This window comes from Allomuricauda sp. TY007 (assembly GCF_010468565.1).
Taxonomy (GTDB): domain Bacteria; phylum Bacteroidota; class Bacteroidia; order Flavobacteriales; family Flavobacteriaceae; genus Flagellimonas.
Window position 1 is genome coordinate 1 of the sequence record NZ_WUEG01000008.1, and the last position, 115,343, is coordinate 115,343.

Annotated in this window: 105 protein-coding genes (1 of these 105 running past the window's edge); 33 read left to right on the forward strand and 72 right to left on the reverse strand. The window is 42.2% G+C overall.

The window, feature by feature from the left end:
- The first annotated feature begins 91 nt into the window (after positions 1 to 91).
- The 8 genes from GO009_RS09925 (at position 92) to GO009_RS09965 (ending at position 11,853) form a co-directional block, all read left to right on the forward strand.
- Positions 92 to 1,057, forward strand: coding sequence for an FGGY-family carbohydrate kinase (locus tag GO009_RS09925; protein WP_203532430.1), 966 nt, complete (start codon positions 92 to 94; stop codon positions 1,055 to 1,057).
- Position 1,058: 1 nt separating this feature from the next.
- Positions 1,059 to 2,204, forward strand: coding sequence for an alpha-hydroxy acid oxidase (locus tag GO009_RS09930; protein ID WP_163626061.1), 1,146 nt, complete (start codon positions 1,059 to 1,061; stop codon positions 2,202 to 2,204).
- A 45-nt stretch (positions 2,205 to 2,249) separates the two neighbouring features.
- Positions 2,250 to 3,665, forward strand: a complete 1,416-nt coding sequence (locus GO009_RS17650) for a cytosine permease (RefSeq protein WP_239057440.1) — start codon at positions 2,250 to 2,252, stop codon at positions 3,663 to 3,665.
- Between the two features lie 4 nt (positions 3,666 to 3,669).
- Complete coding sequence (locus GO009_RS09945) at positions 3,670 to 4,500, forward strand: SGNH/GDSL hydrolase family protein (RefSeq protein WP_163626064.1); 831 nt, start codon at positions 3,670 to 3,672, stop codon at positions 4,498 to 4,500.
- 1,012 nt (positions 4,501 to 5,512) lie between these two features.
- The gene (locus tag GO009_RS09950) at positions 5,513 to 5,914 is read left to right on the forward strand and encodes a hypothetical protein (RefSeq protein WP_163626065.1); all 402 of its coding nucleotides are present in this window, start codon (positions 5,513 to 5,515) and stop codon (positions 5,912 to 5,914) included.
- A 146-nt stretch (positions 5,915 to 6,060) separates the two neighbouring features.
- Entirely contained in the window at positions 6,061 to 7,143 is a 1,083-nt protein-coding gene (locus tag GO009_RS09955) for an efflux RND transporter periplasmic adaptor subunit (RefSeq protein WP_163626066.1), read from the forward strand.
- Positions 7,144 to 7,166: 23 nt separating this feature from the next.
- Complete coding sequence (locus GO009_RS09960; protein ID WP_163626067.1) at positions 7,167 to 10,436, forward strand: efflux RND transporter permease subunit; 3,270 nt, start codon at positions 7,167 to 7,169, stop codon at positions 10,434 to 10,436.
- On the forward strand, positions 10,396 to 11,853 hold the full coding sequence (locus GO009_RS09965; RefSeq protein WP_163626068.1) for a TolC family protein: 1,458 nt from the start codon (positions 10,396 to 10,398) through the stop codon (positions 11,851 to 11,853). Before GO009_RS09960 ends, GO009_RS09965 begins: the two co-directional genes overlap by 41 nt.
- A gap of 1,230 nt (positions 11,854 to 13,083) precedes the next feature.
- Here GO009_RS09965 and GO009_RS09975 read toward each other — a convergent pair.
- Both GO009_RS09975 and GO009_RS09980 read right to left on the reverse strand, forming a co-directional pair.
- On the reverse strand, positions 13,084 to 13,602 hold the full coding sequence (locus tag GO009_RS09975; protein ID WP_163626070.1) for a DUF5004 domain-containing protein: 519 nt from the start codon (positions 13,600 to 13,602) through the stop codon (positions 13,084 to 13,086).
- 428 nt (positions 13,603 to 14,030) lie between these two features.
- Positions 14,031 to 14,798, reverse strand: a complete 768-nt coding sequence (locus GO009_RS09980) for a DUF1080 domain-containing protein (protein WP_163626071.1) — start codon at positions 14,796 to 14,798, stop codon at positions 14,031 to 14,033.
- Positions 14,799 to 14,961: 163 nt separating this feature from the next.
- Between GO009_RS09980 and trxA the strand changes: the two genes are divergently transcribed.
- Complete coding sequence (trxA, locus tag GO009_RS09985) at positions 14,962 to 15,261, forward strand: thioredoxin (protein WP_163626072.1); 300 nt, start codon at positions 14,962 to 14,964, stop codon at positions 15,259 to 15,261.
- A gap of 12 nt (positions 15,262 to 15,273) precedes the next feature.
- Here the strand turns inward: trxA and GO009_RS09990 are convergent, their stop codons facing one another.
- Complete coding sequence (locus GO009_RS09990; RefSeq protein ID WP_163626073.1) at positions 15,274 to 16,134, reverse strand: universal stress protein; 861 nt, start codon at positions 16,132 to 16,134, stop codon at positions 15,274 to 15,276.
- 4 nt (positions 16,135 to 16,138) lie between these two features.
- On the reverse strand, positions 16,139 to 16,984 hold the full coding sequence (locus GO009_RS09995) for a universal stress protein (RefSeq protein ID WP_163626074.1): 846 nt from the start codon (positions 16,982 to 16,984) through the stop codon (positions 16,139 to 16,141).
- A 262-nt stretch (positions 16,985 to 17,246) separates the two neighbouring features.
- Here GO009_RS09995 and GO009_RS10000 point away from each other — a divergent pair, with 262 nt between their 5' ends.
- The 3 genes from GO009_RS10000 to GO009_RS10010 are packed head-to-tail and all read left to right on the forward strand — an operon-like array spanning position 17,247 to position 22,718.
- Positions 17,247 to 18,323, forward strand: a complete 1,077-nt coding sequence (locus GO009_RS10000; RefSeq protein ID WP_163626075.1) for an efflux RND transporter periplasmic adaptor subunit — start codon at positions 17,247 to 17,249, stop codon at positions 18,321 to 18,323.
- Positions 18,320 to 21,418, forward strand: coding sequence for an efflux RND transporter permease subunit (locus GO009_RS10005; protein WP_163626076.1), 3,099 nt, complete (start codon positions 18,320 to 18,322; stop codon positions 21,416 to 21,418). The genes GO009_RS10000 and GO009_RS10005 overlap by 4 nt, the downstream gene beginning before the upstream one ends.
- Positions 21,408 to 22,718, forward strand: coding sequence for a TolC family protein (locus GO009_RS10010; RefSeq protein WP_163626077.1), 1,311 nt, complete (start codon positions 21,408 to 21,410; stop codon positions 22,716 to 22,718). The genes GO009_RS10005 and GO009_RS10010 overlap by 11 nt, the downstream gene beginning before the upstream one ends.
- 151 nt (positions 22,719 to 22,869) lie before the next feature.
- Here GO009_RS10010 and GO009_RS10015 read toward each other — a convergent pair whose 3' ends face one another.
- From GO009_RS10015 to GO009_RS10050, 8 genes are all read right to left on the reverse strand, one after another.
- Positions 22,870 to 24,489 carry a sodium:solute symporter gene (locus GO009_RS10015; RefSeq protein WP_163626078.1) on the reverse strand — a complete coding sequence of 540 codons (1,620 nt, stop codon included), beginning with the start codon at positions 24,487 to 24,489 and terminating at the stop codon, positions 22,870 to 22,872.
- Positions 24,490 to 24,499: 10 nt separating this feature from the next.
- Positions 24,500 to 25,687: an aldose epimerase family protein gene (locus GO009_RS10020; protein WP_163626079.1), complete on the reverse strand. Its 1,188-nt coding sequence runs from the start codon at positions 25,685 to 25,687 to the stop codon at positions 24,500 to 24,502.
- A 22-nt stretch (positions 25,688 to 25,709) separates the two neighbouring features.
- Positions 25,710 to 27,215, reverse strand: a complete 1,506-nt coding sequence (gene araA, locus GO009_RS10025) for an L-arabinose isomerase (RefSeq protein WP_163626080.1) — start codon at positions 27,213 to 27,215, stop codon at positions 25,710 to 25,712.
- Positions 27,216 to 27,229: 14 nt separating this feature from the next.
- A complete protein-coding gene (locus tag GO009_RS10030) occupies positions 27,230 to 27,931 on the reverse strand; it encodes an L-ribulose-5-phosphate 4-epimerase (protein WP_163626081.1) in 702 nt (233 codons plus the stop codon).
- A 3-nt stretch (positions 27,932 to 27,934) separates the two neighbouring features.
- Positions 27,935 to 29,611, reverse strand: a complete 1,677-nt coding sequence (locus GO009_RS10035) for a ribulokinase (RefSeq protein WP_163626082.1) — start codon at positions 29,609 to 29,611, stop codon at positions 27,935 to 27,937.
- Positions 29,612 to 29,668: 57 nt separating this feature from the next.
- A complete protein-coding gene (locus GO009_RS10040) occupies positions 29,669 to 31,558 on the reverse strand; it encodes an alpha-L-arabinofuranosidase C-terminal domain-containing protein (RefSeq protein WP_239057444.1) in 1,890 nt (629 codons plus the stop codon).
- Between the two features lie 150 nt (positions 31,559 to 31,708).
- A complete protein-coding gene (locus GO009_RS10045; protein WP_163626084.1) occupies positions 31,709 to 33,682 on the reverse strand; it encodes a glycoside hydrolase family 127 protein in 1,974 nt (657 codons plus the stop codon).
- Positions 33,683 to 33,688: 6 nt separating this feature from the next.
- The gene (locus tag GO009_RS10050) at positions 33,689 to 35,221 is read right to left on the reverse strand and encodes an alpha-N-arabinofuranosidase (protein ID WP_163626085.1); all 1,533 of its coding nucleotides are present in this window, start codon (positions 35,219 to 35,221) and stop codon (positions 33,689 to 33,691) included.
- 381 nt (positions 35,222 to 35,602) lie between these two features.
- On the opposite strand from GO009_RS10050, the gene GO009_RS10055 reads away from it, so the two are divergent.
- Positions 35,603 to 36,340: an NUDIX domain-containing protein gene (locus GO009_RS10055; protein ID WP_163626086.1), complete on the forward strand. Its 738-nt coding sequence runs from the start codon at positions 35,603 to 35,605 to the stop codon at positions 36,338 to 36,340.
- Between the two features lie 23 nt (positions 36,341 to 36,363).
- Here the strand turns inward: GO009_RS10055 and GO009_RS10060 are convergent, their stop codons facing one another.
- The 9 genes from GO009_RS10060 to GO009_RS10100 all read right to left on the reverse strand — a co-directional run bounded on the left by GO009_RS10060 (position 36,364) and on the right by GO009_RS10100 (position 53,368).
- On the reverse strand, positions 36,364 to 38,514 hold the full coding sequence (locus GO009_RS10060; protein WP_163626087.1) for a family 43 glycosylhydrolase: 2,151 nt from the start codon (positions 38,512 to 38,514) through the stop codon (positions 36,364 to 36,366).
- Positions 38,515 to 38,542: 28 nt separating this feature from the next.
- Complete coding sequence (locus GO009_RS10065; protein WP_203532431.1) at positions 38,543 to 41,245, reverse strand: DUF5695 domain-containing protein; 2,703 nt, start codon at positions 41,243 to 41,245, stop codon at positions 38,543 to 38,545.
- 70 nt (positions 41,246 to 41,315) lie between these two features.
- On the reverse strand, positions 41,316 to 43,022 hold the full coding sequence (locus GO009_RS10070) for a DUF885 family protein (protein WP_239057441.1): 1,707 nt from the start codon (positions 43,020 to 43,022) through the stop codon (positions 41,316 to 41,318).
- Between the two features lie 66 nt (positions 43,023 to 43,088).
- The gene (locus tag GO009_RS10075) at positions 43,089 to 46,136 is read right to left on the reverse strand and encodes a beta-L-arabinofuranosidase domain-containing protein (protein WP_203532432.1); all 3,048 of its coding nucleotides are present in this window, start codon (positions 46,134 to 46,136) and stop codon (positions 43,089 to 43,091) included.
- A 58-nt stretch (positions 46,137 to 46,194) separates the two neighbouring features.
- Positions 46,195 to 48,447 carry a S9 family peptidase gene (locus tag GO009_RS10080; RefSeq protein WP_163626089.1) on the reverse strand — a complete coding sequence of 751 codons (2,253 nt, stop codon included), beginning with the start codon at positions 48,445 to 48,447 and terminating at the stop codon, positions 46,195 to 46,197.
- Positions 48,448 to 48,606: 159 nt separating this feature from the next.
- Positions 48,607 to 49,848: an FAD-binding oxidoreductase gene (locus GO009_RS10085; RefSeq protein WP_163626090.1), complete on the reverse strand. Its 1,242-nt coding sequence runs from the start codon at positions 49,846 to 49,848 to the stop codon at positions 48,607 to 48,609.
- A gap of 14 nt (positions 49,849 to 49,862) precedes the next feature.
- Entirely contained in the window at positions 49,863 to 50,870 is a 1,008-nt protein-coding gene (locus GO009_RS10090; RefSeq protein ID WP_163626091.1) for a 4-hydroxyproline epimerase, read from the reverse strand.
- Positions 50,871 to 50,924: 54 nt separating this feature from the next.
- Positions 50,925 to 52,448 (reverse strand): aldehyde dehydrogenase (NADP(+)), encoded by a 1,524-nt coding sequence (locus tag GO009_RS10095; RefSeq protein WP_163626092.1) that lies wholly within the window; start codon positions 52,446 to 52,448, stop codon positions 50,925 to 50,927.
- Positions 52,445 to 53,368, reverse strand: coding sequence for a dihydrodipicolinate synthase family protein (locus tag GO009_RS10100; protein WP_163626093.1), 924 nt, complete (start codon positions 53,366 to 53,368; stop codon positions 52,445 to 52,447). The genes GO009_RS10095 and GO009_RS10100 overlap by 4 nt, the downstream gene beginning before the upstream one ends.
- A gap of 132 nt (positions 53,369 to 53,500) precedes the next feature.
- Between GO009_RS10100 and GO009_RS10105 the strand changes: the two genes are divergently transcribed.
- Entirely contained in the window at positions 53,501 to 54,343 is an 843-nt protein-coding gene (locus GO009_RS10105) for an AraC family transcriptional regulator (protein ID WP_163626094.1), read from the forward strand.
- A gap of 162 nt (positions 54,344 to 54,505) precedes the next feature.
- Here the strand turns inward: GO009_RS10105 and GO009_RS10110 are convergent, their stop codons facing one another.
- Together GO009_RS10110 and GO009_RS10115 are read right to left on the reverse strand one after the other, a co-directional pair.
- Complete coding sequence (locus tag GO009_RS10110; RefSeq protein ID WP_163626095.1) at positions 54,506 to 56,104, reverse strand: RagB/SusD family nutrient uptake outer membrane protein; 1,599 nt, start codon at positions 56,102 to 56,104, stop codon at positions 54,506 to 54,508.
- A 12-nt stretch (positions 56,105 to 56,116) separates the two neighbouring features.
- Positions 56,117 to 59,113, reverse strand: coding sequence for a TonB-dependent receptor (locus tag GO009_RS10115; protein WP_163626096.1), 2,997 nt, complete (start codon positions 59,111 to 59,113; stop codon positions 56,117 to 56,119).
- A 387-nt stretch (positions 59,114 to 59,500) separates the two neighbouring features.
- Between GO009_RS10115 and GO009_RS10120 the strand changes: the two genes are divergently transcribed.
- Positions 59,501 to 60,871, forward strand: coding sequence for an exonuclease domain-containing protein (locus tag GO009_RS10120; RefSeq protein ID WP_163626097.1), 1,371 nt, complete (start codon positions 59,501 to 59,503; stop codon positions 60,869 to 60,871).
- A 17-nt stretch (positions 60,872 to 60,888) separates the two neighbouring features.
- Here GO009_RS10120 and GO009_RS10125 read toward each other — a convergent pair whose 3' ends face one another.
- The 3 genes from GO009_RS10125 to GO009_RS10135 all read right to left on the reverse strand — a co-directional run bounded on the left by GO009_RS10125 (position 60,889) and on the right by GO009_RS10135 (position 64,269).
- Positions 60,889 to 61,665, reverse strand: coding sequence for an aldose 1-epimerase (locus GO009_RS10125; protein ID WP_163626098.1), 777 nt, complete (start codon positions 61,663 to 61,665; stop codon positions 60,889 to 60,891).
- A complete protein-coding gene (locus GO009_RS10130) occupies positions 61,665 to 62,963 on the reverse strand; it encodes a M20/M25/M40 family metallo-hydrolase (protein ID WP_163626099.1) in 1,299 nt (432 codons plus the stop codon). The genes GO009_RS10125 and GO009_RS10130 overlap by 1 nt, the downstream gene beginning before the upstream one ends.
- A 64-nt stretch (positions 62,964 to 63,027) precedes the next feature.
- A complete protein-coding gene (locus GO009_RS10135; RefSeq protein WP_163626100.1) occupies positions 63,028 to 64,269 on the reverse strand; it encodes an FtsX-like permease family protein in 1,242 nt (413 codons plus the stop codon).
- Positions 64,270 to 64,272: 3 nt separating this feature from the next.
- Here GO009_RS10135 and GO009_RS10140 point away from each other — a divergent pair, with 3 nt between their 5' ends.
- Positions 64,273 to 65,496 (forward strand): exo-beta-N-acetylmuramidase NamZ domain-containing protein, encoded by a 1,224-nt coding sequence (locus GO009_RS10140; protein ID WP_163626101.1) that lies wholly within the window; start codon positions 64,273 to 64,275, stop codon positions 65,494 to 65,496.
- Positions 65,497 to 66,067: 571 nt separating this feature from the next.
- Here GO009_RS10140 and GO009_RS10145 read toward each other — a convergent pair.
- Both GO009_RS10145 and GO009_RS10150 read right to left on the reverse strand, forming a co-directional pair.
- A complete protein-coding gene (locus tag GO009_RS10145; protein ID WP_163626102.1) occupies positions 66,068 to 66,916 on the reverse strand; it encodes a sterol desaturase family protein in 849 nt (282 codons plus the stop codon).
- A gap of 21 nt (positions 66,917 to 66,937) precedes the next feature.
- Complete coding sequence (locus GO009_RS10150) at positions 66,938 to 67,432, reverse strand: YkgJ family cysteine cluster protein (RefSeq protein ID WP_163626103.1); 495 nt, start codon at positions 67,430 to 67,432, stop codon at positions 66,938 to 66,940.
- Between the two features lie 231 nt (positions 67,433 to 67,663).
- On the opposite strand from GO009_RS10150, the gene GO009_RS10155 reads away from it, so the two are divergent.
- Both GO009_RS10155 and GO009_RS10160 read left to right on the forward strand, forming a co-directional pair.
- Positions 67,664 to 68,374 (forward strand): bifunctional 2-polyprenyl-6-hydroxyphenol methylase/3-demethylubiquinol 3-O-methyltransferase UbiG, encoded by a 711-nt coding sequence (locus GO009_RS10155; RefSeq protein WP_163626104.1) that lies wholly within the window; start codon positions 67,664 to 67,666, stop codon positions 68,372 to 68,374.
- Positions 68,375 to 68,415: 41 nt separating this feature from the next.
- Positions 68,416 to 69,216, forward strand: a complete 801-nt coding sequence (locus GO009_RS10160; RefSeq protein ID WP_163626105.1) for a hypothetical protein — start codon at positions 68,416 to 68,418, stop codon at positions 69,214 to 69,216.
- Positions 69,217 to 69,225: 9 nt separating this feature from the next.
- On the opposite strand, the gene GO009_RS10165 is transcribed toward GO009_RS10160, so the two are convergent.
- Positions 69,226 to 69,858 (reverse strand): 7-carboxy-7-deazaguanine synthase QueE, encoded by a 633-nt coding sequence (locus tag GO009_RS10165; RefSeq protein ID WP_163626225.1) that lies wholly within the window; start codon positions 69,856 to 69,858, stop codon positions 69,226 to 69,228.
- Positions 69,859 to 69,891: 33 nt separating this feature from the next.
- Positions 69,892 to 70,344 (reverse strand): RidA family protein, encoded by a 453-nt coding sequence (locus GO009_RS10170; protein WP_163626106.1) that lies wholly within the window; start codon positions 70,342 to 70,344, stop codon positions 69,892 to 69,894.
- A 56-nt stretch (positions 70,345 to 70,400) separates the two neighbouring features.
- Here GO009_RS10170 and GO009_RS10175 point away from each other — a divergent pair, with 56 nt between their 5' ends.
- Positions 70,401 to 71,903, forward strand: a complete 1,503-nt coding sequence (locus GO009_RS10175) for a helicase HerA-like domain-containing protein (protein WP_163626107.1) — start codon at positions 70,401 to 70,403, stop codon at positions 71,901 to 71,903.
- A 5-nt stretch (positions 71,904 to 71,908) separates the two neighbouring features.
- The gene (locus GO009_RS10180; protein WP_163626108.1) at positions 71,909 to 72,457 is read left to right on the forward strand and encodes a hypothetical protein; all 549 of its coding nucleotides are present in this window, start codon (positions 71,909 to 71,911) and stop codon (positions 72,455 to 72,457) included.
- Positions 72,458 to 72,467: 10 nt separating this feature from the next.
- On the opposite strand, the gene GO009_RS10185 is transcribed toward GO009_RS10180, so the two are convergent.
- Positions 72,468 to 72,836, reverse strand: a complete 369-nt coding sequence (locus tag GO009_RS10185) for a helix-turn-helix domain-containing protein (RefSeq protein WP_239057442.1) — start codon at positions 72,834 to 72,836, stop codon at positions 72,468 to 72,470.
- A 151-nt stretch (positions 72,837 to 72,987) separates the two neighbouring features.
- Here GO009_RS10185 and GO009_RS10190 point away from each other — a divergent pair, with 151 nt between their 5' ends.
- From GO009_RS10190 to GO009_RS10200, 3 genes are read left to right on the forward strand one after another with little or no spacing between them, the layout of a single operon-like run.
- Entirely contained in the window at positions 72,988 to 73,827 is an 840-nt protein-coding gene (locus GO009_RS10190; protein ID WP_163626110.1) for an alpha/beta fold hydrolase, read from the forward strand.
- Between the two features lie 33 nt (positions 73,828 to 73,860).
- Positions 73,861 to 74,283 carry a VOC family protein gene (locus GO009_RS10195; protein WP_163626111.1) on the forward strand — a complete coding sequence of 141 codons (423 nt, stop codon included), beginning with the start codon at positions 73,861 to 73,863 and terminating at the stop codon, positions 74,281 to 74,283.
- A 9-nt stretch (positions 74,284 to 74,292) separates the two neighbouring features.
- Positions 74,293 to 75,111, forward strand: coding sequence for a DUF1080 domain-containing protein (locus tag GO009_RS10200; RefSeq protein WP_163626112.1), 819 nt, complete (start codon positions 74,293 to 74,295; stop codon positions 75,109 to 75,111).
- A 4-nt stretch (positions 75,112 to 75,115) separates the two neighbouring features.
- Here GO009_RS10200 and GO009_RS10205 read toward each other — a convergent pair whose 3' ends face one another.
- Positions 75,116 to 75,742: a DUF2306 domain-containing protein gene (locus tag GO009_RS10205; RefSeq protein WP_163626113.1), complete on the reverse strand. Its 627-nt coding sequence runs from the start codon at positions 75,740 to 75,742 to the stop codon at positions 75,116 to 75,118.
- A gap of 120 nt (positions 75,743 to 75,862) precedes the next feature.
- On the opposite strand from GO009_RS10205, the gene GO009_RS10210 reads away from it, so the two are divergent.
- Complete coding sequence (locus GO009_RS10210; protein ID WP_163626114.1) at positions 75,863 to 76,021, forward strand: hypothetical protein; 159 nt, start codon at positions 75,863 to 75,865, stop codon at positions 76,019 to 76,021.
- A 4-nt stretch (positions 76,022 to 76,025) separates the two neighbouring features.
- Here GO009_RS10210 and folD read toward each other — a convergent pair whose 3' ends face one another.
- From folD to GO009_RS10225, 3 genes are all read right to left on the reverse strand, one after another.
- Entirely contained in the window at positions 76,026 to 76,904 is an 879-nt protein-coding gene (gene folD, locus GO009_RS10215; RefSeq protein ID WP_163626115.1) for a bifunctional methylenetetrahydrofolate dehydrogenase/methenyltetrahydrofolate cyclohydrolase FolD, read from the reverse strand.
- Between the two features lie 52 nt (positions 76,905 to 76,956).
- Positions 76,957 to 78,285, reverse strand: coding sequence for a signal recognition particle protein (ffh, locus tag GO009_RS10220; RefSeq protein ID WP_163626116.1), 1,329 nt, complete (start codon positions 78,283 to 78,285; stop codon positions 76,957 to 76,959).
- 106 nt (positions 78,286 to 78,391) lie between these two features.
- Positions 78,392 to 80,152 (reverse strand): hypothetical protein, encoded by a 1,761-nt coding sequence (locus GO009_RS10225; RefSeq protein ID WP_163626117.1) that lies wholly within the window; start codon positions 80,150 to 80,152, stop codon positions 78,392 to 78,394.
- A 113-nt stretch (positions 80,153 to 80,265) separates the two neighbouring features.
- Between GO009_RS10225 and GO009_RS10230 the strand changes: the two genes are divergently transcribed.
- The 4 genes from GO009_RS10230 to GO009_RS10245 all read left to right on the forward strand — a co-directional run bounded on the left by GO009_RS10230 (position 80,266) and on the right by GO009_RS10245 (position 84,881).
- Entirely contained in the window at positions 80,266 to 80,766 is a 501-nt protein-coding gene (locus GO009_RS10230; RefSeq protein ID WP_163626118.1) for an RNA polymerase sigma factor, read from the forward strand.
- Between the two features lie 204 nt (positions 80,767 to 80,970).
- Complete coding sequence (locus tag GO009_RS10235; RefSeq protein ID WP_163626119.1) at positions 80,971 to 81,885, forward strand: FecR family protein; 915 nt, start codon at positions 80,971 to 80,973, stop codon at positions 81,883 to 81,885.
- Positions 81,863 to 84,430: a carboxypeptidase-like regulatory domain-containing protein gene (locus GO009_RS10240; protein ID WP_163626120.1), complete on the forward strand. Its 2,568-nt coding sequence runs from the start codon at positions 81,863 to 81,865 to the stop codon at positions 84,428 to 84,430. Before GO009_RS10235 ends, GO009_RS10240 begins: the two co-directional genes overlap by 23 nt.
- A gap of 91 nt (positions 84,431 to 84,521) precedes the next feature.
- On the forward strand, positions 84,522 to 84,881 hold the full coding sequence (locus GO009_RS10245; RefSeq protein ID WP_163626121.1) for an endonuclease domain-containing protein: 360 nt from the start codon (positions 84,522 to 84,524) through the stop codon (positions 84,879 to 84,881).
- Between the two features lie 67 nt (positions 84,882 to 84,948).
- On the opposite strand, the gene argS is transcribed toward GO009_RS10245, so the two are convergent.
- The gene (gene argS, locus GO009_RS10250; RefSeq protein WP_163626122.1) at positions 84,949 to 86,727 is read right to left on the reverse strand and encodes an arginine--tRNA ligase; all 1,779 of its coding nucleotides are present in this window, start codon (positions 86,725 to 86,727) and stop codon (positions 84,949 to 84,951) included.
- A gap of 94 nt (positions 86,728 to 86,821) precedes the next feature.
- Here argS and GO009_RS10255 point away from each other — a divergent pair, with 94 nt between their 5' ends.
- The 4 genes from GO009_RS10255 (at position 86,822) to GO009_RS10270 (ending at position 90,826) form a co-directional block, all read left to right on the forward strand.
- Complete coding sequence (locus GO009_RS10255) at positions 86,822 to 87,247, forward strand: hypothetical protein (RefSeq protein WP_163626123.1); 426 nt, start codon at positions 86,822 to 86,824, stop codon at positions 87,245 to 87,247.
- The gene (locus GO009_RS10260) at positions 87,244 to 88,668 is read left to right on the forward strand and encodes an SDR family oxidoreductase (protein ID WP_163626124.1); all 1,425 of its coding nucleotides are present in this window, start codon (positions 87,244 to 87,246) and stop codon (positions 88,666 to 88,668) included. Before GO009_RS10255 ends, GO009_RS10260 begins: the two co-directional genes overlap by 4 nt.
- A gap of 331 nt (positions 88,669 to 88,999) precedes the next feature.
- Positions 89,000 to 90,514, forward strand: a complete 1,515-nt coding sequence (locus GO009_RS10265) for a carboxypeptidase-like regulatory domain-containing protein (RefSeq protein ID WP_163626125.1) — start codon at positions 89,000 to 89,002, stop codon at positions 90,512 to 90,514.
- A gap of 126 nt (positions 90,515 to 90,640) precedes the next feature.
- Positions 90,641 to 90,826 carry a hypothetical protein gene (locus tag GO009_RS10270; protein WP_163626060.1) on the forward strand — a complete coding sequence of 62 codons (186 nt, stop codon included), beginning with the start codon at positions 90,641 to 90,643 and terminating at the stop codon, positions 90,824 to 90,826.
- 573 nt (positions 90,827 to 91,399) lie between these two features.
- Here the strand turns inward: GO009_RS10270 and ctlX are convergent.
- Positions 91,400 to 92,305, reverse strand: coding sequence for a citrulline utilization hydrolase CtlX (ctlX, locus tag GO009_RS10275; RefSeq protein WP_163626226.1), 906 nt, complete (start codon positions 92,303 to 92,305; stop codon positions 91,400 to 91,402).
- An 81-nt stretch (positions 92,306 to 92,386) separates the two neighbouring features.
- The gene (locus tag GO009_RS10280; RefSeq protein WP_163626126.1) at positions 92,387 to 93,301 is read right to left on the reverse strand and encodes a dimethylarginine dimethylaminohydrolase family protein; all 915 of its coding nucleotides are present in this window, start codon (positions 93,299 to 93,301) and stop codon (positions 92,387 to 92,389) included.
- A gap of 283 nt (positions 93,302 to 93,584) precedes the next feature.
- On the opposite strand from GO009_RS10280, the gene GO009_RS10285 reads away from it, so the two are divergent.
- Positions 93,585 to 94,037, forward strand: coding sequence for a hypothetical protein (locus GO009_RS10285; protein WP_163626127.1), 453 nt, complete (start codon positions 93,585 to 93,587; stop codon positions 94,035 to 94,037).
- 57 nt (positions 94,038 to 94,094) lie between these two features.
- Here the strand turns inward: GO009_RS10285 and GO009_RS10290 are convergent, their stop codons facing one another.
- The 34 genes from GO009_RS10290 to fusA all read right to left on the reverse strand — a co-directional run.
- Entirely contained in the window at positions 94,095 to 95,378 is a 1,284-nt protein-coding gene (locus GO009_RS10290; RefSeq protein WP_163626128.1) for a citrate synthase, read from the reverse strand.
- A 119-nt stretch (positions 95,379 to 95,497) separates the two neighbouring features.
- Entirely contained in the window at positions 95,498 to 97,036 is a 1,539-nt protein-coding gene (locus GO009_RS10295; RefSeq protein WP_163626129.1) for a glycogen synthase, read from the reverse strand.
- 120 nt (positions 97,037 to 97,156) lie between these two features.
- Positions 97,157 to 98,449 (reverse strand): phosphopyruvate hydratase, encoded by a 1,293-nt coding sequence (gene eno / locus GO009_RS10300; RefSeq protein WP_163626130.1) that lies wholly within the window; start codon positions 98,447 to 98,449, stop codon positions 97,157 to 97,159.
- A 118-nt stretch (positions 98,450 to 98,567) separates the two neighbouring features.
- Entirely contained in the window at positions 98,568 to 99,680 is a 1,113-nt protein-coding gene (gene carA / locus GO009_RS10305; protein ID WP_163626131.1) for a glutamine-hydrolyzing carbamoyl-phosphate synthase small subunit, read from the reverse strand.
- 97 nt (positions 99,681 to 99,777) lie between these two features.
- Positions 99,778 to 100,284, reverse strand: a complete 507-nt coding sequence (rplQ, locus tag GO009_RS10310) for a 50S ribosomal protein L17 (protein ID WP_163626132.1) — start codon at positions 100,282 to 100,284, stop codon at positions 99,778 to 99,780.
- Between the two features lie 60 nt (positions 100,285 to 100,344).
- Positions 100,345 to 101,337 (reverse strand): DNA-directed RNA polymerase subunit alpha, encoded by a 993-nt coding sequence (locus GO009_RS10315; RefSeq protein WP_127023976.1) that lies wholly within the window; start codon positions 101,335 to 101,337, stop codon positions 100,345 to 100,347.
- A 21-nt stretch (positions 101,338 to 101,358) separates the two neighbouring features.
- Entirely contained in the window at positions 101,359 to 101,964 is a 606-nt protein-coding gene (gene rpsD, locus GO009_RS10320) for a 30S ribosomal protein S4 (protein WP_163626133.1), read from the reverse strand.
- Positions 101,965 to 102,076: 112 nt separating this feature from the next.
- Positions 102,077 to 102,469 (reverse strand): 30S ribosomal protein S11, encoded by a 393-nt coding sequence (gene rpsK, locus GO009_RS10325; RefSeq protein ID WP_127138702.1) that lies wholly within the window; start codon positions 102,467 to 102,469, stop codon positions 102,077 to 102,079.
- A gap of 12 nt (positions 102,470 to 102,481) precedes the next feature.
- Positions 102,482 to 102,856 carry a 30S ribosomal protein S13 gene (gene rpsM / locus GO009_RS10330; protein WP_014031990.1) on the reverse strand — a complete coding sequence of 125 codons (375 nt, stop codon included), beginning with the start codon at positions 102,854 to 102,856 and terminating at the stop codon, positions 102,482 to 102,484.
- A 2-nt stretch (positions 102,857 to 102,858) separates the two neighbouring features.
- Positions 102,859 to 102,975 carry a type B 50S ribosomal protein L36 gene (gene ykgO / locus GO009_RS10335; RefSeq protein ID WP_010519235.1) on the reverse strand — a complete coding sequence of 39 codons (117 nt, stop codon included), beginning with the start codon at positions 102,973 to 102,975 and terminating at the stop codon, positions 102,859 to 102,861.
- 4 nt (positions 102,976 to 102,979) lie between these two features.
- Positions 102,980 to 103,195, reverse strand: coding sequence for a translation initiation factor IF-1 (gene infA / locus GO009_RS10340; protein ID WP_014031991.1), 216 nt, complete (start codon positions 103,193 to 103,195; stop codon positions 102,980 to 102,982).
- A gap of 3 nt (positions 103,196 to 103,198) precedes the next feature.
- Positions 103,199 to 104,542: a preprotein translocase subunit SecY gene (gene secY, locus GO009_RS10345; RefSeq protein ID WP_163626134.1), complete on the reverse strand. Its 1,344-nt coding sequence runs from the start codon at positions 104,540 to 104,542 to the stop codon at positions 103,199 to 103,201.
- An 11-nt stretch (positions 104,543 to 104,553) separates the two neighbouring features.
- Complete coding sequence (rplO, locus tag GO009_RS10350) at positions 104,554 to 105,006, reverse strand: 50S ribosomal protein L15 (protein ID WP_163626135.1); 453 nt, start codon at positions 105,004 to 105,006, stop codon at positions 104,554 to 104,556.
- 13 nt (positions 105,007 to 105,019) lie between these two features.
- Positions 105,020 to 105,199 (reverse strand): 50S ribosomal protein L30, encoded by a 180-nt coding sequence (gene rpmD / locus GO009_RS10355; RefSeq protein ID WP_163626136.1) that lies wholly within the window; start codon positions 105,197 to 105,199, stop codon positions 105,020 to 105,022.
- A gap of 12 nt (positions 105,200 to 105,211) precedes the next feature.
- The gene (gene rpsE, locus GO009_RS10360; protein ID WP_163626137.1) at positions 105,212 to 105,736 is read right to left on the reverse strand and encodes a 30S ribosomal protein S5; all 525 of its coding nucleotides are present in this window, start codon (positions 105,734 to 105,736) and stop codon (positions 105,212 to 105,214) included.
- Positions 105,737 to 105,742: 6 nt separating this feature from the next.
- Positions 105,743 to 106,096 (reverse strand): 50S ribosomal protein L18, encoded by a 354-nt coding sequence (rplR, locus tag GO009_RS10365; protein ID WP_163626138.1) that lies wholly within the window; start codon positions 106,094 to 106,096, stop codon positions 105,743 to 105,745.
- Positions 106,097 to 106,107: 11 nt separating this feature from the next.
- The gene (gene rplF, locus GO009_RS10370) at positions 106,108 to 106,650 is read right to left on the reverse strand and encodes a 50S ribosomal protein L6 (protein WP_163626139.1); all 543 of its coding nucleotides are present in this window, start codon (positions 106,648 to 106,650) and stop codon (positions 106,108 to 106,110) included.
- Between the two features lie 19 nt (positions 106,651 to 106,669).
- Positions 106,670 to 107,068, reverse strand: a complete 399-nt coding sequence (gene rpsH / locus GO009_RS10375) for a 30S ribosomal protein S8 (protein ID WP_163626140.1) — start codon at positions 107,066 to 107,068, stop codon at positions 106,670 to 106,672.
- 18 nt (positions 107,069 to 107,086) lie between these two features.
- Positions 107,087 to 107,356: a 30S ribosomal protein S14 gene (gene rpsN, locus GO009_RS10380; protein WP_036379829.1), complete on the reverse strand. Its 270-nt coding sequence runs from the start codon at positions 107,354 to 107,356 to the stop codon at positions 107,087 to 107,089.
- Between the two features lies 1 nt (position 107,357).
- Entirely contained in the window at positions 107,358 to 107,909 is a 552-nt protein-coding gene (gene rplE, locus GO009_RS10385) for a 50S ribosomal protein L5 (RefSeq protein WP_108246819.1), read from the reverse strand.
- A 2-nt stretch (positions 107,910 to 107,911) separates the two neighbouring features.
- On the reverse strand, positions 107,912 to 108,223 hold the full coding sequence (gene rplX, locus GO009_RS10390) for a 50S ribosomal protein L24 (protein ID WP_127138693.1): 312 nt from the start codon (positions 108,221 to 108,223) through the stop codon (positions 107,912 to 107,914).
- A 16-nt stretch (positions 108,224 to 108,239) separates the two neighbouring features.
- On the reverse strand, positions 108,240 to 108,608 hold the full coding sequence (gene rplN / locus GO009_RS10395; protein ID WP_014032002.1) for a 50S ribosomal protein L14: 369 nt from the start codon (positions 108,606 to 108,608) through the stop codon (positions 108,240 to 108,242).
- A gap of 2 nt (positions 108,609 to 108,610) precedes the next feature.
- Positions 108,611 to 108,868, reverse strand: coding sequence for a 30S ribosomal protein S17 (gene rpsQ, locus GO009_RS10400; protein WP_100816200.1), 258 nt, complete (start codon positions 108,866 to 108,868; stop codon positions 108,611 to 108,613).
- 13 nt (positions 108,869 to 108,881) lie between these two features.
- Complete coding sequence (rpmC, locus tag GO009_RS10405) at positions 108,882 to 109,073, reverse strand: 50S ribosomal protein L29 (protein WP_163626141.1); 192 nt, start codon at positions 109,071 to 109,073, stop codon at positions 108,882 to 108,884.
- Between the two features lie 19 nt (positions 109,074 to 109,092).
- Entirely contained in the window at positions 109,093 to 109,512 is a 420-nt protein-coding gene (rplP, locus tag GO009_RS10410) for a 50S ribosomal protein L16 (protein WP_127138692.1), read from the reverse strand.
- Positions 109,513 to 109,531: 19 nt separating this feature from the next.
- Positions 109,532 to 110,242 (reverse strand): 30S ribosomal protein S3, encoded by a 711-nt coding sequence (gene rpsC, locus GO009_RS10415; RefSeq protein WP_100816202.1) that lies wholly within the window; start codon positions 110,240 to 110,242, stop codon positions 109,532 to 109,534.
- Positions 110,243 to 110,251: 9 nt separating this feature from the next.
- Positions 110,252 to 110,659, reverse strand: coding sequence for a 50S ribosomal protein L22 (gene rplV / locus GO009_RS10420; RefSeq protein WP_163626142.1), 408 nt, complete (start codon positions 110,657 to 110,659; stop codon positions 110,252 to 110,254).
- A gap of 7 nt (positions 110,660 to 110,666) precedes the next feature.
- On the reverse strand, positions 110,667 to 110,945 hold the full coding sequence (gene rpsS, locus GO009_RS10425; RefSeq protein WP_014032008.1) for a 30S ribosomal protein S19: 279 nt from the start codon (positions 110,943 to 110,945) through the stop codon (positions 110,667 to 110,669).
- Between the two features lie 11 nt (positions 110,946 to 110,956).
- Positions 110,957 to 111,781 carry a 50S ribosomal protein L2 gene (gene rplB, locus GO009_RS10430; protein ID WP_163626143.1) on the reverse strand — a complete coding sequence of 275 codons (825 nt, stop codon included), beginning with the start codon at positions 111,779 to 111,781 and terminating at the stop codon, positions 110,957 to 110,959.
- A 9-nt stretch (positions 111,782 to 111,790) separates the two neighbouring features.
- Positions 111,791 to 112,081, reverse strand: a complete 291-nt coding sequence (gene rplW, locus GO009_RS10435; RefSeq protein WP_163626144.1) for a 50S ribosomal protein L23 — start codon at positions 112,079 to 112,081, stop codon at positions 111,791 to 111,793.
- Between the two features lie 7 nt (positions 112,082 to 112,088).
- Positions 112,089 to 112,718: a 50S ribosomal protein L4 gene (gene rplD / locus GO009_RS10440; protein WP_163626145.1), complete on the reverse strand. Its 630-nt coding sequence runs from the start codon at positions 112,716 to 112,718 to the stop codon at positions 112,089 to 112,091.
- On the reverse strand, positions 112,718 to 113,335 hold the full coding sequence (rplC, locus tag GO009_RS10445; RefSeq protein ID WP_014032012.1) for a 50S ribosomal protein L3: 618 nt from the start codon (positions 113,333 to 113,335) through the stop codon (positions 112,718 to 112,720). The genes rplD and rplC overlap by 1 nt, the downstream gene beginning before the upstream one ends.
- Positions 113,336 to 113,573: 238 nt before the next feature.
- Entirely contained in the window at positions 113,574 to 113,879 is a 306-nt protein-coding gene (gene rpsJ, locus GO009_RS10450; RefSeq protein WP_014032013.1) for a 30S ribosomal protein S10, read from the reverse strand.
- A gap of 12 nt (positions 113,880 to 113,891) precedes the next feature.
- Positions 113,892 to 115,343, reverse strand: the 3' portion of a protein-coding gene (gene fusA, locus GO009_RS10455) for an elongation factor G (protein ID WP_163626146.1). It continues 675 nt past the right edge of the window; the window shows 1,452 of its 2,127 coding nt (coding positions 676–2,127); the start codon falls outside the window, past its right edge; its stop codon occupies positions 113,892 to 113,894.

Genomic DNA, 115,343 nt, shown 5'->3' on the forward strand with positions numbered 1-115,343 from the left:
AGAATAGATATAAAAGGAGAATCAATGAGAAGAAAATTGAAAAATAAAAACTAAGTTTAACCCAAGGATAGATCAAATCTGGGCAGTCCATTTGCCATGGTCAGTTTCATCCGGCGAAGGTGGGTCAGTTTACCCGGCTTATCCACATTCATTACATCTTCCACAATATCTGAGTTATCTGTTTACGGGCATTCCGGTAAGCGAATACACCAGTATAGGATGCCATACCGCTCTTTGGAATTTTGAAAAGCAGGATTACCACGATTGGGTGTACAAGGAAGAGATCCATAAAATGCTACCCTCCATTGTGGACACGGGAACTAGTATAAACACCGACCTTATGGGGCATCAAATCAAGGTAGGGGTTGGCATCCACGATAGTTCTTCAGCACTTTTGCCCTATATCCGAAGTATTGACAAAAAATTCATATTGCTCTCCACCGGAACATGGAGCATAGTCCTCAATCCGTTCACCAAAGGACTTTTAACTGATGAGGATTCGGTTTCCGATTGTATTTATTATATGCGGATCAATGGTGAGCCTGTGAAAGCAGCCCGCCTATTTTTGGGGAACGAATACAACGAAAAAATCAAGGAACTGTCCCAACATTTCAAGGTGCCCCAAAACCATCACGAATCGATAACTTTTAATGTTGGCCTGTATCAAAAATTAAATGACAATTTCTCTCACAAATTCAAATGGACCAGTCTTGCCGTTGCATCACCCAAAACTAGAGCTCCTATGAATTTCAAAACCTATGAAGAAGGCTATCACCAATTGATGATGGAATTGGCAGAGCTTCAGATCGAAAGCATAAAAAGAGCGATTGGAGCAAATGATATCGATCAATTGTACATTGATGGTGGGTTTGCCAACAATACAATATTTGTTGAATTACTAGCTCGGGGACTGAACGGTATGGACGTGAAGACAACCGACGCTTCTTTGGGTTCTGCATTGGGAGCCGCCATTGCCATTTCCAATATTGAACTGGACCAAAAATTCCTAAAGAAAAACTACGCCTTAAAAAAACACAGATCCCTAATTGCAAATTGACATGGCCCAAAGTTTTGATACCCGCTACCCTTCCGTTGATGATTTAAGGGAAAAAGCCAAAAAAAGGATTCCCCGTTTTGCATTTGAATATTTGGACGGGGGCTGTAACGAGGATGTAAACATTAAGCGGAACACTTCCGAAATAAGGGACATTACCTTAAAACCGACCTATATCAAGGACTTTAAGGGTTCATCCATAAAAACAAAACTCTTTGGTGAAGAATATGACGCGCCTTTTGGTGTTGCCCCTGTCGGGCTGCAAGGGCTCATGTGGCCCAATTCACCAGAAATTCTGGCAAAAGCAGCAAACAAACACAATGTGCCGTTTATTTTGAGTACGGTGACCACCATGGACATCGAGAGGGCCAGTGAGCTTACCGAGGGAAGGGCCTGGTTCCAATTGTACAACCCCGCAGAGGATGCGGTAAGAAATGATATTTTGGATAGAGCGGAGGCCGCTGGTTGCCCAGTATTGGTCCTACTGTGCGATGTTCCTACTTTTGGTTACAGGCCAAGGGATTTCAAAAATGGCCTGGCCCTACCGCCGAAAATGACTTTGGCCAATATCCTTCAGGTTTTGGGCAAGCCCTGTTGGGCCTTACAGACCTTAAAATATGGCATTCCCACTTTTGAAACCCTAAAACCATATACCCCGGAGGGGCTCAATCTGAAGCAATTGGGCAAGTTTATGGACAAAACCTTTTCTGGCCGATTGAATGAGGAGCGTATCAAACCTATCCGTGACAAATGGAAAGGTAAGTTGGTATTGAAAGGAGTGGCTTCAGAAGAGGATACCGAACAGGCAATCAGATTAGGGTTTGATGGTATAATAGTTTCCAATCACGGGGGAAGACAATTGGATGCAGGGGAGTCGACCATTGCCCCATTGACCCGAATTGCAGAAAAATACAAACATCAAATTACTATTATGATGGACAGTGGAATGCGCTCAGGCCCCGATATGGCTCGTTCCCTTGCTCGGGGAGCGGAGTTCACCTTTATGGGGCGCTCCTTTATGTATGGGGCAGCGGCCATGGGAAATAAAGGAGGAGACCATACCATGACCATCCTAAAAGTACAACTACAACAAATTATGGATCAATTGTGCTGCGAACGTATCGAAGACCTTTGCCAACACTTGATCTGATAAACTAAACTAGCACACAACAATTAACGAAACAAACTAAACTAAATGACCCAATATAATATTGAAGAGGATATTGAAGAAATAGAGGGCGGCGAATATGAAAGAGAACCAGTCCCAAAGTCAAAGTTAAAGAGCTGGAAAAGCTTTTTGGGCATGTATGCTGGTGAGCACGCAGCAGGCACGGAATTTGTTATAGGGCCTCTATTCTTGACCACGGGAGTAAGTGCTTTTGATTTGCTCATTGGCCTTTTATTAGGAAACCTTTTGGCAGTACTTAGCTGGAGATTCCTTACTGCAGAAATCGCGGTAAAATATCGACTTACCCTGTATTATCAATTGGAGAAAATCGTTGGCAAAAAATTGGTTATCGGCTATAATTTGGCCAATGGAATCCTATTTTGCTTCCTTGCAGGAGCTATGATTACTGTTTCGGCTACTGCCGTCGGTATTCCTTTTGATATGGAAATGCCGAAGCTAACGGATACCATGCCCAACGGTATTACATGGGTCGTTATCGTATTGGCTATCGGGGCTGTAATTTCGTTGATTGCGGCCAAAGGATACGAAACTGTTTCCAAAGCGGCCAACTATATGTCCCCGATTATTGTTTTGGCGTTCTTGGCAAGTGGTATTGTTGCCCTACGTGATCTTGACGTAAATAGTTTCTCAGATTTTTGGAATATTTGGGGAGAGGGAAGTGAGCCCTTCCCTGGTCAAATAAAATATACCTTCTGGCATGTGATGATTTGGTCTTGGTTTGCCAATGCGGCCATGCATGTGGGCATGTCCGATCTTTCCGTGTTCCGGTTTGCAAAAAAGGCAAACTCAGGTTGGACCACAGCTGCCGGAATGTATGTTGGTCATTATATGGCGTGGATAGCTGCTGCACTACTCTATGCGGTCTATCTTAAATCTCCTGAGGCCCAGACCGCTTTGACAGAAGGCACTGCTCCCAACGTAGCTCCCGGCCCCTTGGCTTACAATGCTCTGGGAATCTTTGGAGCCATTGCCGTTGTCTTGGCCGGTTGGACAACTGCAAATCCTACCATTTACCGTGCTGGTTTGGCTTTTCAGGCCATCATCCCTAAAACCTCAACATTTTGGGTCACTATTATTGCCGGCAGTGTAGCCACCTTAGCTGGACTGTTCCCTGCATTTGCCATGAAGTTGTTGGATTTTGTTGCACTGTATGGATTCATTTTGGCACCAGTAGGAGCCATTATCGTATTTGAGCACTTTTATGGAAAAAAGGCCAATATCATAATGGATTATGCAGAAAAAATGAATGTGAAATTCAATAGGGCCGTATTCTGGTCTTGGATCATCAGTTTTGGGTTATGTTATTTCATCTCGGTTAGGTTTGATGTGTTCTTATCATTCATGACGCTACCTGCTTGGTTGTTATGTGGAGTACTGTTCCTATTGATTTCCAAAAAAACAACCCCTAAAAAGACTAATTAAGAAAATGAAAACTGGAACAATCCTAGCTTCCCTGCTCATAAGCTTATCATTATTAAGTTGTGTTACCTCAACAAAAAGGGATGTTACAACAAGCAATGAAACAGCCGGCACATCAGAAAATGCCCTTGATCCAATGAACCATGTTTTCGTTCCTGATTTTATAGATACGTGTACCACCAATAAAAGGGAAAAAATTAAACTTTTGATCATTGGAAACAGCCTTTCCTTTCATGGAATTGCCCCTGACATTGGCTGGACTCATGAAAGTGGCATGGCCGCTTCAAAAAAAGAGATGGACTATGCCCATTTGTTGTTCCAAAAAATCAAAGATTCATTGCCACAGCATGATGTGTGCATGCGAATATCCAATTTTGCATCTTTTGAAAGAAACCCCATTACATTGAATGACAATTCAATAAATGCTCTTCATTCTTTTCAAGCCGATATCATCGTTTTTCAATTAGGGGAAAATGTTGATGGAGCGAACAAAGACACAATGGAACTATTCGAAAAAAAATATATTGAACTCATCCAATCATTTCGGGGGAATGGCAATCCAGTCATAATACTTACGACCCCATTCTTCCCTTCCCATGTTAAAAACAAAACCATTAAAAAAGTCGCTTTATCCACAAAAAGTTATCTAGTAGACTTATCTCACTTAACACTTATCAACCCTGAGAATTATGCCAAAAATGAAGTGGATTATAAAGGTGATAAATCTATATGGAAAGTTGAAGGTATTGGAATACACCCAGGAGATATTGGGATGGAAAATATTGCCAATCTTATATTTATAGCAATACAACCATCAATGTATTTTAAATCATTTTAATTCTCTTACTCAGGCTTGACCTATTCCTAAATTTTTCACTTTTTGTATTCATTTGGATAAAATTACTATTGAAGCGGACATCGAAATTTTAATGATTTCGTAGAGAAGAAAAAGCAGGAACGATAAACGCTTTTAAATACTCTTAAAGCTCACTTAAAGAATCAAAATGTCCATTTCGAAAAACAAAGCCAAAAAAATATACATTTTCAACAAAAGCCCACTCATTCATATATATTGAAACCTAAATTCCATTTCGCATTAAAATCCATCATTTTTAATGTTAAAATGGTTAAAGTTTGCTAAAAGGTGAGCAATTCGGTGCCTCTTGATTTTGACCCTCTCGGAGGTCCTGAAAAATGGTCATTTTCAATAAAAAGTTCGAGTCCCGTCCACGAGGTCACCTATTCGGTGAGCAAAAAATTTTGAAAAGCTTGAAAACCTTTATTTACAAGGGTTTCCAGAGATAGGTTCTAGTGCCTCCGGCTCCACTAAAACACCATCAAAACAAAACATTAAACCTGTAAATCACTGGTTTACAGGTTTTTTTATTTTATTTGGTTTCATTTATCTTCAATTGAAATCAATGTGAAAGGCATCAAATCGATACCGGCTTTAAAAATCTAAAAAAGTGTAAATCTTCAACTAAAAGTGGACTTACAACAAAAACGGACCATCAGTTAAGAGTCATGTTGCTGATTTTTGGTTATACATTTCGTTTTCAAATCCCCCTATTGTTTTATTGTCCAATGTCGAGAGTATCCCCTCTATTGTATCAGGTCTCTATCCACAGGAATATCGATAGTTCGTTCCGCTTCAATTTCTAACGTCTTAATTGCTTCTGAAACCATTAGGTTTATTATGGCCCGTCTGCTCCGTTTCCAAGAGCCCCTCCAAAACAACGCTAACACGGCCCATTCCCTGGAAAAAATCAAAAAATAAACTTTCAATAGGACTATTTTAGTCTTAAAAATATTTGTGTGTAATGATAAGGTAGTATAGTTTTGTTCCCCAAATGAAAAAGGCATTCGCAAAATATTTGTTCCCGCTCTTTCTCCTATTATTGGGTGGGTTCATTAATTTATATGCAGATTCGCAAGAGACTTCAATTGCGAATAATGCTTGCCATATTCAAAATCTAGAAAATCAACATTCCTCTGCTTATTTCAATGTATTGCAGCTTGGGTACGAAAAAAGGCATTGTACAGAAATTGACATTGAAGAAAAAGATGAGCGTGAGGAAGAAGCCACATCACATAGTTTTTCATTAGAGCATGGCAGTTTTTTAACTGCCATTTTTTTTGCCGCTTCTTGGGGGCAACTGTTTTTGGAATCTAACACAAACCGTGGGTTTTCTATACCCAAGTCCGCTTCATCCATAAGGAAGCATGTTAGGTTTCAGGTATTCCGAATTTAGAATTTTCCTTTTGCGTTTCAAGCAGCCGCTTGTTGCGCAAATCTCTACAACCCTATAGGCAATAATCAATAACCAAGGGCAGGTTCCTTCATGTGGATTCGGACTTCCCTTGACCATTTCTAAACATTTTTTAAACCAGTAAAACTATGAGGAGATTTTCCATCTTCATCGGCTTGCTTGTAGTAATGTGCTATGCAAGCTGCGAATCCAAAGAACACGAGAACAAGGAAGAAACCAAATATCTCGTGTCCAGCCCCATTCAAAAAGACACTTCAATAACCAAGGACTATGTCTGTCAAATCCATTCCATTAGGCATATTGAGCTAAGGGCCTTGGAAAAAGGATACTTACAGCACATTTATGTGGATGAAGGACAACATGTAAAAAAGGGGCAGCAAATGTTCCATATTATGCCAAATGTCTACCAAGCTGACCTGCAAAAGGCCAAAGCAGAGGCAGAAGTGGCCGAAATAGAGTATAAGAACACCAAATTATTGGCAGATGGCAACGTAGTTTCTGCAAACGAACTTGCCATGGCCAAAGCAGAGTTTGATAGAGCCAAAGCAGAAGTCACATTGGCCGAGACCCATTTGGGGTTTACCGATATCCGTGCCCCATTTGATGGGATAATGGACCATTTGGAGGCAAGAGAAGGTAGTTTGTTGGATGAAGGGGAACTATTGACAACCTTATCCGATAACTCCAAGATGTGGGTGTACTTTAATGTGCCAGAAGCTGAATACCTAGATTACATAACCAGTTCCAAAAAGAACGAAAAACAGGTAGTTGAACTGTTAATGGCCAACAACAAAAAGTTCAACCAGTCGGGTGTCGTGGAGACCATCGGAGGAGAATTCAACCACGAAACAGGAAACATTGCGTTCAGGGCTACTTTCCCTAATCCTGATGGCATTTTAAGACATGGCGAAACAGGAAGCATTTTAATGAGGGTTCCCTTGGACAACGCTATGCTTATCCCTCAAAAAGCAACTTTTGAGGTGTTGGACAAAAAATTTGTGTTTGTACTCGATGAGAATGATACCGTACAACAGCGGGAAATAGTTGTGGGTGCTGAATTACCACACCTATTTGTGGTGGAAAAAGGACTTTCGTTGAACGACAAAGTGCTCTTGGAAGGTATCCGAATGGTAAAAAGTGGGGAGAAAATCCATTACGATTTTGAAAAACCCGAATCCGTACTCTCCCACCTTGATTTATACACTGAGTAACAATCCCATAAGCCTTAGTTATTATGTTTAAAAAATTCATTCACAGACCTGTATTGGCCATAGTGATTTCGGTCATTATTGTTTTTACGGGACTGTTGGCCATAAAACAACTGCCCATTTCGCAGTTCCCGCAAATCGCACCTACCACGGTCAATATATTTATTGCTTACCCTGGTTCTAGTGCCGATGTATTGGTGAACTCGACCCTGATTCCTTTGGAAACCTCCATTAACGGGGTTCAGGGTATGCGGTACATCGCATCGGATGCCACAAGTGCTGGTGAAGGAACCTTACGTGTAATCTTTGAACCAGGAACCGACCCCAACCAAGCCGTGGTCCGGGTAAAGACACGGGTGGATCAGGTAATGCCCTTGTTGCCCGAGCTGGTGCAGCGGGAAGGAGTTGTGATTACCCCCGTGCAGCCTAGTATGTTGATGTATGTGAACCTGTACAGTGACGCCAAGAACAACGATGAAAAATTCCTGTACAACTACGCATACACCAAAATGATACCCGAAATCCAGCGTATCAACGGTATTGCAAGTGCCAAGATCCTGGGGAGCCGTAAGTTTGCCATGCGGGTTTGGCTCAAGCCAGACCGAATGCGCGCCTATAACGTTTCCGCAGAAGAGATTCTGGAGTCCATGGAAGAGCAAAGTATTCTTGCCAGACCTGGGCGTTTAGGACGAAGCTCGGGGAAGAAAGCACAATCGTTGGAATATGTACTGGTTTATCAGAACAGGTATAACGAACCCCAGCAATACAAGGATATCATTATCAAAGCCAATGATGATGGGGAAATCCTTACACTTGGCGATGTTGCCGAGGTTGAATTGGGTAGTGAGTTCTTCGATATTTATTCCAATCTAGATGGAGACCCATCGGCATCCATAGTATTAAAACAGACTTTTGGCAGTAACGGTAGCGATGTGATCAAATCCGTTAAAGAAAAACTGGATGAACTTGAGGCTGATATGCCTCCAGGAATCGATTATAAAATCAGCTACGACGTGTCCAACTTCTTGGATGCATCCATAGATCAAGTACTGCATACCCTTCGTGACGCCTTTATTCTGGTGGCTATTGTGGTATTCCTCTTTTTAGGGGACTGGCGTTCTACTTTGATTCCCATCATTGCGGTACCCGTATCGTTGATCGGGGCATTCTTCGTCATGCAGCTCTTTGGACTGTCCATCAACCTGATAACACTGTTTGCCCTTGTATTGGCCATTGGTATTGTGGTGGATAACGCCATTGTCGTAGTGGAGGCCGTCCACGTGAAGATGGAAGAGGAGAACCTTACGCCCTACAAAGCATCCTACGAAGTATTGGGAGAAATTGGTGGAGCCATTATCGCCATTACCTTGGTAATGACCTCAGTTTTCATCCCAATTTCATTCATGACAGGACCTGTGGGGGTATTCTATCGACAGTTCTCCATAACGATGGCAGGATCTATTGTGATATCGGCCATAGTGGCCCTTACATTGACACCAGTCCTCTGTGCCATGATGCTGAAAAATACCCATGGAAAACCAAGACGAAAATCCCCTGTAAACCGATTCATTGATTGGTTCAATGGAAGGTTTGAAAAACTTACGGGACGATATGTTGGGGTATTGAACAAGATCGTAAACCGTAGAGTGGTCACTTTTGGAGTGTTACTGGCTTTCTGCGCGGGTATTTTCTTTACAAACCAAGTATTGCCCGCCGGATTTATCCCCAATGAAGACCAAGGGATGATCTATGCCATCATTCAGACACCTCCAGGAGCCACTTTGGAACGGACCAACGAGGTGGCCAGAAAACTTCAGGCCATTTGCGAGGAGACCGAAGGAGTTGAATCTGTTTCCTCTTTGGCAGGTTATGAAATCATGACCGAAGGTCGTGGTTCCAATGCAGGTACCTGTCTCATCAACCTAAAACCATGGTCAGAACGGGAACATTCCGTGCACGACATTATGGAGGAACTGGAAGAAGAGACCAAGGATCTTGGTGCGGTCATCGAATATTTTGAGCCACCAGCGGTTCCAGGTTTCGGTTCATCAGGTGGTTTTGCGATGCGTTTGTTGGACAAGACCAATAGCACGGATTACCATGAGTTCGAAAGAATCAACAATGAGTTTATGGATGCCTTGCGTGAACGTAAGGAGTTGGCCGGTTTGTTTACATTCTATGCTGCCAATTATCCGCAGTATGAGTTGAAAATCAACAATAAGGCCGCCATGCAAAAAGGGGTTTCCATAGGAAAAGCCATGGAGAACCTGAACATTTTGATCGGTAGTACCTATGAGCAGGGCTTCATCCGGTTCGGACGATTCTTCAAGGTGTACACCCAGGCTGCTCCCGAGTATCGTGGTATGCCATCTGATTTGGAAAAGCTCTTTGTTAAGAATGAAGAGGGGGAAATGGTACCCTATTCCTCATTTATGACCATGGAAAAACGGTTGGGGCCAAACGAGGTAACGCGCTATAATCTGTATAATTCGGCAGCCATCCGTGGATTGCCCGCCAAAGGGTATACCAGTGGCGATGCCATTGATGCTATCCGTGAAGTTGCGGCACAAAATTTACCAAGAGGATACGATATAGCGTGGGAAGGTCTTTCCTACGATGAGGCCCAACGTGGAAATGAGTCCATTTATATATTCATTGTGGTGCTCATCTTCGTTTACTTGGTGTTGGCTGCCCAGTACGAGAGTTTCTTGCTCCCATTGGCGGTAATTTTATCGCTTCCAGTAGGGGTGTTTGGTTCATTCTTTCTGCTCAAGCTCATGGGATTGTCCAACGATGTGTATGCCCAGATAGGTATGATTATGCTGGTAGGACTTTTGGGTAAGAACGCCGTATTAATCGTTGAGTTCGCGGTGCAGAAGCATCGACAAGGCGCAACCATTCTCGAGGCGGCCATTGAAGGTTCCAAACAACGTTTCAGGCCGATTTTGATGACATCCTTTGCCTTTATCGCTGGTTTGATACCATTGGTGGTGGCTACTGGAGCAGGAGCCATAGGAAACCGTACCATTGGTGGTTCGGCCTTGGGAGGGATGCTTATCGGAACCATTTTCGGTGTCTTGTTGATTCCTGGTCTGTACTTCGTATTTGCTAAAATGGCAGATGGCAAGAGTCTTATCAAGGATGAGCATGATGAGCCGATTTCGGAGGAATTCTTTAAGAATGATGACAGCGAGAGCAAATTGCGTACTCGCTTAAAAGAAGTGAATAAACTTTTGAAAAAAATGACCACAAGAAATGGAAAGAAAAAGAAAAATGGTGACCAAGATGAAGCATAGAAAATCACTTTTAGTCGGAATGATAGCGATGGTGGCCCTTTATTCTTGTGTGCCCACCCGTGAGGTTAGGGACGAGAACGTAGCTGTTCCAGAAAACTATCAAAACCAGTCAGCGGATACGGTAAATACGGGATTGGTGGAATGGAAGGAATTCTTTAAAGACCCTAATCTCATTGCCTTGATTGATTCGGCTTTGGTAAAAAACCAAGAGCTGAACATCATGTTGCAGCAAGTGGATATGGTCAAAAATAGGATTCAGGCCAAGAAAGGGGAGTATTTGCCCTTTGTCAATCTTCAGGCAGGTGCCGAGGTTGAAAAAGTGGGCGAGTACACCCGAAACGGAGCTGTGGAAAAGAATCTCGAAGTAAAGGAAGGCGAAGAGTTCCCCGAGCCCCTGACCAATTATATGGTCGGGGCCTTCGCCACTTGGGAGCTCGATGTTTGGAAGAAGCTTCGCAATGAGAAGAAAGCAGCGGTTTTTGAATATCTGTCCAGTGTGGAAGGTAAAAACTTCATGGTGACCAATTTGGTAGCGGAGATAGCTGATTCGTATTATGAGTTGATGGCCTTGGACAATCAAATGGCCATTATTGACCAGAACCTGGAGATTCAGCAGAATGCACTACGCATGGTAAAACTGCAAAAACAAGCTGCCCGTGCCACGGAATTGGCCTTAAAGCGTTTTCAGGCCGAGGTCATGAAAAACCAAAGCCATAAATACGAAATCCAACAGGAAATCGTGGAAGTGGAAAACCGATTGAACTTTTTGATTGGTAGAACGCCTCAACATATTCAACGGGCGTCCGATAATTTTATCGATACACCGATTGATACCATTTACGCAGGAATACCTTCGCAATTGTTGCAGAATCGCCCTGATGTGCGCAGCGCTGAGTTTGAATTGGCTGCCGCGAAATTGGATACCAAAGCGGCCAAAGCCAATTTTTATCCAGAGTTTACGATAAAAGCAGGTCTGGGGCTGGAAGCGTTCGATACCAAATACCTGACGACCACGCCAGAATCTGTTTTGTATTCAGCTATTGGTGATATGGTGGCTCCATTGATTAACAGGAATGCCATTAAGGCACAATATAAGAATGCTACGGACCGACAGTTGCAATCGGTTTATGAATATGAAAAGGCCATTTTGAATGCTTACATCGAAGTGGCCAACCAGTTGTCCAACATCGATAACTTAAAAAAGAGCTATGAATTAAAGGATGGTCAAGTACAGGCATTGACGGAATCCATAGACCTATCCACACGCTTGTTCCAATCCGCAAGGGTGGAATACATCGAGGTGCTTTTGGCACAGCGTGAGGCCTTGGAATCCCGAATGGAGCTTGTTGAGACCAAAAAAGACCAGTTGTTGGCCCAGGTAAATATGTACCGTGCCTTGGGCGGTGGTTGGAATTAAAGAATTTCCTGAAACCAACTATCCTCTGGGCAAGCCATAGGGGTATTTCTCTGGTTTCATTTTGACGCCAGGGTCAAAACCGAAATTTTACTGTTAGATTCCCATTTTCTCGGGAATGACAGTTTCGATGAAAACCCCGATGCATGCATGTTGGGAATTTTTTTCGATTAAATAATCCTCGGGGCAAGCCCCGAGGCATTATTTTAGAATAGATTTAATTGAATATCATCATTTTTGTGCAAAACCTGATAATCCTCTTGAAACTTTAATTTTTAACATATGCAGCTATTACTTTTTCATTACTGTGTCTCCCAACAGTATCGTTATAAAAAACACTGTCCCAAAATCGGAACCTGAGCAAAAAAATCTCCCTTGCTGTACCACTTTTTATTGTTCTTGCAATTTTCGAAGGACTATTGGTGGGCACTCTCTGTAAAAAAAATGCACATGATTTTTGTCGGTTTGACCTGCTTCAAAACCAAAAAATTGAACTTCCCAAAATCATCCGCCCTTTACGGACCCCTTTTTCTATATAACAAAATAATTATGGGACTAGAATCACCATTACTGCCCCTATCCGTTCCTTGTAGTTAATTTCTAATCATTGTTTTCCATTTTTTTGAAATCTGGCTATGGTATCTAAACATGTATAGAAAATCAAAACAATCACACCTTCCTTATATCAGTAAACATGATATTGGAAGCAAATCTGGATTGCAGAAGTAAAACTGTCTTATGGAAAATATAATTTCAACAATATTTACGGAATGGATATCGTCTTAAATCGAAGTCTGATAGAAGACAAACTAGATTTAACGATTCAACCAACCATGTCTTTCGCACTAGGGAACTATCTGGATACCCTGCAATCGATGAAAACGTGATGGCACTTGACAACTATCAAGAAAATCAACAGATAAGTCTTAACCTAAGCTATAAATTCAACGATACGAATAAGGGTTTGAGCAAAAAGCAAAGACGTCTCTAAGAATTACAGCGGGTAGTCGGATTAATCAAAAGTTGTTTAATCGGGTCTGACCTGAGTTGTATCTGCATGGCCACCTAGAAGAACATACAAGACCTAAAGACCAGCACCATCAAATACAAGGGACTATTAAAAAACGGGCAAAACATACCATCTACCCCTAAAAAAACCAACAAAAAAAGAGGCTAAAAAAGGTAGCCTCTATATTTGGTTATGTCTTGGACATCGAGTTATGGTTCTTTATATTAAGGTATTAAGGAGTATGTAAAATCAATTCTTGTTTGGACCACAGTTCCTGTCACCTCTGTTACAGTGTAAATTTCTGAAAAGGTGAATTGAGAGGAATCCTCGTTAAATTCCAAGGCAGTGGTTTGCAAACTACAGGAAGATACCAAACTAAGGTTTTGAGACGCCAATTCCCATGTTCCTGTTGATGCAACAACGTACTCACAATCTTCTTCATATTTCCCCAGTTCGTAAGCATACGACCTATCTTCCTCAAATGTATAAGAAGCATCTTTTTTACATTCAGCGTATTGTGCAAATAGGTCAGTAGATGGATTGTCCGTATTATCATCGGTCAAATCCAATTCTTTGGCAGCTACAATTGCAGAAAGTACCCACTCCCCTACCAATTTTTGCTCATTGGCACTAAGATCTCCTGTAAAATCTTCGGCACATTCCACCCCGTCATCCGAAGTACACGATAGAAACATTGCACCAATACACATCAAGATTCCAGCATTAAAAAGCTTTTCTTTCATTTCAATTTAAATTTTATTGTTTAATAAATGATGGGCAAGAGTTCAAATGGTTGTGTGCGGATTCTAAAAAATCTCTTGCCAAAACTTCATCCAATCAAGACAGTCAATGTTCATTAACCGGTTTTGGGCCGAGTTCATAAAATCACCTTAGCTCTGCATAAAATTAAATCTAAAAAGAGCGGTCACCGGTGTTTATGTGAACAAAACGTCCATTGCCTATTTTCCCTATATTGAACAAGAGGATGATGAAATCGCGGATGAGTTATGGCATAATTGCAAAGCCAAGCTCAAGAAACTCACAGAAAAAAGAAGCCAATATATTGATTGCTGGTAGAAATCCTATTTTTTTTTGCAATAGAAGTACTATCGGAAAACTGCTGATGAGCGCTCAGAAAGTCCCCGTACCTGTAATCTGATAAAGGATTTGCTTAGAGTTCCCTGATTTTTATATTTCGGAACCAGGTTTCAAAATACCAATACTGTAGTGCTATTTTGCCCTCGGTGGTCTGGCCAAACTCAGGATATTTGGAAAAATGGGTCCTTGCTATCTTTTCTTTCCATTCAGGTGTGCTAAAATCTTCCTCAGCAGTAAGAACTCCATTTAGATAAAACGTAACTTTGCCATCCACTTGCTTTATTCGGGTCTTGTTCCACTCCCCTTGTTTCACCTCCACTTTATTTTGCTGAGGTTGAAAAACGTATAAACAGCCCGGCCTTTTTTCTGGAACATCGTAATCCATGTGGTCAGCTCCCAACATTTGATATTCCGGCCCGCTTTGCCATGCGGTCGGAACATCCGGCATTTCTTGTACATTGATAAAAATTCCGCTATTTCCGTTCCCCGCCACCTTCCATTCCAATACTAGTTCATAATCATCATAAGGCTGATCGGTAACTAAATCGCCTGCCGTTAAAGATTCATCGTTGGTATTGCTATGCAGTTCACCATCAACCACCTCCCAAACCGATGTTGCGTTGGGGTCGTTGTATAAATGCCATCCGTCCATGGTTTTGCCATCAAAGAGCAATTCCCAGCCCTGTTCCTTTTCTACATCCAACAATTGGTTATGGGCAGCATTTTCAATGGCCGCTTTTTTGGTTCGCCAAGTATTGGCCTCTTCTTCCTTTTTTTTCTCGCTCTTACAGGAAGCCAGCACCAATAATGCGATAATACATCGGGTAATTCTTGAATACATTTGTAGTTTAGTTTGATTTATAGTGCAGTGGCTAAAGATAAAAAAGAAATTTATCCAATGTTGCCCAGATATACATCAATACAATTTTTGATGATTAAGTGACTTAAGTCACTTTGGGAAAAATCGAGTTTTTATAAATTGCAGTCTATAATTTTTAGAAACAATGAAAGGAAATTTTGCAGCTTTGATCAACAGCGACCAATTAACGCTAGTAGATTTTTCGGCAGAATGGTGTGGTCCCTGTAAAATGTTGGCCCCAATTCTAAAACAGGTAAAAGATGAAATGGGCGATGATCTAAAAATTGTAAAAATAGACGTCGACAAAAACCAAAGCCTTGCCAACACCTACCAAGTTAGGGGTGTTCCTACGATGATTTTCTTTAAAAACGGCGAACAACTCTGGAGAAAATCAGGAGTACTACAAAAGGGAGAAATTGTGCAATTGGCAAAATCGTTCTTGTAAATTTTTGCTGGTTCATTCAAATAAGTGGATGACCAAAAACGGCACCTTGGAGTTAAAGCTCACTTTTTTGATGACAGGCTCCCGTGTCAATCTTTCAAAGAAAGTATGGTTTTGATTGATCATTACAACCATATCAATGGTTTTGTCTTTTTCAACCAATTGTTGAATGGTATTGTTAACTGAAGTATCCTTTTCCACCTCAATAAATTCGTAGTCGATGGATTTAAGGCGGTTTTTCAATCCTTTTTTGGAAGCTTTTTGTTCAGGAGCCAGTGCATCCAAACTGCCTACATGGGCTATCCATAATTTTGCTTTAAAATGTTCAACGAAATTCAAAAGTGGTTTCAGCTCATAGTTTTCAAAGAGGTGTTCATAACCCGTGGCCAATAGTATGGCATCTATTTCTTTTTCTATTTGGTAATCATCGGGCACAGCAATAACAGGGCAAAAATCAACTTCCTTGATAACTTTATAGGTATTGCTTCCCATAAAGACTTCTTTTAAACCAGAGGCTCCTTTGGTTCCCATAATTACGTAATCAATCTCCTCGCGGTACACTGTCTTTCCAATGGCATTGACAAGGTTATCCGGAATGGAACGGGCAATAAATGTATGTTCAGGGTTTTTGTCAAAGCTTTTTATTTTTTCCAATTCCCTTTTGAGGTCTCGGTCGGATTGTTCCTTGATCAAATTGTACAAACGGGTATCGTTGGCTCCCGCCATTTTGGTTGATAAGCCAGAGGCACCCACCTGATAAGAATTCAGGATAAAAAAATCACAGGGAACATCTTTAAAGATCGTCAAAGCATAAGCAATGGCGTTCCAGGCATTATTGGAAAAGTCCGTGGGCAATATGATCCGTTTTTTCTTCACGATTTTATCTCTTAATGTTCTGCATTACCATAAATGGTATTTTAATCTTCAACCCCAGTAAATCTACTGTCGACCTATAGAGCATATCCTCAAAAAAGGAGTGCCTTGAGTTCAGCATAACCAGCATCCCTGCGTCTTTTTGCTCAATCTGCTCCAGAATAACCTCTGCTTTGTTTTTAACGGGCGTTGTCTCAAAATGGAGGTAGCTATTGGCCAAGGTTTCTTCCAAAAACAACTTGTTATCTTCTTGTCGAGGACTGAGTTCATCAAAATCCGTAATGTACAAACAGTATATCTTGGACTTAAATTTACCGGCCAAGTCACCTAAAAGCTTTAACTCCCTTCGCTTATAGGGAAGCAAATAATCTGTTGGAAAAAGAATGGCCTTAGGCTGTCTGTATTCAAAATCTTCCGGTATGGCCAACACCGGGCACTTTACATATTTAAAAGTTTCTATGGTGAAACTCCCGAATGTGGTTTTGCGGTTGCTGGTCTCTCCTTTGGTCCCCATAATTACCACATCAATGTTCATTTCATCCACAAAATCATTTATACTATCTATTAGATTGTCAAAATGCGCTACGGTCTCAAAATTGTGCAGCGGGTTTGGCGGTTCTCCAATTACGGAGTTGACCAATTTATCCAATTTCTTTTCCGTTTGTTCCCTTTTTTCTTCTTTCAGTTTCCCAACACCCTCTAACACTGCTGTTTTGTACTTGCCGTACACCTCCTCACCATAGGCGTGCAACACAAAAAAACAAGCACGCTCACATTTAAAAAGTTCTTGTGCATATTGCAAGGCATGCAAAGCATTTTTTGAAAAATCGGTAGGAATCAATACGGTTTTCATGGGTATCTCGCTTTTATCAAAGATATAAGTAGGTGAGTTGGCAAAAAATGATTTTGGTCATCACCTAAAAATATAAAATTTAACATTCTGAGCATCAAATTGTATTTTACACCCGATAATACGTCGTTAAACCATAACTTATGGACGTTCAAAGGATTCTTGTGTTAAAATACCTTTATCAAGCTTTACCGTACAAGCAGCAAACTTTATCTTTGAAGTTAAGCTATTTATGAAAAAATAGCGTACCATCCACCAAACCAAAATGAAAGTCAGAAATATTGTTTATATCCTACTAGTAGTGGGAATAGGTGCGCTGATAGCGTACAGAATCAAGTCCAATGCGGAAGCGGCGAAACCTAGAGGAACAGGGCCCAGTATCCCCACAGTTACCGGAATGATTCTAAAACCCCAGACTTTCAAGGACAACATTGCCCTTGCAGGAACTTTGGAAGCCGACGAACAGATTGAAATACGAAGTGAGGTGCCAGGGGTTGTTGAAAGCATCAATTTTAAGGAAGGGAGTAAGGTTTCGGAAGGACAGATACTGCTAAAAGTCAATGATATTGAGCTTCGCGCCCAACTTTCCAAAGCACTTACGGCAAAAAAATTGGCCTCCGAAAATGAAAGAAGGGCGAAACTTTTGCTACAAAAACAGGCCATAAGCCAAGAAGAGTACGATATTGCCAGTGCAGATTACCAATCAGCCAGCGCAGAAGCAGAATTGATAGAGGCCCAACTATCAAAAACAACCATAAGAGCCCCTTTTTCGGGAACCATCGGCCTGCGATCCATCTCCAAAGGAACCTACGTGACACCGACTACTGTAATTGCCAAACTGGTCAATACCGATGAGTTGAAAATTACGTTTTCCGTACCAGAGAAATACGCATCACAGGTGAATGTCGGCACTGTTCTGACCTTTACCACTTCAGATTCAAGGGAACAGCACAACGCCACCATATACGCCATAGACCCAGAGGTGGACATTGCCACCCGAACCCTTCGAATGAGGGCAATCATGGACAATAGTGGCAATAAACTGTACCCTGGGGCCTACGCCAATATAATGCTGCCCCTCGAAACCGTGGACGATGCCCTTTTGGTGCCATCAGAATCCCTGATTCCCGTACAAAACGGAAAGAAAATTTTTATCTTGGAGAATGGCAAGGCCAAGGAAGTAGATGTTGAAATCGGGTCACGGACCGGTAAAGCAGTACGGGTGTTGACCAATCTACAACCTGGCGATACCGTTTTGACCTATGGTGTCATGGCTTTGCAGAACGGTTCCCCGGTAGACGTTGTTTTGGAAGAATTTGAACCTTTGACCCAAATCAAATGAACCTCTCTGCCATAAGCATAAAAAGACCGGTTCTCACCATTGTGATGAACATAACCATTATTCTTTTTGGAATCATTGGCTACACCTTCTTGGGTGTGCGGGAGTTTCCTTCCATTGACCCCGCCGTGGTTTCCGTCCGCACCAATTATTCCGGTGCCAATGCGGATATCATTGAGTCACAGATTACGGAGCCACTTGAAAAAGCCATCAACTCCATCGACGGAATCAGGAACATTACGTCTTCCAGCGTTCAAGGATCTAGTTCCATCACCATCGAATTTGAATTGGACAAAGATCTGGAAGCTGCCGCCAACGATGTCCGGGACAAGGTTTCGCAATCCCTGCGCAGCCTTCCCGAAGATTTGGACGCCCCTCCCGTGGTTTCCAAGGCCGATGCCGATGCCGATAGGATCATTTCCATGACCGTACAGAGTGACAACAAGAACATTTTGGAACTTTCCGATTATGCCGAAAATGTCATTGCGCAACGCATTGAGACCATTCCCGGGGTGAGCGGTGTACAGATATGGGGACAACGCAGGTATGCCATGCGGTTGTGGATAGACCCCTTAAAACTGGCCTCCTACGGACTTACCGTGGCCGATGTGCGCGCTGCACTTTTGGCCCAAAATATTGAATTGCCCTCTGGAAAACTAACCGGAGAGAATACCGAACTGACCGTAAAAACCCTAGGCAACCTCAATACCGAAGAGGAGTTTAACAATATCATCATTTTGGCAGATGGAGAAAAACTAGTGCAGCTCAGCGATATAGGCCGCGCCAGTCTTGAAGGTGAGAACATGGAAACCAAAATGAGTGACTCGGGACAACCCATGGTGGCCGTTGCCGTGATTCCACAACCGGGCACCAACTATCTTGAAATTGCAGATGCCTTTTATGAAGAATATGAAAAGCTGCAAAAAGACCTCCCGGAAGATTTTAAACTGAACATTGTTATAGACGACACCGTGTTCGTCAAAAAAGCAGTCACCGAGGTTGCCGAAACCATTTTGATATCCATCGTTCTGGTTATCTTGGTGATTTATCTATTTTTCAGAAACTGGTCCCTGGCCTTGCGCCCCTTGCTGGATATTCCGGTTTCCCTTATCGCTACCTTCTTTTTTATGTGGCTCTTGGGATTCTCCGTCAATGTGCTTACCCTATTGGCCATAGTGCTGGCCACCGGATTGGTGGTGGATGATGGTATCGTGGTCACGGAGAACATTTACAAAAAGATTGAAGAGGGAATGAACCCCATCGAAGCGGCCATAAAAGGTTCCAAAGAAATCTTTTTTGCCGTTATTTCCATTTCCATCACTTTGGCGGCGGTATTCCTTCCCGTGATTTTTTTGGAAGGATTTGTGGGTCGTCTTTTCAGAGAGTTTGGGGTTGTTCTAGGCACCGCGGTCTTGGTATCGGCCTTCGTTTCCCTCACGCTCACGCCCATGCTGAACGCCTACCTGACCAAACCCGGAAAGCAAAGTCGTTCCAAATTCTATCAGGTCACCGAAAAATACTTTGTGGCCATGAACGAGTCCTACAAAAGTGCGCTTGAAAAGTTCATGCAACGAAAATGGCTCAGTTTCCCCATCCTAATCGGATGTTTAGGATTGATTGTGCTTTTCTACTCCTTACTTCAGAAGGAGACCGCACCGTATGATGACCGTAGCTTTGTCCGTTTGAGCGTTACGGCACCGGAAGGATCTTCATACGAGTACATGGACAAATTAATGACGGGAATCACGGAACTGATCAATGATTCCATACCCGAAAAAAAGGTCAGCCTTATTTTGACCTCTCCCGGCTTCGGAACTTCATCGGTGAACAGTGGCCGTGCCAACGTGGCCTTGGTGGACCCTAGCGAACGTGAACGCTCCCAACATGAAATTGCAGAGGATCTAGGGCAATGGGCCAAAGCTTTTGTCGGAGGACGATCAAATGTATCCGAAAGACCTACGATTTCGGTAAACCGGCGTGGTGGCCCGCCTATCCAGTTCATCATTCAGGCAAAGAATTTCCAAAAGTTGGAAGAAAAAGTGCCCGAATTCATGGCCGAGGCCGAAAAAGACCCGACCTTCTCCTTTGTCGATGTCAACCTAAAGTTCAACAAGCCTGAAATCTATGTTTCCATCGATAGGGAAAAAGCGGAAAGCCTTGGGGTTTCTGTCAGGGACGTGGCACAGACCCTCCAACTTTCCTTGAGCGGTCAGCGTTTTGGCTATTTTTTGATGAACGGAAAACAATATCAGGTCATTGGACAGTTCGACAAGCAGGATCGGAACGAACCCACAGACCTTACCTCCATTTTTGTAAAAAACAAAGAAGGTCAGCTCATCCAGTTGGACAACTTGGTGACCACCGAAGAACACAGTAGTCCGCCACAATTGTTCCACAACAACAGATATATGTCCGCCACCGTTTCGGCAAACTTGGCACCTGGTAAGAGCATCGGGGATGGAATCGACGCCATGAATGCCATAAAGGACAGGGTGCTCGATGATTCATTCACCACCGATCTTGGTGGAGAATCACGTGATTTTGTGGAAAGTAGCTCCAACACGGCCTTTGCCTTTGGTTTGGCTTTTCTCTTGATATTTTTGATTCTGGCCGCCCAGTTTGAAAGTTTTATCGATCCCATTATCATTATCCTCACCGTGCCCATGGCCGTTGCAGGAGCCATGTTCTCTCTATGGTTGTTTGGGGAAACCTGGAACATTTTTAGTCAGATCGGAACTATCATGCTCATTGGACTGGTAACCAAAAATGGCATCCTCATTGTGGAATTTGCCAATCAGTTGCAGGAAGAAGATGAAACCATCTCCAAAATGGAAGCCATCATGAAGGCCTCGGTATCGAGATTACGCCCCATTTTGATGACCAGTCTTACCATTGCATTGGGAGCATTGCCGATAGCACTGTCACTGGGAGCAGCATCCACGAGCCGGACCGGCATGGGAGTGGTGATTATTGGTGGCACGTTGTTTTCTTTAGTGCTCACCCTGTTCATCATTCCGGCATTGTACCTGATGTGGTCCAGAAAAAAAGTAGTACGTCCTGAATTCAAAAACCTTGAACTTTCCTCACATGGGCATTAAAATGAGATTACGTATTTTGATATTTATCATGGGAAGTGTTTTTTGTGCAGAAGCACAGGAAGTCCTTACTGTGCAGGAAGCCGTCAAAATTGCCCTCGACAACAATTATCAGATAAAAACAGCACAAAACGAACTAAAAATAGATGAGCTGGGAGCTACCCTTGGGCAAGCAGGGATACTTCCAACGCTGGACGCAAATCTATCGGACAACAACAGCATTCAGAATTTATCCCAGCTACGAAACGATGGTACCCTTCAGGAAAGGGACAATGTAAAGAACAGCAGCTTAAATTACGGTGTAGCTTTGGAATGGACCGTTTTTGACGGCTTGCGCATGTTTGCCAACTTTGAGCAGTTGAAGGAAACCAAAAAATTGGGTGAGGCCGAACTGAAGCAGGCCATCTTGACGACAGTGGGCGAGGTTATGATCACTTATTACGATTTGGTTCAACAGCAACAGCAATTATCGGCCTTGGACAGTACCCTCATCATATCAGAACAGCGCGTGGAGTTGGCACAGAACCGTTTTACCATAGGTAAGGCTTCCAAATTGGAGGTTTTAAATGCCCAAGTGGACCTGAACACGGACCAAACCTTGATGCAACGACAACAAGAACTTTATAAGAACACCAAGATCCAGTTGAACGAACAATTGGCCCGTGACCTGAAGATTGATTTTAAAGTAGTTCCTGAAATTTTTGTGGATCAGAAACTGGCACTGGACGAACTGGAGACCAAGGTAGCTTCGGAGAATCCCCAGTTACAGGCCGAAAAAATAAATAAGCGCATCAGTGAACTGGAGCTCAAACAGATCAAGGCGGCGCGATATCCCTCCATATTTGTGACTTCTGGATATAACATCGGTAGCTCCAAATCGGAGTTGGGCTTTGCCATAAGCTCGGAATCAAGGGGATTCAATTATGGGTTTGGTGCCACGCTCAACCTGTTTGATGGTTTTAACCAGAACCGGAACGAAAAAATTGGTAAAGTTGCTTTGGAGAATGCAGAAATTGCCATTGCCCAACAAGAACAGGCCTTAAGTTCCTTGGTGAACACCACGTATCAGACCTATTTGACCAATATCAGCTTGATGGAACTCGAAGAAAGAAACGAGGCCATTGCCAAGGAAAACCTGGACATCACGGTGGAAAAATACCGCATCGGCATCATACCCACCATAGAGTTTAGGACGGCACAGCTCAACTACATCAATGCAAGTGTGCGTCTGAGCAATGCAAAGTTCCAGGCCAAACTTTCGGAAATCGTGCTAAAACAACTGGCCGGGGATTTGGAGATATAGCATTGAAAAAACCCGCTCCAAAAGGAACGGGCATTTGTTCTTCATATTTAATCGCACCCTATTATGTGTTGCTGTGCATCCAACAACTCTTGTGATTTATCTTTTGTTAGCTACAAGAGTGCAAATCTTTTAAAAAATATTTGCTCAGATACTATTTACCATTAAACCATATCATCACATAGGCAACGATAGCTATAATAATGACAGAAATGGCAATATCTTTCCAATTGTAACTGCTTTTGTTCTTCTTTCTTTCTTCATCGGAAATAGTGGCATAGGTAAGGTTCTTTAGCTTTTCATCTGATGGTGCCGGGGTAGCATAACTCACGACCACAATCAATATAATGCAGAAAAGGAAGAACCATGATGCAAAGGACAAGAAGTTCATATCCCCTAAAAGGAACCAGAAACTTCCGGGATCCAATGAATCTTTGACCAATTCAAGGACAATCCTTAAAGCTCCAACGATAAATCCAACCACCATGGTTACAAATGCGCCTTGAGAGTTGATTCGCTTATGGAAAATACCCAGTAAGAACACCGCCGTAATTGGAGGCGCAATATAAGATTGAACGCTTTGCAGATATTCGTAGAGCACTCCTGAGATATTGGCCATGATCGGAATCCAAATAATACCGATAATCACCACTATTACGGTAGCGATCTGTCCTGTTCTTACCAATTTTTTCTCTGGCGTATTGGGTCTTAATTTTTTATAGATATCCACCGTAAACAAAGTAGAACACGAATTAAATACTGAGGCCAAGGAGCTCATTAAAGCGGCCAAAAGACCTGCTGCTACCAACCCCCGAAGTCCTGATGGCAACAAGTTACTCATTAAAACCGGAAACGCTTCGTCTGGACTGTCCCAATGCAATTCCCCTCTCATTTTCAAGGTAAGGGCAATCACACCCGGAATCAAGAACAAGAATACCGGAAAGAGCTTCAACAAAGCACCGAAAATAGTACCTCTCCTACCCTCTTTGATGTTTTTTGCGGTTAAGGCACGCTGCACGATATACTGGTCCGTACACCAATACCAAATACCGGTAATGGTACTGGCAATTAAAAGTGATGGCCAAGGAAAATCAGGATCTGATGCCGACCTCCACATGTTAAGGTATTCAGGAGTAACGGTTTCTTTCATACTTTCCCATCCACCTACGTGGTCCAAACCAATAAATGTTAAGGCTGCGGCCCCTATTACCAAGATAATGGCCTGTAGTGTTTCGGTATATACCACGGCACGCATGCCTCCAAGCACAGTGTAAACCCCTGTAAGCACAACAGTTGCTATGGCACCTGTCCAAAAATCGATACCAAGGAGTGCGGAAACCACTACCCCACCAGCATAAATGGTCACGGAGATTTTGGTAAGCACGTAGGCCACAATCGAGAAGACGGATAGGATCCATCTGGCTCTTGCATCAAAACGTTTTTCCAAAAACTCGGGCATGGTAAACACTCCCGCTCTTGCGTAGAAGGGCAAGAATACCCAACCCAAAATCAAGACAATCCAAGCCTGGATTTCGTAAATCAGCATGGGCAAACGGTCGCCGGCACCCGCTCCTGCGAGTCCCACAACGTGCTCCGAACCGATGTTCGATGCAAAAATGGAGGCACCGACCACAAACCATCCCACATTTCTGCCCGCCAAAAAGTAATCTTCGGTGTTGTTTTCCTTTTTTCGAATAACCCATAGGGCAATCCCTAGAAGCACCAAGAAATAGATGGATATCGCAATCCAATCAAAAGTATCCAATGTCTGCATAACGGTTTATCTATTTGGTTGATAGTTTGAACATGGTCCTAGAAGAATAGGTTTCTCCAGGATTTAATCTTACCGAAGGAAAATCGGCTTGGTTTGGGCTATCTGGATAATGTTGTGTTTCCAGGCAAAATCCTGAACGCTTCACATAAGTACCTCCAGTTTGTGCAGGCAATGTCCCATCCAAAAAGTTTCCGCTGTAAAACTGTATGCCCGGCTCATTGGTATACACCTCTAACAATCTACCCGTGTTGGGATGGTACGCCGAAGCTGCCAAACCAAAATCTTCTTCTCCCTCGTTAAGCACCCAACAATGATCATATCCTTTGCCAAGATCTAATTGCTCGTTATCGGCTTCAATCTCCTTACCAATTAATTTAGGCTCCTTAAAATCAAAAGGGGTTCCTGCCACCTCTCTGAATTCGCCAGTAGGAATCAAACCTCCATCAACAGGTAAATATGCATCGGCGTTCAAATAAATCTCATGATCTAAAATTTGTTTGGAAAGTTGTCCGGAAAGATTAAAGTAGCTGTGTTGTGTCAAGTTGACAACAGTTGGTTTGTCCGTTACCGCTTCATATTGGATGTCCAATGCATTATCTGCAGTAAGCGTATAGGTCACTTTTACGTCCAATTTTCCAGGGTATCCTTCTTCTCCATCTTGACTGGTATAAGTAAGCTCAACATTCGCACCTTTATCGGTATTTTTAGCTACACCGTTCCATACCACTTTATCAAAACCTTTTTCTCCACCATGAAGATGATTGTCCCCATCGTTCGTGGCCAGAGTGTAGGTCTCTCCATCCAAAGAAAACTTCCCATTGGCAATACGGTTCCCATATCGGCCAATAAGTGCCCCAAAGTATGGGCTACCATCAAGGTATTGTTCCAAACTATCAAAACCTAGGACTATATCCTCATAGTTTCCTTGTTTATCGGGGGCCGTCCAACGGGTAATGATACCACCATAGGTGATAACATCCACTTCCATTCCAGCTTCGTTTTTCAAAGTGAACTTCTTCACTTTTGTGCCATCTGGCATTTCCCCAAATATGGTTTCTTCAATGGGGTTTTGTTCACTTTCAGTTTTTGCGGTTTCCATTTCTGACTGGTTTTCTTTTTTGTTTTGCTTACAGCCTATAGTTGTAAAGACCAAAAGTAAAACACAGTAAAATATAGAAGGTTTGGCTATCCTCATCATTTATAGTTTTATGTTAGTTTGATTACATTCCATGCTGAAACAAATGATAGTATGCTTCGTTGGCGTGGAGCTGATCTTTAAATGCTCTAAGTTTCGTGTCCGAATCTATAACTAAAAGTTCTATTCCGAAAATATCGGCGAAGTCTTCCATGTATTCGGTAGTCAATGCTTGCGTATACACGGTATGGTGCGCTCCACCAGCATGAATCCATGCGGTAGCGGCAACATCCAGATTCGGTTTTGCGTCCCAAAGCACACGTGCCACAGGTAATTTTGGTAAATCGGCCATGGGTTCTACGGCTTCTACTTCGTTTACGATCAAACGGAACCTGTTTCCCATATCAATCAATGATGCATTCAGCGCTTCTCCCGCTGGTGAATCAAAAACCAATCGCACAGGGTCTTCTTTCCCTCCAATACCCAAAGGATGCACTTCGCAAGATGGTTTTGCACTTGCAATGGAAGGACAGATCTCCAACATATGCGAGCCCAATACATAATCTTTTTCAGGGGTGAAGTGGTAGGTATAGTCCTCCATAAACGAAGTTCCACCATCCAATCCTTCGGCCATTACCTTCATGGTTCTTGTAAGAGCGGCAGTTTTCCAGTCACCTTCACCTCCAAAACCGTATCCATCGGCCATTAAACGTTGTACGGCAAGACCTGGCAATTGTTTTAGGGCACCAAGATTCTCGAAAGTATCAGTAAAGGCCTTGAATCCGCCATCATCCAAAAAAGTTCTAAGTCCCAACTCAATTTTGGCAGCATCCACCAACGATTGTCTTTGCGCTCCATTTTTTTGGAGTGATTCTGATAAATTGTAACTGGCTTCGTATTCTTCAATCAATAGATCAACAGCTTTTTGATCTAATCCATCAATAATATTGGTTATGTCCGATGAATCGTAACCGTTTACTGCCACACCAAAACGCATTTGAGCGGCGACTTTATCCCCTTCGGTGACAGCAACTTCACGCATGTTGTCACCAATACGGGCGACTTTCATGTGCTGCAATTCGTCTGCCCCAAAAGCAACTCTCGCCCAAACAGCTAGTTTTTGTTGCACGCGCTCATCTTTCCAATGACCGACCACTACTTTGCGATTTTTGCGCATTCTGGACATCATAAATCCAAACTCACGGTCACCATGCGCGGATTGGTTCAGGTTCATAAAGTCCATATCAATATTATCCCAAGGGATTTCAGCATTAAATTGCGTATGTAGATGACACAATGGCTTACTCAATATTTTAAGGCCGGCAATCCACATTTTTGCCGGTGAAAAGGTATGCATCCATGCTACCAAACCGATACAGGATGGATTGTTGCTTGCTTCACGACAAAGAGCGGTTATTTCTTGCGGTGTGGTAACAATGGGTTTAAAAACCAAGGAGACAGGCAATTTCCCGGCTGCATTCAAGCCATCAACAATATCTTTTGAATTGCTTGCCACTTGTTTTAAAGTCTCTGGTCCGTACAAATGTTGGCTTCCTGTTACAAACCAGATTTCTTTTTTAGATATTTTCATTTACTGTAATTTTTTTATTGACCGTAGTAAGCATTTTTTCCGTGCTTACGTTCGTAGTGTTTTTTTATTAGTGAATCTTTTAGTCTAGGCGCTTGGGGGTTTATCTGTAAGGTCAAGTAGGCCATTTGGGCCACTGTCTCCAACACTTTGGTATTGTAAACCGCCTTGGCCGCGTTTTTGCCCCAAGCAAATGGGCCATGGTTTCCAATGAGTATCATTTCAACCTCGTTGTAATCCAAATTTCTTTCCTTGAAGCAATCCAAGATTTGGATGCCCGTATTGTGCTCGTAATTTCCTTCAATCAGTTCATCTGCCATCGGCGGGGCACAGGGAATATCTTGTGTAAGGTGATCGGCATGTGTGGTTCCAAAAATTGGAATATCCCTTTGCGCCTGCGCCCAGGAAACGGAATACATGGCATGGGTATGGGCCACTCCACCAATATTTTCCCATTTTTTATAAAGATAACTATGGGTTTTGGTGTCGGATGATGGCCTAAGGTTTCCTTCAACCACATTATTATCGTAATCCACAATTACGATATCCGCTGGTTTTAGGGTTTCGTATGGCACACCACTGGGTTTTATAGCGAAAACAGCATTGTCCCTGTCCACGGCACTTACATTACCAAAGGTGTATATGACCAACCCCAGGGCATTGAGTTCCATGTTCGCCTCGTAGCATTCTTCCTTAAGCGATTTGTATTTTGAGCTCATGGCTTATTTGTTTTTGTTGGTTTGCTGTTCCACAAAACTTCCAAGTTGTTTGTAGTCTTCCAATAATTTGGCGTACACTTCCACTTGGGAGGACTGTGGAGAATATTCTGCTTCAAAGTCACTTCCCATTACTTTACTGGCCTCGATCACATTTTTATGGATTCCTGATGCCACCGCAGCATAAATAGCTGCTCCTAAAGCGGGTGCTTGGTCCGATTCTGCCACTTTTATGGGCATGTTCAATACGTTGGCCAAGGTTTGCATAATAAAAGGTGACTTCCTTGCCACCCCACCGATACCGATTACGGTCTCGATTTTCACCCCTTCTTCTTCAAAACGGTCCACGATCATTTTGGAACCAAAGCAAATGGCATTGACCAAGGCCTTGAAAATATGAGGGGCTTTGGTTCCCAGTGATATTCCCGAAATGGCACTTTTTAATTCTTGATTGGCATCCGGGGTTCTTCTACCATTTACCCAATCCAAGGCAACTGGCACAGCTTCGGCAAGTGGGATATTTTCTGCTTGTTCTGCCAAAGAGCGAATAAATTTTGATTCCACCTCGGCTTTAAGCTCGGCTTTTTGTTCTTCGGAAAGCACTTTGGAGTTTAAAACAAGGTTATCAATTGGCCATTGCAACACACTTTTGAACCATGCAAGCACATCTCCAAAGGCAGATTGCCCGGCTTCGAGACCGACCATGCCCGGGATTACCGAGCCATCAACCTGGCCGCAAATCCCTTTGACGGTCTTGTCGCCAATGGCTTCATTGGAGGACACCATAATGTCACAGGTGGATGTACCCATAACCCTCACAAGTGCATGATGGTCCACTTTGGCGCCTACGGCACCTGCGTGGGCATCAAAAGTTCCTACAGCGATCACCGTGCCTGTCGTTAAACCCAACTTGTCTGCCCATTCTTCATTTAAATGGCCTGCAATTTCGTTGGAGGTAAAGGTTTCTTCATACAGGTTATCACGAAGTGAAGCTAAATACGGGTCTAATTTAGACAGGAATTCCTTATCGGGCAGTCCACCCCAGCTTTCGTGCCACATGGCTTTGTGCCCTGCCGCACATCTGCTTCTTTTAAATGTTTTCAAATCCTTTTCATCGGCCAAGAGATAGGTGATAAAATCGCAATGCTCCATCCATGTGTGGGTGGCATCGATTACATTTTTGTCCGCTCTGGCCACGTGAAGTATTTTGGCCCAGAACCACTCTGAAGAATAGATACCACCTTCGTACTTGGTATAATCCTCTCCGCCCCAATTTCTTGCCAATTCATTTATTTCGTTGGCTTCTTTCACAGCGGTATGGTCTTTCCAAAGTACCATCATAGCATTTGGGTTTTCCTGAAAGCCCTCCACACAGGCCAATGCAGTACCATCTTCGGTCACTGGCATGGGCGAAGAGCCTGTGGTATCTATACAAATGCCCTTTACGGTTTCTGGTGGCACTCCACTTTGTTCCATCACGGAACTAATTGTATGTTCCAGTCCTTCAATATGGTCCAAAGGATGTTGCCTAAACTGGTTGATTGCCGGTTTACAGTATTTTTGTGCTTTCCATCTGGGATACCAGAATACTTCCGAGGCCAACTCCGCCCCGTTTTGGGCATCGATCATTACCGCTCTTACCGAGTCAGAACCATAATCGAGTCCTATTACGTATTTTTTCATTCCTCTTTTACTGACTTCTATTTATTATCTAAATCTTGGACAACTTCAGCGTCCGTGTTATATTTTAACTTTATAAATGCTGAAAGAGCGAGATGGCAGGGTAATGTTCAACTGCCCTCCATCAATGGTTGCCGAACTTTCTTTTGGACTGATTTTCATAGGTTCTTTAAAAGAGTTTTCAGCTTCTAAATCGTCCATGGCCATGATCAACACGTCAACATTTTCTTGTGTGTTGCCGCCTTCCACTGAAATGGAAAGGTTTTGTCCTGCTTCCGATGTATTTACCACCTTTATGATCAATTCGTTGGTTTTGGCATCTTTTACAGCGCTGGCATACAGTCCATCTTTTCCGATAATCTTTTCTCCACCTTCAGTAATCTTCAAAAGATCGGTACCTGCATTGGTCGCGTACATTTTTTGTACTTGATAATTTGGTGTTCCAAACGATTCCAAATTATTGAACCAAATCATGTCGGGTGTCCATTGCCAACCATCGGTATGTGCCATCAAGGGTGCATAAGATGTTAGGTGAACCACTTCGGCATTTCTTTCCAAACCAGTCATAAATGCTGCTTCGGATAATGCTGCATTCCAGTTGTTCTTGTTATCGGGACTTGCAGTCGCAACGGTTTGGGCGGCGTACTCACCAGCAAAGACCCTAGGCCCTTTTCTATCATAACTGTCATAACGGTCCGCATTTTCGCGGAACCATTTTGGTGGTTTGTAGTAGTGCTCGTCAACAATTTCGGCATTCATTTGCTTAAGCTGCTTCCAACCGTATTCAAAATAATCTCCTTCTGGGAAAGGTCCGCTACCTGAAACTATGATGATTTCAGGATATTTTGCCTTGATAGCCTTTTCGAAGACCTTGTATCTTTCTATGTAGGCAGGTCCCCATTGCTCGTTTCCAATTCCAATGTATTTCATATTGAAGGGTTCTGGATGTCCCATATCAGCACGAACCTGACCCCAAGCAGTGTTGGTATCTCCGTTCGCAAATTCAATTAGATCCAAAGCATCTTGCACATAAGGACCCATTTCGTCCATCGGCACCAACTCACCAGTGTTAAACTGGCAAGCGATACCACATCCCAAAATGGGAAGGGGTTCAGCTCCCATATCTTCGGACAATTGGAAGTATTCGAAGAATCCAAGTCCAAAACTTTGGTAATAATCGGGTGTTGGTCGGTGGGCAAATTCGGTGTTCCAGCGGTTTACCAAAATTTCCCTGTCTTCAATATCCCCAACAGTTTTTTTCCATTGGTACCTTCTAGCCAAGGTTCTTCCTTCTACAATACATCCACCTGGAAAGCGCAGAAACCCAGGGTTCATATCATCCAACAGTTGCACCAAATCTTTGCGAAGTCCTTTTTTTCTTCCTTTCCAAGTGTCTTGCGGAAAGAGGGAAATCATATCCAAATCTATTTCCCCTTCTCCTTCGAATGTGATTTTGACCTTTGCTTTCATTTCTGATGTATTGGCGGTAAAAGTGGATTCGTAGGTCTTCCAAGAATCACTATCTGGTGTAACCGATGTCTCACCGAGTACATTATCCAATGAATCTATTACTTGAAGTTTGATTTTCTGGATATCACCAGAGCGTTTGGCCGCTTTTACGGAGAAATCGTATTGAGCGTCTTCTTTTATTCCCATTCCACGGAAGCCTTCGTTGATGAGGGCATATCCTCCATCATTTTTTACTTCTACGCGGGCAAAATTGTGATTGGTCCCTTCTTCGGAATATTTGACTACTGATAGGATTCCCGACTCATTGTTATAGGAATGTCTATCGCTATTGGGCTCAACCCAACCTATTTTGGGCAAAGTGAACTCAAAGGAACGGTTCTTGATCATTTCGGCATACAGCCCGCCATCTGCGGCAAAATTGATGTCCTCAAAAAAGATTCCGTACATCGTAGGTTGAATTTTTATGCCCCTATCTTCCATATTTACGACCAGTTCCCTATCAATTTCGACAACGGTACTCTCGGCTTTGGCCTCTTCTTGATTTTTACAACTATAAAAACCAGAGACCAAAACCTGTGTTAAAAACAATGCTCTAATCAATTTTTTCATGTTGTTCAGTTTGTGCATTTTTTATTTTTCCGTTGGCAACCATACCTTCATTTTCCCAATTCCCCTATTGGACCAAGCATAATAGGGTATGGCGGTCAAATTATCGTTGGATATGGTGTTGACCCCTCCCAAAAGATTAGGTCGCATATTGACCTGAAATTCTTCATCGGTGGACAAAGCTATTTTTTCAAAGCCACCCTTATTGTCAATCTCTTCCACTGCATAAACCATTGGGCCATGTTCCAAGGACATTTTACCCTTGTTTTCCGCTACCAATTGATTGGCCTTCACCTTTCTCACCTCCATTGGGAATTCTAGTTCGATCACATCTCCTTTTGTCCACTCCCTTGAAATGGTGAAATAGCCTTCCTCGGCCTGAACATCAAGTTTTTCGCCATTCAGGCTTATCCTGTTTTTTTCATTGACCACGGTGGCATATTGGTAAAGGTCACCGGGCAGCACTTCGTTCCTGGCCCATCCAGGAACCCTGAACTTCATGGTAAACTTGCCTGCTTCGGTGGGATCAACCGTCAGCTTTACTTTGCCATCCCAGGGGTACGTGGTTTCCTGTGATAGTTTTACGGTTTGAGCTTTAAGGTCTACCTTGGCATCGTTCGTTGCGTACAGGTTTACAAAAACCGTATCGTCCGTTTTGGAATAGATCAGACCTGGCATGGCAGGAAGGAATCGTATGACGTTGGTGGGGCAGCAGGAACAATCGAACCAGTCCTTTCTTGTACAGGCCCCTTGATTGAATTTGTATACCCCATCGGATTCCAAGGCATTGGGATAAAAGAATTTTTGACCATCCAAAGAGAGTCCAGAAATCAACCCATTGTACAGGGTTCTTTCAATCACATCAAAATACTTTACATTCCCTGTCAGGTTGTGCAATCTGTGGTTCCAATAAACATCGCCGATTGCTGCACAGGTTTCATTGTAAGCTGTCAGGTTGGGCAATTCGTAGTTCTCACCAAAAGCCTCCCCTTCGTGTTTGGCCCCGATTCCACCGGTGATGTACATTTTCTTGTTCACCATATTGTCCCAAAGGGCGTTTACCGCTTTCAAATATGCAGTATCCTTTTCAATGGCGGCTATATCCGTCATTCCCGCATACATATATACTGCCCTTACGGCATGCCCAACCACTTCATCTTGGTCTGTCACGGGCACATGATCCTGGGAATAATCACCAAAAAGCTCGTGATGTTCCGGTTTTCCTCTATGGTCCAGAAAGTATTTGGCCAAATCAAAATAGTCCTTCTTTCCAGTAGTTTGATAGAGTTTTATCAAACCTGTTTCAATAATCTGGTGTCCCGGCACAGCAGCAATTTTACCTTCCCCCTCACCAAAAGTCTGCACCATCAGGTCCGCATTTTTTATGGCAATGTCCAGAAAGTTCCGCTTCCCAGTAGCCTTGTAATGCACCACGGCAGCTTCGAATAAATGTCCTGCATTATAGAGTTCGTGGCTCATGGCCAAAGATTCCCAACGTTCACCCTTGTCCACCTTTACCCAACTTGCCGGGGGGGTTGCGGGGTCTATGGTCCGCCAGGTAGTAAGATATCCATCCGTTTCCTGTCCCACTTTTATGATGGACACCAAGGAATCCAGCAATTTTTCCAGTTCGGGGTTGGGTGCGCTGATCAGCGAATTGGAAGCCCCCTCTATAATCTTATACACATCCGTATCATCAAAGGGCATGGCCCCTTTAACAGAGCCTTCCATCTCACCGCCGGCAATCAAAAAGTTATCAAAGCGTCCTTCTTCCTCACATTTGTCCAATGCGTATTCAATGGTTTTTTCCTGAACCCTTTGTATTATCGGCAACCAGAATTCATCCTTCAACTTTACATTTTGGATGTTTACTGGCTCTATAGCGTAATCAGGTGCCACACTCACCTCATTCCCTTGTCTTTGTTCTTCCTTGGGTTGCTGTTTACATGATACCATAAACAACAATACTCCTCCTGTTATCAAAAGTAGTTTTTTCATTATCTCCTATTTTCCCTGTAAGACAATGAGTGAATGTGCGGGAATGGTAAGCAAAATTCTACCCTTTTTCAATTTAGCTCCCTTAAACTCCTCCGGGGCCACCTTTTCGGGATTATCAAAGGAATTATGGTCCTGTAGCTTTTCCGATGTCAAGATTTGTCCAGAAATGTTTTTGATGTCCAAACCGGAAATATCCAGCTCTACGGGCATATTGTTTTCAGGATCTATGTTTACCAAGGAGATATGAATTTTGCCCGTTTCGTCCTTTGATGCGGATACAGATAAGGCAGGAAGTCCCCTGAACATTGTATTTTCTTCAATTTTGGATGGCAACAACTGCGCATCTTGATGCACTTTGTACATGTGCATGACGTGATAGGTGGGGGTTTTGATCATTTTTTCCTCATCGGTGAGGATTACGGCCTGCAACACATTTACCATTTGGGCCAAGTTTGCCATCTTCACCCTCTTTGCGTGGTTATTGAAGGTATTGAGCACCGTTCCTGCAATCATCACATCACGTATGGTATTCTGTTGGAAAAGCACCCCGCTTGCCACTTCTGGTTCGGCATCGTACCAGCCTCCCCACTCGTCCACAAAAAGATCCACATTACCTTCAGGATCGTACTTGTCCATGATTTCGATATGCTTGGTAACATACTCCTCCATTTTCAACGCCTGTTCCATCGACTTGAAGTAAATCTCGTCATCAAAATTGACAGATGGCCCTTTGTTGGACCAATCAATGACTGCGTAATCATGAAGGGCCACGGCTTCCATTAACTCATGAGGTACATTTTTCATCAGGGTTTCCGTCCAGTGATAATCATCTTCCGATGCACCGGATGCAATCCTATATACTTCGGTCTCACCGGACCAACCTGGCATAAAGGTGGCGTACTGACGGTAGATGTCAGCATAGTACTCGGCAGTCATGTTTCCACCACAGCCCCAGGTTTCGTTGCCAACCCCCCAATATTTTACTTTCCACGGCTCTTCCCTGCCATTTTCACGGCGCCAATCGGCCATGGGGCTAATCCCGTCATGGTTGGTGTACTGTACCCAGTCTATCAACTCCTGTACAGTGCCACTGCCCACATTGGCAGAGAGGTAAGGCTCCGCACCCAATTCTTCACAAAGGTTCAAAAAATTATGGGTTCCAAAGCTGTTGTCCTCTGTGGTTCCGCCCCACCATCGGTTCACAATAGTAGGCCTATCTTCTTTGGGCCCTACCCCATCTTTCCAGTGGTAGGTATCGGCAAAACATCCTCCGGGCCATCTTAGATTTGGGATATTGAGCTCCTTAAGGGCCTCGATAATATCATTTCGGACTCCATCGGTATTGGGAATGATTTTGTTTTCCTCCCCAACATAAAGCCCTTCATAAATGCAACGCCCCAGATGTTCGGCAAAATGGCCATAGATATGTTTACTAATTTGTGGCGAATTGGATTCTTCTGTTATTTGAACCACAACCGATTGTTGTGAGAACAACTGTATTGAGAAAATCAGGCAGAAAAGCAAGGCAAAATATTTCATAAAAAACTGAATTACGGTTTTACAAAAAGTCAAAAAAAGACCATGAACCTACCATGGCCTTAACTAAAAATTACTAAACTTAAACCAACCCAAACAAGCCTACTCAATCAACTATTGAATATTACTTTTTGAAGTGTTGTTTTTACATTTATAAATATAGCAAAAGTTTTAGCGTTAAAACAAATTAAATTACAATTTTTATGTGTTTAATTTACACAACAAAAATTTAAAAGACAATCAACTGATTTTATGTATTTTAAATATCCTTAAGTACTGAGCAATTTTTTTTATTGTAAATTTTGAAGGGACCCAAAGAGATTTTGGGGCCATTTCCGTACTGGATATTTGTCAGAAAAAATTAGTTTTAAGAATTTAGGACCCATGGAAATACCCAAAGAAGCAAAAGTGGCCAAAGACATCAATTCGCAACTCAATTTTTATCAGAAAGAAGATCAGGTCCTTTTGGCCGTGGACTGTATTATTTTTGGTTTCGACAAAACCAACCTGAAAATTTTGTTGATCAAGCGTAATTTTGAACCTGAAAAGGGGAAATGGTCCCTAATCGGCGGGTTCTTGAAAAAAAATGAAAATCTTGATCAAGCTGCGATACGGGTACTGAACACCCTAACCGGATTGAGTGACATTTACATGGAACAGCTCTACACCTATAGTAAGGTAGATCGGGATCCTGGACAGCGAACCATTTCGGTGGCCTATTTTGCCTTGATCGATGTGGATTCCCATCAGTTTGACGGGATTCAAATCGATTCGGCACGCTGGTTCGACCTTGATGAAGCTCCCGAGCTGATTTTCGACCATAATGAAATGATCCGAAAGGCCATCTCAAGATTGCAGCGCAGGGCCATGACCATGCCTATCGGTTTTGAACTGCTCCCCGAAAAGTTCACCATGCGGCAGCTTCAAAATCTTTATGAGTCCATTTTGGACAAAAAACTGGACAAGCGCAACTTTATCAATAAGATCAATTCTTTGGATGTGTTGGTGAAATTGGACGAAAAGGACATGACCGTTTCGCGCAAGGGTGCCTATCTGTATGTTTTTGATAAAGAGAAATACGAGAAAAAAGTGGAGGAAGATGGCTTCAGTTTCAAGCTTTGATCATAGATCAAAGCTTGTGCCGATTAATCTTTTACTTTTGAAGGCTTTGTTTCCACCATCAACTTTTTGATTTCAATTTCGGTCAAGGCATGATCGTACATCTGCATGGATGCCATATAGCCCGAATAATTCTCCCCTATATCGGAAGCCCCGATTCGTATTTTGGCATCATCAATCTGTGAGGCCAAGGTCATGATTTGTGAGTTGTCCAATTTGCCATCCACATAGATTTTCTCTGCTACCCCATCAAACGTTAACACAATATAGTGCCATTCATTAGCTGATGGAAGATTGTTGTATTTCATATCAAAATGGCCATCCAAGTGTGCTGCAGCTCCATAGTTGCCACTGTTAAAATGCAAAGCATTGTAGGAATTGGCCAGATTAAACCTGAACCTATCGCACCAGGACACCAAACACTCATCCTCTTTGCCTATTTGCGGATTTTTGACCCATGTGGCCACCGTAAATGCTCCGTTCCATTCCAGACTTTTTGGAACTGGTCTGTCCAAAACAAGTGCCCCCTTGGTGAAGTTGAATGCCCTTGTCCCTTCCGCATCCTCTTCAATGGTCACTTCGCCTTCTTTCTCAAAATTTCCCCCAATGTTCCCTTTGTTGGGCAGAATGGCAAGGTCATGTTGGATAGGTAAATCATTTGCATCAATAGCTACCAATTGCCTATTTAAACTTTTTGCTCCAGGGCCTTTTTTTGATGGTTTGTTTTGCAAATTCAATGGAATCTCAAATAAAGAATCAAATACCTTGATGTTCCAAACCGCTGCGTACAGACCTGTTTTTTCTGCATCCAGCACACTAAGTTTTAAATAGCGAGCATTGACATCGTTGTCATCAATCATGGGACTACCGGAAACCTTGTTATTGGAACGATCTGCATAAAGTTTCCAGTTTTCACCATCAGAGGAATATTCTAGTTTATATTGGTAGTAATATCCTGCAAACTCAAATTGGGTCATTACCCTTTTTATGTCGGTCAGTTTGCCCAAATCAATGGTCAAATCCTGCGGAAACGAATTGTCTCCAGCTTTCCACATAGTAGCGTTATGGTCGTCCGTGGCAAAGGACGGCTTGTACCGATAATTGTATCGAAGCGACTCTAAACGGTAAAAAGAAGAGGCTATGGCCTTGGTATTTTTTGCCAAATTGATCGGGACATCCGATTTCGCCAAATCCTTAAGGCTTGTTTCACCTGGGATTACTTTTTTGATGGTGGAATCGTTCTCGAAAACCATTTCATCCATACTTACTTGACGAGACAAACCACCACGTGTCATGGGATAATCGTGCTTGTGGTAAACAATGTAATAGCGGCCGTCCTCTTCCAACACAGAATGATGCCCAGGCCCATGAACGGTTCCCTCCTCATTGGTACCAAGAATAGGATTGTTGGCCCCAGGGGTAAATGGTCCGTATGGGCTGTCGGAATATGAATATCTTACGTTATAGGTTTCATCATGGCAAGAGCCTCCCGAATACATTAAAATGTATTTATCCCCTTTCTTTATCATATAAGCTGCCTCAAAAGGTTGCGGTGTTTCTTCTAACGGAATGTTCTTTGCGCTGCTCACCTTTGTCATGTTTCCACTGTCCAATTCACCTATGGCATACCCTCCATTATAGTGGACCCAAGTTCCCCAATAAGCGTAAATTCTTCCATCATCATCCTTAAAAAATTGGGCATCCAGAGAAGGAAACCCTTCCCTTGGATAATTATGGGCGATTACTGGAGTATCATCCTTATTCAATTTTTCCCATGGTCCAACAGGAGTGTCGGAAACATACCCATAAATATTACATCCAGCCTGACAGTTACCAAAATACAGATAGTATCTTCCATCTTCTCCTTCAATAATATCAGGTGCCCAAAAATTTCTCAGATTAACAGATTCCAAGGAGGGAACTTCCATGGTATAATTGTACCAATGCTCAAAATCCTTGCTATACCAAACCGTAGGCACCCCGGATGCCAACATTTCATTATCCGTTGTGGCGTAGATATAGTAGGTATCACCAAACTTTTTGATGGTAGGGTCTGCAAAGTACCCAGGAAGGATCGGGTTCACATTTTCAATAGAAAGCTGCCCCATCTTTTGCTGTCCAAAGACATTGCCCCATGCCAAAATCAACAACAATATGTTCAGCACCCTATTCTTCATTCAATTCCTCAGGTTAATCCTCTAATTTTTAAAGTTTGATGACAGTTTCCTTCTTGCCCAACTCAATTTGATATGCTCCCCGCACTTTTTTGAAAGGAAGTTCAAGCTCTCTTCCTTCCACACGTAAGTAAGCGAAGGGCGTATGTGCTGTTTTTTCTTCCAAAGTCAGGGTTACACTACCTGTTTCATGATTATAGGACACCGTTTTAAACGATCCGGCATCCAATGTGAGCCATAGCTTTTTGGGAGCAATGAACACTTTGGACTTTGCGGCCGTGGTCAATTCCATTTCCACCTCATCCCCTTTTTGGGACAAATTGCCTCCAAAGGCCAACCAGCCTAAATCTTCATCTTTGACAAGGTAGGAAGAGGTGTTCACTGCATATCCGTAGAAACCGGAGCCATAATCCCCAGAAATGCCATCAATTTTAAGGGTTGATGGGTATGAATGGAACGCTGCCGGGCCAAAACCATCTTGAGTAATATTGGAAATTCCGCCCAAAAGACCTCCGTAACCGACTTTCAATAGATACAGATCATCTGGTTTTTTTCTAAAATGGCTCAACAACGGAATGGCATTCAACGATGACCCGTAATGGTGGATTTGACGTTCCACCCTAGATGTCTCCCCTGCTTTTCCTCCATATAAGAAGTCCCAGTATCTTCTGGCATTTCCGTTATAGCCCCAGTGTGGCATAGTGGGCATGTAAGCCAAAATGGCATTCAGGGTAACCATCGCCTTTCGGTCATATCCGAAGTAATCGGACCACATATACACTTCCTCTTGTCCTGTGGAATCCCAAGGCATTTCACTGCCAAAAGGATAGTCCAAAGCCTTCCAGTGGTCCGCTCTTTCCTTCATCCGCTCTTCCAAGTCCGTGGCCATATTTGTAAGCCCTTCATTTTTCAAATCTTCAAGAATAAAAAGGAACACGGAACCTTCCATCTGTCCGAACTGGGCATAGTAGGGAGCTTTCTCCACCATGGCCACACTGGTGTGGTAGGCATTTTCCAAATACCAATTCCAAGGACGGTTGTCCACAAGCCCTTCATGGTAACGAGACAAACGGTACATTACCCAATAAGCAGCAGCTACGTGTGGATAATTATAAGACCTTCCCGGGTCGTTGGCATGTTCATGATCCCACGCGGCCCAAGTGTTGTAGTTGATTTTATCACTGTAAGTTCCTTTGGGCAAAGAGTCGGGTTCGTAGTAGAACACACTTTTCTTAACTCCATATTTGTTGGGACCATCATTATACTGTATTCCTCCCCACAAGGTTTCATCAATAAACCCTTGTATTTTTTTGATTTCTTCTTTATCAGGTTGCACCAATTGTTTCATCACCGCGGCCAACCAACTTCCTGCTCCGCCTTCATCACTCAATCCACTGATCCAGACCCTTCCATCCTGCACTACCTGTTCTTTTTTTTCATAATCGTAGCTAATGGCCGAGGGATTACGCCCAAAAGGATCATTGGGATCATCAAACCATTGCTCTGTAGTCAAAAAATGGCCAAAATCCTTGATGACATCAGCTTCAGGCTTGATGACTTTGTAATTAATGGTTTGTTCAACGCCATCATTATACGTTATAGTAAGTCTTGCTCGGCCCCATTTTTTACCTTGAACGAAATATTTTTTCTTTCCAGAAGCGGTTGCACCTTCTTCTTTAACCTTTAAAGCCCCATTGGGCTCAATATTTATAGAAGCTATATCATTTTTGTAATCAACAAACAATTGACCCTCTATATCTTGAGGCAACACATAACCCGGCACACCTACAGCCACAGGATGCTCTTCTTTTACCAAGGTTTCTTGAACATTCTTGATACCCTCTGTAAGGACAAATTTTAAGGCAAAACTTTTGGTTTCGTTCGGCTGAAGCACCAACGATGTGGGTTTGTTCCACTGCTCTACTCCTTTCCACTCTTGTTCGGCGTAAGCCTTGCTGTGGACCATCCATTCGTGAAAACCTTCAAAAACAATGCTTTTTGGGGTGGCATCGTCTAATAAGGGCCTGTAAGCTTCAAACCCCATGTTTTCTTTGGGCAATACTAATAAAGCAGAACCTTCACCGCTCAATCTTTTTACTTCCAGATACCCTGCATCTTTACCAATGTAGGGATCAAAAAAAACGTTCTGGGCATGAGTTTCGGTCAATGATTTACCTTCGAGGATATTATTGAAAATCATCGGAACGCCCATGGCTCCTATTTCCACAGTAGTGTTCTGCTGATTGGTAATTTCAAAACGCATTACCAGTTGTTTGTTGTCCAACTCATAATAGCGTTTTACCGAAACAGGTATGTCACTGGGCAAGGTGTTGGCCAAGTCGGCCGCTGCCAAAACATTTCCATATGCTTCTAAGGGGGTTACCGCTGCCCGATTGGTAGCAGTGGAATAATCCTTCCACTTTCCATCTACACCTTTTATCCTAAGGTTGATGTCGCCCAAATGATACAAACTGTCCTTATCCCTGATTTCGAGACGCTCTCCCGGTGTGAAATCAAAATAGGGTTCGCTATTAGGTCTAAGGGCCGCAACGGTTTGTGATGCCCTAACCAGTTTTAATTTAAAATCGGGGGTGTTGAATTTTTGGTAAACATCGGCAATGCCCAAGGTCGATTCCCTTTGCTCCACCCTGCTCCAATAGGTTTCTTGTGCTTTTATGGTTGATATGGCGGCCATACACAATGCGGTGACCACCCAAAACTTTACATGCTTCATTTTTAGTGTCAGTTTAGTTTTAGAAGAGAGGTGGATTACCTCATCCTATTTTAATATAATCTGTAAATGCTTATTTGAATGCAGTGGAAAACTCCCACTTGGTTTTATAGTTTTTGTTTAAAGGAAGGTCTTGCAACAAAGCGCGCAATAGCTCTATGGGCATTCTGCCTTCTTTCATTACCCGATCATGAAACTGTTTTTCCGTCCAACCCTTATCCAACATTTCGTTTCGAAGGGCATAAAACTGGAGACCGCCCATCATGTAAGCCAATTGGTACAATGGCGGATAATTGGTCGTAAAAGAGCGCCTCACCTCTGCCTCGGCATTGGCATACTCATGACCAACTTCATCAACCAAAAGGTCGATACATTCCTGCGGGGTCATTTCACCTAAATGGAATTTGAGCGAAAAAATGATTCTGGCGCATCTGTGAATTCTCCAGAACAGCATACCCATTTTTTGTTCCGGGGTTTGGGGAAATCCCTTGTTCCAAAGAATAATTTCCCAATATAATGCCCATCCTTCCGTCCAAAACGGATTATAAAAAGGTCTTCTATAACTTTTGTGACGGCTGGTCATGAAATACTGCAAGTTGTGCCCTGGCAACAATTCGTGCTGCACCGTGGGAAATGAGAAATTCGGATTGTTGCCCCGCATGCTCATCAACTTATCGTTATGATCCATTTCCATGGTTGGATAAGAAATGATGATATCCCTACCTCCCAAAAAGAACGGATTGACCTTTTGCCTTTCGGGGCTCATCATTTTCATTCCCCAGGTTTCCTTGGCCAAATCCGGTAAGGTAATCAAATCCCTTTCTTCCACAAATTCCACCGATTGGCTGTAAAGGTCCATGATGGCCTCTGGCTGTTCCCCTGCCGGAACATAGGTGTTCTTTACATGTTCCAAGGCCTTTTTCCAGTCATCGCCATACCCCAATTCGCGGGATGCCTTTATCATCTCGTTTTTGCACCATTCAAATTGCTCTTCGGCAGTTTTTATGAGTTCGGCCGGAGTGTAGGGAATGAATGCCATGGATAGGCTTTCATTCAATGCGTCCTCACCGATCGGTTTACCTATAATGCCGCTGCCATCGTCCTTGACACTGTTCTGTGAATAGTTGTTTTTAAGGAATTCGGCATAAGCGGTCAACTTTTCGTTGAGTTTTTCATAGGGTTTTTCCACCCACCATGTAAAGTCCGGGTCGTATCCGTAGTAAAAATTGTATGCCTCTTCCAATCCTTTTTGGAAAGAAAGCATCAACTCTGAAGCTTTATCGGCTGTTTGCCAATCCTTAAAGGGCTTGTTCTTCCATGATTCCATTTCGGAATCAATGGCTTCGGTGGCATCTTGAAATGTTTGTGCCAGTTTTTTAGCGTCCGGCTTTTTGCCCCTTCGTCGGTCTTGGATAAATGGAAAAATATCCTTGGCAAAATTGCCTACATCGTCAACTTCTTTATAGGCATCATAATCCTGATTTAAAAAGTATTCGCCCTTGGTCACTAGGTTCTTTAAAAGAATATAGTCCACCTTGCCTTGCTGTGATAAAGAAGCAAAATCAATATCCCCCATTTTCTTTTCCCAGTCGGAATAGAATGTGGAGAAACGCTGGTAATATTCTTCGGATTCATCAACAATGTATGTTCGGTTCAACGCCCAGTTGTCCGCTTCAAATTCAGTGACGATATCCGCCATTTTACTGGTCTGTGCCGTTGCCAAAGAGCCGACCATGGCCAACGTTATGATTCCTATTTTCTTCAAACCCATACTGCTCATGTTTCGTTTTTTTGTTTTCTACCTAAAGGTAGTGATTGGTTTTGCTTTTCATTGTACACCATCATCTTATTCCAGTGTCACGTCCAAATACACCGAATGGCGTCCATACGTCTCATAAAAAGGTTTAAAAAGCACTCCATCAATGGTAAATTGCAATGTTTTGGGGTCACCTTTTATGGTTTTACCTATATCCTCTGCATCCAAGGTTACTTTACGCCATTCGTTTCGTGCCTCGGGTTCCTGTGCCACCAACAAAACAGGACCGTAAAAAAGGCTAGCGATGTTCTGTTGGTCCATTACGGGGTCCAAATGGAATTGGAAGGGCATTTCCAAATCAATAAGGTCTCCATCTTTCCATTTACGGCTTAAGGTAAGGTAAGTACCTGGCACAGCTTCCACTTTTTCAGGTTTACCGTTCACTTTTACAGAAAACCCTTTGGTAGCCCATTGCGGCACCCTAATGTTCAAATCAAATTTTCCTTTGCCTTTTATGGTCAACTGTGTATTATCTTCCTTCGGAAAAGCGGTTTTTTGCTCAACAGTGATGTTCTTCTCGGTCCATTCCAATGTTGATGGAACAAAAAGGTTTACATAAAGTGCCTTATTATCCCTGCTTTTGAAGTAAATGGAGTTTTGGAGCTTGGTACTGCTCTCCAAAGCGGTACCATTGCAACAGGTAAAGCCACTCATATCTGCATTTCCGAACCGCTTGACAGAACCTGGTCTCAATGGTACATGATAGGTATTGGCCGGACTGTCCTCCGCCACCGATGCGAGGATATGATTGTATAGTCCACGCTCGTAATAGTCCATTAATTCGGTACGTTGATCAAAAAGGAATAGATTTTTGGTCAGTTTGAGCATATTGTAGGTGGCACAGGTTTCATTTTGACCTCCCGATGAAAAACCATTTTCGTATAATGTAGCTGGTTGAGCGATAAAGCATTCCGCGTTCGTGGGATTTCTGGCCCCAGCAACCCCGCCTATGCTGTACATGTAATCATTTTTGGCTTTGTACCAGAAATTGTCGGCCACTTGGTAATATTCAGGGGATTCCGAATCGCGATATATTTCCAACGCTCCCACAATTTGGGGAATATGCTGATTGGCATGCAGTCCACGAAAGGAGTCTACATTTTTGGCCAATCCATGCGAATGTTCTGCATCACCAAAAAACATTTTGATATTATCGAACAATTGGGCCACTTTGAGGTAACGGGGTTCATCGGTGATTCTATCCAAACGGGCCATGGCCTCGTTCATACCCCCAAACTCACCTGCAATATAAGTGTTCCACATGCTAATCAATGTATCGGTAGGTAGCTGGCTCAATCGGGCATATACCCAATCGCCCATTCCTTTGGCAATCTCAAGTGCTTTTTCATTTCCACTGGCTTCGTAAATGTCCATTAGTCCGGCCAAAATCTTGTGCAAGGTGTAATAGGGCGCCCAAATTTGCGTAGGCTGTGTTCCGTAGGTCGCTCCTTTTTCCAACATAATAAATTGGTCTGGCGGATAGGCGCTTATAAATCCTTCGCCCCAATTCCAATAATCGGTTCGGATACCGTTTTCGCTCAGATCAGAATCATAGGTTGATTTACCTGGGCCTGGAGGAACCGCCGTTGGGTCTGCTTCGTATTCCCCACCTGTATTTACCGGCTTCCCTGACATTTGTGATAGCCTGTACAATACATCCACCATGTAATCCATTTTATCGGCAAAGTTGGCCTGTAGTTCTTTATCGTAACCCGTACTGGCATAGGCTTGGGCTATTGCCGTAAGGTAATGTCCTGTAGCATGCCCCCGTAATTTGGTTTCTTGACTGTCCCATACGCCCAAGGGTTTTGCTCCCTCTGGCTGTTTCTGACCAAAGGCATTTCGGAACATATAGAGAAAGGAATCCGGGTTGGTCTTCGCCAATGTATTTATAAATTTGTCCCGGTTTTCAATAAATTTTGTTTGCTGACCATGGGCATCGGTATTGAGTGATACCTGATCCAATCCAAAAACGTCCAGTTTAAGGCTGGGTGTATCCGATTCTTTACCTGCTTTTACCGTAACTCTGGCCTTTGGTTGAAAATCCGTACCGGAAACCTGACCTGTGACCACATAATTTCCAGGTTTTGAAACTTCGGAATTATCTGTTGGGGATGGCCACAACACTCTCACTTTTGGGCCTTCGACTCCATTGCGATATGTGCCTTGGACGAAACGGGGCAATCTTGGTAAAAAACCTACTTCGGTTTCTACATCAACATCAGTAACACCTACCAAATATTCATTGTACAATTGTGGAGTATTTGGAGTGAATTTTGGAAGATCATCTTCTGGTTTCTCTCGTTTCACTATTTCGTCACCCTTCAGGGCTATGTAGTGTATCCTTGCTACCTGCTTTTGGCTCAAAGGAATCCGGTACAATCTAAAATCGTGAATTTTGGCATTGAGGTAAGGATTTCCTGATGTAATTGACCTACCTATATAAAGTAGATTTTCGTGCGTGAACAATTGCCACAACTCCATATCCATATTTTCAACTTTGGCCACTTGCTTTCCATTGATGAAAGTGCTCATGGTTTTTGATGGAATATCGAGAACCACGGCAAGGTGGACCCATTGGCCAGTTTCTATTTTTGAGTTTGGTGAAACAGCTTCATACGCTTTCTTACCATCTTTGATTATTTGCACTTGGTATCCTTGGTCGTCTTGGGTACCCGATGGGGCAACAAAAAAGTGTGTCCTACCATCCTTCCCAAAATCAAAAAATCGTTGGCCAGACTCCAGTGTCTGAAAGTTGACCCAGGCGGTAATACTCAGGGATTCTTCCCCTTCCAGAGATTCACCGGGAATGGAAACATAGGATTTGCCGTCACTGGACAAGGACAGCACTTTACCAAACTGTTCATCGTCTTCAAATTTGGTGTTTGGTCCATAGATTCTTCCATGGAGGTTATTTCTGGACCAATCCTTGGCATCCCCATCAAAAATGTATCGGGAAACCATCCCCGTTTCACCAATTCCGTCCAAAATCTGATTCCCGCTCTGTGCTTGTACAAAACTTGTACCCCAAGCAGAAAATAATATTATTGCACCAACGAACAACTTACTTAACTTCATAATTACTCTTTTCTCCATTACTTATACTAACCTCCGGTCCTTTGTTTATTTAATTTTTCTAATCGTAGATTTCCTCCCAAGAAGGTGGCTCAACATCCATCAAATGTTTTACAAAAAAGTCCTTGCGCTTTCTTTCCCCAAAATCCCCTCCTGAAGAATGGCCCATACCGGGTATGGTCACCAGTTCAAAATCCTTGTTTGCTTTGATCAGGGCATTGGCAAATTGCATGGTACTTGCCGGATCCACATTATCGTCCACCTCTCCCAATATCAACATTAAATCCCCGCCCATTTGGTCTGCATTTTCCACATTGGAGCACTCGGCATAATGTGGCCCTATAGGGTACCCCATAAATTGCTCGTTCCACCAAATTTTGTCCATCCTATTATCGTGACAACCACAAGAGGAGACTGCTACATCATAAAAATCCGAATTAAAAACCAAGGCGGCGGCCGCATTCTGACCTCCGGCAGAAGTCCCAAAAATTCCGACATTGTCCGCATCCATATAGGGATATTTTTTTGCAGCTTCCTTAATCCAAAGTTTTCTGTCGGGGAAACCGCCATCTTTGAGGTTTTGCCAGCACACATCATGAAATGCCTTGGAACGATTGGACGTTCCCATACCATCTATCTGTACTACTATGAACCCAAGTTCGGCCAACGAGGACATGGACCAATAATAGGACCTGAAATCCTTGGGCACAAAGGAACTATGGGGGCCGGCGTAGATGTATTCTATTACCGGATACGTTTTATTCGGGTCGAATGTTGTTGGCCTAATAATAACTCCCCAAATATCGGTGACACCATCTCGCCCCTTCGTGGTAAAGACCTCGGGAGCAATCCAACCTTCTTCCAGCAAAGCTGAATGGTCCGCCTTTTGCAACTCCATTACGGTCTTGGCATTTTTGGAAGATTTTAAAAGGGTAATTGGTGGTGCATCCACCCGTGAATATTGATCGACATAATAGGCGTAATCATTGGAAAATGTGACCTTGTGATTCCCATTTTCCTTAGTGAAACGGGTAAAGTTATTGCCATTGAAGTCTACTTTGCAGTAGTGCAAAAAATACGGGTCCTGACCTTTATCCATTCCACTTGCCGTGAAATACACTTCTCTGTTTTCCTCGTCCACATGGAGGACCTTGCGTACCACCCATTTGCCAGAGGTAAGCTGTTTTTTTACTTTTCCTGTTTGCCCATCATATAAATAAATGTGGTTCCAACCGTCGCGTTCGGAAGTCCAGATGATTTCCTTGCCATCGGCCACATCATATCGGTACTTTTTACTGCTATAGTCAATAAAGGTGTCACTGGTTTCGTTCACTAAAACTTTCAGGTTTCCTGTCGAGGCATCTACCTCAATCACTTTATATGCTTGGTGGCCCCGCTGATTGTATTCGAATGTAAAAGCACGGCTATCTTCCCTCCATTCGATATTGTTCAAACCAAATTGATGGCTGAATTCGTCCGTTGGAATAGGGATATGTTTTTGAGCATCTATCAAAAACAGTTGTGGGCTTTTAAAAGGAAGTTCATCCCCGGGTTTTAAATAATCCCTGGATTGCAACTTGGGCTGGAACTGGTCCTTTGGACTGGACTCGACAAAATATATTTTTCGGTCGTCGCCAGGACGCACCTTGTACGCCATGATTTTTTTGCCATCGGGCGACCATTTTATGTATGTGGAGTAGAAGAATCCGGGAGCGCCATCATAGCTCAACTGGGTTTCCTCTTCAGTCTTATTGTCCTTGATGTATAGGTTACTGTTTTTGATAAATGCCGTCTGACTGGAGTCAGGTGATACCACTGGAGGGTTTTTGGTTTCATCAAACCTACTTCCCCAATAGCCTCTATTCCTGCTTCTATCCTCAACACTCGCTTCAATTACCGTTAGTTTATTGGCATTGGGACGATAGGAAACCCTTGCCTTGTCAAAAATGAATTTCAACTCGCTCAAATCCGTATCAAACTCCAGCTCACTAATCTCTATGTTCTTCGGATCTACATCCTGATCAAATTCTTCGGAAAGCAATTTGGCCAAGACCTCATGATCAAAACATTTTGCTTGCATTTTTTTTGTCGGATCGACCCACAGATACTCTTTTCCTTCAGCAGTATTGTTAACATACCATAACAGGTTATTTTCAAGCCAATGAAAAGTTGAGGGCGAGTTGGTGACCTTGTTCCGGAACAGGGAATCCAACGCTATCGCCTTTTTATATTCCGCTAATGTTCCTTGGGCAAATGCCACTCCCGAAGTTAAAAGTATAAAAAATACACTTATTTTTTTGACAAAAGATTCCATAGTTTAAATAAGTCTAAAACTAGAGATAATCTCTCGTTGAAGACAAATTCAAATTACCAAATACTGATACTATATTACCCTTAACACCGAAATTCACAAATAAAACGGCAATTAATCGATTACTCTTCCTGCTAATATCCAGAAAAACAATCCGTTCAATTAAAATCTTTCAGGAGAAAGCTGGGAAATATTCATGGAGTTTTTTACTCCGGTCACCTCTTCGGCAACTAACTTTCCAGTTATTGGCCCCAAGCTCCACCCCATCATGGCGTGACCGGCGGCAATGGTCATATTTGGGTATTTTGAGGTTTTGCCAATGTAGGGCAACCCATCTGGAGAAACTGGCCTGAGCCCCGATGTGGCACTATTCAATTCATCCGGCTGTATTTCCACATCCCGATAGTGAGCCTTAACAGCTTTCGCCAAGGCTTCCACCCGTTCTTTTTTAATGGCGTTATTGTTGCCAGAAAACTCCATGGTTCCCGCAAAACGGGTAAAACCATCCATAGGGGTTATGGCCATTCTGGCATCTACCAAAATGGTGGGCAACGAAATATCCGTAGGCCTATGCACATCCATACTGTATCCTTTTCCACCTTGGATGGGAATGCTCAATCCCAAGGAAGATGCCAATTTTGGGGTCCAACTACCACTGGCCAAAACAAATTCATCCGCATCAAAAACAGTGTCCTGAGTTTTTAAGGACGCAATTTTTTGATCCCTAACGGTAAACCCTTCAACCTTTTGGTTGAACCTGAACACAACACCTTGGGACTGTAGCCAATCCTTTAGTTGCTGCATAAAATGGTTTGGGGTCATATGGGCATCACATTGATAGTGCACCGCCCCTTTTACCTTGTCTGAAAAAACGGGCTGGATTTCTTGCAGCTTTTCCTTGGAAAGTATGGACACCTCAAGCCCTTCCCTAATAGCCTGTTCGGCTACTTCACATTCTTCATGTTCGGCTTTGTCGGTGCAATAGGCCATCAGCACCCCTTTTCTTTCGTAGTGAAAATCAAATTCGTGGGAAGCCAACAGCTCTTCATACAAACTCCTGCTCTTCAAGTTCAGTTCCTTGAGTATTGGAATGGCTTTTTTGACCTTGAAAGTGGTTGCCGACTTTTTAAAAAGCAAAGCCCATTTGAAGAATTCCATGTCCCATCTGGGTTTTATATAGAAAGGACTGGAACTGTTGAACATCCATTTAAGGCCTTGGGTAATGATGCCCGGTGCGGCCAATGGAATAAAATGGCTCGGAGTGATATATCCAGCATTGATAAAGGAGGCTCCACTGGTCATATCGGTTTGGTCCAATATTGTAACATCATACCCTTCCTTTACCAAATAGTAAGCACTACAAAGGCCGGAGATTCCTCCCCCTACAACAATCACTTTCTTCATTTTGGAAAATTGGTTTATAATACCTGGAACCCATGGGCGTATGGGTCGTCATCGTCTATAATTATGTTGTTATAGCCCGTTATCTGTGCCCACCCTTGAATACTGGGTACAATAGCCTTTTTGCCAGCCAATGTGGTTTCCTTCTCAATCCTTCCAACAAACTTGCTTCCAATAAAGCTTTCATGGATAAAGGGCTCAGTTGATTTTAATTTGCCTTTGGCATACAATTGAGCCATACGAGCAGAGGTTCCTGTACCACATGGGGAACGGTCTATGGCCTTATCCCCATAAAAAACAGCATTCCTTCCTGATGATGTTGGGTCCAACGGCTCCCCTGTCCACAACATATGGCTTACATCCCTAATGGTACTGTCCTCCGGGTGTATGAACATATTAGGATATTTCTCATTGATTCGTTTCCGGACTACTTGGGAATAATGAATAATCTGTCCTGCCGTAAAATCTTGCACACCTTTGAAGTTTTCTTGGGGGTCCACGATGGCATAATAGTTTCCGCCGTAAGCCACATCAAAAGTAATTTCACCCAGTTCAGGACACTCAATGGTCAAGTTTTCGGCGGCCAAATAGGATTTTACATTGACCAAACGGACCCAATCCACCTTCTTTCCGGTTTGTTTGTATTCAATTTCCACCAATCCCGCAGGGGCTTCCATCCTGATTTTTCTGGGTATTTTGGGAACGATCAATCCCTCTTCAATGGCCACGGTAATGGTTCCGATGGTCCCATGCCCGCACATGGGTAAACAGCCGGAGGTCTCGATAAAGAGAATGGCAAAATCATTTTCGGGTTCATGAGGTGGGAGCAAAATGCTCCCACTCATCATATCATGTCCCCGAGGCTCAAACATTAACCCTTTTCTAATCCAGTCAAATTCCTTAAGGAAATGCTGTCTTTTTTCACTCATGTTGCCCCCCACCAAATTGGGGCCGCCCCCTGCCACAACCCTTACCGGATTCCCGCAGGTATGTGCATCAACACAAAAAAAAGTTTTTCTCGCCACTCGCTGTCTTTAAAACTGACACATTTATTTTTAATAGATTTCTGCCTGTATACCTTACCCTTTTAGATGGTCGGGCAACAGATTTTTTGGGAAAGACTGATAGCTTACAGGCCTTACCCATCTTTTGATAGCGTGTGTACCCACGGCAGTAAAACGAGAATCCGTAGATGCCGGATATGGTCCACCGTGCTGCATGGATGGACATACCTCTACTCCTGTGGGAACTCCATTGTAGATAATTCTACCTACTCGATTCTGAAGGGTGTCCACGATTTCCATTAAATCAAGGGAATCATTTTCCTCTGCAATAAGGGTACCCGTCAATTGTCCTTCCAGTCCTTCTATAATCTGCAAAAGCTCTGCTTCATCCTTGCATTGAACCACCATGGAAAAAGGTCCGAAAACTTCTTGGTGCAATTTGGGATTGGCCAAAAATTCTGTTCCAGATACAGTCGCAACCACTGAAGCTGCATAATTGGGTTCTAAATCTCCTTCAACTTTACCAACAACTTCTACTCCTGATTGTGAAGTTACATCGTCTCCTTTTTTTTCGTAGCCACTTTTAATATTTGGATGCAGCATGCACTGAGGATCCAAAGCAATGGTCTCTTTTGCCAATTCTTTGACAAAATCTTGGGTGCTTTCGTTTTTTACGGTCAACAACAAACCTGGATTGGTACAGAATTGACCTGTTCCCAAGGTAATGGATCCCGCATAGGTCTTGGCGATTTCATTTCCCCTTTTGGAAAGGGCGCTGGGTGTAATGATAACCGGGTTGATGCTTCCCATTTCAGCAAATACGGGAATAGGCTCTTCTCTTTTTGCTGCCAAATCGAACAAGGCCCTTCCTCCTCCAATGCTTCCGGTAAAACCGACTGCTTTTACTTTAGGATGATTCACCAAGTCCACCCCCGCTTGAATTCCTCCGTTAATGCTGGAGAACACGCCCTTGGGCATTCCGGTCTTTTCCGCAGCTTTTACAATGGCCGACGCCACCAGTTCGGATGTCCCGGCATGCATAGGGTGCGATTTCACAATCACGGGGCAACCTGCTGCCAAGGCGCTGGCCGTATCGCCACCTGCTGTGGAATAGGCCAAAGGGAAATTACTGGCCCCAAACACGGCCACGGGTCCCAAGGGAATCATTGTCTTTCTCAGGTCATCCTTTGGCAACGGTTTTCTCTCCGGTTGGGCGGCGTCGAAGGTGTTTTCCCTCCAATCGTCATTGGCAACCAGCTCGGCAAAGGACCTTAATTGGCCCATGGTACGTCCTCTCTCGCCAACGGCCCTCCCTTCGGAAAGCCCGGATTCTGTGGTGTAGGTATCCACCAATTCTTGGTCCAAGGCCAAAATTTCATCGGCAATGGCATTCAAAAAAGCCGCACGCTGCTTTCCTGATATTTTTCTATAGGTTTTGAAGGCGTTCCATGCTGCGGTAACGGCCTCCTCGATCTCTTCTTTTGTGGCTTCCACAAAAGTAGTTGGGTTTTCAATGTTCAATTTTGGATTGACTGTTTTGAAAACAATCTTTCCCGTTGCTATAAAATCTCCTGCGATACAGTTTTTACCTGTAATCATACTACACTTTTAAGATGTTTATATTCTGGGAGCACGGGCCTATTTTTCATGGCCGTTTCAATCACCTTGATCACCCGCTCCCTTTCTTTTCCTTGCAAGGGCAATCTTGGGGGTCTGACATTTTCAGTGCCTATTCCTGTGGCCACTTCGGCCAATTTGATGTTCTGCACCAATTGGGGGCTGATGTCCAGTTCCAACAAGGGCATGAACCATCTGTAGATTTCAAGTGCCTCGTTGATCTTTCCAGCCTTTACCAATTCGTAGATGGCAACGGTTTCCGCTGGATAGGCACAGACCAATCCGGCCACCCAACCATCGGCACCGATCACCAAACTTTCCAGACCAAGGGTATCCACACCCGTGAATATCTTCAAGCGATCTCCAAAGCGGTTTCTCAACCTGATGACATTGGTGATGTCCCTTGTGGATTCCTTGATGGCTTGAATGTTATTGCACTCCAACAATTCTTCCATCATGTCCAAAGTTACCTCTATTTTATAATCCACAGGGTTGTTGTAGATCATGATGGGCAGGGAAGTACTGTTCGCTATGGCCTTAAAGTACGCCACAGTTTCGTAATCGGTTGCCTTGTAACGCATAGGTGGCAGGACCATTAGTCCTTGTGCGCCGACTTTTTCTGCGTGCTGCGCCACGGCAACGGCCTCTTTGGTGCTCTGCTCGGCAATATTGATAATTACAGGAACCTTACCGCCCACAATATCCAAAGATGTCTTGATCAAGGTTTCCTTTTCCTCTTTGGTAAGGGTGCTTGCTTCACCCAAAGTACCCCCTAAAATGATTCCGTGGACCCCAGCTTCTACCTGAGCCTTAATATTTTTTTCAAACATGGCAAGGTCCAATTTGTCCTCACTTGTAAATTTTGTTGTTACAGCAGGCATAACGCCTTCCCAATGTATCATAATGCTTAGTATTTTGATTACAAAAATAAAATACAACAAGCCAAGAATCGGTCTATTTATTAGCTCGTTGTGATACTATATTGACCCAAATTATTGACCAAGGACGATTTTTTAATGATATTTGTATAAAAAATGAAAGTTCTCCCATTCAAAATACCAAAACCCAAAGATGAAGCCTTGGTCTACCAGGTAGACCGGGAACGGGTTTTTTATGACCAGCTTCATCAACATGCAGAAATTCAGATAAGTTATATAGCCAAAGGTGCCGGGTCTCTGATCGTGGGCGATTCGATCAGTGATTACAAGGAAGGGGACATCTTGGTCATTGGAGGGTATGTGCCCCATGCATTTAAAAGTGATGTTTCGGCTTCACCAAAATCGCTTATGTACACTTTGTTTTTTGACATCAATTCTTTTGGCAAGGATTTCTTCCGTATTACAGACCTTTCATCAACTAAAGAATTTTTTAAAAAATCGGAGCTTGGAATGCGAGTGATTTCCAATACAGAAATCATTATTGAAGAGTTCAACAAGTTGAAGACACAGAACAAGGTGGAGCAAATAGCCACGCTTTTGATCATTATCAGCCATATAATGCAATCGGAAACTGAGCCTTTGTCTTCCTTTGTATACAGAAAGTCGTTCTCTGATGATGAAGGGAAACGGATGAACGATGTGTTCAAATATGCTATGGACAGGTTTCACGAGCCCATTAACCTTGATGAGGTGGCGGATGTAGCCAATATGAGCAAAAATGCTTTTTGCCGTTACTTTAAAAAGCGGACGAACAAGACTTTTTTCCAATTCTTGATCGAGATACGGATAGAAAATGCCTGCAAGCTTATTTTAAACAATCCGGAACTTGCCATTTCCATGATTTCCGACCAATGTGGCTTCAACAATATTGCAAATTTTAATAGAAAATTTAAAGAATTGAAGGGCTGTTCCCCCACACAATTTAGGGCCCAGTTTTAATTTGGCCCTTACCCCATAAGAAAAGGAACTTGGGTGTTTTTCTTCTTGAAATTTACACAACCCATAAAATTATAAAAGCGGATGGAGACCCATCCGCTTTTTCACTAAACAACAAACTCAAATAATTACTAAATAAGAATATGCTTGAATCGTATTTTTAATTTAATACCCAGGATTCTGACTTAGATTGGTATTGGTATTCAATTCTTCCAAACCTATTGGAAACAATGTGGTATGTTCTCCTTGCGGCGTGTGATTATACCAGTTTTTTGTCTGGTACACGCCAAATCGAATCATATCGGATCTTCTTCTGGCCTCTGCGGCAAATTCCCAACCCAATTCATCCAAAAAACGACCGTAAGGCACCGCTGATTGATCCCCTGGATTATCAATGGTTCCATCTTCGGCCAAAGTACCGTACTCTACTGTGGTGTCACCTTCCAATTCAGCTCCGGTAACTGTTGCTTGGGCAGGGTTCTCAAAGGAACGCATACGCACTTCGGTTACAATGGCTGCTGCTTCATCGCTCTTGTTGGTTCTAAGGAGTGCTTCGGCCTTCATCATGAGTACATCGGTATATCGCAAGAAGGGAAAATCAACACTTAGTCCTCCTGTTGCTCCTGATTCTATCTCATATTTTCCACATCGGAAACCATCGGTAAAATCACAATCATAAATACTTGGCATTTCCTTTCTCAAGGTCATTACCACACTACCATCCGATGCATTCAATTGATCTCCCATCAACCAAGTATCCTCCAAACGGTTGTCGTTTGGATCATAACTATCTATAAACTGTGGGTTACAGCTAGATCCACCCCATGGCTGGGCCTGCATATCAAAAACCAATCGATGATCGGGCAAAAGCATTTTCATGTGAGCACTCCATTGTCCCGCAAAAATTTGATCATAGGGTATGGCAAACACCATTTCTGGATTGGTTTCATTATCTGTTTTGAAAATGTCGGAATAACTAGGCGACAATTCAAATGCATTACTGTTGATGATTTCGTTACAAGCTTCTATGACCTTGCTCCATTGTGGGGTTCCGGTGTACACTTCGGCATTGAGATATACTCTGGCCAATACGTGATAAGCGGCCCATTTGGTCATACGTCCGTATGTAGATTGATCAACGGTTTCTGTTAAGCTAGGTATAACCTCGGTCAATTCAGATACTATAAAGTTGTATACCTCTGTACGGCTACTTTGTACCGGAAGTTCATCGCTATAGCTTGCAATGATTGGTACATTTCCGTGGGTGTCCACCAACATGGAATAGTATAGGGCCCTTAACGCTCTCATTTCGGCAACGATGGATGCTGCTTGCTCCTCACTAACGGGAAGTTCTCCCGATTCTATCTGAAGTATTACCCTGTTGGCACTATTGATCCCGTTGAAACAGCTAATCCATGTGTTTCTTGGCTGCCATTGGGTCTCTGTCCATTCGTGGAAATGCATCCGCTTGTAGGTACCTCCATCATCCCATCCGTTGGGTCTTGTTGGGGTTACAAACATATCGCCAGGTTCTTCCTGTAGATCAAAATATCCTTGCCATCCCATTACAAAACGCATGGGTGTGTAGGCCGAGGCCATTACCGAAATTATATCCGACTCGGATGGCGTGAACGAAGACTCGGTTACTTCCGAGAACACTTCTTCTTCCAGGTCGGTACATCCGATTGGCAGCAACAATAAGCTGACAAGGAGTGTCAATAATTTTATTTTAAGTGAAATCACTTTGTTCGTTATATTTTTCATAATCTTATTTTTTTAGAATGTGAAGTTGATACCCAATGTGAATGTCCTGATGGAAGGATATTTATCCCTCTCATCATTACCAGGGGACAATCCATTTCTGTTCACTTCAGGGTCTATCCCCTTATACCCTGTTATGGTAGCCAAGTTTAGACCTGATGCGTAAATACGGAAGCTCTGGGCAAACTTAATGGCATCTTTTGGCAAGGTGTAGCCCAAGGTAACATTGTCTATCTTCAAGAAGTCCCCATCTTCTACATAATAACTCACAAACCGCTGCACATCTTGCAATACGGCTTTGCCGTAAACCATATCGTAAGCAGAATCCAAGGTATTGTAGCTTATTGTTGGGTTTTCATAGAACATACGGGAGAAATTCAATATCTGATAGTCCAATGCGCCTCTTAAATTGACCATTAAATCCCAGTTCTTGTACCTTACCGTATTGTTCCAACTGTAGTATGCCTTTGGCAGTCCGTTACCCAATACCTGTCTGTCATCATTAGTGGCCTCGGTGGCCGGAACCAAAGATCCATCAGGTCTTTCTATGACCCAAATACCGTCATCGGTAATGTCAACACTTTTAAGTCCATAAAAATTACCGATCGGTTGGCCTTCTTGCACACGGTGCGTACTTATTTGGATAGGCTCTCCGGTGTAGCCTTCATCAAAGAAATCATTGGTCAACTGGAATTCATCATTGGAAAGCGACATGATTTCGTTGGTGTTTGTAGAATATGTCAAGTTAGCGGTCCACTGAAAATTATCTGTTTGGAACGGAGTTACATTCAATAAAAACTCTAGACCGGTATTCTTGATTTGCGCAACGTTGGCGGCAATGGTACCGAAAAAGTATGGAGGTGTTGGCACACTATAATTGAACAATGCATCCTTTGTAGTTCTGTTATAATAATCAACAGATCCATTGATTCGTCCATCAAGAACACCAAAGTCCAATCCCAGGTTAAACTCTTCCTTTTTCTCCCAACGTAAATTTGGATTGGCATTACGTGAAGGTATCAGTTGCCTTACCCATTGTCCGTTATTTAAGAAATAATCTCCGTAGGTAAGTCCGCTCAATGATTGATAATTGGAACCTGCATTGATTCCGGTAACCCCAAAACCAGTCCTTAACTTTAGGTTGGAAAGCCAATCCCAATTTTCTGCAAAGGATTCTTGGTTTACACGCCATCCCACTGACACACCTGGAAAATTACCCCATTTATAATCCTCACCAAATCGAGAGGAACCTTCACGGCGCAAACTTGCCATTAACAAATAGCGATCATCATAATTATAAGTGACCCTAGAGAAGAACGCAATCAATTTATCGGAATTCTTGTAGCTGCCCATTCCGGCCTCACCCAATTGAAGTCCTTGTCCGCTACCAAGGTTGTTATAAGTAAAGCCATCTGTTGGAAAACGTCGGTTTGTGGCCCAAAAGCCTTCGTTGGTATTATCTTCATAATTGTAACCTACCAAACCTGTTACTTTGTGTTTTCCGAAGCTATTGTCGTAATCCACGGTAAACTGGCCATAATTTCCTACATAATCATCCGTTCCCCTAGAAGCAAATCCCTCTTGTCCGTTTTTTGTGGTCGAAACATGATCCTTGGTTTGGTAAAACCCTCTAATATTTGAATTTCCTTTACGGGTATATAATCCCTTAACGGTAACATGATCTCCAAAATCATAACTCAAGGAAAAGTCAAACCTTGTGTTTCTATACCTGTTCTGGCCTATGGTCTCTTCAATATACGCAACTGGGTTATCGTAGAAATATACATCTCTTTCGTACCAGCTTCCATCTTCATTGTATACCGGCTCAGTAGGGTTCCTAATAATGGCCTGTCTATATATGTATGGATTAAAACTTTCACCGTCACCAAGGGCATTATATGTTTGTTCGCTTAAAATCACCCCAACATTGGCCTTTAATCGGTTGTCGAACATCGCGTGGTTTACACTTACTCTCGCTGTGTGTTTTTTATTGTCCGATTTCTGAAAAATACCCTCTATATCTCGATAGTTCAAAGAAGCTGTCATATTGGAAGTTGAGTTCCCTCCCCTGAAAATAAGGTTGTGTACTTGGCTAAAGGCATCTCGGGTAATCTCATCAACCCAATCTGTATTTGCGCCAAAATCTTGAAGATTGGCCCCATTAAAGGTGTATCCCTTTTCAAATTTTTGTCTTAGTTCACCTGCATCCAAAAAGTTCATTCGGTTGGCTATGGTAGAAAGTGAAGCGTACCCATTATACTCAATGGTCGATTTCATATCATTTGTTCCTTTCTTTGTTGTGATGATGATCACACCATTGGTGCCCCGGGTACCATATATTGCCGTAGCGGAACCATCTTTAAGTACATCAATGGATTCGATATCCTCGGGTGCCACGGTATTTAAACTCCCCGGAACCCCATCGACCAAAACCAAGGGGTTGGTCCCACCCAAAATTGAAGATGTACCCCTTAAATTAATTTGTGTGCCCTCGGTAGGGTCACCTGATGGAGCAGATACCGATAGACCGGCAACCTTACCCTGAATAAGTTGCGCCGCATCCTTTACGTTACCCTGCACAAAATCCTCCGATTTTACCGTTGCCACCGAACTGGTTACATCGGCACGTTTTTGCGTACCATACCCGATCACTACCACCTCCGATAGTTGTTGCAAGTCCTCTTTCAATACCACATTTATAGTGGATTTTCCTTGTACCGGGATTTCCTGACTCACAAAACCTAAATAAGAAAACACCAATACTGCATCGGATTGCGAGGTGGTAATCTCATAATTCCCATCAAAATCGGTAGCAGAACCATTTGTGGAGTTCTTCTCCAATACAGCTGCCCCTGCAATAGGGATTCCCTGCTCGTCCGTAATGCTACCCGTAACCGTCTGTTGGGAAAACCCAGCTTGCGCCATGAAAACGCAAAACAAGGACAAAACAATCTGTTTTTTAAGACAATTGGTTCCCAGACATTCTTTAAATAAAAAGTTAGCCAATTTCATAATACATGTTAATTAGTTGAGTTAATTTTTCCTGTAAAAACCATTGCTCAGCATCGTTAATATTGATTTAAAGATTAATAAGCGTTAATTTTACACTTGTAAATGTAAACTTATGTATCAGAAGATTTCTGGAAATATTATCCGGTTTTGATATTATATTGACCAATCAAGGCTATTTTCCTTATCATAATCGACTTAATCCTATCAATACACCTATATTAAGTATAATTTCCACACTTATTTCTATGAAATTGATTTTATTAAAAATTAGGATGATACCCTTTTTACCTTCCGTATAATCCTATCCCAAAAAAAGAAACACATCATTCCTCCAACTCAAATTAAGTGCAGATAAAACCCTAACTTTAAAAGCCAATTTTTTAGACTTTGTACACCATCATCGACATAGAAACCACAGGTAACGGAATCAAGGGAAATAAGATTACCGAAATCTCTATTTTTAAATATGATGGCAACCAAATCGTGGATGAATTCACTTCACTGGTAAACCCTCAATGTCCCATTCCCTATTTTATAACCGGACTTACAGGAATTGACGACCAAATGGTGCAAAATGCACCTACCTTCCCGGAAATTGCAGATACTGTAAAATTTATTACGGAGGGTTGCATTTTTGTGGCCCACTCCGTTAATTTTGACTACGGTGTCATTAAAGAAGAGTTTAGGCAAATTGGCATTGATTTTACTCGTAAAAAGCTCTGTACGGTACGTTTATCCCGTAAATTGATTCCCGGTCTACGTTCTTACAGTCTGGGAAAGTTGTGTTCTGCGGTCCAAATTCCCTTGGTGGACCGCCACCGTGCCCGGGGCGATGCGCATGCTACAGTTCTTTTATTTGAAAAACTTTTGAGAAAACCTGAATCAGAGGTGGTTTTTAAAAAGTTTTTGAACGCCCGAAGTCAAGAAGCTACCCTTCCTCCCCATCTGCCCAAAGCTGTTTTTGACAAGATTCCCCAAAAACCCGGTATCTATTATTTTATGAACCAAAAAGGGGAAATTATTTATGTGGGAAAGGCCATCAACCTAAAAAAAAGGGTATTGGGACACTTTTACGACAAGAGCAAGAAAGAAATCCAAATGTGCAGTGAGACAGCCCACATTGATTTTAAATTGGCCGGCAGCGAATTAGTGGCCCTTTTAATGGAATCCGCAGAAATAAAAAGATTGTTTCCACCCTATAACCGTGCCCAAAAAAGAACTGGACGGCAATACGCCATTTTTGCCTACGAAGACCGAAATGGAATTATGCACCTTGCCTACAATACCATTAAAGGGGTTCCCAACCCATTAAAAGTGATTCATAACCAAACAGAGTGCCGAGCATATTTGGAAGAAGTCTGCAAAAGTTTTTTGCTCTGCCCAAGGTATTGCCATTTACAACAGACCAATGCGGCTTGTTCCCATCATGAGATAAATTCCTGCGAAGGTGTTTGTAGGGGTGATGAAAATCCTGAAGATTACAACCAAAAGGTCGAGGAAGCTATTGACCACATGAAAATGTTGTCGTCCGAAGTCAGGATCATCAAAGAAAAAGGCAGGGTCGAAAATGAAAGTGCCGTGGTTTTGATTGCGGATGGTATTTACAAAGGCTTTGGCTTTATCGATACGGACATAGAGATATCTACCCTAGAAGATGTAGAAGCTTTTATTACCCCACAGAAACATACGGTGGAAACCGAAAGTATTCTTACCCAATATTTTTTGAAACACGACAAGAGTCAAATACTTGTCCATTAAAGCATCTTACCCTTAAGCTATGCTTCTGGCTTTAAAGTCACTTTAAAACGAACTGAATCATTCAGTTTTTGAAACCCTTGATGCAAATCCGTCTGTTTTACGGCATAGGGATAAAATGAAATAGGTTCAATGCATACCATATTCCGCACCTCTGTCCAGCACATAAAATTTCCAAAACCTTCGGTTTTAATGGTGATTTCCTTCTCATCTTTTAATGTGATGGAAGTACAATCTGCCACTTGAAGCGCTCGATTGCCAAAGGCCAAAACCTTCTCTAACGTAATTTCTTGTCCCTTGGCCACAATAATCGGTGATTTTGAATGCAATTTAAAAGCAGGGTGATATCCTAACATAAAAGGCATCCCTTCTTCTCCCAAAACTTTAAAATGAACTTCCAGCCCATCATCGGTCAACAAAAAGGATTTCTCGAACCTAAAATTGTAAGGCCATGATAAAAGCGCTTCGGTAGATTTTTCTGGAAATTTTGAATTGGGAACTTTGGTTCCCGATCGGTATTGCTTTACAAAAACGGCAGAAGTATCGGTTTGGTGCTCCAACTCGTATGCCATTTGGCGCAAAAGTCCATGTTGGTCTTGAATTGCATCCCCTTTAGGTGTTTTTACACGAAAATCAGACTCGTTTACTGGGCCGATTATCGGGAACATTTCAGTATCGGCGCTGCCCCACCCCGGGCTTCCTTTTTGGTGAATAAATTCGTGTCCGTTTACTTCATAGCCCACAAGTTCCCCCACATCAATCTTTACTATGGAAGTATTTGTTTTTAGTGTTACCATTATTTGGTATTTATCAATCGGTAAATCAAAATGGCTGTACGTTTTGTCAACGCTTCAATGGTATTCAAGTTAACGGTTTCCTGAGGGGTATGTGCTCCAGAGCCCATAGTGCCCAATCCGTCCAAGCCATCCACATAATTGGCAACAAAAGAGATATCGGCAGCACCTCTTTTGCCAGGGTCATAAGCCAATACCTCACCTTGTTTTAAATCCAAACTTACCTCGTTAAGTATGCTCAACAATGCACGATTTCCTTCTGTAGGCCCCATGGCAGGGTAGCTATCGGTAAAACTAATACTTGCTGAGGTCTGTGGAAGATTATTGGCTGCGATTTCCCTCATTTTGGCTCTAGCTCGTTCTTTTTGCTCTTCGGATATAAATCGAAGCCCACCTTTAACCACAGCTTTTTGAGCAACCACATTGGTTTTACCAAAGGCATCACCCCTGCTGGTCAGTTCATCATAATTCACAAAAGTTCCACCAAGCAGTACACCTGGATTAAAGGTTAGCAAATCCTCTCCCTTTACATCAGTGTAAAATTGATGTAGAATTCGGGACATTTCAAAAATGGCACCTGCTCCTGTATTTTCACTAAAAACACCAGAGGAATGTGCACGTTTACCCTCAACCTCAACGGCCCATCCCGAGGACCCTCTTCTAGCAACAGTGGCATAGTTGAAGCCAGTGGAGGTTTCAAATCCCAAGGCAACATCGCTTCGCTTTGCGGCATCAATCAAATCCTTTCTACTGATGGACAAAGGTTTACCTGTACTCTCTTCGTCCCCAGTAAAGGCTACAATAATCTGTGCATCATCCAACAGACCATTGTCCGTCAATGCTTTTAGGGCATACAGCACAATTACATCGCCGCCTTTCATATCGTTGCCACCCGGGGCATGGGCAATACTGTCGTTAACCATTTCAAAAGTTTGAAACGGACTATCTTCCTCAAAAACGGTATCCAAATGACCAATAAGTAGTAGCTTTTTTCCTTTTGGGCCCGAGGTTTCGGCAAATAAATGACCTGAGCGATTCATTTCGGCTGGCATTTCTATCCACTTGGTCTCAAATCCGATATTGTCAAAGGCATCTTTAAAAACCATCCCCACTTTTTTAACGCCTTCGGCATTAAGGGTACCGCTATTTATGTTCACTACCCTTTCCAAAAAATCAATTGCATCGGAATTATTTTTTTCAATGGTCGAAACAATCTTTTTTTCGGTTCTGGAAAGTTTTTGTGCAGTTATGGATGCAGTTAAAAGCAAAGCAAATAAGGTGGAATAATATTTAAATGTCATGGTGGGTTATTTTGTTTGACAAGTTATCAATTTAGATTGAAAAGCCCACATGGGAAAATAGCTTCTATTCGAATTGGATGGCTTTTACCGGCGTTATTTTAGTGATGATGTACGATGGCACCAAAAGCATCAGCAAACAGAGCAACATTACCCCGATATTCAAAAGTAAGATGGTTGGCATATCCATGTGCACGGGAATGTAGTCGATGTAATATTCCTCGGGATTCGGAAATTTGAACATACGGTACTTATTCTGAAGAAAAATGAGTCCCAGACCTATGAGGTTGCCCCAAAAAAGCCCGATGGCGATCAAATAGGCAGCGTTGTACAAAAAGACCTTTCGGATGCTCCAATTGGCAGACCCCAATGCTTTTAAAATTCCTATCATTTGGGTTCGCTCTAAAATCAAGACCAACAAAGCTGTGATCATGTTGATACCGCCAACAATGATCATAATGCCAATGATCAGGGCAATATTAAAATCAAAAAGGCCTATCCATTCAAAAATGCGGTAATATTTACTTTTGATGTTTTGCGTATCCAAAACGGATACCGTTTTACCGTAGATTTCGTTGCTTTTTTCTTCCAATTGGTCAAAATCATCGATAAAAACCTCAAAATTACCAATTTGGTTTTCTTTCCATTTGTTCATCCGTTGAATGTGGCGAATATCCACAAACACATAAGTCTCATCAAACTCCTCAAAACCGCTATCATAAATACCAACGATCTTAAACCTCCTATTGTTGGGCATTTTGGAGGCATCACCATCCCGAAGAAAAAAGGAAAAGAAGGTATCGCCAACTTTTAACCGTAATCTATTGGCCATTAAACTGGATATGAGCACCTCCTCGTTCAGTTTACCGCCATAATCGGGCAATCTGCCCTCGACCAGATATTCTTTAAAGGTGCTCCAATCGTAATCGGTTCCCACGCCTTTGGCCAGCATACCTTCAAAAGTATCGGCTGTTCGGATAATCCCACCTTTGGTGGCCACCGCCTGTACGTGCCTTACGCCTTCTATATTCTTAAACTCAGGATAAAAATCTTGATTTATAGAAACCGGCGTCAGCGAAACCTCGGAATTGTTGTTGTCGAAATTGGAAATTTGGATATGGCCATTGAATGCGGCGACCTTTTCGCGAATTTTATTTTTTAGGCCGACACCCGTTGCAATGGCAATGAGCATCATTACCACACCGATTGCGATTGCAGCGATTGCAATTTTTATTATCGGGGCGGAAATACTAATTTTATGTTCCTTCCCTGTAACCAGGCGTTTGGCAATAAATAACTCTAAATTCAACGAATGCCCATTTTATCTAAGATCAAAAGTACAGTTTTATTGTTGTTTTTGGTGTTTTCATCATGCAAGGGACAACAAAAAGAGGCTATTTCTGCTTCAGAACCCTCAACCGAAGCACCTGCTCCCATTAAAGTGGCCGCTAATCGTACCGAAGTTTATCTCCCCCTTTTAAAAGGTAAAGCAGTAGGTGTAGTTGCCAACCCAACTAGTGTTGTTTTTAACGAACAAGGGCATACACATTTAGTGGATTCCCTACTTTCCTCTGGTGTTGATGTGAAGCAAGTTTTTGCCCCCGAACACGGTTTTAGAGGTACAGCTGATGCCGGGGAACATGTTAAAGATGGTGTGGACACCCAAACTGGCCTGCCCATAACCTCCCTTTACGGCAAAAACCGTAAACCTTCCAAAGAACAACTGAGCAATTTGGATGTCGTTGTTTTTGATATTCAGGATGTGGGAGTTCGATTCTACACCTATATCGCCACCTTACAACTGGTGATGGAAGCCTGTGCCGAAAATGATATACCCATTATTGTTTTGGACAGACCCAACCCCAACGGGCACTATGTAGATGGCCCTACCATGATGAAAGAACACACCGGTTATTTGGGAATGAACACGATTCCGTTGGTCTACGGGATGACGATTGGCGAATATGCCCAAATGTTGAACGGCGAGGGGTGGTTGGAAAATGGCAGCAAAGCTGATTTAACGGTTATTGAATTGCAAAATTATACACACGAATCCGAATATCATTTGCCTATTAGACCCTCTCCAAATTTGCCCAACCACACATCAATTACGCTTTACCCCAGCTTGGGCTTGTTTGAAGGCACCAATGTGAATGCAGGACGTGGCACCGAGTTCCAATTTCAACGTTATGGGACATCGTTTATGGATAGTACAGCCTATGATTTTAGTTATGTGCCCGAACCCAATTTTGGCTCTAAATATCCAAAAGAGGAAGGCAAGACATGTTATGGTCGAGACCTATCCAAAACCCCCAGAATGAACGAAGTGACTATGGAATGGATCATTGATGCCTACAACAACACCTTGGACAAGTCCAACTTCTTTTTAACAAGCGGTTTCACCAAACACGCAGGCACTCCCTTACTTCAAAAACAGATTGAGCAAGGTATGACAAATGAAGAAATCAAGGCCACTTGGCAAGCGGATTTGGCAAACTTTAAAAAAATACGAGCGAAGTACTTGATTTATGATTGATTTAAACGCTGACACGCCTGCCACTAGGCAGGAATTGCACAAATACCCCTCTTTGTTCATTCTGATTTTAGCGAAGAATCTTTACGTCACCCTGAACTCGTTTCAGGGTCTCACTCCAATGGGATTCCGAAACAAGTTCGGAATGACGGTCAATAGTAATTGACACGAATTTAACAAATGTTTTGTCCTCTTGAACTTGTTCACGTCATTTCGAACCGAAACCCAATTGGTATTGGGTGGAGTGTGAGAAATCCATTTTATGAAGCTTGAGATTTCTCAATCGATGCTTCGCATCTCATTTCGAAATGACTTTTCATCGTCATGCTGAACTGGTTTCAGCATCTCATAGGAGTGGCACGGAATGACAATTTGTTTGTCTTTTTAAATTATCAAGGCCGTGGATTGGATTTAGAATCATTCGGATTGTCCCCTTGAGGGAACCTGAGAGGTGTTGTTGAAATATGTTTTTTGACACGAATTGCTCGAATTTTCCAGAATTGGATTTTCGTCATTTCGAACGGATGTGAGAAATCTGAGGTTAGCTGAGATTTCTCAATCGCCGCTTCGCATCTCATTCCGAAATGACCTCTTGATTTTCTGTGGTCGGTCTACGATATTTATGAAAAGGCTGCTTTAGCAAACCTTTAATGCTGCTGTTCTCCTTTTCATCGGGAAAGGTATCCACTCCGTAAACAATATCTTTTACGTCCATCGACATGTACGTACCAAATAATCTGTCCCAAATGGAGAAAATGTTTCCGTAGTTGGAATCGGTATAAGGTAACTGATAATGATGGTGGACTTTGTGCATATCAGGGCTTACAATAATCCAACTGATGACACTGTCCACCCTTTTTGGCAAACGAATATTAGCGTGATTGAACTGTGAGAACACCACGGATAAACTTTGATACAGCATAATTATACCAATTGGCGCCCCTACAAGTATAACACCTGCCAAAGTAAATGCATATCGAATCAAACTTTCCAATGGATGGTGCCTGTTGGCAGTCGTGGTATCCACATTGTGATCGGAATGGTGTACTAAATGAACCATCCACAAAGGTTTTACTTTGTGTTCTACCCAATGGGCCGCATAAGCACCTATCAAATCCAAAAGCATCACCCCGAGCAAAACATAAAGCCACAAAGGCATCTCTGGCAGCCAGTTAATGATACCAAATTGGTTTTCCACCGCCCAATCCGATGATTTTAACAACAAAAATGCCAGCGGAAAATTCACGATAATTGTGGTCAACGTAAAAAAGAAGTTGGGAACGGAATGTCGCCATTTTTTATAGGGAACATTGAAAAGTGGTACCACACCTTCCAAAATCCAGAAAAAAGTGATTCCGCCCACCAAAATCAGGCTGCGGTGCCAAGAGGGAATGGTATCGAAATAAGAAATCAGTTGCTCCATTCCTTCAAATATAGCAAATCATTAAAATTTTATGGATTTTTTCATCTCCTCCACAATATTATATGCAGCAGGACAAATTGCTACATTTTTTAAGGTAAGGTTGGTTATCTGTTGGAACTTTTTTCTATCCGTATGCGGAAACTCGCGGCAGGCTTTGGGGCGAACGTCGTAAATAGAACAGTAATTATCGACCCCTAAAAAAGTACAGGGCACACTTTGCAATACATAGTCGTTTTCTTCATCAACCCTTAAATATTCATCTATAAACTGGGAGGGCTTCATCCTAAAATATTTAGAAATCCTGTTAATATCAGCATTGGTGAACAACGGACCCGTAGTTTTGCAACAATTGGCACAGGTGAGGCAATCCGTGCGTTCAAATTCCGTTTCGTGCAGTTCCTGCATCGTATAATCCAGGTCTTTGGGAGGGCGCTTTTTTAACTTGGCAAAAAACTTTTTGTTCTCTGCATGTTTTTCCTTGGCTCTTTGGGGTAATTCTTCCAAAATTTCATCCATAACAAAACAAACATTTCTTATCTATAATGTACCAAAGCTCTTATAAAACGTCATACTGAACTTGTTTCAGCATCCCACAACCAATAGCACTCAATACTTTATGATGAGACCCTGAGACAAGCTCAGGGTGACGTACATTTTTATGTGCAGACAAACATTCAAGAACAAACTTATCCATTTTAAGGCTTTCCAAACAATTAAAATCACACCTTTGTAAAATAAATGCGAAACATGGCAGATGTTTTTGGAAGGGCCCTATTGGATTATCAAAAAGGGGACTATACGGAGGACATTAAAACGTATTCATCTTTAGATGAAGAAGATGTAATACCCGTTCCCTATTTGTTCCGAGAGTTTGATGAAATGCCTAAAATTGAGCAAAAAGCACTTCAATTAGCTCGTGGAAAAGTCTTGGACATTGGTGCCGGTGCTGGAAGTCATGCCCTTTATCTACAAAACAAAGGATTTGATGTCACCGCCTTGGACAATTCTGAAGGATGCATTGCCGTTTGCAAGGAAAGAGGCATCCGTTCAACAGTTGTGAGTGATGTTTTGGATTATGCCAATGAACGTTACGATACCTTGCTTCTACTTATGAATGGCATTGGATTGGCAGGCAAACTGAACAATTTAAGCCGTTTTCTACTGCATTTGGCCTCATTATTGCAGCCCAACGGACAGATTCTGTTGGATTCCAGCGATATTGTTTACATGTTTGAACAGGATGAAGATGGTGGTTACTGGATTCCCAATGATGGAACCTATTATGGCGAAGTAGTTTTTGAAATGGAATATAAAGGCCAAAAAGGCAAAGCGTTTGATTGGGTTTACGTAGATTTCGATACCTTGCAAAACGCTAGCGAATCCAATGGATTGGATTGCGAACTTGTAATTTCTGGTGAGCATTTCGACTATTTGGCTAAGCTCACATTAAAGAAATAATAGTTTCCGATGCGGAACGTTTTAGTACATATTGACTTGTTATGAAAAAAATTGCGCTTTACGCTTTATGTAGTTTTGGATTACTGATAAGCTGTTCCAAGGATTCGGATATCTCATCAGCGGATTCCACCATTAACATTGACAAATCTGGAAATCGCCTATCCACAGGGGCTTCTGCTAGAAACTTGTTATCCAATGATACTTTTGACAAACTTTTGATTGAAATTGATTATGTCACCGGTTTTGCCCCCACCGCTGGAGCCATTGCCAATTTTGAGGAGTTTTTAAGGACGTACACCCACAAAGAAAACATTGAGCTTAAATATACTGCACTATCCTCTCCGGATGAAGAAACATTGACCCTTGAAGAAGTAGTTGACCTTGAAAATGAAAACAGGGACGAGTATAACAATGGCTCAACATTGGCCATTTATATTTACTTTGCCGATGCCCCTGCCGACAGCGACGATGATAGTGAAGGACTAGTAACCTTAGGAGCTGTGTATCGCAATACTTCCATGGTCATTTACGAATCTACCGTAAAAAAAATAGCCAACAGCAGCACATCAGTAAGTACTGAAGAGGTTGAGACTGCCACGCTCTTGCATGAGTTCGGCCATTTATTCGGTCTGGTTAATTTGTCAACCCAATCCGTGAACGAGCACGAAGATCCCGAATCCGACAACCATTGCAATGTGGATGGTTGTTTAATGCGCTCGGAACTGGAATTTGGGTCTTCTTTGCTTAAACAAATGGAAAAAAATGCTTCCAAAGGCTTGGCTACCATTCCAGATTTGGGTCCCGAATGTATTTTGGACCTTCAGAAATATGGGGGGCGTTAATCTTTTAGCTTAAGGAATATTCAAATACTTATGGGTCTGTAGGGAAACTTTCCATTTCGGATGCTTCATTACATAATCCACAATTTGCGGAACCATTTTGTCACGAACACTCCATTCGGGTTGTAGGTAGAGTATGCAATCATCACTTACTTGCGCAGCTTGTTCCTCGGCAAAAATAAAATCGTGCTTGTTGTAAATAATGACCTTAAGCTCGTGGGCTTTTTTATAAATATCGCCCACGGGAAGTTTGTTTTTTTTAGGCGACAGGCAAATCCAATCCCAAACACCCGTCAATGGATAAGCTCCAGAGGTTTCGATATGAATCTTCATGTTTTTGGCCTTAAGCCCTTGGGTCAATGGGCCCATGTCCCAAGTAAGCGGCTCACCTCCTGTAATAACAATGGTATCCGAATATTTTTCAGCATTGGCTATAATACTATCAATAGGTGTTGGGGGATGTGTTTCGGCATTCCAACTTTCCTTAACATCGCACCAATGGCAACCCACATCGCAGCCGCCGATTCTTATAAAATAAGCAGCCGTACCTTTATGGTAACCTTCCCCTTGAATGGTATAAAATTCTTCCATCAGGGGCAACATCAAGCCCTTTTCCACCAAATCCATCACGTTTTCTTCCATCATGGTGCAAAGATAATTCACTTCTATGGTTTGGCCCTATTTTACGGCAATAACATCAATTTCTATGCTACCGTTGGCCGCAATGCCTTTAGCTGCAAAGGTGGTTCGAGCTGGTTTTTTGGTGAAATATTGGGTGTAAACTTCATTAAAGGCCGAAAAATCATCAATATCGGCCAAAATCACGGTGCATTTTACCACATGCTCCAAGGTCATATCATGTTGTGCCAAAACGGCCTCGATGTTTTTAATGGCCTGTTCAGTTTCAGCTTTGACCCCGCCTTGAACAAGTGTGCGAGTCGTATGGTCCATCCCTATCTGGCCAGCCAAAAAGTACATATTACCAGCCTGTACCACATCACTAAAAGGAGCGTTTTGTTTTTTGGGCTCATGCGACTTATGGAAAATAATATCGGTGGTTTCTTGTGCATAGGAAGTGGCCATTGCCCCTCCCATCAAAATAGACAATATTGCATAGTGGAAAGGTTTCATAATCTCATTTTTAGTTTTGCTTAAAATTACCCTATTTTTATCGGAAATTGAACAGGATGGGCAGCAAAGAAGAATTCTTTGAACACATAGAACAAGGTTACAGCATGAAGGGCGATTACATCACCTTGGGTGCCGGAATGTTGGATGGCGAAACCATGACCAACGCTTACATAAAGGTTCCCTTAAAAATGATGAATCGCCATGGCCTAATTGCAGGGGCAACGGGAACCGGAAAGACAAAATCGTTGCAAGTTCTGGCCGAAAACCTATCCGACAAAGGGATTCCCGTGTTGCTCATGGACCTTAAAGGTGATCTTAGTGGCATTGCCCAACCCAGCCCCGGACATCCAAAAATTGATGAACGTCAAGAAAAAATAGGCCTACCATTTGAAGCCAAGGGGTTTCCCGTGGAAATCATGTCGCTTTCTGAACAGAACGGTGTTCGCTTGCGGGCCACGGTATCTGAGTTTGGTCCTGTATTGCTTTCCAGAATCTTGGACCTGAGCGTTGCCCAAGAAGGTATTGTTGCTGTAGTATTCAAATATTGTGATGACAACAAGCTGCCACTCCTTGACCTCAAGGATTTTAAAAAAGTACTGCAATATGCCACTGGCGAAGGGAAAGAGGAGTTCCGAAAGGAGTACGGTCGTATTTCAACCAGTTCCACGGGAACCATTTTGAGGAAAATTATTGAACTGGAGCAACAAGGTGCCGACCTCTTTTTTGGGGAAAAATCTTTTGATGTGGAAGATTTGGTCAGAATTGATGAAAACGGTCGTGGCTATGTGAATATTATCCGTTTGACCGATATCCAAGACCGTCCGAAACTCTTCTCGACCTTTATGTTGAGTCTTTTGGCAGAAATCTACTCCACTTTTCCCGAACAAGGGGACAGTGACAGACCAGAGCTGGTGCTGTTCATAGATGAGGCCCACCTGATTTTTGATAATGCCAGCAAAGCACTTTTGGACCAGATTGAAAGTATTGTGAAACTAATTCGTTCCAAGGGAATCGGACTTTATTTTGTGACCCAAAACCCAACCGATGTACCAGATGACGTTCTAGCGCAGTTGGGCTTAAAAGTTCAGCATGCGCTCCGTGCTTTTACCGCCAAAGACCGAAAAGCCATAAAACTAACAGCACAGAACTATCCCATTTCCGATTATTACGATACGGCAGAGGTATTGACTTCGTTGGGAACCGGAGAGGCTTTGATATCCGCCTTGGACGAAAAAGGACGCCCAATGCCATTGGCAGCAACAATGATGCGAGCGCCGATGAGCCGTATGGATATTTTGAACGATGATGAGATAAAAGATGTACTGGGCCAGTCCAAATTAATTAAAAAATACAATGAGGAGATAGACCGTGAAAGCGCCTACGAAATCCTCAATGAAAAAATTGAAAGAGCGGAAAAAGAAGCCGAAAAGGAAGAAAAATCAACATCCCAAAGGTCTTCCAGCAGAAGAAGCACCCGAATGAATCCTGTGGTTAAAGTTTTAACCAGTGCTACATTCATCAGAGGTGTTTTAGGAGTATTAAAAAAAGTGATTCGATAATATATATGAAAAAGACAAGCCGAGCAATTGCCCTGTTTTTTGGGGTTGCAATAATCCATTCTTGCCAAAGGGATACCACATTCTTGATTACAGAAACCAGTGTTGGACCATTGACCCAGACCACCAAGGTCAGTGAATTGGAAAGCACCTTTGTGAAAGATTCCGTTGTTGGAGACACAGCCCGAATCAACTTGGGTACATCCGCCAAAAAAATCGAAGTATTTGAAAAGGGAGGCAAACACCTCTTGACCCTGACCCCAAATTCTGATAGCATCCCCACTGTTCAGAATGTTAGAATTATGGATTCCAGATATGTATCAGAAAAAGGAATTGGGCTTCAAAGTACTTTTAAGGATATCCAAAACAAATATGATATCAAAAAAATTGTGACGACTTTAAACAGTATTGTGGTCTTCCCAAAAGGTAGCAATCTTTATTTTACCATTGACAAGGAAGAGTTGCCCGAGAGTTTACGCTACTCAACTTCGGATATTGAAGCGGTACAAATACCGGACAATGCCAAAATCAAATATTTGATGTTGGGATGGGAATAGTTTAACTGGGTTAAAGCAAGCCGAATTTTTCGCGGTTGGCCAAAACCTTTGGACTGTTATCGTGCATCCATTCGGCCAATTCCAGAAGTTTTTCCACATAAGATTGCCCAAAATCCGTGAGACTATACTCTACACGGATAGGTACTTCAGGATACGCTTTACGGGCAATGTAACCGTCCGCCTCAAGAACTTTTAAGCGTTGGCTCAACACCTTATTGGATATTCCGTAAACATATTTCTTGAGTTTGTTGAACCGGAGCAAAGGAAAATATCCCAGCCAAAGAAGAATCAATATACTCCATTGGTCAGAAGCTACGGACATTACATCGCGAACCGGGCATAATTCGGGCGGGTTCTTGTAATCTATATGTCCAAACATTTTTTCTAATTTTTTTACCGTCCTAATTTTCTGATTATCAGCGATAGTTTCCATTTACACACTTAGTTTTCAATCCTTCACTTCTTTTGTTTTCTAAAATGAATATGTACTTTTAGTATCAAATTAAGAGTAAGTTACAAAAAGTAACCTTATGAAAAAACTACTCAACAAAATACTCCCATTGGCCTACGGGCAATACTATAATGTTTATACACTTATTGCACCCAAAAAAGCGGCCGATAGTGCTTTTCATTTGTTCTGTACAGTCAGAAAAGGGAGGGTTCGACCGGAACAAGCAGCCTATTTGGACGGAGCCAAACTAGCCATTGAAGAGGTTGCAGAGCATAAAATACAATCCTACCATTGGCCAGGGAACAAAGAAACCGTTTTGTTGGTTCATGGTTGGGAGAGCAACACCTTTAGATGGCGCAACCTTATCAAAAAACTTAAGGAAGCTGATTTCAACATTATTGCTTTTGATGCACCTTCGCATGGCTATTCTTCTGGAAAACACTTATATGTGCCTTTGTATGAGGAAGCTGTAAACTATATGGTAACAAAGTACAATCCAAAACATTTGATTGGGCATTCGGTGGGCGGTATGACCATTATTTACAACCAATATAAAAATCCAAGCGCCTACGTTGAAAAAATGGTCACCATTGGTTCTCCATCGGAATTCCACGAGATTATGGAGCACTTTCAAGATTTGTTAAAGTTCAATAATAGGGTGATGAAATACTTGGATAAGTACGTATACAACCGCTTTGGATTCCGGATTGATGAGTTTTCTACTTCCAGATTCGCACAATCCATCAGTAAAAAAGGGTTGTTGTTTCATGATAGGTATGACAACATTACACCTTACCATGCCTCTGTGGCGGTAAATAAAAATTGGAAAGACAGTACGTTGATAAGTACCGAGGGATTGGGACATTCCATGCATCAAGACGATGTGAACGACCAAATCATATCTTTTTTGGAAGCTTGACAAAGTTGTCCTAATTTTCAAGAAAAATAGACCATGCAAAAAATAACCCCTTTCCATGTTGCCGTGCCTGTCCACAATTTAGATGAATGCAGAACCTTTTATCGCGATGTGCTTGGTTGTGAAGAAGGAAGAAGTGCTGAACAATGGGTGGATTTCAACTTTTTTGGACATCAATTCGTGATTCATTATAAGCCAAAGTCCGAAGAAGATACACATACCAATCCTGTTGATGGTAAAAATGTACCTGTGCCCCATTACGGCGTGGTTTTGCCATGGGATACCTTTCAAACATTTTCCAAAACATTAATAGAAAAGGGTATCGATTTTGTAATTGAACCTTACATTCGGTTTAAAGGGGAACCTGGGGAACAGGCGACCATGTTCTTTTTAGATCCTGCCGGCAATGCTTTGGAATTCAAGGCTTTTAAGGATATGGGGCAGTTATTTGCTAAATAAGTTTGGGGCATGAAAAAATATAACAAACTAATTGCATCCATCGCTATTGCCGTTACACTTTGCTACCTTTTATACAGTTTTACCGCCAAAAGGGACATAACTAACAACTCAAGTTGGGTTCAGTTGTTCAACGGGAAGAATCTTGATAATTGGACGGTTAAAATTCATCATTATGAGGTTGGAGATAATTTTGGCGATACATTTAGGGTAGAAGATGGTATTTTAAAAGTACGATACGATAAATATGAAGGTGATTTCAACAGTCGTTATGGCCATTTGTATTATGACGAACCTTTTTCGAGCTATCATCTTGCTGTGGAGTATCGTTTTGTGGATGGTTGGTATGAAACGGCTCCAGAGTACACCATGTTGAACAGCGGAATTATGTTTCACTCCCAAGATCCGCGAACCATGCCAAAAGAACAGGATTGGCCTATTTCAGTTGAGCTACAATTACTTGCTGGCATTACCGAAGGTGTACCCAGACCAACCGGAAACATGTGTTCTCCCGGAACGGATGTTGTATTTGAAGGCCAAGTGGACCCTCGGCACTGCATTGAGTCCACCAGTGACACCTACCCTGTAGGGGAATGGGTTCGCGCTGAACTTATTGTACATGGAGACTCTTTGGTTACCCATATAATCAAAGGCAAAAAAGTGTTGGAATATACTAAACCACAAATTGGAGGTGGTGTGGCCAATGGCTATGATGAGAAGATAAAAATTGATGGCACTCCACTGAAAAAAGGATTTATTGCACTTCAAAGTGAAGGACAAGCCATAGATTTCAGAAAAGTTGAAATAAAAGTTCTAGAGGAAGGGGATTGACCCATTAATCAATGGTAAGGCCTTTTCTTTGTACCCAGAAGTAGGCAAAAACCATATTGGGCAGCCAACAAAGCCAGGCAACTATTTTGTAGGCCAGTAAAAACTCTCCGAATATGATAGTTAGGAGCGGTAGCCAAATACGAAGGGTGACCGCTGCAAAACAAGCTGCGTAGCTGTAGATCATTAAACCTTGATGCAGGGAAAGGTCTTTGTTTTTTACCGCAATATAGGCTCGTAGGGTAGTAAAGAGCCAAATCACTCCAAGACTTATAAAGCCCAAGGATGAAACAATGCCGCCAGTGGCAAAAAACCCAAGGTATACACCGCACAATCCACTTATCAAAGCGGATAACACATATACTTTCCCAATATTTCTATGCCATTTTAGGTGTTTGGACCTCCACTTTTTGACAAACTGAGACCAACCCACCAACAGAGCCAAGCCTCCAAAACTGATATGGCCGTAAAAGGCTGTTTTCCACAGTGTACTTGCCAATAGTTCATTGGATTTGTTCATTAAAAGTCCAAAATCCTCGGTCGCGAATATATAGATCAGTGGGTAGAGACCTATTCCAATGGCCAAAAACACAAAAACCACCCAAGCTACTTTGTTCCTAACCGTTTGAGACATATTGCCTTATTTACCAAGAAGTAAGTTATCGATTATTTGGATATAAAAACAAGAAAATGAGCCGTAATTCGTTATAAACGTACAAATTAGGCCTTCGAGGCATATCCAAATCTTACGAGTATGAAGACAATTTTACTTTTGGTCACCCTTATTTTTTCTGCCATGGCAGTATCCAGCTGCACCAATGACGAAAGTGACACCGAGTTTGAATTTTTAACACCCGAAGAAGAGCAAGAAGCTGCTTTAAAAACTGAAATAAAGCAGAAAGAAATTAACTAAGTACTTAGGCATTGTGACGCTCTCGTGCCAACAAGGTGTTCTTGAGCAACATGGCAATGGTCATAGGTCCCACACCACCCGGTACTGGCGTAATGTACGATGCTTTTTTGCTTACATGCTCAAAATCCACATCCCCTGTGATGTAATATCCTTTTTCCTTGGTTTCATCTGGTACTCGGGTAATCCCCACATCAATGATGGTAACTCCATCCTTGACCATATCCGCCTTTAAAAACTTTGGAACTCCCAAAGCAGATATCACAATATCCGCCTGAAGCGTTAATTCCTTTAAGTTTTTGGTTCTACTGTGCGCCAAGGTCACGGTAGAGTTTCCCGGATTCCCCTTTTGGCTCATTAAAATACTGATGGGCCTGCCCACAATATGGCTCCTACCGATAACCACGGTGTGCTTCCCTTCGGTTTCTACTTTATAGCGCTTTAACAATTCCATAATACCAAATGGAGTTGCTGAAATGAAGGTTTCCATATCCAAGGCCATTTTCCCAAAATTGGTGGGGTGAAATCCATCCACATCCTTATCGGGATCTACGGCCATAAGCACCTTTTCCTCATCAATATGTTTGGGCAAAGGAAGTTGGACAATGTAGCCATCTATGGCTGGGTCGTTGTTCAATTGGTGCACTTGCTTTAGCAAATCTTCTTCCGTGGTCTCTTCGGGAAGATGGATCAATGTGGATTCGAACCCAATTTTTTTGCAGGAACGCACTTTGCTGCCCACATAAGTTAGACTAGCGCCATCGTTACCAACCAAAACGGCTGCCAAATGAGGGACTTTTTCGCCCCGTTCTTTCATTTGGGCCACCTCAACGGTGATTTCTTCTTTAATCTGGTTCGATACTTTTTTTCCGTCGAGGATTTCCATGGGTTGTGTTGGTATTTGGTTCTGACTTCTGACTTCTGACTTCTGACTAAAGTTATCTCATGTTCTGCATCATCTGCATCATCTTCTTGCCTCCGCCACCTTGCATCATCTTCATCATTTTGCTCATTTGATTGAATTGCTTGAGCAACTGGTTCACTTCTTGTATGGAAGTTCCACTACCGGCAGCAATTCGTTTTTTGCGGCTTGCGTTCAATTTGGACGGTGTAGATCGTTCTTCGGGCGTCATGGAATGGATAATGGCTTCAATATGCTTGAAGGCATCATCATCAATATCCAATCCTTTCAAGGCTTTTCCTGCGCCAGGAATCATTCCCATGAGGTCCTTCATATTCCCCATTTTCTTGATTTGCTGAATCTGGCTCAAGAAATCATCGAACCCGAATTTATTTTTGGCAATTTTCTTTTGAATCTTACGTGCCTGTTCTTCATCGAACTGCTCTTGTGCACGCTCCACCAAGGACACCACGTCTCCCATACCAAGGATACGGTCGGCCATTCGGGATGGGTGAAACACATCTATGGCTTCCATTTTTTCCCCAGTACCGATAAACTTGATGGGCTTGTCCACCACGGATTTAATGGAAATGGCGGCACCACCTCGAGTATCACCATCGAGCTTGGTTAAAATAACCCCATCAAAATTCAGGACATCGTTAAAGGCCTTCGCGGTATTCACGGCATCCTGACCTGTCATGGAATCCACAACAAACAAGGTTTCCTGTGGCTCAATGGCTTTGTGGATGTTGGAGATTTCGGTCATCATCTGCTCGTCCACGGCCAAACGACCTGCGGTATCGATGATCACTACATTGCACCCAACACTTTTTGCATGGGCAATACCTGCCTTGGCAATGGCAACAGGGTCGTTGTTATCCCTATCGGAATATACTTCTACCCCTATTTGGTCCCCGACTACGTGCAATTGATCTATCGCCGCTGGACGGTACACATCACAGGCTACCAAAAGTGGCTTCTTTGTTTTCTTGTTTTTGAGATAATTGGCGAGTTTACCTGAAAAGGTGGTTTTACCCGAACCTTGCAGACCTGACATTAAAATTACCGATGGGCTGCCTGAGAGGTCTATATCTTCTGATTCGCCTCCCATAAGTTCGGTAAGCTCATCTTTAACCAATTTTACCATGAGCTGGCCAGGTTGAAGAGAGGACAATACATTTTGGCCTAGTGCCTTCTCTTTGACCGTGTTGGTAAATTCCTTGGCTATTTTAAAGTTAACATCGGCATCGAGCAAAGCTCTTCGAACTTCCTTAAGGGTCTCTGCTACATTGATTTCCGTTATCTGGCCATGTCCTTTGAGGACGTGGAGTGCCTTGTCTAATTTTTCGCTTAAATTATCGAACATGTGTTCTTTGTTTTAAAGAGGCACAAATTTAAGAATAATATAAAGAAAAAGGACGGCTTTGGGGCTAGCCGTCCTTCTTTTGGAAAAAAAAGATTGGGGAAAAATTCTATGGTTTCTCGAACACCAAGGTATCCAAAGAACCATCATCGCTTTCATCAGTTAGTTCAATTCGTGTGGAAGTAATAGAAACCACCTTCCAATCATTGGTCAACCCTACAAAATCATCTCCTGTATCAAAATTGATATAGAACTTCAAACCTTCTTCCGAATCTCTTAGTACCCTCCAAAGACCATTGGCCACAGGGTCTGCATTGATCAATACTTCCATCTGGTGCATCGTCGAGAAGTTAAACTCCATTCCCGTGTAAGCAGTTGTCAGTTGTATTTCTCCCTCTTGGTACAGGGCGATATTCCAAGGGCCGTCCATGGCAATGTTCCTAATTTCGGTAACATCGCCATCATCCGCACTATCATCGCATACTCGCAGAAGTACCATTTCATTGTCTGAGTCATCAATATTAAACTTAAATCGGCTATCTGTAAGCTCACTGATGGGCCACTCATAACTCACCTCTGGCTCGCCTTCCATAGTAATCATAAGAGATAATTTCAATTGACTGTTGAGTCCGATGTCCCAACTGCCTTGTGAAACATTTACACCATTGCCAAGGATAACCGTTCCTCCTGTCTTAAACTGGAATTCATATCCAAGAAGCCTTTTGATCTCACCCCCTTGGTTTATTACCTTTTTTACAATCCATTCACATTCTTGCAGCATTGAAATCAAGGTTTCCCTATCTACTTCGGACGGTTCTGCATCACAACGTTCTTTAAGTATTATTTTGTTGCCATTGTCCTTATAGAGCTTTATAAGATTATCGTCCAATTCATATACGTACCAACCCAAAGTAAAGTCGGCAACAGCTTCAAAATCAACATTCAAGAGCACACCGTTTTCCGCCACGCTGGTAGTCCATGTTCCAGTTATACTGGTAGTTGCACTGGCGAGTACTACTGTTCCATCTTGGGAAAAGGTCATCAACTGTTCAAAATATTGCTCTGTATTATCGACCTCATCGCGGATTACTTGTCTAACTTCCAGAGGACAGGCCAGCAAAAGGTCATTAAGTTCCTCTAAAGTGAAATCATCATCGTTATAATCATTATCATCGTCCTCATCACATTCATTTTTGGATGTTTCCAGTGCTGCGGCAAGTTCCGCATTGCTCCTGACCGTAATTTGGGTGCCATCATGTTTTTTTAGAGTAACGGGGAACTGTATGCTAATCAGTTCATTGTCGCCAAGTTCATCAAAAAACCTCCTCATACCTAGGTCGTTCTTTATCTCTACCTGATCGGATTGTTGGTTATCCACACCAAAAGTGAACAAGGTAATTGGGTAAACAAAGTCGATACACTCTATATCGTCATCGTCGCCCCCTTCAATACACTCACGGGCCATTTTTTCAAGCTCACCATAGTTTTTAATGCTTATCTCGGTAAAATCGGAAAGGGTAACTGTAATGGGAAAAGCAATGTCCAAAACGTCGTTGTCGTCGTCCAATTCATCAAAAATTTCTTCAACGATTTCCAAATCACTTTTAGAATCGATTGTCACATCAACCCCATTTACATTCACTGTATAAGGAAATTGTATGGCAAAACAACTGGCACCATCGACAATATTGTCAAAAGAACCATCATATGAAGACGTATTTTTAATCAATATAGCCGTTGTAGAATTGGCTGCAATGGCCTGTCCTTCGCCGCCTTGGTCAATCTCTTCGTATTCTTCCTGACAAGAGGACAAACTTAAAACAAGTACAACCAGTACTGTGCGCAACAAGTTGTCAATCAACTTTTTCATAACTTTTGAATTTTGGGGTTATAATTCAATCTTAAAACAACCCTTCTTAAAAAAACCCTACTTTTTCTTAAAAATTTTCAAATATATTTGAACCGAAAAACAAACCCCCATCCATGAGCAACGTATGCGAAGATCATGTTTTCAGCAAAGTTTTTAAGACCCACTCCAAAACGGTCTTCAATTATATCTTTTACAAATTTGGGAATGAGGAAAAGGCTCACGACGCCGTTCAGGAAGCATTTGTAAAATTATGGCAAAACTGTGCAAAGGTAAGTCCGGAAAAAGCAAAATCCTACGTTTACACCATTGCCAATAATCTATATTTAAATGTAATCAAGGCAGAAAAGGTTAGATTAAAACATGCTGACAGCCTTGTTAAGGACAGAACAAATGAGTCTCCAGAATTTTTGATGGAGGAAAAAGAATACAAGGAAAAATTGGACAATGCCCTTAATGCTTTGCCCGAAAACCAAAGAACTACTTTTTTGCTCAACCGGATTGATGGAAAAAAATATGCGGAAATTGCAGAAATGGAAGGAGTGAGCATAAAAGCCATTGAAAAAAGGATGCATTTGGCACTCAAGAGCTTACGGGAACATATTGATGGTATTTAAAGTAGATAAAGATAGACGACAGAAAAGAGACAGAAGCCATTGAACTTGATGTTGGAAGCGCGAAGTCAGTTGGCAGTTGGCAGTAGCCCCAGCTTTTGTCGTTTGGCCCTGATCCACGGATCTATGCTCTTGAACTTGAACTTGAACTTGAAAGGTAGGGTATTTTAAAAGGTAGTTGTTATTATAACGTAAAGCATAAAACCCATGCAAGAAAATTATTTGGCAAAATGGCTCAGTGGAGAGCTTTCAGAAGAGGAACTTAGGGAGTTCGAAAATTCCCGAGAGTTTGCCTCGTATCAAAAGCTCAAGGATGCTTCAAGCAAATTAAAGGCCCCCGATTTTGACACGGAAAAAGCCTTGCAGCGCTTGAAAAAAGAGCATATTGACAATGCACCAAAGGTGATTTCCCTGAACCCTTTCAAGAAATTCCTGAGAGTTGCTGCCGTTATTGCCATACTCCTTGCCGGTTCTTATTTTTACGTGAACACCCTAAACGAAAAAGTTACCACGGAATACGCAGAGCGTTCCGAGGTTATACTGCCCGATAATTCCGAAATCTTTTTGAACGCAGATTCACAGGTGTCCTTCAATAAAAAGAATTGGGACAATAAAAGAAATGTTGATTTAAAAGGAGAAGCTTTCTTTAAGGTCGCAAAAGGAAAAAAATTCACGGTTTCCACCAAACACGGAACGGTTGCCGTTTTGGGCACACAATTTAATGTGGAAAATAGAAAAGGTTTCTTTGAGGTGACTTGCTACGAAGGTTTGGTAAGCGTCACCTACAATAACAAAGAGACCAAATTGCCTGCTGGAACTTCTTTCTTGATAATCAATGGCAAAATTGTTGACGTTGGGAGACCCAATGGCACGCTACCATCTTGGATGAACAATGAAAGTAGCTTTGAGAGCATACCCCTAAAATATGTTTTTGCCGAGCTTGAAAGACAGTTCAATATAAAGGTGTCCTCAAAAAATATTGATGAAAATCTCTTATTTACAGGTTCTTTCAACAACACAGACCTAAATATGGCGTTAAAAAGTATAAGTACCCCCTCCAAAACACGTTACAAAATAGAAGGAGACAACGTACTTTTTTATGCTGGGAACACACAACAATAAGCATTTAGGCCTCGTCCTTGTTTTTTTGCTTTTCATACTCTGCGCCGCCAATGCGCAGGAAAGGCAACAATCCCCCATTGGCCTTATTTCCTATATAAAAACGTTGGAAAACCGTTTTAACATCAAGTTTTCCTATCTCAATGAAGATTTGGAAGGACTCACCATTTCCATTCCCGAAAACCTTAACTCACTGGAAGGAATTCTACAATACATTGAAGATAAATTTCGTGTAGAAACAAAAAAACTCAATGAACGGTACTACACCCTTACCAAAGAAAACCGCGTAAACCTTTGTGGCGTAGTACTGGATAATTTTGAAGAAAACACGGTAATAGGTGCAACCGTAGAGGTATTGGGAACCAATATTGCCAAAATTACCGACAACAATGGCCGCTTTACCATGGAAAACATCCCCCGTGATGCCTCACTCAAAATTCGCTACTTGGGCTACATTACCAAATATGTAAAGGTCGAAACCCTATTGCAACAAGGTGGATGCCCTAAAATACTATTGGCACAGCATTACGAACAATTGAATGAAGTATTTGTGTACAAATACCTTACCTCAGGAATCATAAAGGAAAAAGATGCCAGTATTACTCTGAAAACTGACGAATTTGGCATCCTTCCAGGATTGATAGAACCGGACATCCTGCAAACCGTACAAGCCCTACCTGGTATTAAGAGTATAGATGAAACGGTATCGGACATTAATGTACGGGGAGGGACCAACGACCAAAACCTAGTGCTTTGGAACGGCATCAAAATGTATCAATCCGGGCACTTTTTTGGTTTGATATCCGCTTTTAATCCCTACCAAACAGATAAGGTGACCATATACAAAAATGGAACCCCGGCAAATTTTGGCGACGGGGTGAGCAGCGTTATCCAAATGGAAACCGGAAATACCATTACCAATATTTGGAAAGGGGGAGGTGGATTTAATCTGATAAGTGGAGACGTTTATGGAGAAATTCCAATAACCGACAAGCTCTGCATTCAATTTTCGGCCAGGCGTTCGGCAACCGATTTTTTGAGTACTCCCACTTACAAACAGTTTTTCAACAGGGCCTTTCAAGATAGTGAGATAACGGTTGAAAACAACAGTTCGGCCGATAATGAATTCATCAGGGACGAAGACTTTTTCTTTTACGACTTTTCCGGAAAAATCCTTTACGACCTCAACAACGACCACAAAATCCGACTAAGTGCCATTCACATCAAAAACAATTTAAAGTACGAGGAAACCAATGTTTCCGCCAATGAAACCAACATAAGCCTATTAAAACAGGACAACTTATCGGTGGGTGGGCAGTTGCAGTCCGATTGGTCAGATAGATTTTCATCACACATCAACATGTATTACTCGAGATACAACCTGGATGCCCAAAACGTTTTTGCCAATGAAGTGCAGCAATTGTTCCAAAACAATCAAGTAACGGAAAACGCCCTAAAACTTAACACAAAATATATCCTTACCGATGAATTCAGTTGGAACAACGGCTACCAATATATAGAAACAGGTATTATCAATGCCACTAAAATCAACCAGCCTGACTTTAACAGTAAAGTAAAAGGCGTTATAAGGACCCATGCCCCCTTTTCTCAAATCAATTATAATTCACCAGAAAACAAGTTCATTGGAAAAATCGGTGCCCGCTTTAACTTTATTGAGAACCTGGACACGTTCAAAAAGTTTTTGATCGAACCAAGGATCAACCTGAATTTTAAGTTGGCCAATTATGTAAGAGCCGAAATTTTGGGTGAGTTTAAAAGCCAGACCACCAACCAGATCATAGATTTGGAACAAAACTTTTTAGGTATTGAAAAGCGACGGTGGATTCTGTCCAACGATAGCACACTTCCTGTTACCAAAAGCAAACAAGGTTCCGTTGGCATCAATTACGAAAAAAACAATTTTTACGTTGGGGTCGAAGGTTTTTACAAAAATGTGGACGGAATAAGTACCAGCACACAAGGATTCCAAAACCCACATCAGTTTTCGGGTGAAATTGGGAGTTACGATGTTAAAGGAGCTGAGCTGCTCATCAACAAAAAAGGAGACAATTACAGTACATGGTTGAGCTATGCTTACAATAAAAATGATTATACTTTTGATTCGATAGTACCGCAGTCCTTTCCCAATAATTTGGACATAAGGCACACGCTTACCTTTGCAAGTACCTATACTTATAAAGACTTGAAGTTAAGTATTGGACTAAACTATAGAACAGGAAAACCTTTTACGGAGCCTATGGAAGGTGATGAAGGTTTGAACCAAGATTTTTTTCCACCCAGAATCAATTATCAATCTCCGAACAGTAGCCGATTGCCGGAATATTTTAGGGCGGACGCCTCCGCCATCTATAATTTTCAGTTAAGTAGAAGCATTGGTGCCAATGCGGGACTTTCCATTCTAAATTTTACGAATAGAAAAAATACGCTCAACAGATATTACCGTGTAAACGCGGATGATGAGATTGAAACCGTAGAAAACGTTTCGCTGGGCATTACGCCCAATGTAAGTTTTAGGGTGAGTTTTTAAATTTTGTAGATTTATCTCATCAATCTCCCCGATTCAGCAAGTCTGAATCACCCCTCTTTTGCAAAGAGGGGAGCTATTAAAAGAGAGATTGATGAAAAAAAGAATCCATAATCGCAAAGAATTAGAACATTTCCGAAAAAAGTTGAGAAAGAACTTAACCCCTGCCGAAGCCTTTCTGTGGCGACATCTAAAAGCTAGAAAATTACAGGGAAGGCGTTTCAACCGTCAGCATAGCATCAAAAACTATATTGTAGATTTTTATTGTGCATCTGAAAAGCTGGTGATTGAATTGGATGGAGCTGTTCATAATACACCTCAAGCACAAGAATACGATGCAAAACGTACTAAGGTTTTGAATGAATTAGGTTTTACCGTAGTCCGCTTTGAGAATAAAATGGTATTTGAAAATTTGGAATCCGTACTCTCGGAAATTTCAGAACATTTTAAATAATCCCACAGGCTTCTCCCTTTAAAAAGGGAGATGTGTTTTGACATTAAGTCAAAACACAGAGGGATTATTACATCCGCTCAGGAACATTAATACCCAATAAGCGGAACGCCGACTGAATCACCTCTCCCACTTTTTGGGACAACTGCACCCTAAAGTTTCTCTTCTGCTCATCGGTTTCGCCCAAAATGGATACTTGCTGATAAAAGGAATTAAATTCTTTTACCAAATCATAAGTATAATTGGCAATCAAGGCAGGGCTAAAGTTTTCCGCCGCCAACTGAACTGTTTCGGGAAACAATTGGATCTGTTTCAACAACTCCTTCTCCTTCTCGTGTAGGTCCATGGAGGTCTCGACTGCGCTCGACCCAACATCCTCTGCCTTGCGCAAAATAGATTGAATCCTAGCATAGGTATACTGAATAAACGGCCCTGTGTTCCCTTGAAAATCTACCGATTCTTCAGGGTTGAACAAAATACGTTTCTTAGGATCCACTTTTAAGATGTAATATTTCAAGGCACCCAAACCTATGGTTCGGTACAATTGTCTTTTTTCTGCTTCGGAATAGCCATCCAACTTGCCCAATTCTTCAGAAATGGATTCAGCGGTATCTTCCATATTTTTGATAAGGTCGTCCGCATCCACTACGGTACCTTCCCTACTCTTCATTTTGCCGCTGGGCAAATCCACCATTCCATAACTCAAATGGAACAACTGCTCCGCCCAAGAATAACCCAGTTTTTTTAAGATAAGGAACAAGACTTTAAAGTGATAATCCTGTTCATTGCCCACAGTATATACCATTCCCTTGATATCCGGATGGTCTGTCACCCTTTGAATGGCCGTCCCGATATCTTGAGTCATATACACTGCCGTGCCGTCGGAACGCAGTACAATTTTTTCATCCAAGCCTTCATCGGTAAGGTCTATCCAAACACTACCATCTTCTTTTTTGAAGAAAACGCCTCGTTCCAGACCATCTTTTACCACATCACGGCCTAGTAAATAGGTGTCGCTCTCGTAATAAAGGGTATCAAAATCAACCCCCAAGTTTTTGTAGGTAATATCAAAACCATCGTACACCCAACCGTTCATTTTTTTCCAAAGTGCCACAACATCATCATCTCCAGCCTCCCATTTACGAAGCATTTCTTGGGCCTCCAATAAAATTGGCGCCTCCTTTTCAGCCTTTTCTTTGGGTGTGCCCGATTCGACCAATTCGGCAATCTGTTCTTTGTAGGCTTTATCAAAGGCCACATAGTATTTCCCCACCAAATGATCTCCCTTTAAACCAGAAGATTCAGGAGTCTCTCCCTTGCCAAACTTTTGCCAGGCCAACATACTTTTACAAATATGGATGCCACGGTCGTTGATAATCTGGGTTTTGTAGACCTTTTTGCCCGAAGCCTTTAAGATTTCTGCTACTGAATATCCCAAAAGATTATTACGAATGTGCCCCAAGTGCAACGGCTTATTGGTATTGGGAGATGAATATTCCACCATCACGGCATCATCCGACTGGGATTTTACATAACCAAAATCTGTTTCATCAAAAATACCGTTGAAGAAATTAAGGTAGTAGCTATCAGCAATAACAATGTTCAAAAAGCCCTGTACCACGTTGCATTTTAACACTTCATCAACATTCTCAACCAAGTACTCCCCTATCTTAGTTCCAATCTGAACCGGGTTTCCTTTCACAAGGCGCAACATAGGGAATACCACTACGGTAATATCGCCCTCAAAATCCTTTCGGGTAGGTTGAAATTCCACCGTGGGCAAGTCAACTTGGTACAGTTGTTTTACCGCCTCGATTACTTTTTGGGTCAAATCGTTCTGCAAACTCATCTATAAAGGCTTTTCAGGGCGCAAAACTACGCAATTTTTGGGCTTTTCCCACACCCTTACCAAATGGTCCGCCGTAATTTGAGTATTTTTAGATATGCTTTTGAACGTCTCCTACAACGATAAAACAATCACCAAAAAAATTGACGATGCCGTAGGCAAACCCATCCCTATAAAAGAGCGCTTTGCCATGGGCGGGATTGGTTCGCCAAAACTTTTTGTTACCGAAGCTAGCTTGGATATATACAATCTACTCGTTCTTGATAACAGTACTAATAGCTGTAACATTGAAATTCGTCCGAACGGCATCATTGTTCGGTTCCGTGCCCGTTTAGAGACCTACGGGCTTATCATCCCCTACTACAAATTGAACGTGTACAAAGGTGATATCGGAATCTACTCCATTTATATGGATCATTACTTCATCAAAGTAAAGTCGGATACCAAAGCTATTCAGCGATTCTTCCGTAAATTAATGGACCATCGTGCGGATAACCTACCCACCAATTTGGAAGACCTATGAAAATATTGCTGACAGGGGCCAATGGGTACATTGGGATGCGCATATTGCCCAAACTTTTGGATATGGGCCATAGCGTGGTTTGTGCCGTTCGGGATGAAAAACGGCTTTCGGTCGATGCTAAAATCCGCTCAAAAATTGAGGTTATCGAGATTGATTTTTTGGACGACCCCGAAAAGCAACAAGTGCCCAAGGATATTGATGCCGCCTACTACCTCATACATTCCATGACTTCCTCGGTCACCGATTTTGATGAAAAGGAGGCACAAGCTGCTAAAAATTTCAACACCATTTTGGAGAACACCCAATGCCAACAGGTTATCTACCTCAGCGGCATCGTGAACGACAAGGAACTCTCCAAACACCTCAGTTCCAGAAAAAATGTGGAAAAAATTCTTTACAAAGGCCCGTTTGATGTTACAGTGCTACGTACAGGAATCATAGTAGGCTCCGGAAGTTCCTCTTTTGAGATTATTCGTGATCTCTGCGAAAAACTGCCCATAATGATTACCCCTAAATGGGTACTCACCAAAACACAGCCGATTGCCATTCGCGATGTGATTCAGTTCCTTACCGAAGTGTTGGGCAACAAAGAAACTTACGGTCAATCCTTTGACATTGGTGGGCCCGATATTCTTACCTATAAAGATATGCTGCATGGCTATGCCAAAGTGCGTGGGTTTAAAAACTGGATTTTCACGGTTCCTGTGATGACCCCAAAACTATCCTCTTACTGGCTCTATTTTGTGACCTCGACCTCTTACAAATTAGCTACAAACCTGGTGGATAGCATGAAAATGGAGGTTGTGGCCCAAGACAATCGCCTGCAAGAAATGCTGGGAATTGAAACTCACACTTACGAAGAGGCTATCGACTTGGCCTTCAAAAAAATTGAGCAAAACCTCGTCATCAGTAGTTGGAAAGACAGCATTGCCAGCGGACAGATCAAGGAAGACCTCGAAAACTATATCCAAGTACCCAAGTACGGTGTGCTGCGGGACAAAAAATCCATTCGTATTAAGGATGAGGATGCCGTTTTGGAAAATGTTTGGCGTATCGGTGGGGAAAACGGTTGGTATTATGGTAATTGGTTGTGGAAAATCCGTGGGTTTTTGGACAAGCTAGTAGGTGGACCGGGACTACGACGTGGAAGAACCCATCCCGATAAAATTTTTCCTGGTGATGCACTGGATTTTTGGCGAGTGCTTCTGGCCGACAAAAAAAGCAAACGATTGCTGCTTTTTGCCGAAATGAAAACCCCGGGAGAAGCTTGGCTGGAGTTTAAAATTGAGGACGGCGTGCTCTACCAAACCGCTACCTTCCGACCCAAAGGTTTATTGGGACGATTGTATTGGTACTCCGTGCTGCCGTTCCATCTATTCATTTTTGGGAACATGATCCGGAATATTGCAAAAACTGATTAATCTCAATGTTTATTTTTAAACAAATTACTGTCATTCTGAAGAAGCGTAGCGACTGAAGAATCTCCTTTTTAAGCTCAAGTTTCAAGTTCAAGAGCAAAAGATTTCTCGACTGTCCCCTTCGACTGCGCTCAGGGTGACAGCTCGAAATGACGAATCTTCCTAACTCCCAACTCCTAACTCCTAACTCTTGCGCTGTTAAATTACTATTAACCTGTATCGGTCATTCCATAATTCTTCGCACTTTGTCACAAAATTGCCCAAAGTTCGTCTAAACCACAGACAACCTTTCCTCCCCAAAAGGCGTCTTAACATTGAAACCATATCTGTAATTATGTCCGTAAAACAGACCTTATTTCTTGCTTATTTTTCGCTTTTGATAGCACTTTCGATGGCCGCCCAAACCATAAGTTCGCGTTTGGTGGATGCCAAAACCCAAAAAGGAATACCCTATGCCACCATACAATATGGGGAGCACCAAGGAGTAATCACTAATGATGAAGGCCGTTTCAGTTTTGTATTGGAAGAAGGTACTACCCTGCCCGATTCCATCTATGTAACCTCTATGGGGTACGAAAAAAAGGGCTTCACTTTAGAACAAATGCAGGATAGCTTGGTTACTTTGAATGCCAAGGCCATTGAATTGAGCGGTGTTTATGTGTTCGACAAGGAACTGGAGGTAGATGACATCATTGATAAAATGATAGAGAACATTCCCCAAAACGTGAACAAAGCCCCCATAAAACAACGATTTTTCCTTCGGAAATCGGAACTGGCCAATATGCACAAAGTGGATTTTGGGTTCGAAAAATCATCCATCAAAGAACTCAACAAGGAATTGATGGACAGCATTGCCCGATCTATTCCTAAAAATGCATCGCACTATACCGAAAGTTTTGGCGACTTCTATAAAAACAACACCGATTACAAGCTCAACATACTAAAAGCGGCCGACCTCTACGATAAACGCGATGTGAGCTCTTTTGAAGAATTGGCCGAACACATGGAGGATATTTTTGCCGCAAACGTAAAACCAGGTTCTTATCTAAAGATAAAATCGGGGATTTTTAGTGAAAAGATACAAGTGGATTCCATTCTGGACACCATGGACGACGAACGGATGGACCAGGCAAAAAAACTGAAAGCCCAAGTAAAAAAAGACAGTGTTTCGGGCTTGACCGATAGCCAACGTTGGCAGTTCAAGGAACTATTGAGCCAACTGTACTATAAAGAAGATACCAAATTGGATTTGGTGGACAAAAACCGCCGTTACGAGTTTAAACTGGCAGGCTATGCCGATATCGGGGATGCAGGCGTGTATTTGGTCGACTTTTGGCCCAAGCGAAGCAGTGCGGATTTCAAGGGACGTCTCTACATCAATATTGAGGACTTTGCCGTAATGCGGTTGGACTTTGCCAATACCCAACGCCTGCGCAACTTTAGGTTATTGGGCATTACCTATCGTGAAACAGTGTACAAGGGCACCATGCGATTTGCCAAACTGCCCAATGGCAAGTACGACCTACAGTTTATGGAATTGGCCGATGGTAAATATTTTGGTGTGGACCGTCCGCTAAAAGTGGTGGAAAAGAACAAACACGTAAAGGGACGCCGCAAGCAGAACGAACTAAAACTCAACATCGACTTTCGGATGAACATGACCAACAAATGGGAACTCGTGGTCTTCAACCAAGATAACATTGCCGAAAGCGAGTTCAAGTCCTTTAAAGAGGATAAAACGGTGAAGGCCACTTATATGCCACGCTACGATGCGGAGTTTTGGAAAGGCTATACCATTATGGAGCCCAACCAGGCCATTCGGGGGTTTACAGCCGAGGAGGAAGATTAGTTATGAGTTTTGAGTTAAGAGTTCTGAGTTTTTAGTTTTCTTCCGTACCCTTGGGCTTTTACCCTTCATCATCTTGCCATATATGACATGTACCCGTTGACAAAAAATGTATTTCTTGCTTATCATATGGAAAAAGTAGAAATTGTTTGGCAATGGATGGAAGACTGGTACGGTTCTCCTGAGGAACTCGCCAAAGTTTTGGATTTAGCCTTGGAAATGTTGTTTTATTTGGAAGAAGACACGTTTGACCGCAAGGAAGTGCACGAAGTGGTCGCTGCACTTAGGGGGATTGTGGTGGGGTTGAGAAAATGAAATGCGAAGCAGCGATTGAGAAATATCAGTTACCATCAGATTTCTCACATCCGTTCGAAATGACAAAAAGCCAATTCGGGAAAATTTGTGCAATTCGTGTCATAACCAAAACACCAACTGCCTTTTTACACCCCTAAGGTCCCCTCAAGGGGACAATCCGAATGGTTCCGAAAAAAATCAAAGAGGTTTTTATTATCTAAAATGACAAACAAATTGTCATTCCGTGCAATTGCTGAGCAAAGTCGAGATAAAACACGGAATCTAAATCTTCTGGATGGGATGCTGAAACCAGTTCAGCATGACGGTGAAAAGTCATTTCGAAATGAGATGCGAAGCAGCGATTGAGAAATATCAGTTACCATCAGATTTCTCACATCCGTTCGAAATGACGAAAATCCAATTCGGGGAGATTCGTGAAATCCGTGTCAAATAAGGAATAAAGATTTCTCACACTCCTTTCTGTCGGTTCGAAATGACAAAAAGGCTACTTCGTGAAATTCCTTCCCATGGCAGGTCTGTCTTATCAAAATACTCCTTTGCACAACACCTCTCCGGCCTCCTCAAGAGAATAGTTTATGCCTTCGGCAAAAACACTTCCGCCATCATACAGCGGGCGCTCCCACCACCACAGGTCTCAATGGTATCCAAAGGACTGTGGATAATGGAGCAATGCTTTTCAATGGCTTTGATTTGTTCATCGGCCAGACTGTTGTAGGCCTGGGTACTCATCACCATAAAACGTTTATCGTCGGCACCGATTACCTGCAACATGTTCCCTGCAAAATGGCACATTTGCTCTTCGGTAATCCGGATGACTTCCTTGCCGTCCATTTTAATATGGTCCACCACGTTTTTTCGTTCCTTTTTATCATCGATGGAATCCAAACAGATAACGGCAAAGGTTTCCGCCATGGCCATCATTACATTGGTATGGTAAATCGGCAATCGCTCACCTTCGACCGTTTGATTGGCATGAAAAATTACGGGAAAACAATCAAAATCTTCACAAAATTCGATAAACAGGTCTTCGTGGGCACGCTCGGAGAGTGCGCAATACGCTTTTTGGTTTACCCTGTCCAATAGAATACTGCCTGTTCCTTCCAAAAACACCTCTTCCTCTTCTGCGGCTGTATAATCCATAAAATTATTGATCACAAAACCGTTCGCTTCCAAGAGTTCAAAAATATCCTCTCTTCGTTCCTTTCGGCGGTTCTCTGCAAACATGGGATATACGCACACCGTTCCGTTGGCGTGAAAAGAAACCCAATTGTTCGGGAAAATGGAATCCGGGGTATCCTTTTCCATATTGTCATCAATGGTAATCACATTTACACCATGTTCCCGAAGTACCTTTACAAACTGGTCGAATTCTTCTTGTGCCTGTTTATTGATTTCAGCATTTTTTTGATGCGGGTCTTCCTGAAAATAATTGTTAACAGCGGTCTGCTCGTTCATCCTGAAGTTTACGGGACGCACCATAAGAATGGTGTTTGTAATCTGCTTTTTCAATGCTTTGACTGTTTTGGTTATACCTGTGGCAGCAGGAAGTAGGGTTAAAAATTATGCTCTGATCAAAGGCATGGTGCTACATCGCAACAGACCTTCCTGTTTGGCGATTTCGGCATAGGGAATCTCCTCAACGGTGAATCCTTGTTCACGCAGCCAGTTGTTCAATCTTGTAAAATTCCTTTCTGAAACTACGACTTCAGGGGAAATGGAAAATACGTTGCTGAACATTTGATACATTTCTTCCTTATTGATTTCAAAGATATTATCCGGCCCGAAAAAATCCACCAGATATTGGTATTCTTCTTCCACTAGAAATCCATTCTTGTGCAATATAGCCTTATCCTTCCCCACAGGTTGAAAACAGCAATCCAAATGCAATGCATTTTCTTTGGGGTCGATATTTGATTTTCTGAGTTCGAAGGATTTTACGGTTTTATAGGGGAACATACCCCGAATAAATTCCACTGCTTCCCTATTGGTACGTGCCGTGATATAATTTGCGTAGTCTGCGCCCGAATAGGTTCCAATAAAAATATGGTCATTCCAGGGCATTACATCGCCCCCTTCTATATGTACTTCTTCTGGTGGACGAACTATTTTTTTGGGGTCTATTTTATCCAATACATCACGAATGGCCATAAACTCACGCTCCCTATCGGGCAATATATTGGCATGAAACAGTTTGTCCTCTATAACAAAGGCAATATCCCTTGCAAAAATCTGGTTGCAATCCTTAAGTATTTCCGGTCTATAAACATCCACCCCATATTTATGGAACACTTGGGCAAAGCCTTCCATTTCTTTAACCATATCTGCTTCTTTGGGATAAGTTCCCGCCTTAATATGCTCTATGGATTTAGGGTCGTAAGCCTCATCAATAGTAGGTATAGGTCCACTACTTTGGGCCGTTCCCAAAATAACAGCTTTTAATTTACTGGTCTCATCAACAATGTTCAATTCTATCATACATGATTCATTAATGGCCAAAAAAACTGGCCGTAGAAAGTGATAAGGATAATCTTTGGATTACGGTGGCAAATCTAGTGTTTTACTTCAATTTCCTCCATGTTAAATGATAAAATTACCTACTTTATCCAAGGTTTTCCATTGAAGAAACAAAGGAATATAATTTTAAATCAATGATTTGTATATCAAATGATTGAAATGAGAAATAAAATGTAAGAAACTGACTTTCATCAGGTTTTTGTTTGCATTAATCACTACATTTGCAATAAGATTTTTCTTACATATGAAAAAATTGCTATTTACATCGGTTCTGCTGGCTTCAGTTTTTATTACATTGAGCGGGATGAATGCGTTTCAAAAAATGGAAGATATTAATTTTAATTCCAAAGAACAGATGGAATCTGTTTACGCTGTGAAATATGATGATTGTATCACAGAGAGTGATTTTCCTGAGGGTTACCTATCTATAAATCAGGATGCTGACCCAAATTTAGATTGGAATATTATGAAGGTAAACCAATCCATTAACAAGTATCGCAAATCTTTAGAGTCGACTTTAAAGAACTTAAGTACTGTGGATGCACATGATTTTATTCATCAAACATTTCAAAAGGCGAAAAGTTCCATGGAAAATGACAACACTTCTGATATACAGAAACATTATTTTAGAGGTATTATGCGAATATGCTATGACAAAGACAAGGATTTAAATCAAAATAGCGTAACCATATTATAGTTCCCCCACAAAAAAGGGGCGAGATTCGCCCCTTTTTTATTCTTTTCGTCCCAAATCTTATCTTTTTTCCAACGGAACAAAGCTTCTTAGGTTTTCCCCTATATAGACTTGTCTTGGTCTTCCAATGGGTTCTTTTCTAAGTCTCATTTCTCTCCATTGCGCAATCCATCCCGGTAATCTGCCGAGAGCGAACATTACGGTAAACATTTCTGTGGGTATGCCCAAAGCGCGGTAAATAATTCCTGAGTAGAAATCTACATTGGGGTATAGTTTTCTATCCACAAAGTAGCTGTCTTCCAAGGCTTCTTTTTCCAATCCTTTGGCAATGTCCAAAATAGGGTCTTCAATACCTAAGTTGCCCAATACTTCGTCAGCTGATTTTTTAATGATCTTTGCTCTTGGGTCAAAGTTTTTGTAAACACGGTGTCCAAAGCCCATTAATCTGAAAGGATCATTCTTATCCTTGGCCTTGGCCATATATTTTTTTGTATCACCTCCATCGGCTTCAATCGCCTCCAACATTTCCAAAACAGCCTGATTGGCACCTCCGTGCAGTGGTCCCCAAAGCGCGGAAATACCCGCGGAAAGCGAGGCAAAAAGTCCTGCATGTGAGGAACCAACAATACGTACAGTGGATGTAGAACAGTTTTGTTCGTGATCTGCGTGCAAAATCAATAATTTGTCCAAGGCATCAATAGCAATCCTATCTCTCTTATACTCTTGGTTAGGTCTTTTGAACATCATTTTATGAATGTTCTCGACATAACCGAGGCTATCATCACCATAATCCAAAGGAAGCCCTTTTTTCTTGCGCATGGTCCAAGCCACCAATACAGGGAACTTTGCCAATATACGGACAATGGAGTTGTACATAGCCGATTCGGATGACACGTCCACACAGGACGGGTTGAAGGCCACCAATGCACTGGTCAATGAAGATAACACTCCCATTGGGTGTGCCGATTTTGGAAACCCGTCCAAAATCTTTTTCATTTCCTCATCCACCTGCGACTCTTCTTTAATATCGCTATGGAATTTTTCCAACTGTTCTTTGTTTGGCAATTCACCAAAAATCAAAAGATAAGCTACTTCCAAAAAGTCGGCTTTCTCGGCTAAATCTTCAATTGAATACCCTCGATACCTCAAAATCCCCTGCTCACCGTTTAGGAAAGTAATGGCACTTTCACACGATCCGGTATTTTTGTAACCGGGGTCTATAGTCACCATTCCTGTTGAGGACCTCAAGGTTTTAATATCTATGGCCAATTCATCTTCAGTACCTTTGATAACGGGGAATTCATATCTTTTCCCCCCATATTCGAGTATAGCTTTATCCGACATTTTATATTTTAATAGATTAGTAAAAATAGAAAGCGGAAAATACGAAAAACCGCAGCCATTAACAATTTCCAGCCACTATTTGTGTTGATATTAACGCGAAAATGATATAGAAAATTTACTTAATCGAACTTGTAAAGTAGTTTGTAATATTGATCAACGGATTTCTCCCAGGTGAAACGCTTTTTTCTTGCCGCGGCCTGTATTTTTTTCCAGGTTGGTTTATCATTTTCAAACACATCCAGAGCTATATCCAAAGCTTCCAACATGTTTTTTATTTTCTCGTCGTAACTGTCCCCATCAAAGGCAAAACCAGTTTTCATGTGCTCCACCGTATCCTTTAACCCTCCCGTGTGATGGACCAAACAAGGATTGCCGTTTCGCATGGCCAACATTTGGCTAATGCCGCAGGGTTCAAAAAGGCTGGGCATAAAATATAGGTCGGACTCCAGATACATGGAGTCAATCAGCTTTTCCGACTGGCCATTGGTAAAAACAAAGTTCTTGTGTTCGTAGCTCAACTTTCTAAAAAGCTCCTCATACTCCGGTGCTCCGGTTCCCAACAACATAAATATACCATCGACCTTCTCCAATTTTTTCAATATTTCCACAAAGGCTTCGGGCGAGCGCATAAAAAAATAAAACTTTTGCTCGGTTAATCGAGCAACACTGGATGCAATGAATTTTGGTCGCAGCTCCACAAAATCCATGATTTTCTCTCCTGTATGTGCCAAAAAATCGGCTTTGTATTTTTTATCCTCTTGCTGTAGCCACCTGAACAATGCCTTGACCGTATTTCGGTAAATATTACCTTTCTTTTCTTTGTTGATGTTTTTGTAATTGCACCCGTTCAAAATACCAAACAAGCGCCCTTCCTCATCTGCTTTCTGCAAATCTTTTTCCAATCCCTCCCCTCCAATGAATTCGGGCGGGGAACTGGGCAGCAACACATCTTCTTTATAGGATGGTGATACGGTATGTACGGCATCTGCAAAGCGAATCCCCACGGCCATAAGGTTGATACAATCCTGATACCTGTAATCCATCAACTTTTGATAATCCAAGGGTACGTTGGGGAACCAATTTTTTACGGAGGAATAATTATTGTCAAATGGACGTATGCCCTGAATGGCCAGGTTATGGATGCTATAGACTATCCTAATATCCTTAAGGTTGGTATAATCCGGATGATATTCGCGCAGAAACAACAATAGGCTAGAGTGCCAATCATGCAGGTGTACCAAATCCACGTCCCCAAACGCTCCCTGTTTTATAGCTTCTGCCACTGCTGTACAAAATATAAAATACTTAATGGCATCGGTATAGAAAGGTTCCTCTGGATCGTTATGGTATATGTGTGCAATATCCCCGGCCTCAATCTCTGGATGATGCAGTACATAATGGAAAATATTTGGGAACTCCTTTTTAGGTTTCACCTCATATAATTCTGCTGTGTAGCTTAAGCCCCGTAGCGTAAAATTTAAGGTAGTTCTGGGCAATCCTCCATGATGCAGTCTTGAATAGGCCGGGACCACAACATGCACCTTGTCTCCCCGATCCGAAATTTGTCTGGGCACATCCCGAACCACGTCGCCCATACCGCCCGCTTTACAATTTTCCAAAGCATCATTTTCGGCGGCAACAAAAAGAAAGTTATTCATATGGGAGAATTTGAATGGGTGTTTAGTTGAACCCTTAATTTAACCAAACTTTGTTATTGAAACAAAAAAAAGCCTTTCCCATTTGAGAAAGGCTTTTTGTATGCAAAATTATTATTATGCTTATTTTACCTTAAAAGCTTTTTCTTGAGGGTAGTAAGCAATATCGCCCAACTCTTCCTCAATTCTCAATAACTGGTTGTACTTGGCCATACGGTCACTTCTGGAAGCGGAACCTGTTTTGATTTGACCTGTGTTCAATGCCACTGCCAAATCGGCGATGGTATTGTCCTCGGTTTCACCTGACCTGTGAGACATTACAGATGTATAACCAGCATTTTTTGCCATGTTTACAGCTGCTATGGTCTCTGTTAATGTTCCGATTTGATTTACTTTGATCAAAATGGAATTGGCGATGCCGTTCTCTATACCACGGGACAAACGCTCAACGTTTGTTACGAACAAGTCATCCCCAACCAATTGAACTTTGTCACCGATCTTTTCAGTCAAAACTTTCCAACCTTCCCAATCGTTTTCATCCATTCCATCCTCTATGGAAATAATCGGGTATTTTTCACAAAGGTCGGCAAGATACTGAGCTTGCTCCTCAGAAGTACGCACTACGCCTTTACTTCCTTCAAATTTTGTATAATCGTAAGCACCATCTACATAAAATTCTGCCGAAGCACAATCCAATGCAATCATAATCTCGTCGCCCAATTTGTATCCGGCTTTTTCAACGGCCTTTGCAATGGTGTCCAAAGCATCTTCGGTACCACCTTCCAATGTTGGCGCAAAACCACCTTCATCACCTACAGCAGTGCTCAAATTACGATCGTGCAATACTTTCTTAAGGTTATGAAAGATTTCCGTTCCCATTTGCATGGCGTGGCTAAAACCCTTTGCCTTAACCGGCATTACCATAAATTCTTGGAAAGCGATTGGTGCATCGGAGTGCGACCCTCCGTTGATAATGTTCATCATCGGAACTGGAAGCGTATTGGCGCTAACACCACCTACGTATCGGTACAATGACATACCCAACTCATTCGCTGCAGCTTTTGCCACTGCCAATGATACCCCCAAAATGGCGTTGGCCCCCAATTTTGATTTGTTTGGAGTACCGTCCAACTCGATCATGGTTTGATCAATGTGGTTTTGTTCAAAAACCGAAGTTCCAATCAATTCCTCTGCAATAATGGTATTAACGTTTTTCACGGCTTTACCAACTCCTTTGCCCATAAAGGAATCGCCACCATCGCGTAACTCAACGGCTTCATGCTCTCCAGTAGAGGCTCCGGAAGGTACTGCTGCCCTCCCCAAAATTCCATTTTCCGTTACTACATCTACTTCCACTGTTGGATTTCCTCTGGAATCCAATATCTGTCTTGCATGAATGTTGATAATGATGCTCATTTTAATTCAATGTTTTATAGTTGTGATTATTGGCTAAAGATACAAAAGGTAGCGTTTTTAGCTCCATGATATTACTCACAAAACGCACCTAAATACTTAAAAACAAAACTATATCGTTTTAGTTTTTACTGGCCTTGATCAAATCGAAGAACTGGTCGAACAGATAATCTGCATCGTGTGGACCTGGACTTGCCTCTGGGTGATATTGTACCGAGAATACATCCTTGTTCTTCATTTTGATTCCTGCCACGGTCTGATCGTTCAAATGGGTGTGGGTGATCTCCAACTCTGCATTTGCTTCCGTCTCTTCCCTATTCACCGCAAATCCGTGATTTTGAGAGGTGATTTCCCCTTTGCCTGTTACCAGGTTCAAAATAGGGTGGTTGATTCCCCTGTGACCATTGTGCATCTTATAGGTGGAAACACCATTGGCCAAGGCCAATACTTGGTGTCCCAAGCAAATTCCGAACAATGGTTTGTCGGAGGCAATCATTTCTTTGGTGGCTGCAACGGCATCGGTCAACGGTTCCGGGTCACCAGGTCCGTTGGATATAAAATAGCCGTCCGGGTTCCATTCCTTCAATTCATCATAAGAGGTGTTATATGGAAATACTTTGATATACGCTCCTCTTTTGGCCAAGTTTCTCAAGATGTTCTTTTTGATTCCGATATCCAAAGCAGAAATCTTGAATTCAGAATTTTCATCTCCGTAGAAATAGGGCTCTTTTGTGGATACTTTGGATGAAAGTTCCAAGCCTTCCATGCTTGGTACTTTGCTTAACTCTTCTTTCAATTCATCAATGTCGTCCACTTTTGTGGAAATCAATGCATTCATGGCTCCATTGTCTCGTATGTAGCTTACCAAAGCACGGGTATCCACATCGGAAATGGCCAATAGGTTGTTCTTATCCAAGAATTCCAAAAGACTCATTTTGGCATCTGGCCTTGAATATTCATAACTGAAATTTTTACAGATAAGACCTGCAATCTTTACAGAATCGGATTCCACTTCATCTTCGTGGGCACCATAGTTACCAATGTGTGCATTGGTGGTCACCATCAATTGACCGTAGTAAGATGGGTCTGTAAAAATTTCCTGATAGCCAGTCATTCCAGTATTGAAACATACCTCTCCTACTGCGGTACCTTCTCTTCCCCCAACGGCCTTGCCATAAAAAATGGTTCCGTCCGCTAACAAAATCAACGCTTTTTTCTTTGTGTGATACTTCATTTTGTGCTCTAGTTTCAGTTAAGATAAAAAAACATAAAAAAAGGATAAGTTTTCACTTATCCTTTTTCCTAAAATATAATAGTTAATATCATTCTTCTTATTCTTCAGAATCGTCAGTTTTGGTTTCAGCTGCTGGAGCTGGTGTCTCAGCCTTCTTGGCACCACCGCCACCTCTTCTACTTCTTCGGGTCGATTTCTTCTTAGGCTTACCTGCGTTGTATAGCTCGTTGAAATCTACCAACTCGATCATCGCCATGTCTGCGTTATCTCCCAATCGGTTACCCAATTTAATGATTCTTGTGTAACCTCCCGGTCTGTCACCTACTTTTTCGGCAACTGTGCTGAACAATTCTGTTACGGCCTCTTTACTGCGCAAGTTACTAAAAACAACCCTTCTGTTGTGCGTACCTTTCTCGGTAGTCTTGTTGTTCTCAATCTTTGCTTTTGTAATCAAAGGCTCAATAAACTGTTTCAACGCCTTGGCTTTTGCAACCGTGGTGTTGATTCTTTTATGCTCTATTAGGGAACTTCCCATATTGGCCAACATGGCCTTTCTATGGGCAGCTGTTCTACCTAAGTGATTAAACTTCTTTCCGTGTCTCATTGTTCTAAGTTACCATCTTGCTACCAAATCCCAAACAATCAGGAGAGCAAAATATGATTATTAATCTTTATCTAATTTGTATTTGGAAAGGTCCATACCAAATTGCAGGCCTTTGTTGATGACCAATTCTTCCAATTCGGTCAATGATTTTTTACCGAAGTTTCTGAATTTCATCAAATCGTTTTTGTTGAAGGAAACCAAATCTCCCAAAGTATCCACTTCGGCAGCTTTAAGACAGTTCAATGCCCTTACGGACAAGTCCATGTCTACCAATTTGGTTTTCAACAACTGACGCATGTGCAATGATTCCTCATCGTAGGTCTCGGTCTGGGCAATTTCATCAGCCTCAAGGGTGATGCGCTCATCGGAGAACAACATAAAGTGGTGAATCAAAACCTTAGCAGCTTCTGTCAAGGCATCTTTTGGGTGGATGGAACCATCTGTGATGATTTCAAAAACCAATTTTTCATAATCGGTCTTTTGCTCTACCCTATAGTTTTCGATGCTGTATTTTACGTTCTTTACAGGAGTGTAAACAGAATCAACCGCAATGCTACCCAAGGGAGCATTGGATTTTTTGTTTTCTTCTGCAGGAACATAACCACGACCTTTTTCGATAACAATCTCCATGTTGATGCTCACTTTGGGATCCATGTTGCAGATTACCAAATCTGGGTTCAACACTTGATATCCCGAAATAAATTTCTGGAAATCACCAGCGGTCATTTGCTCCTTTCCGCTCACGGAAATTGATACTGTCTCGCTCTCAACATCATCAATCTGTCTTTTGAACCTAACCTGTTTTAGGTTCAGAATAATTTCCGTAACGTCTTCAACAACGCCTGGTATAACAGAAAATTCATGTTCAACTCCATCTATGCGCACAGAAGTGATGGCGAAACCTTCCAAAGAGGAAAGTAAAACCCTTCTCAGCGCATTCCCAACTGTTAATCCATAACCAGGTTCCAAAGGGCGAAATTCAAATTTCCCTTCGAAATCTGTTGAATCGATCATTATAACTTTATCGGGCTTCTGAAAATTAAGTAATGCCATAATTGGATTAATGTTGAATTCTTATTTAGAGTATAATTCGACGATCAGCTGCTCCTTGATGTTCTCAGGGATCTGAAGTCTTTCTGGGACGGCAACAAATGTACCTTCTTTCTTTTCAGAGTTCCATGTAATCCATTCGTAAACACTGCTATTGTTAGCCAACGAGTCTACAATGGATTGTACGGATTTGGATTTTTCCCTAACACCAACAACATCTCCTGCTTTTAGTGAATAGGATGGAATGTTTACTACCTCTCCATTTACGGTAATATGACGGTGCGATACCAATTGGCGTGCCCCTCTCCTTGATGGGGAGATACCCATTCTATAAACCACATTGTCCAATCGGGATTCACACAACTGAAGCAAAATCTCACCGGTTACACCCTCTTTTCTTTTGGCTTCACCAAAAAGATTACGAAATTGTTTCTCCAAAATACCGTAAGTGTATTTTGCTTTTTGCTTCTCCATCAACTGGATTGCATATTCAGACTTTTTACCACGGCGTCTGTTGTTACCGTGTTGTCCTGGAGGGTAATTTTTCTTTTCGAATGACTTATCGTCTCCGAAAATCGCTTCTCCAAACTTTCTAGCGATCTTTGTTTTTGGTCCTGTATATCTTGCCATCTTCTTTTAGTTTGAAAGTGCGATTATGAATTAAGGCTTATCCTTCGATAATCTAACTGCACCTTCGGGTGAAGACCCTTTTTAGGGGGCCGTTAAACAATATAATTGATAATTAAACTCTTCTTCTTTTCGGTGGTCTGCAACCGTTGTGCGGAAGTGGAGTAACATCTACGATCTCTGTTACTTCGATTCCTGAGTTGTGGATGGAACGGATAGCGGATTCCCTACCGTTACCAGGTCCTTTTACGTACACCTTTACTTTTCTCAATCCTGCTTCGTGAGCTACTTTGGCACAATCCTCGGCTGCAATCTGTGCTGCGTAGGGGGTGTTCTTTTTAGAGCCTCGGAATCCCATTTTTCCAGCGGAAGACCATGAAATCACATCACCTTTCTTATTGGTAAGGGAAATAATGATGTTGTTGAAAGATGCAACCACGTGCGCCTCTCCGGTAGCATCTACGACTACTTTGCGCTTTTTAGCTGTTTTAGTACTTGCCTTTGCCATACTACCTACTTATTATTTAGTTGCTTTTTTCTTGTTGGCAACTGTTTTTCTTTTTCCTTTTCTGGTCCTAGAGTTGTTTTTGGTACGTTGACCTCTCAATGGCAATCCAGATCTGTGGCGAATTCCACGGTAACAACCAATGTCCATCAAACGCTTGATGTTCATTGAGGTTTCTGAGCGAAGCTCTCCTTCAATGGTGTAAGCTCCCACTGCTTCCCTAATTTTACCGATTTCATCATCGGTCCAATCGGAAACCTTGGTATCTTCACTTACTTGGGCTGCTGCCAAAATTTCTTGTGCCCTACTTTTACCTATACCGAAGATGTAGGTAAGCGAAATAACGCCACGCTTTTGTTTAGGTATATCTACCCCTGCAATTCTTGCCATAATTACCCTTGTCTTTGTTTAAATCTAGGATTCTTTTTGTTGATTACATACAATCTGCCCTTTCTGCGAACAATCTTGCAGTCGGCACTTCTCTTCTTTATTGATGCTCTTACTTTCATGTAACTAGTATCTATACGTAATTCTTGCTTTTGTTAAATCGTATGGGCTCATTTCCAACTTTACTTTATCACCGGGAAGCAACTTGATATAGTGCATACGCATTTTCCCAGAGATGTGCGCCGTTACCACGTGCCCATTTTCCAATTCTACCCTGAACATTGCATTGGACAATGCTTCAATAATAGTCCCGTCTTGTTCTATTGCTGGCTGCTTTGCCATAAATTATGCTACTTTTCTGTTTTTACCGGTTTTCATTAAGCCGTCGTAATGTCTGTTCAACAAATAAGAATTTACTTGTTGTACAGTATCTATTGCTACACCAACCATAATCAATAGTGATGTACCTCCATAAAACAATGCCCATCCGGCCTGTACATCCATCAACTTTACCACTACTGCCGGCAATACTGCCAACAAGGCCAAAAAGATAGATCCAGGTAATGTAATCAAGGACATTATTTTGTCCAAATAATTTCCTGTTTCCTTTCCAGGACGTATACCTGGTATGAAACCACCGCTTCTCTTCAAATCATCTGCCATTTTGTTCGTTGGCACAGTGATCGCCGTGTAGAAGTAAGTGAATATGATAATCAATACTGCAAATAAGATGTTATAAGCCAATCCGAATATATCGGCGAACTGTACTTCCATCCACTGACCTGCAGCGGTATCATTAAAAGTTCTACCAATCAAACTTGGTGCGAACATAATTGCCTGTGCAAAGATAATGGGCATTACTCCAGATGCATTCAACTTTAGTGGAATGTACTGACGTGCTCCCATTACGTTCTTTTCGTACCCGCCAGAAGCTGTTCTTCTTGCGTACTGAACTGGAATTTGTCTAACTGCCATTGTTAGGTAAACACTGGCCAAGATTACCAAGAACCAAACTATCACCTCGATCAACATGAACATGATACCTCCTGTGTTGTTGGTCGTTCTTGAAACAAATTCTTGTGCAAATGCTTGTGGCAATGTTGCGATGATTCCCACCATAATCAATAGGGAAATACCGTTTCCGATACCCTTGTCGGTGATTTTTTCACCCAACCACATGGCAAATACACATCCTGTTACCAATATGATAACAGCTGGAACGATGAAATCCAAACCTTTACCTAAAACAAATGCACTGTCCGGAACGCCCAAGGCACCAAGACCGTACAAATAGGCAGGGGCTTGAACGATACAGATACCTATTGTTAACCAACGGGTAATCTGATTGATGGTTTTTCTACCGCTCTCCCCCTCTTTTTGCAGTTTTTGCAGGTAAGGAATTGCAATTCCCATCAACTGTACCACAATGGAAGCGGAGATATAGGGCATAATACCCAAGGCGAATACCGAAGCATTCGCGAAAGCACCACCTGTAAAAGCATTCAGAATACCCAAGATACCATTTTCAGTCTGGGTGGATAATTCCGCCAACTGGGCGGTATCAATACCGGGAAGAACAACTTGTGCACCGAATCGGTAGACCAATAATAATCCCAATGTTAGGATAATACGTTGTCTTAGCTCATCTATCTTCCAGATATTTGATATGGTCTCAATAAATTTCTTCATGCTATAACTTCTTATAAACTTATTGCCTCACCTCCAGCTGACTCGATAGCAGCTTTTGCGGAAGCAGTAAATTTATGAACAGATACCTTAAGTGATGCTTTTAGTTCACCATCACCCAATATCTTTACCAAATCGTTTTTGTGGGCCAATCCGTTCTCCAAAAGAGTTTCCAAGGTAACCTCGTTTTTAACAACGCCCTTATCTACCAACTCTTGTAGTTTACCTAAATTGATTCCAGTGTACTCTTTTCTGTTTATGTTAGTAAAACCAAACTTTGGTACACGTCTCTGCAATGGCATCTGACCACCTTCAAAACCAATCTTTTTGGAATATCCAGATCTAGACTTGGCTCCTTTGTGTCCACGGGTAGAAGTTCCTCCTTTACCGGAGCCTTCTCCTCGTCCTACACGTTTTCCTTCTTTGTGCACAGCGCCATCCGCTGGTTTTAGATTATTCAAATCCATGTGCCTTTATATTTTAAGCTTCCTCTGTGGAAACCAAGTGTTTTACCTTATTTACCATTCCAAGGATACTAGGAGTTGCTTCGTGCTCAACTACCTGTCCGATCTTATGCAATCCAAGAGCCTCCAAAGTTCTTTTTTGGTTCTGTGGCTTTTTGATGCCGCTCTTTACTTGTTTAACTTTAATCTTTGACATGTTATCCTCTATTTATCCTTTAAAGACTTTTTCCAAAGAAACTCCTCTTTGCTTTGCAACGGTGTCAGCACTTCTCAATTGCAACAAGGCATCAAAAGTAGCTTTTACCACGTTGTGCGGGTTGGAAGATCCTTGCGATTTAGACAATACATCCTGTACCCCAACAGCTTCCAATACGGCTCTTACGGCTCCACCGGCGATTACCCCGGTACCGTGCGATGCAGGCTTGATGTAAACACGTGCACCACCGTATTTTCCTTTTTGCTCGTGAGGAAGTGTTCCTTTGTTCAATGGAATACGGACCAAGTTCTTTTTGGCATCCTCGATAGCTTTAGCGATAGCTGTGGCAACTTCTTTGGATTTTCCCAAACCATGTCCAACAACTCCGTTTTCATCACCAACAACAACTATGGCTGAAAAACCAAAGGCTCTACCACCTTTTGTTACCTTGGTAACACGTTGTACTCCAACCAATCGGTCTTTCAACTCCAGTCCACCTGGCTTTACTATTTCTACGTTTTTGTATTTCTGGTACATAGTTTATTAGAATTTTAGTCCTGCTTCCCTAGCTCCTTCAGCCAATGATTTTATTCTTCCGTGATATAGGTTTCCTCCCCTATCAAAAGCTACGGCTTCAACACCAAGCTTAAGAGCTTTTTCAGCTATGGCCTTACCCACGTTGGTAGCTACCTCGGACTTTGTTCCTTTGGAGTCCACATCCTTATCTCTGGATGAAGCTGCCGCCAAAGTTACACCTTTATCGTCGTCAATCAACTGGGCGTATATTTCTTTATTGCTTCTGAATACAGACAACCTTGGTCTTGCTTCAGTTCCGAAGGATACTTTTCGTATTCTTCTTCGGATGCGTAATTTTCTTTCAGTCTTAGATAATCCCATAGTCTTAATTATTAAGCTGATTTACCTGCTTTTCTTCTTAATTGCTCACCTACAAACTTCACACCTTTTCCTTTGTAAGGCTCTGGCTTACGGAAACCTCTGATCTTAGCGGCTACCTGACCCACCAATTGTTTGTCGTGAGATGTTAGTTTTACGATAGGGTTTTTCCCTTTTTCGGAGATGGTCTCGATTTTTACTTCGGGAGCGATGTCCAGAACAATGTTGTGGGAGAACCCTAGGGCCAAATCCAATTTTTGTCCTTGGTTGCTGGCTCTGTAACCAACCCCTACAAGTTCCAATTCCTTTGTCCATCCATTGGTCACACCTTCTACCATATTATTGATAAGAGCGCGGTATAAACCATGCTTTGATTTGTGTTTATTGTCATCGGAAGGTCTTTCCAAAACAACGCTTCCGTCCTCGACTTTAATGTCAATCCCTGAAAACTCTTGGGTAAGTTCTCCCAATTTACCTTTTACAGTAACAACGGAATCTTTCACTTCTATAGTGACTCCATCAGGAATTTTAACTGGACTGTTACCTATTCTTGACATTTTTCTTCTCTTTTCTCAATTAATATACGTAGCACAATACCTCGCCACCTACGTTCTCTTGCTGGGCCTGCTTACTCGTCATTACCCCATGAGAAGTAGAAACGATAGCGATTCCCAATCCATTCAACACTCTAGGCAAATCGTTAGAGTTTGAATACTTGCGCAGACCGGGCTTACTTACCCGCTGCAATTTTTTAATGATGGGCTCCTTGGTAAATTTATCGTACTTAAGGGCGATTTTGATGTTCCCTTGTACTTTGTCTTCCTCGAATTTATAGCTCAAAATATATCCTTGATCGAACAATATTTTGGTAATCTGTCTTTTTAGATTGGAACCGGGGATATCTACAACCCTATGACCTGCCTTGCTGGCATTTCTCAATCTGGTCAAATAATCTGAAATTGGATCTGTAAGCATTTCTTTTCTTTATCTAAATTACCAACTTGCCTTTTTAACTCCAGGAATCAAACCTTTGTTGGCCATTTCCCTGAACATAACCCTTGATATACCAAAAGTTCTCATGTAACCACGAGGTCTACCTGTTAGTTTACAACGGTTCCTCATACGAACAGGAGAAGCATTCTTTGGCAACTTTTGCAAAGCCTCATAATCTCCCGCCTCTTTTAGAGCTTTTCTTTTCTCGGCGTATTTCTCTACCATTTTAGCCCTTTTTCTTTCGCGGGCTTTCATTGATTCCTTGGCCATACTAGTTCTTTTTAAAGGGTACTCCCAGTTCGGTTAACAATGATTTTGCTTCTTTATCAGTTTCAGCGGAAGTAACGAACGTGATGTCCATTCCGTTGATCCTGTTGATTCTATCTATATTGATTTCTGGAAAGATGATTTGCTCGGTAACACCCAAATTGTAGTTACCTCTCCCGTCGAAACCAGTGGCTTTAACTCCAGAGAAATCACGCACCCTTGGGAGGGCACTGGTGATCAATCTATCCAAAAATTCGTACATGCGCTCACCTCTCAATGTCACTTTGGCACCAATCGGCATACCTTTTCTCAATTTAAAGGTTGCAACGTCTTTCTTTGAAAGCGTAGCTACTGCCTTTTGACCTGTGATATTGGTCAGCTCGTCCACGGCATGATCGATAAGCTTTTTATCTGAAACAGCGGCACCGACACCTCGGCTTACCACTATTTTCTGCAACTTAGGAACCTGCATTACATTCTTGTAACCAAACTCTTCCGTTAGCGCCTTGATCACGCGCTCCTTATATTCTTGCTTTAATCTTGGAATATAACTCATGACTAAATTACTTCATTGGATTTTTTGGAAAACCTTACTTTTTTCCCGTCCCTTACTTCGTATCCAACACGTGTGGCATCGCCAGACTTTGGATCGATCAAGGAAAGATTGGAAATGTGTATTGGGGCTTCCTTTTTAGTTATGCCTCCTTGAGGATTGTTCGCACTTGGCTTTTCGTGTTTGGACACCTCATTGACGCCTTCCACGATAGCTTTGTTCTTTTCACGGTCTACTTGAAGTACTTTACCTTCGCTGCCTTTGTGGTCTCCCGCAATGACTTTTACCGTATCCCCTGTTTTTATTTTCAACTTCATCTTTCTGATATTTCTTTTATAGCACTTCAGGCGCCAATGAAACAATCTTCATGAATTGTCTGTCCCTCAATTCTCTTGCAACAGGACCAAATACACGAGTTCCTCTCATCTCCCCAGTTGGGTTCAACAACACACATGCGTTATCGTCGAAACGGATGTAAGAACCGTCAGGTCTTCTCACTTCTTTCTTTGTTCTAACAACAACTGCTGTAGACACAGAACCTTTCTTTACAGTACCGTTTGGAGTAGCTTCTTTTACGGTAACAACGATTTTGTCACCCAAGGAAGCGTATCTTCTCTTTGTTCCTCCTAGTACGCGGATGGTCAAAACTTCTTTTGCACCGGTATTGTCCGCAACTCTTAATCTTGATTCTTGCTGTACCATAATTATTTAGCTCTTTCTAGGATTTCTACCAACCTCCAGCATTTTGTTTTGCTCAATGGTCGTGTTTCCATTATTTTAACGGTATCACCTTCGTTGCAATCGTTCTTCTCGTCGTGGGCAACATATTTCTTGGTCTTTAGAACGAACTTCCCGTACATGGGGTGCTTCATTCTTTTTACCTCAGAAACCACTATCGATTTCTCCATTTTGTTGCTGGTAACAACGCCTATTCTTTCTTTTCTTAAATTTCTGTTTTCCATAAGGCAGAACCGATTATTGTAATTCCCTTTTAGTTAATTCAGTTGCAAGTCTTGCTACCGTCCTTCTAGTCTTTCTGATCTGTAAAGGATTTTCCAAAGGAGTAACAGCGTGTGCCATCTTTAAGTCGGCATGCTGCTTTTTGAACTCGGTCAAACGCTCCTTTAGCTCTTCAATTGAAAGTTCTTTTATTTCTGATTGTCTCATCTTTCTTCTCAATTAAAAATTAGGCGGAATAATCCCTTGCTACAACAAACTTGGTCTTTACCGGAAGTTTTTGTGCCGCAAGCCTCAAGGCTTCCTCAGCAATATCCTTTGGTACACCAGCAATCTCGAACATGATTCTACCTGGCTTCACCACGGCTACCCAATATTCCGGAGCACCTTTACCTTTACCCATACGAACCTCAAGAGGTTTTTTGGTGATAGGTTTGTCCGGGAATATTTTGATCCACAACTGACCTTGTCTCTTCATGTATCTTGTCGCAGCGATACGTGCAGCCTCTATCTGACGGGCAGTAATGAAGTGCGAATCCATGGACTTGATACCGAACATTCCATTGGAAAGTTGGTGCCCTCTCTGAGAGTTCCCCTTCATACGCCCTTTCTGGGCCTTACGAAATTTTGTTCTTTTTGGCTGTAACATTTTACCTTACTTTATCTTATTACTTTCTACGACGGGATTTCTTGTTATCCTTGCCGCCTTTTCCTTGACTCTTGCTCAATCCTACCAATGGGGAAAGCTCTCTTTTACCGTAAACCTCTCCTTTCATGATCCATACCTTTACGCCCAATCTACCATAGGTAGTGTGAGCTTCGTGCAAGGCATAGTCCACATCTGCACGAAAAGTAGACAATGGAATCCTTCCTTCTTTGTAAGATTCGGAACGTGCCATCTCAGCGCCGTTCAAACGTCCGGAAATCTGAATCTTGATACCTTCGGCATTCATACGCATTGCTGCTGCAATGGCCATTTTGATGGCTCTTCTGTATGAAATTCTGCTTTCAATTTGTCTTGCAACACTTGCAGCTACCAAATTAGCATCAAGCTCAGGTCTCTTAATTTCATGAATATTGATCTGAACCTCTTTGTTGGTGATCTTCTTAAGCTCTTCCTTAAGTTTATCTACCTCTTGACCTCCTTTACCAATGATGATACCAGGTCTGGACGTGGTAATGGTAATGGTAATCAGTTTTAAGGTTCTTTCTATAATAACTCTAGATACGCTAGCTTTTGCTAAACGCGCATATAGGTATTTTCTGATCTTATCGTCTTCAGCCAGTTTGTCGCCGTAATCATTTCCTCCGTACCAGTTGGATTCCCATCCTCTGATAATTCCTAAGCGATTTCCTATTGGATTGGTCTTCTGTCCCATATTATTCTTCTAGCTTTGAACGTTGTTATTGGCCTCCAAAATCATGGTAACATGATTGGAACGTTTTCTGATTCTATGTGCCCTACCTTGTGGAGCTGGTCGCAATCTCTTCAACATGGTTCCACCGTCCACACGGATTTCCTTGATGTAAAGATCTGCAGCCTCGATATCTGCACCTTCATTTTTAGCTTCCCAGTTAGCAATTGCGGAAAGTAAAAGTTTTTCCAACTTTCTGGACGCTTCTTTAGGGTTGAACCTAAGGGTTGCCAATGCCATCTCAATTTGCTTACCTCTTACCAAGTCAGCGACCAAACGCATTTTTCTTGGAGAAGTTGGACAATTGTTAAGCTTTGCAATAGCAAGTTGCTTCTTCTCTTCTTTTAACCTTTCGGCCATTTCTCTTTTACGAACTCCCATAGCTTACTTACTTTTTACCTTTGTTTTTAGCCCCTGCATGACCCCTAAAAGATCTTGTAGGTGAAAATTCCCCAAGTTTGTGACCTACCATGTTTTCAGTAACGAAAACGGGAACAAATTGTCTACCGTTGTGCACTGCGATGGTTTGCCCAACAAAGTCTGGCGTTATCATAGAGGCTCTAGACCACGTTTTGATAACTGATTTTTTACCTGATTCTATATTGGCCTGGACTTTTTTCTCCAGACTAAAATGAACGTATGGTCCTTTTTTTAACGAACGTGCCATTTACTTTTCTTTTATTTCTTTCTACGTTCTATGATATATCTATTGGTGTCCTTAGTTCTAGAACGTGTTCTGAATCCTTTAGCAGGAATACCGTTCTTAGATCTTGGATGACCTCCTGAAGCCCTACCTTCACCACCACCCATTGGGTGATCAACAGGATTCATAGCTACTGGTCTAGTTCTCGGTCTTCTACCCAACCATCTGCTTCTACCGGCTTTACCGGAAACTAGCAATTGGTGGTCAGAGTTGGAAACTGCTCCAATCGTAGCCAAACAAGTGGCCAAAACCATTCTTGTTTCACCAGAAGGCAATTTCAAGGTCACGAACTTACCGTCTTTTGCCATCAACTGGGCAAAAGTTCCAGCACTACGTGCCATAATAGCTCCTTGACCAGGTCTCAATTCTATACAAGACACAACAGTACCCAACGGAATTTCACCCAACGGTAGTGCATTTCCAATCTCAGGGGCAGATCCAGCTCCAGACTTGATTGTCTGACTTACCTGCAATCCGTTTTGGGCAACTACATATCTTTTTTCACCATCCTTGTATTCTACCAAGGCGATAAATGCAGTTCTATTGGGATCGTACTGGATAGAAACCACAGTAGCTTCCACTCCTTGTTTATCCCTTTTGAAATCGATGATTCGATATCTTCTTTTGTGACCGCCACCTTTATGGCGCATGGTCATCTTTCCTTGACTGTTCCTACCACCTGTCTTTTTGATCGGAGCAAGCAAGCTTTTCTCCGGCTTATCAGTAGTAATCGCGTCAAATCCGTTTACTACTCTAAAACGCTGACCAGGGGTTATCGGTTTTAATTTTCTAACTGACATTTCTCGTCTTTATAGATTACTGTAAAAATCAATAATATCACCTTCAGCCACATCAACGATTGCTTTCTTGATTGCATTCGTCTTACCGTGCTGAATTCCGGTTTTTGTATAACGACTCTTACGCGTTGGGCCATAGTTCATGGTTCTTACCTTTTCAACAGAAACACCATAAGTAGCCTCTACCGCTTCCTTGATCTCCAACTTATTAGCAGTTGGATTTACAAAGAATCCGTAGCGATTGAAAAGCTCGCTATCAGCGGTCATTTTTTCCGTAATGATCGGTTTAATCAACACACTCATGATACTTTTATTTCTTTAGGTTCGATTCAATTCCTTCCAAAGCGCTTTCGGTCAATACTAAACTTGTTGCATTAACAATTTTGTAAGTATTTAATTCTGAGCCTGTTACAACTTCGGAGCGTTCCAAATTACGCGACGACAAATATACGTTATTATTTGAATCGCCCAACACAATAAGGGACTTTTTATTTTCTATTCCCAAGGAAGACAAGAAATTAACGAAGTCCTTGGTTTTTGGAGCTTCAAAATTGAAGTCTTCCACAACCATTATAGATTTCTCTTTGGACTTTAAGCTCAAGGCAGATTTTCTGGCCAATCGCTTCATGTTCTTGTTCAACTTTTGGGTGTAATCCTTTGGTCTTGGACCAAAGATTCTACCACCACCTCTAAATATTGGTGATTTAATACTACCGGCCCTTGCGGTACCAGTACCTTTTTGTTTTTTGATCTTTCTGGTACTACCAGCGATCTCTGCTCTTTCTTTGGCTTTGTGCGTTCCTTGTCTCTGATGGGCCAAGTACTGCTTTACATCCAAATAAATAGCGTGCTCGTTAGGCTCTATGGCGAAAACATCGTCAGAAAGGTCTACCTTTCTACCTGTTTCTTTTCCTTTGATATCTAAAACTGCAACCTTCATTACTTCTCAATTGTTACGTAAGCATTCTTATGACCTGGAACACATCCTTTAACTACCAAAAGATTTTTCTCAGGAACCACTTTCAATACTCTCAAGTTTTGAACTGTCACTCTTTCACCACCCATTCTACCGGCCATTCGCATACCTTTCACAACTTTGGAAGGGTAAGATGCAGCACCGATGGAACCTGGGGCTCTCAACCTGTTGTGCTGACCGTGGGTCGCTTGACCAACTCCACCGAAACCATGGCGTTTTACAACACCTTGGAATCCTTTTCCTTTTGATGTACCAATGACATCAACAAACTCTCCTTCTACAAAAAGGTCAACACCTACGGTGTCTCCCAATTTGAATTCACCTTCAAACCCCTGGAACTCAACGACTTTCTTTTTTGGAGAAGCACCTGCTTTTTTGTAGTGACCTGTTTCGGCCTTATTAGCACGTTTTTCTGCCTTGTCATCGAAACCTAGTTGAAGGGCACTGTACCCGTCTACCTCTTCGGTTCTGACTTGGGTAACCACGCATGGCCCAGCTTCCAATACGGTACATGGAACGTTCTTTCCATTCTCGTCGAAAATGCTGGTCATACCGATTTTCTTACCTATTAACCCAGACATATTTAATTAATTAACAATTATTTACTTTTTATAACTCCGCCAATTTCTTGGCAAAAAAATTGGGTCAAGAAAATATTCTGTTCTGACCCAGATTTTTTTCTTTCACCGTTTTTCCCGGACCGTCGTTCGGGACATGTCTATGCTGAACTTGTTTCATCATCTCTTTATTGAGACACTTCGACTTCGCTCAGTGTTTGTTCGGCTAAAACTTTCTGTAAACCAGAAAGCCAAGTCCTCATCAAACTTTGATCTCAACCTCCACTCCACTTGGAAGTTCCAACTTCATAAGGGCGTCGATGGTTTTTGATGAAGAGCTGTAAATATCCAATAATCTCTTGTAAGAGCTCAATTGGAACTGCTCCCTCGATTTTTTGTTCACGTGGGGCGAACGCAAAACCGTAAATATCTTTTTGCGTGTTGGCAATGGAATTGGTCCAGTTACCACAGCACCTGTTGTTTTTACTGTCTTCACGATCTTCTCAGCAGATTTGTCCACCAAATTGTGATCGTAAGATTTCAATTTTATTCTAATTTTTTGACTCATCTTGCTGAAAAATTAAGCGGTTACTCCTTTAGCTGCTTTGATTACTTCCTCCGCAATATTGGAAGGTGTATCTGCATAGTGTGAAAATTCCATTGTGGATGTTGCCCTACCTGAAGACAATGTCCTCAAGGAAGTAACATAACCAAACATTTCCGATAGTGGCACTTCAGCCTTAATAACCTTGGCCCCTGCTCTATCCGACATGCTGTTTACCTGTCCCCTTCTACGGTTCAAATCACCAACAATGTCACCCATGTTTTCTTCTGGAGTAAGTACCTCCAACTTCATAATTGGCTCCATAATTACCGCTTTCGCTTTTTTGGCAGCAACCTTGTAACCCAATTTTGCAGCAAGTTCGAAAGAAAGTTGGTCGGAATCCACTGGGTGGAAAGAACCATCTTTAAGGGTAATTTTCATGGAATCCATTTCGAACCCTGCCAAAGGACCATTTTTCATAGCCTCTTTGAATCCTTTCTCAACGGATGGGATAAATTCTTTAGGAATATTACCACCTTTGATCACATTAACAAACTCCAGTCCGGATTTACCTTCTTCAGCTGGCTCCATAGTAAATACGATATCCGCAAATTTACCACGACCACCTGTCTGCTTTTTGTATGTTTCCCTGTGATCGGCTGTTCCGGTAATAGCTTCTTTGTACTCTACCTGAGGTTGACCCTGGTTAACATCAACCTTAAACTCACGCTTTAAACGATCACAAATAATATCCAAGTGAAGCTCGCCCATACCAGAAATAATGGTCTGACCTGATGCTTCGTCTGTTTTTACCTGAAAGGTTGGATCCTCTTCGGCCAATTTTGCCAAAGCCATACCTAATTTATCAACATCGGCCTTTGTTTTAGGCTCTACTGCGATACCGATTACAGGATCAGGGAAGTCCATACTCTCCAATACGATCGGAGCGTTTTCAGCGGACATGGTATCCCCAGTCTTGATATCTTTAAATCCAACGGCTGCACCAATATCTCCAGCCTCAATATAATCTATAGAGTTTTGTTTGTTGGAATGCATTTGGTAGATACGTGAAATACGTTCTTTTTTACCTGAACGGTTATTCAAAATGTATGAACCTGCATCCAAACGACCAGAATACGCTCTAAAGAATGCCAAACGACCTACAAATGGATCGGTTGCAATTTTAAAGGCAAGTGCCGCAAAAGGCTCTTTTGGATCTGGTTTTCTTGTGATTGATTCACCGGTTTCGGGATGAACACCTACAATATCATCTTTATCCAAAGGTGATGGTAAGTAACGGCAAACTGCATCCAACAAGAATTGAACTCCTTTATTTTTAAAGGAAGAACCACAAATCATAGGAATAATAGCCCTATCCATAACGGCTGCACGTAAAGCGGCGTGTACTTCATCTTCGGTAATGGAATCTTCATCTTCGAAGAATTTTTCCATCAACTCCTCGTCATATTCGGCAACAGCCTCAATTAA

Excerpts from the sequence above, each read along its gene's own strand:
- infA (WP_014031991.1), bottom strand. The coding sequence starts at position 103,195 with ATGGCAAAGCAGCCAGCAATAGAACAAGACGGGACTATTATTGAAGCA.
- rplO (WP_163626135.1), bottom strand. The coding sequence starts at position 105,006 with ATGGATTTGAATAATCTAAAACCAGCGGATGGCGCTGTGCACAAAGAA.
- rpsS (WP_014032008.1), bottom strand. The coding sequence starts at position 110,945 with ATGGCACGTTCGTTAAAAAAAGGACCATACGTTCATTTTAGTCTGGAG.
- GO009_RS10145 (WP_163626102.1), bottom strand. The coding sequence starts at position 66,916 with ATGGAGCAACTGATTTCTTATTTCGATACCATTCCCTCTTGGCACCGC.
- GO009_RS10080 (WP_163626089.1), bottom strand. The coding sequence starts at position 48,447 with ATGGAATCTTTTGTCAAAAAAATAAGTGTATTTTTTATACTTTTAACT.
- GO009_RS10085 (WP_163626090.1), bottom strand. The coding sequence starts at position 49,848 with ATGAAGAAAGTGATTGTTGTAGGGGGAGGAATCTCCGGCCTTTGTAGT.
- argS (WP_163626122.1), bottom strand. The coding sequence starts at position 86,727 with ATGAGTTTGCAGAACGATTTGACCCAAAAAGTAATCGAGGCGGTAAAA.
- secY (WP_163626134.1), bottom strand. The coding sequence starts at position 104,542 with ATGAAGAAATTTATTGAGACCATATCAAATATCTGGAAGATAGATGAG.
- folD (WP_163626115.1), bottom strand. The coding sequence starts at position 76,904 with ATGGAAATCCTCGACGGAAAAAAAGTATCGAACCAGATTAAAGAAGAA.
- rpsH (WP_163626140.1), bottom strand. The coding sequence starts at position 107,068 with ATGCTTACAGATCCAATTTCAGATTATTTGACCAGATTGAGAAATGCC.
- rpmD (WP_163626136.1), bottom strand. The coding sequence starts at position 105,199 with ATGTCAAAGATTAAAGTTAAACAAGTAAAGAGCGGCATCAAAAAGCCA.
- GO009_RS10230 (WP_163626118.1), top strand. The coding sequence starts at position 80,266 with ATGAGCAACGTATGCGAAGATCATGTTTTCAGCAAAGTTTTTAAGACC.
- GO009_RS10160 (WP_163626105.1), top strand. The coding sequence starts at position 68,416 with ATGAAAAAAATTGCGCTTTACGCTTTATGTAGTTTTGGATTACTGATA.
- rplV (WP_163626142.1), bottom strand. The coding sequence starts at position 110,659 with ATGGGAGTTCGTAAAAGAGAAATGGCCGAAAGGTTAAAAGAAGAGAAG.
- GO009_RS10175 (WP_163626107.1), top strand. The coding sequence starts at position 70,401 with ATGGGCAGCAAAGAAGAATTCTTTGAACACATAGAACAAGGTTACAGC.
- GO009_RS10185 (WP_239057442.1), bottom strand. The coding sequence starts at position 72,836 with ATGTTTGGACATATAGATTACAAGAACCCGCCCGAATTATGCCCGGTT.
- GO009_RS10155 (WP_163626104.1), top strand. The coding sequence starts at position 67,664 with ATGGCAGATGTTTTTGGAAGGGCCCTATTGGATTATCAAAAAGGGGAC.
- rplW (WP_163626144.1), bottom strand. The coding sequence starts at position 112,081 with ATGAGTGTGTTGATTAAACCGATCATTACGGAAAAAATGACCGCTGAT.
- rpsM (WP_014031990.1), bottom strand. The coding sequence starts at position 102,856 with ATGGCAAGAATTGCAGGGGTAGATATACCTAAACAAAAGCGTGGCGTT.
- GO009_RS10035 (WP_163626082.1), bottom strand. The coding sequence starts at position 29,611 with ATGAAAAAATACGTAATAGGACTCGATTATGGTTCTGACTCGGTAAGA.
- GO009_RS17650 (WP_239057440.1), top strand. The coding sequence starts at position 2,250 with ATGACCCAATATAATATTGAAGAGGATATTGAAGAAATAGAGGGCGGC.
- carA (WP_163626131.1), bottom strand. The coding sequence starts at position 99,680 with ATGAAGTATCACACAAAGAAAAAAGCGTTGATTTTGTTAGCGGACGGA.
- rplD (WP_163626145.1), bottom strand. The coding sequence starts at position 112,718 with ATGAAGGTTGCAGTTTTAGATATCAAAGGAAAAGAAACAGGTAGAAAG.
- rplR (WP_163626138.1), bottom strand. The coding sequence starts at position 106,096 with ATGGGATTATCTAAGACTGAAAGAAAATTACGCATCCGAAGAAGAATA.
- GO009_RS10010 (WP_163626077.1), top strand. The coding sequence starts at position 21,408 with ATGGGCATTAAAATGAGATTACGTATTTTGATATTTATCATGGGAAGT.
- GO009_RS10050 (WP_163626085.1), bottom strand. The coding sequence starts at position 35,221 with ATGAAATATTTTGCCTTGCTTTTCTGCCTGATTTTCTCAATACAGTTG.
- GO009_RS10150 (WP_163626103.1), bottom strand. The coding sequence starts at position 67,432 with ATGGATGAAATTTTGGAAGAATTACCCCAAAGAGCCAAGGAAAAACAT.
- GO009_RS10280 (WP_163626126.1), bottom strand. The coding sequence starts at position 93,301 with ATGATAGAATTGAACATTGTTGATGAGACCAGTAAATTAAAAGCTGTT.
- rplF (WP_163626139.1), bottom strand. The coding sequence starts at position 106,650 with ATGTCAAGAATAGGTAACAGTCCAGTTAAAATTCCTGATGGAGTCACT.
- GO009_RS09950 (WP_163626065.1), top strand. The coding sequence starts at position 5,513 with ATGAAAAAGGCATTCGCAAAATATTTGTTCCCGCTCTTTCTCCTATTA.
- GO009_RS10240 (WP_163626120.1), top strand. The coding sequence starts at position 81,863 with ATGCTGGGAACACACAACAATAAGCATTTAGGCCTCGTCCTTGTTTTT.
- rpsK (WP_127138702.1), bottom strand. The coding sequence starts at position 102,469 with ATGGCAAAGGCAAGTACTAAAACAGCTAAAAAGCGCAAAGTAGTCGTA.
- GO009_RS10015 (WP_163626078.1), bottom strand. The coding sequence starts at position 24,489 with ATGCAGACATTGGATACTTTTGATTGGATTGCGATATCCATCTATTTC.
- GO009_RS10005 (WP_163626076.1), top strand. The coding sequence starts at position 18,320 with ATGAACCTCTCTGCCATAAGCATAAAAAGACCGGTTCTCACCATTGTG.
- rpsD (WP_163626133.1), bottom strand. The coding sequence starts at position 101,964 with ATGGCAAGATATACAGGACCAAAAACAAAGATCGCTAGAAAGTTTGGA.
- rplX (WP_127138693.1), bottom strand. The coding sequence starts at position 108,223 with ATGAAGTTGAAAATAAAAACAGGGGATACGGTAAAAGTCATTGCGGGA.
- GO009_RS10030 (WP_163626081.1), bottom strand. The coding sequence starts at position 27,931 with ATGAGCTCAAAATACAAATCGCTTAAGGAAGAATGCTACGAGGCGAAC.
- GO009_RS10000 (WP_163626075.1), top strand. The coding sequence starts at position 17,247 with ATGAAAGTCAGAAATATTGTTTATATCCTACTAGTAGTGGGAATAGGT.
- GO009_RS09945 (WP_163626064.1), top strand. The coding sequence starts at position 3,670 with ATGAAAACTGGAACAATCCTAGCTTCCCTGCTCATAAGCTTATCATTA.
- GO009_RS10235 (WP_163626119.1), top strand. The coding sequence starts at position 80,971 with ATGCAAGAAAATTATTTGGCAAAATGGCTCAGTGGAGAGCTTTCAGAA.
- GO009_RS10180 (WP_163626108.1), top strand. The coding sequence starts at position 71,909 with ATGAAAAAGACAAGCCGAGCAATTGCCCTGTTTTTTGGGGTTGCAATA.
- GO009_RS10265 (WP_163626125.1), top strand. The coding sequence starts at position 89,000 with ATGTCCGTAAAACAGACCTTATTTCTTGCTTATTTTTCGCTTTTGATA.
- araA (WP_163626080.1), bottom strand. The coding sequence starts at position 27,215 with ATGAAAATATCTAAAAAAGAAATCTGGTTTGTAACAGGAAGCCAACAT.
- GO009_RS10315 (WP_127023976.1), bottom strand. The coding sequence starts at position 101,337 with ATGGCATTACTTAATTTTCAGAAGCCCGATAAAGTTATAATGATCGAT.
- rplC (WP_014032012.1), bottom strand. The coding sequence starts at position 113,335 with ATGTCTGGGTTAATAGGTAAGAAAATCGGTATGACCAGCATTTTCGAC.
- GO009_RS10205 (WP_163626113.1), bottom strand. The coding sequence starts at position 75,742 with ATGTCTCAAACGGTTAGGAACAAAGTAGCTTGGGTGGTTTTTGTGTTT.
- GO009_RS10020 (WP_163626079.1), bottom strand. The coding sequence starts at position 25,687 with ATGATGAGGATAGCCAAACCTTCTATATTTTACTGTGTTTTACTTTTG.
- GO009_RS09960 (WP_163626067.1), top strand. The coding sequence starts at position 7,167 with ATGTTTAAAAAATTCATTCACAGACCTGTATTGGCCATAGTGATTTCG.
- GO009_RS10200 (WP_163626112.1), top strand. The coding sequence starts at position 74,293 with ATGAAAAAATATAACAAACTAATTGCATCCATCGCTATTGCCGTTACA.
- rplN (WP_014032002.1), bottom strand. The coding sequence starts at position 108,608 with ATGGTACAGCAAGAATCAAGATTAAGAGTTGCGGACAATACCGGTGCA.
- rplP (WP_127138692.1), bottom strand. The coding sequence starts at position 109,512 with ATGTTACAGCCAAAAAGAACAAAATTTCGTAAGGCCCAGAAAGGGCGT.
- GO009_RS10130 (WP_163626099.1), bottom strand. The coding sequence starts at position 62,963 with ATGACATTTAAATATTATTCCACCTTATTTGCTTTGCTTTTAACTGCA.
- GO009_RS10125 (WP_163626098.1), bottom strand. The coding sequence starts at position 61,665 with ATGGTAACACTAAAAACAAATACTTCCATAGTAAAGATTGATGTGGGG.
- GO009_RS10140 (WP_163626101.1), top strand. The coding sequence starts at position 64,273 with ATGCCCATTTTATCTAAGATCAAAAGTACAGTTTTATTGTTGTTTTTG.
- GO009_RS10255 (WP_163626123.1), top strand. The coding sequence starts at position 86,822 with ATGCTTTTGAACGTCTCCTACAACGATAAAACAATCACCAAAAAAATT.
- GO009_RS10165 (WP_163626225.1), bottom strand. The coding sequence starts at position 69,858 with ATGATGGAAGAAAACGTGATGGATTTGGTGGAAAAGGGCTTGATGTTG.
- GO009_RS10040 (WP_239057444.1), bottom strand. The coding sequence starts at position 31,558 with ATGGAAGATAGGGGCATAAAAATTCAACCTACGATGTACGGAATCTTT.
- GO009_RS10045 (WP_163626084.1), bottom strand. The coding sequence starts at position 33,682 with ATGAAAAAACTACTTTTGATAACAGGAGGAGTATTGTTGTTTATGGTA.
- ykgO (WP_010519235.1), bottom strand. The coding sequence starts at position 102,975 with ATGAAAGTAAGAGCATCAATAAAGAAGAGAAGTGCCGACTGCAAGATT.
- GO009_RS09980 (WP_163626071.1), bottom strand. The coding sequence starts at position 14,798 with ATGTATTCAAGAATTACCCGATGTATTATCGCATTATTGGTGCTGGCT.
- GO009_RS09930 (WP_163626061.1), top strand. The coding sequence starts at position 1,059 with ATGGCCCAAAGTTTTGATACCCGCTACCCTTCCGTTGATGATTTAAGG.
- GO009_RS10260 (WP_163626124.1), top strand. The coding sequence starts at position 87,244 with ATGAAAATATTGCTGACAGGGGCCAATGGGTACATTGGGATGCGCATA.
- rpsE (WP_163626137.1), bottom strand. The coding sequence starts at position 105,736 with ATGTACCAGAAATACAAAAACGTAGAAATAGTAAAGCCAGGTGGACTG.
- rpmC (WP_163626141.1), bottom strand. The coding sequence starts at position 109,073 with ATGAGACAATCAGAAATAAAAGAACTTTCAATTGAAGAGCTAAAGGAG.
- GO009_RS09965 (WP_163626068.1), top strand. The coding sequence starts at position 10,396 with ATGGAAAGAAAAAGAAAAATGGTGACCAAGATGAAGCATAGAAAATCA.
- GO009_RS10105 (WP_163626094.1), top strand. The coding sequence starts at position 53,501 with ATGAAAGTTCTCCCATTCAAAATACCAAAACCCAAAGATGAAGCCTTG.
- rpsJ (WP_014032013.1), bottom strand. The coding sequence starts at position 113,879 with ATGAGTCAAAAAATTAGAATAAAATTGAAATCTTACGATCACAATTTG.
- GO009_RS10210 (WP_163626114.1), top strand. The coding sequence starts at position 75,863 with ATGAAGACAATTTTACTTTTGGTCACCCTTATTTTTTCTGCCATGGCA.
- GO009_RS10225 (WP_163626117.1), bottom strand. The coding sequence starts at position 80,152 with ATGAAAAAGTTGATTGACAACTTGTTGCGCACAGTACTGGTTGTACTT.
- GO009_RS10060 (WP_163626087.1), bottom strand. The coding sequence starts at position 38,514 with ATGAAGAATAGGGTGCTGAACATATTGTTGTTGATTTTGGCATGGGGC.
- GO009_RS10095 (WP_163626092.1), bottom strand. The coding sequence starts at position 52,448 with ATGATTACAGGTAAAAACTGTATCGCAGGAGATTTTATAGCAACGGGA.
- GO009_RS10290 (WP_163626128.1), bottom strand. The coding sequence starts at position 95,378 with ATGTCGGATAAAGCTATACTCGAATATGGGGGGAAAAGATATGAATTC.
- rpsN (WP_036379829.1), bottom strand. The coding sequence starts at position 107,356 with ATGGCCAAGGAATCAATGAAAGCCCGCGAAAGAAAAAGGGCTAAAATG.
- GO009_RS09975 (WP_163626070.1), bottom strand. The coding sequence starts at position 13,602 with ATGAAAGAAAAGCTTTTTAATGCTGGAATCTTGATGTGTATTGGTGCA.
- GO009_RS10295 (WP_163626129.1), bottom strand. The coding sequence starts at position 97,036 with ATGAATAACTTTCTTTTTGTTGCCGCCGAAAATGATGCTTTGGAAAAT.
- GO009_RS09995 (WP_163626074.1), bottom strand. The coding sequence starts at position 16,984 with ATGAAAACCGTATTGATTCCTACCGATTTTTCAAAAAATGCTTTGCAT.
- rplE (WP_108246819.1), bottom strand. The coding sequence starts at position 107,909 with ATGAGTTATATTCCAAGATTAAAGCAAGAATATAAGGAGCGCGTGATC.
- GO009_RS10100 (WP_163626093.1), bottom strand. The coding sequence starts at position 53,368 with ATGATACATTGGGAAGGCGTTATGCCTGCTGTAACAACAAAATTTACA.
- ffh (WP_163626116.1), bottom strand. The coding sequence starts at position 78,285 with ATGTTCGATAATTTAAGCGAAAAATTAGACAAGGCACTCCACGTCCTC.
- GO009_RS10065 (WP_203532431.1), bottom strand. The coding sequence starts at position 41,245 with ATGAAGCATGTAAAGTTTTGGGTGGTCACCGCATTGTGTATGGCCGCC.
- trxA (WP_163626072.1), top strand. The coding sequence starts at position 14,962 with ATGAAAGGAAATTTTGCAGCTTTGATCAACAGCGACCAATTAACGCTA.
- GO009_RS10055 (WP_163626086.1), top strand. The coding sequence starts at position 35,603 with ATGGAAATACCCAAAGAAGCAAAAGTGGCCAAAGACATCAATTCGCAA.
- rpsQ (WP_100816200.1), bottom strand. The coding sequence starts at position 108,868 with ATGGAAAACAGAAATTTAAGAAAAGAAAGAATAGGCGTTGTTACCAGC.
- ctlX (WP_163626226.1), bottom strand. The coding sequence starts at position 92,305 with ATGGTGCGTCCCGTAAACTTCAGGATGAACGAGCAGACCGCTGTTAAC.
- eno (WP_163626130.1), bottom strand. The coding sequence starts at position 98,449 with ATGAGCATCATTATCAACATTCATGCAAGACAGATATTGGATTCCAGA.
- rplQ (WP_163626132.1), bottom strand. The coding sequence starts at position 100,284 with ATGAGACACGGAAAGAAGTTTAATCACTTAGGTAGAACAGCTGCCCAT.
- rplB (WP_163626143.1), bottom strand. The coding sequence starts at position 111,781 with ATGTCAGTTAGAAAATTAAAACCGATAACCCCTGGTCAGCGTTTTAGA.
- GO009_RS10190 (WP_163626110.1), top strand. The coding sequence starts at position 72,988 with ATGAAAAAACTACTCAACAAAATACTCCCATTGGCCTACGGGCAATAC.
- GO009_RS10075 (WP_203532432.1), bottom strand. The coding sequence starts at position 46,136 with ATGAAGTTAAGTAAGTTGTTCGTTGGTGCAATAATATTATTTTCTGCT.
- GO009_RS10270 (WP_163626060.1), top strand. The coding sequence starts at position 90,641 with ATGGAAAAAGTAGAAATTGTTTGGCAATGGATGGAAGACTGGTACGGT.
- GO009_RS10115 (WP_163626096.1), bottom strand. The coding sequence starts at position 59,113 with ATGAAATTGGCTAACTTTTTATTTAAAGAATGTCTGGGAACCAATTGT.
- GO009_RS10110 (WP_163626095.1), bottom strand. The coding sequence starts at position 56,104 with ATGAAAAATATAACGAACAAAGTGATTTCACTTAAAATAAAATTATTG.
- GO009_RS10245 (WP_163626121.1), top strand. The coding sequence starts at position 84,522 with ATGAAAAAAAGAATCCATAATCGCAAAGAATTAGAACATTTCCGAAAA.
- GO009_RS10070 (WP_239057441.1), bottom strand. The coding sequence starts at position 43,022 with ATGAGCAGTATGGGTTTGAAGAAAATAGGAATCATAACGTTGGCCATG.
- GO009_RS09955 (WP_163626066.1), top strand. The coding sequence starts at position 6,061 with ATGAGGAGATTTTCCATCTTCATCGGCTTGCTTGTAGTAATGTGCTAT.
- GO009_RS10170 (WP_163626106.1), bottom strand. The coding sequence starts at position 70,344 with ATGAAACCTTTCCACTATGCAATATTGTCTATTTTGATGGGAGGGGCA.
- GO009_RS10285 (WP_163626127.1), top strand. The coding sequence starts at position 93,585 with ATGAAAAAATTGCTATTTACATCGGTTCTGCTGGCTTCAGTTTTTATT.
- GO009_RS10195 (WP_163626111.1), top strand. The coding sequence starts at position 73,861 with ATGCAAAAAATAACCCCTTTCCATGTTGCCGTGCCTGTCCACAATTTA.
- rpsC (WP_100816202.1), bottom strand. The coding sequence starts at position 110,242 with ATGGGACAGAAGACCAATCCAATAGGAAATCGCTTAGGAATTATCAGA.